Origin of the sequence: Rugosimonospora acidiphila, assembly GCF_039543385.1 — a bacterium.
Taxonomy (GTDB): domain Bacteria; phylum Actinomycetota; class Actinomycetes; order Mycobacteriales; family Micromonosporaceae; genus Rugosimonospora; species Rugosimonospora acidiphila.
In genome coordinates, this window is the sequence record NZ_BAABJQ010000026.1 from 1 (window position 1) to 115343 (window position 115343).

General features: G+C 72.4%; 96 protein-coding genes, 4 pseudogenes and 1 riboswitch (1 of these 101 running past the window's edge). Of the genes and pseudogenes, 51 read left to right on the forward strand and 49 right to left on the reverse strand.

The genetic code is table 11. The features are described from left to right. Both ABEA87_RS32235 and ABEA87_RS32240 read right to left on the reverse strand, forming a co-directional pair. On the reverse strand, positions 1 to 1161 hold a 1161-nt coding region (locus ABEA87_RS32235; RefSeq protein ID WP_345636261.1), incomplete at its 3' end, for a PHP domain-containing protein. Between the two features lie 95 nt (positions 1162 to 1256). After that, positions 1257 to 1928 (reverse strand): TetR family transcriptional regulator, encoded by a 672-nt coding sequence (locus ABEA87_RS32240; RefSeq protein WP_345636065.1) that lies wholly within the window; start codon positions 1926 to 1928, stop codon positions 1257 to 1259. 102 nt (positions 1929 to 2030) lie between these two features. Here ABEA87_RS32240 and ABEA87_RS32245 point away from each other — a divergent pair, with 102 nt between their 5' ends. The 3 genes from ABEA87_RS32245 to ABEA87_RS32255 all read left to right on the forward strand — a co-directional run bounded on the left by ABEA87_RS32245 (position 2031) and on the right by ABEA87_RS32255 (position 4288). Next, the gene (locus ABEA87_RS32245; RefSeq protein ID WP_345636067.1) at positions 2031 to 2894 is read left to right on the forward strand and encodes an SDR family NAD(P)-dependent oxidoreductase; all 864 of its coding nucleotides are present in this window, start codon (positions 2031 to 2033) and stop codon (positions 2892 to 2894) included. Between the two features lie 65 nt (positions 2895 to 2959). Further along, positions 2960 to 3334 (forward strand): DUF2255 family protein, encoded by a 375-nt coding sequence (locus tag ABEA87_RS32250; protein ID WP_345636068.1) that lies wholly within the window; start codon positions 2960 to 2962, stop codon positions 3332 to 3334. Positions 3335 to 3436: 102 nt separating this feature from the next. Continuing rightward, positions 3437 to 4288: a DUF1932 domain-containing protein gene (locus tag ABEA87_RS32255; RefSeq protein ID WP_345636070.1), complete on the forward strand. Its 852-nt coding sequence runs from the start codon at positions 3437 to 3439 to the stop codon at positions 4286 to 4288. A gap of 17 nt (positions 4289 to 4305) precedes the next feature. On the opposite strand, the gene ABEA87_RS32260 is transcribed toward ABEA87_RS32255, so the two are convergent. Next, positions 4306 to 4953, reverse strand: coding sequence for an NADAR family protein (locus tag ABEA87_RS32260; protein ID WP_345636072.1), 648 nt, complete (start codon positions 4951 to 4953; stop codon positions 4306 to 4308). Positions 4954 to 5086: 133 nt separating this feature from the next. Between ABEA87_RS32260 and ABEA87_RS32265 the strand changes: the two genes are divergently transcribed. Then, a complete protein-coding gene (locus ABEA87_RS32265; protein ID WP_345636074.1) occupies positions 5087 to 5389 on the forward strand; it encodes a hypothetical protein in 303 nt (100 codons plus the stop codon). A 49-nt stretch (positions 5390 to 5438) separates the two neighbouring features. Here ABEA87_RS32265 and ABEA87_RS32270 read toward each other — a convergent pair whose 3' ends face one another. Further along, positions 5439 to 6074 (reverse strand): DUF6518 family protein, encoded by a 636-nt coding sequence (locus tag ABEA87_RS32270; RefSeq protein ID WP_345636076.1) that lies wholly within the window; start codon positions 6072 to 6074, stop codon positions 5439 to 5441. 103 nt (positions 6075 to 6177) lie between these two features. Between ABEA87_RS32270 and ABEA87_RS32275 the strand changes: the two genes are divergently transcribed. The 3 genes from ABEA87_RS32275 to ABEA87_RS32285 all read left to right on the forward strand — a co-directional run bounded on the left by ABEA87_RS32275 (position 6178) and on the right by ABEA87_RS32285 (position 10271). Further along, positions 6178 to 7005, forward strand: coding sequence for a DUF1295 domain-containing protein (locus ABEA87_RS32275; protein WP_345636078.1), 828 nt, complete (start codon positions 6178 to 6180; stop codon positions 7003 to 7005). Positions 7006 to 7118: 113 nt separating this feature from the next. Further along, a riboswitch (S-adenosyl-L-homocysteine riboswitch) is annotated at positions 7119 to 7194 on the forward strand. A 213-nt stretch (positions 7195 to 7407) separates the two neighbouring features. Further along, on the forward strand, positions 7408 to 8865 hold the full coding sequence (gene ahcY / locus ABEA87_RS32280; protein WP_345636079.1) for an adenosylhomocysteinase: 1458 nt from the start codon (positions 7408 to 7410) through the stop codon (positions 8863 to 8865). 146 nt (positions 8866 to 9011) lie between these two features. Then, complete coding sequence (locus ABEA87_RS32285; protein WP_345636081.1) at positions 9012 to 10271, forward strand: FAD-binding protein; 1260 nt, start codon at positions 9012 to 9014, stop codon at positions 10269 to 10271. Between the two features lie 52 nt (positions 10272 to 10323). On the opposite strand, the gene ABEA87_RS32290 is transcribed toward ABEA87_RS32285, so the two are convergent. Beyond that, a complete protein-coding gene (locus ABEA87_RS32290) occupies positions 10324 to 10785 on the reverse strand; it encodes a hypothetical protein (protein ID WP_345636083.1) in 462 nt (153 codons plus the stop codon). A 269-nt stretch (positions 10786 to 11054) separates the two neighbouring features. Here ABEA87_RS32290 and ABEA87_RS32295 point away from each other — a divergent pair, with 269 nt between their 5' ends. Beyond that, positions 11055 to 11849 carry an AMIN-like domain-containing (lipo)protein gene (locus ABEA87_RS32295; RefSeq protein ID WP_345636085.1) on the forward strand — a complete coding sequence of 265 codons (795 nt, stop codon included), beginning with the start codon at positions 11055 to 11057 and terminating at the stop codon, positions 11847 to 11849. 45 nt (positions 11850 to 11894) lie between these two features. On the opposite strand, the gene ABEA87_RS32300 is transcribed toward ABEA87_RS32295, so the two are convergent. The 3 genes from ABEA87_RS32300 to ABEA87_RS32310 are packed head-to-tail and all read right to left on the reverse strand — an operon-like array spanning position 11895 to position 14793. Continuing rightward, positions 11895 to 13586 carry a GMC family oxidoreductase gene (locus ABEA87_RS32300; protein WP_345636087.1) on the reverse strand — a complete coding sequence of 564 codons (1692 nt, stop codon included), beginning with the start codon at positions 13584 to 13586 and terminating at the stop codon, positions 11895 to 11897. After that, the gene (locus tag ABEA87_RS32305; protein ID WP_345636089.1) at positions 13580 to 14335 is read right to left on the reverse strand and encodes a gluconate 2-dehydrogenase subunit 3 family protein; all 756 of its coding nucleotides are present in this window, start codon (positions 14333 to 14335) and stop codon (positions 13580 to 13582) included. The genes ABEA87_RS32300 and ABEA87_RS32305 overlap by 7 nt, the downstream gene beginning before the upstream one ends. Continuing rightward, positions 14335 to 14793 (reverse strand): hypothetical protein, encoded by a 459-nt coding sequence (locus ABEA87_RS32310; protein WP_345636091.1) that lies wholly within the window; start codon positions 14791 to 14793, stop codon positions 14335 to 14337. The genes ABEA87_RS32305 and ABEA87_RS32310 overlap by 1 nt, the downstream gene beginning before the upstream one ends. Before the next feature lie 128 nt (positions 14794 to 14921). Between ABEA87_RS32310 and ABEA87_RS32315 the strand changes: the two genes are divergently transcribed. Further along, positions 14922 to 15419 (forward strand): metallophosphoesterase family protein, encoded by a 498-nt coding sequence (locus tag ABEA87_RS32315; RefSeq protein ID WP_345636093.1) that lies wholly within the window; start codon positions 14922 to 14924, stop codon positions 15417 to 15419. A 99-nt stretch (positions 15420 to 15518) separates the two neighbouring features. Here the strand turns inward: ABEA87_RS32315 and ABEA87_RS32320 are convergent, their stop codons facing one another. The 4 genes from ABEA87_RS32320 to ABEA87_RS32335 form a co-directional block, all read right to left on the reverse strand. Beyond that, a complete protein-coding gene (locus tag ABEA87_RS32320) occupies positions 15519 to 16313 on the reverse strand; it encodes an SAM-dependent methyltransferase (protein ID WP_345636094.1) in 795 nt (264 codons plus the stop codon). Positions 16314 to 16447: 134 nt separating this feature from the next. Further along, positions 16448 to 17941 carry an MFS transporter gene (locus tag ABEA87_RS32325; protein WP_345636095.1) on the reverse strand — a complete coding sequence of 498 codons (1494 nt, stop codon included), beginning with the start codon at positions 17939 to 17941 and terminating at the stop codon, positions 16448 to 16450. A gap of 156 nt (positions 17942 to 18097) precedes the next feature. Then, positions 18098 to 18658, reverse strand: a complete 561-nt coding sequence (locus ABEA87_RS32330; protein WP_345636097.1) for a cysteine hydrolase family protein — start codon at positions 18656 to 18658, stop codon at positions 18098 to 18100. Beyond that, positions 18648 to 19391 (reverse strand): MarR family winged helix-turn-helix transcriptional regulator, encoded by a 744-nt coding sequence (locus tag ABEA87_RS32335; protein ID WP_345636099.1) that lies wholly within the window; start codon positions 19389 to 19391, stop codon positions 18648 to 18650. Before ABEA87_RS32335 ends, ABEA87_RS32330 begins: the two co-directional genes overlap by 11 nt. A gap of 193 nt (positions 19392 to 19584) precedes the next feature. Here ABEA87_RS32335 and ABEA87_RS32340 point away from each other — a divergent pair, with 193 nt between their 5' ends. The 3 genes from ABEA87_RS32340 to ABEA87_RS32350 all read left to right on the forward strand — a co-directional run bounded on the left by ABEA87_RS32340 (position 19585) and on the right by ABEA87_RS32350 (position 25437). Further along, a complete protein-coding gene (locus ABEA87_RS32340; protein WP_345636101.1) occupies positions 19585 to 22098 on the forward strand; it encodes an FUSC family protein in 2514 nt (837 codons plus the stop codon). A gap of 587 nt (positions 22099 to 22685) precedes the next feature. Further along, the gene (locus ABEA87_RS32345; RefSeq protein ID WP_345636103.1) at positions 22686 to 23984 is read left to right on the forward strand and encodes an MATE family efflux transporter; all 1299 of its coding nucleotides are present in this window, start codon (positions 22686 to 22688) and stop codon (positions 23982 to 23984) included. 274 nt (positions 23985 to 24258) lie between these two features. Continuing rightward, complete coding sequence (locus tag ABEA87_RS32350) at positions 24259 to 25437, forward strand: low temperature requirement protein A (RefSeq protein ID WP_345636104.1); 1179 nt, start codon at positions 24259 to 24261, stop codon at positions 25435 to 25437. An 81-nt stretch (positions 25438 to 25518) separates the two neighbouring features. Here ABEA87_RS32350 and ABEA87_RS32355 read toward each other — a convergent pair whose 3' ends face one another. After that, positions 25519 to 25662, reverse strand: coding sequence for a GPGG-motif small membrane protein (locus ABEA87_RS32355; protein WP_345636106.1), 144 nt, complete (start codon positions 25660 to 25662; stop codon positions 25519 to 25521). A 199-nt stretch (positions 25663 to 25861) separates the two neighbouring features. On the opposite strand from ABEA87_RS32355, the gene ABEA87_RS32360 reads away from it, so the two are divergent. Together ABEA87_RS32360 and egtD are read left to right on the forward strand one after the other, a co-directional pair. Continuing rightward, positions 25862 to 25984 carry a 50S ribosomal protein L36 gene (locus tag ABEA87_RS32360; protein ID WP_345636107.1) on the forward strand — a complete coding sequence of 41 codons (123 nt, stop codon included), beginning with the start codon at positions 25862 to 25864 and terminating at the stop codon, positions 25982 to 25984. Positions 25985 to 26713: 729 nt separating this feature from the next. Next, on the forward strand, positions 26714 to 27694 hold the full coding sequence (gene egtD / locus ABEA87_RS32365) for an L-histidine N(alpha)-methyltransferase (RefSeq protein ID WP_345636109.1): 981 nt from the start codon (positions 26714 to 26716) through the stop codon (positions 27692 to 27694). A 76-nt stretch (positions 27695 to 27770) separates the two neighbouring features. Here the strand turns inward: egtD and ABEA87_RS32370 are convergent, their stop codons facing one another. Next, the gene (locus ABEA87_RS32370) at positions 27771 to 28391 is read right to left on the reverse strand and encodes a GNAT family N-acetyltransferase (RefSeq protein WP_345636111.1); all 621 of its coding nucleotides are present in this window, start codon (positions 28389 to 28391) and stop codon (positions 27771 to 27773) included. Between the two features lie 93 nt (positions 28392 to 28484). Then, a complete protein-coding gene (locus ABEA87_RS32375; protein ID WP_345636113.1) occupies positions 28485 to 29063 on the reverse strand; it encodes a TetR/AcrR family transcriptional regulator in 579 nt (192 codons plus the stop codon). A 93-nt stretch (positions 29064 to 29156) separates the two neighbouring features. On the opposite strand from ABEA87_RS32375, the gene ABEA87_RS32380 reads away from it, so the two are divergent. Continuing rightward, positions 29157 to 30068 carry an NADP-dependent oxidoreductase gene (locus ABEA87_RS32380; RefSeq protein ID WP_345636115.1) on the forward strand — a complete coding sequence of 304 codons (912 nt, stop codon included), beginning with the start codon at positions 29157 to 29159 and terminating at the stop codon, positions 30066 to 30068. A gap of 203 nt (positions 30069 to 30271) precedes the next feature. Here the strand turns inward: ABEA87_RS32380 and ABEA87_RS32385 are convergent, their stop codons facing one another. Beyond that, positions 30272 to 30850, reverse strand: coding sequence for a hypothetical protein (locus tag ABEA87_RS32385; RefSeq protein WP_345636118.1), 579 nt, complete (start codon positions 30848 to 30850; stop codon positions 30272 to 30274). Between the two features lie 413 nt (positions 30851 to 31263). Further along, the gene (locus ABEA87_RS32390; protein WP_345636120.1) at positions 31264 to 31632 is read right to left on the reverse strand and encodes a hypothetical protein; all 369 of its coding nucleotides are present in this window, start codon (positions 31630 to 31632) and stop codon (positions 31264 to 31266) included. A 384-nt stretch (positions 31633 to 32016) separates the two neighbouring features. Between ABEA87_RS32390 and ABEA87_RS32395 the strand changes: the two genes are divergently transcribed. Both ABEA87_RS32395 and ABEA87_RS32400 read left to right on the forward strand, forming a co-directional pair. After that, entirely contained in the window at positions 32017 to 32811 is a 795-nt protein-coding gene (locus ABEA87_RS32395) for an alpha/beta fold hydrolase (RefSeq protein WP_345636122.1), read from the forward strand. 186 nt (positions 32812 to 32997) lie between these two features. Beyond that, complete coding sequence (locus tag ABEA87_RS32400) at positions 32998 to 33570, forward strand: alcohol dehydrogenase catalytic domain-containing protein (RefSeq protein WP_345636263.1); 573 nt, start codon at positions 32998 to 33000, stop codon at positions 33568 to 33570. Here the strand turns inward: ABEA87_RS32400 and ABEA87_RS32405 are convergent. From ABEA87_RS32405 to ABEA87_RS32415, 3 genes and pseudogenes are all read right to left on the reverse strand, one after another. Beyond that, a pseudogene (locus ABEA87_RS32405) lies at positions 33561 to 34916 on the reverse strand (zinc ribbon domain-containing protein); the annotation flags it as partial. The gene ABEA87_RS32400 and the pseudogene ABEA87_RS32405 sit on opposite strands and share 10 nt — an antisense overlap. A 688-nt stretch (positions 34917 to 35604) precedes the next feature. Further along, the gene (locus tag ABEA87_RS32410; protein ID WP_345636123.1) at positions 35605 to 36849 is read right to left on the reverse strand and encodes an alpha/beta hydrolase; all 1245 of its coding nucleotides are present in this window, start codon (positions 36847 to 36849) and stop codon (positions 35605 to 35607) included. Positions 36850 to 36864: 15 nt separating this feature from the next. After that, complete coding sequence (locus ABEA87_RS32415) at positions 36865 to 38262, reverse strand: aspartate aminotransferase family protein (RefSeq protein ID WP_345636124.1); 1398 nt, start codon at positions 38260 to 38262, stop codon at positions 36865 to 36867. A 196-nt stretch (positions 38263 to 38458) separates the two neighbouring features. Here ABEA87_RS32415 and bioB point away from each other — a divergent pair, with 196 nt between their 5' ends. The 4 genes and pseudogenes from bioB to ABEA87_RS32435 form a co-directional block, all read left to right on the forward strand. Then, complete coding sequence (bioB, locus tag ABEA87_RS32420) at positions 38459 to 39571, forward strand: biotin synthase BioB (protein WP_345636125.1); 1113 nt, start codon at positions 38459 to 38461, stop codon at positions 39569 to 39571. A 66-nt stretch (positions 39572 to 39637) separates the two neighbouring features. Further along, positions 39638 to 39976, forward strand: a complete 339-nt coding sequence (locus ABEA87_RS32425) for a YciI family protein (RefSeq protein WP_345636127.1) — start codon at positions 39638 to 39640, stop codon at positions 39974 to 39976. A gap of 32 nt (positions 39977 to 40008) precedes the next feature. Next, positions 40009 to 41259: pseudogene (locus ABEA87_RS32430) on the forward strand (RNA polymerase sigma factor); the annotation flags it as partial. A 165-nt stretch (positions 41260 to 41424) separates the two neighbouring features. Continuing rightward, positions 41425 to 42138: pseudogene (locus ABEA87_RS32435) on the forward strand (alpha/beta fold hydrolase); the annotation flags it as partial. Positions 42139 to 42280: 142 nt separating this feature from the next. Here the strand turns inward: ABEA87_RS32435 and ABEA87_RS32440 are convergent. Beyond that, positions 42281 to 43234: a LysR family transcriptional regulator gene (locus ABEA87_RS32440; RefSeq protein ID WP_345636130.1), complete on the reverse strand. Its 954-nt coding sequence runs from the start codon at positions 43232 to 43234 to the stop codon at positions 42281 to 42283. A gap of 106 nt (positions 43235 to 43340) precedes the next feature. Here ABEA87_RS32440 and ABEA87_RS32445 point away from each other — a divergent pair, with 106 nt between their 5' ends. Together ABEA87_RS32445 and ABEA87_RS32450 are read left to right on the forward strand one after the other, a co-directional pair. Further along, a complete protein-coding gene (locus tag ABEA87_RS32445; RefSeq protein WP_345636131.1) occupies positions 43341 to 43706 on the forward strand; it encodes a YybH family protein in 366 nt (121 codons plus the stop codon). An 80-nt stretch (positions 43707 to 43786) separates the two neighbouring features. Next, on the forward strand, positions 43787 to 45409 hold the full coding sequence (locus ABEA87_RS32450; RefSeq protein WP_345636133.1) for an MFS transporter: 1623 nt from the start codon (positions 43787 to 43789) through the stop codon (positions 45407 to 45409). 62 nt (positions 45410 to 45471) lie between these two features. Here the strand turns inward: ABEA87_RS32450 and ABEA87_RS32455 are convergent, their stop codons facing one another. Both ABEA87_RS32455 and ABEA87_RS32460 read right to left on the reverse strand, forming a co-directional pair. Then, positions 45472 to 46461, reverse strand: coding sequence for an acetylxylan esterase (locus ABEA87_RS32455; protein ID WP_345636135.1), 990 nt, complete (start codon positions 46459 to 46461; stop codon positions 45472 to 45474). A gap of 178 nt (positions 46462 to 46639) precedes the next feature. Further along, complete coding sequence (locus tag ABEA87_RS32460) at positions 46640 to 47254, reverse strand: TMEM175 family protein (RefSeq protein ID WP_345636137.1); 615 nt, start codon at positions 47252 to 47254, stop codon at positions 46640 to 46642. 199 nt (positions 47255 to 47453) lie between these two features. Between ABEA87_RS32460 and ABEA87_RS32465 the strand changes: the two genes are divergently transcribed. Continuing rightward, entirely contained in the window at positions 47454 to 47819 is a 366-nt protein-coding gene (locus ABEA87_RS32465; protein ID WP_345636139.1) for a sigma-70 family RNA polymerase sigma factor family protein, read from the forward strand. A gap of 88 nt (positions 47820 to 47907) precedes the next feature. Here ABEA87_RS32465 and ABEA87_RS32470 read toward each other — a convergent pair whose 3' ends face one another. Then, on the reverse strand, positions 47908 to 48642 hold the full coding sequence (locus ABEA87_RS32470; protein ID WP_345636141.1) for an SDR family oxidoreductase: 735 nt from the start codon (positions 48640 to 48642) through the stop codon (positions 47908 to 47910). A gap of 170 nt (positions 48643 to 48812) precedes the next feature. Between ABEA87_RS32470 and ABEA87_RS32475 the strand changes: the two genes are divergently transcribed. From ABEA87_RS32475 to ABEA87_RS32485, 3 genes are all read left to right on the forward strand, one after another. After that, positions 48813 to 49049: a hypothetical protein gene (locus ABEA87_RS32475; RefSeq protein ID WP_345636143.1), complete on the forward strand. Its 237-nt coding sequence runs from the start codon at positions 48813 to 48815 to the stop codon at positions 49047 to 49049. 281 nt (positions 49050 to 49330) lie between these two features. Further along, on the forward strand, positions 49331 to 49888 hold the full coding sequence (locus ABEA87_RS32480; RefSeq protein ID WP_345636145.1) for a hypothetical protein: 558 nt from the start codon (positions 49331 to 49333) through the stop codon (positions 49886 to 49888). Positions 49889 to 50105: 217 nt separating this feature from the next. Beyond that, positions 50106 to 50903: a COG1361 family protein gene (locus ABEA87_RS32485; RefSeq protein ID WP_345636147.1), complete on the forward strand. Its 798-nt coding sequence runs from the start codon at positions 50106 to 50108 to the stop codon at positions 50901 to 50903. 15 nt (positions 50904 to 50918) lie between these two features. Here ABEA87_RS32485 and ABEA87_RS32490 read toward each other — a convergent pair whose 3' ends face one another. From ABEA87_RS32490 to ABEA87_RS32505, 4 genes are all read right to left on the reverse strand, one after another. Beyond that, positions 50919 to 52727: a putative Ig domain-containing protein gene (locus ABEA87_RS32490; protein WP_345636149.1), complete on the reverse strand. Its 1809-nt coding sequence runs from the start codon at positions 52725 to 52727 to the stop codon at positions 50919 to 50921. 261 nt (positions 52728 to 52988) lie between these two features. Next, positions 52989 to 54188, reverse strand: a complete 1200-nt coding sequence (locus ABEA87_RS32495) for a low temperature requirement protein A (protein WP_345636151.1) — start codon at positions 54186 to 54188, stop codon at positions 52989 to 52991. A gap of 94 nt (positions 54189 to 54282) precedes the next feature. Continuing rightward, positions 54283 to 54729, reverse strand: coding sequence for a hypothetical protein (locus tag ABEA87_RS32500; protein ID WP_345636152.1), 447 nt, complete (start codon positions 54727 to 54729; stop codon positions 54283 to 54285). Beyond that, positions 54726 to 55490: an SDR family oxidoreductase gene (locus tag ABEA87_RS32505; protein ID WP_345636153.1), complete on the reverse strand. Its 765-nt coding sequence runs from the start codon at positions 55488 to 55490 to the stop codon at positions 54726 to 54728. The genes ABEA87_RS32500 and ABEA87_RS32505 overlap by 4 nt, the downstream gene beginning before the upstream one ends. Positions 55491 to 55604: 114 nt before the next feature. On the opposite strand from ABEA87_RS32505, the gene ABEA87_RS32510 reads away from it, so the two are divergent. The 3 genes from ABEA87_RS32510 (at position 55605) to ABEA87_RS32520 (ending at position 58667) form a co-directional block, all read left to right on the forward strand. Beyond that, positions 55605 to 56183, forward strand: a complete 579-nt coding sequence (locus ABEA87_RS32510) for a sigma factor-like helix-turn-helix DNA-binding protein (RefSeq protein ID WP_345636154.1) — start codon at positions 55605 to 55607, stop codon at positions 56181 to 56183. Positions 56184 to 56271: 88 nt separating this feature from the next. Beyond that, the gene (gene pdxR / locus ABEA87_RS32515; RefSeq protein WP_345636156.1) at positions 56272 to 57723 is read left to right on the forward strand and encodes a MocR-like pyridoxine biosynthesis transcription factor PdxR; all 1452 of its coding nucleotides are present in this window, start codon (positions 56272 to 56274) and stop codon (positions 57721 to 57723) included. Between the two features lie 128 nt (positions 57724 to 57851). Continuing rightward, positions 57852 to 58667 (forward strand): NAD-dependent epimerase/dehydratase family protein, encoded by an 816-nt coding sequence (locus ABEA87_RS32520; RefSeq protein ID WP_345636158.1) that lies wholly within the window; start codon positions 57852 to 57854, stop codon positions 58665 to 58667. A gap of 300 nt (positions 58668 to 58967) precedes the next feature. On the opposite strand, the gene ABEA87_RS32525 is transcribed toward ABEA87_RS32520, so the two are convergent. After that, on the reverse strand, positions 58968 to 59633 hold the full coding sequence (locus ABEA87_RS32525) for a hypothetical protein (RefSeq protein ID WP_345636159.1): 666 nt from the start codon (positions 59631 to 59633) through the stop codon (positions 58968 to 58970). Between the two features lie 184 nt (positions 59634 to 59817). Here ABEA87_RS32525 and ABEA87_RS32530 point away from each other — a divergent pair, with 184 nt between their 5' ends. From ABEA87_RS32530 to ABEA87_RS32545, 4 genes are all read left to right on the forward strand, one after another. Next, positions 59818 to 60102 carry a DUF6881 domain-containing protein gene (locus ABEA87_RS32530; RefSeq protein WP_345636160.1) on the forward strand — a complete coding sequence of 95 codons (285 nt, stop codon included), beginning with the start codon at positions 59818 to 59820 and terminating at the stop codon, positions 60100 to 60102. Between the two features lie 331 nt (positions 60103 to 60433). Beyond that, positions 60434 to 61054: a DUF3887 domain-containing protein gene (locus ABEA87_RS32535; protein ID WP_345636163.1), complete on the forward strand. Its 621-nt coding sequence runs from the start codon at positions 60434 to 60436 to the stop codon at positions 61052 to 61054. A gap of 24 nt (positions 61055 to 61078) precedes the next feature. Beyond that, a complete protein-coding gene (locus ABEA87_RS32540; RefSeq protein ID WP_345636165.1) occupies positions 61079 to 62122 on the forward strand; it encodes an alpha/beta hydrolase family protein in 1044 nt (347 codons plus the stop codon). 242 nt (positions 62123 to 62364) lie between these two features. After that, entirely contained in the window at positions 62365 to 63339 is a 975-nt protein-coding gene (locus tag ABEA87_RS32545) for a hypothetical protein (protein ID WP_345636166.1), read from the forward strand. A gap of 34 nt (positions 63340 to 63373) precedes the next feature. Here the strand turns inward: ABEA87_RS32545 and ABEA87_RS32550 are convergent, their stop codons facing one another. Then, positions 63374 to 64168, reverse strand: coding sequence for a DeoR/GlpR family DNA-binding transcription regulator (locus tag ABEA87_RS32550; RefSeq protein WP_345636168.1), 795 nt, complete (start codon positions 64166 to 64168; stop codon positions 63374 to 63376). Between the two features lie 235 nt (positions 64169 to 64403). On the opposite strand from ABEA87_RS32550, the gene ABEA87_RS32555 reads away from it, so the two are divergent. The 4 genes from ABEA87_RS32555 to ABEA87_RS32570 all read left to right on the forward strand — a co-directional run bounded on the left by ABEA87_RS32555 (position 64404) and on the right by ABEA87_RS32570 (position 72814). Beyond that, positions 64404 to 66581, forward strand: coding sequence for an NEW3 domain-containing protein (locus ABEA87_RS32555; RefSeq protein WP_345636170.1), 2178 nt, complete (start codon positions 64404 to 64406; stop codon positions 66579 to 66581). 10 nt (positions 66582 to 66591) lie between these two features. Further along, positions 66592 to 68598, forward strand: coding sequence for a beta-galactosidase (locus ABEA87_RS32560; protein ID WP_345636172.1), 2007 nt, complete (start codon positions 66592 to 66594; stop codon positions 68596 to 68598). A 51-nt stretch (positions 68599 to 68649) separates the two neighbouring features. Beyond that, a complete protein-coding gene (locus tag ABEA87_RS32565) occupies positions 68650 to 72063 on the forward strand; it encodes a beta-N-acetylglucosaminidase domain-containing protein (RefSeq protein ID WP_345636174.1) in 3414 nt (1137 codons plus the stop codon). A 163-nt stretch (positions 72064 to 72226) separates the two neighbouring features. Next, positions 72227 to 72814: a hypothetical protein gene (locus ABEA87_RS32570; protein ID WP_345636176.1), complete on the forward strand. Its 588-nt coding sequence runs from the start codon at positions 72227 to 72229 to the stop codon at positions 72812 to 72814. Positions 72815 to 72841: 27 nt separating this feature from the next. Here the strand turns inward: ABEA87_RS32570 and ABEA87_RS32575 are convergent, their stop codons facing one another. Next, on the reverse strand, positions 72842 to 73732 hold the full coding sequence (locus ABEA87_RS32575; RefSeq protein ID WP_345636178.1) for a prenyltransferase/squalene oxidase repeat-containing protein: 891 nt from the start codon (positions 73730 to 73732) through the stop codon (positions 72842 to 72844). A 304-nt stretch (positions 73733 to 74036) separates the two neighbouring features. On the opposite strand from ABEA87_RS32575, the gene ABEA87_RS32580 reads away from it, so the two are divergent. Further along, the gene (locus tag ABEA87_RS32580) at positions 74037 to 75275 is read left to right on the forward strand and encodes an SGNH/GDSL hydrolase family protein (protein WP_345636180.1); all 1239 of its coding nucleotides are present in this window, start codon (positions 74037 to 74039) and stop codon (positions 75273 to 75275) included. A 127-nt stretch (positions 75276 to 75402) separates the two neighbouring features. Here the strand turns inward: ABEA87_RS32580 and ABEA87_RS32585 are convergent, their stop codons facing one another. The 6 genes from ABEA87_RS32585 to ABEA87_RS32610 all read right to left on the reverse strand — a co-directional run bounded on the left by ABEA87_RS32585 (position 75403) and on the right by ABEA87_RS32610 (position 92763). Then, the gene (locus tag ABEA87_RS32585) at positions 75403 to 76125 is read right to left on the reverse strand and encodes an alpha/beta fold hydrolase (protein ID WP_345636182.1); all 723 of its coding nucleotides are present in this window, start codon (positions 76123 to 76125) and stop codon (positions 75403 to 75405) included. Positions 76126 to 76251: 126 nt separating this feature from the next. Continuing rightward, complete coding sequence (locus ABEA87_RS32590; protein ID WP_345636184.1) at positions 76252 to 78129, reverse strand: hypothetical protein; 1878 nt, start codon at positions 78127 to 78129, stop codon at positions 76252 to 76254. Further along, positions 78126 to 83837, reverse strand: coding sequence for a hypothetical protein (locus ABEA87_RS32595; RefSeq protein WP_345636186.1), 5712 nt, complete (start codon positions 83835 to 83837; stop codon positions 78126 to 78128). The genes ABEA87_RS32590 and ABEA87_RS32595 overlap by 4 nt, the downstream gene beginning before the upstream one ends. Positions 83838 to 83841: 4 nt before the next feature. Continuing rightward, positions 83842 to 87168 (reverse strand): hypothetical protein, encoded by a 3327-nt coding sequence (locus ABEA87_RS32600; RefSeq protein WP_345636188.1) that lies wholly within the window; start codon positions 87166 to 87168, stop codon positions 83842 to 83844. Then, the gene (locus tag ABEA87_RS32605; RefSeq protein WP_345636190.1) at positions 87165 to 90587 is read right to left on the reverse strand and encodes a DUF6603 domain-containing protein; all 3423 of its coding nucleotides are present in this window, start codon (positions 90585 to 90587) and stop codon (positions 87165 to 87167) included. Before ABEA87_RS32605 ends, ABEA87_RS32600 begins: the two co-directional genes overlap by 4 nt. Positions 90588 to 90606: 19 nt before the next feature. After that, complete coding sequence (locus ABEA87_RS32610; protein ID WP_345636192.1) at positions 90607 to 92763, reverse strand: S8 family serine peptidase; 2157 nt, start codon at positions 92761 to 92763, stop codon at positions 90607 to 90609. Between the two features lie 397 nt (positions 92764 to 93160). Between ABEA87_RS32610 and ABEA87_RS32615 the strand changes: the two genes are divergently transcribed. Continuing rightward, positions 93161 to 94543 (forward strand): carboxylesterase family protein, encoded by a 1383-nt coding sequence (locus ABEA87_RS32615; RefSeq protein ID WP_345636194.1) that lies wholly within the window; start codon positions 93161 to 93163, stop codon positions 94541 to 94543. Between the two features lie 260 nt (positions 94544 to 94803). Beyond that, on the forward strand, positions 94804 to 96201 hold the full coding sequence (locus ABEA87_RS32620; protein ID WP_345636196.1) for a cellulase family glycosylhydrolase: 1398 nt from the start codon (positions 94804 to 94806) through the stop codon (positions 96199 to 96201). Between the two features lie 83 nt (positions 96202 to 96284). Here ABEA87_RS32620 and ku read toward each other — a convergent pair whose 3' ends face one another. Further along, positions 96285 to 97361 (reverse strand): non-homologous end joining protein Ku, encoded by a 1077-nt coding sequence (gene ku, locus ABEA87_RS32625; protein WP_345636198.1) that lies wholly within the window; start codon positions 97359 to 97361, stop codon positions 96285 to 96287. Between the two features lie 189 nt (positions 97362 to 97550). On the opposite strand from ku, the gene ABEA87_RS32630 reads away from it, so the two are divergent. The 4 genes from ABEA87_RS32630 (at position 97551) to ABEA87_RS32645 (ending at position 101791) form a co-directional block, all read left to right on the forward strand. Then, entirely contained in the window at positions 97551 to 98126 is a 576-nt protein-coding gene (locus ABEA87_RS32630) for a hemerythrin domain-containing protein (protein WP_345636200.1), read from the forward strand. 91 nt (positions 98127 to 98217) lie between these two features. After that, on the forward strand, positions 98218 to 100515 hold the full coding sequence (locus tag ABEA87_RS32635) for a low temperature requirement protein A (RefSeq protein WP_345636201.1): 2298 nt from the start codon (positions 98218 to 98220) through the stop codon (positions 100513 to 100515). Positions 100516 to 100874: 359 nt separating this feature from the next. After that, positions 100875 to 101351: a cysteine dioxygenase gene (locus ABEA87_RS32640; protein ID WP_345636203.1), complete on the forward strand. Its 477-nt coding sequence runs from the start codon at positions 100875 to 100877 to the stop codon at positions 101349 to 101351. Beyond that, positions 101348 to 101791 carry a rhodanese-like domain-containing protein gene (locus tag ABEA87_RS32645; protein WP_345636205.1) on the forward strand — a complete coding sequence of 148 codons (444 nt, stop codon included), beginning with the start codon at positions 101348 to 101350 and terminating at the stop codon, positions 101789 to 101791. Before ABEA87_RS32640 ends, ABEA87_RS32645 begins: the two co-directional genes overlap by 4 nt. 22 nt (positions 101792 to 101813) lie before the next feature. On the opposite strand, the gene ABEA87_RS32650 is transcribed toward ABEA87_RS32645, so the two are convergent. Next, positions 101814 to 102827: a YihY/virulence factor BrkB family protein gene (locus ABEA87_RS32650; RefSeq protein WP_345636207.1), complete on the reverse strand. Its 1014-nt coding sequence runs from the start codon at positions 102825 to 102827 to the stop codon at positions 101814 to 101816. 169 nt (positions 102828 to 102996) lie between these two features. On the opposite strand from ABEA87_RS32650, the gene ABEA87_RS32655 reads away from it, so the two are divergent. Then, a complete protein-coding gene (locus tag ABEA87_RS32655; protein ID WP_345636209.1) occupies positions 102997 to 104643 on the forward strand; it encodes an alpha-amylase family protein in 1647 nt (548 codons plus the stop codon). Positions 104644 to 104734: 91 nt separating this feature from the next. After that, positions 104735 to 105253 carry a Dps family protein gene (locus ABEA87_RS32660; protein WP_345636211.1) on the forward strand — a complete coding sequence of 173 codons (519 nt, stop codon included), beginning with the start codon at positions 104735 to 104737 and terminating at the stop codon, positions 105251 to 105253. A 114-nt stretch (positions 105254 to 105367) separates the two neighbouring features. Here ABEA87_RS32660 and ABEA87_RS32665 read toward each other — a convergent pair whose 3' ends face one another. The 3 genes from ABEA87_RS32665 to ABEA87_RS32675 all read right to left on the reverse strand — a co-directional run bounded on the left by ABEA87_RS32665 (position 105368) and on the right by ABEA87_RS32675 (position 106736). After that, on the reverse strand, positions 105368 to 105562 hold the full coding sequence (locus ABEA87_RS32665; protein WP_345636213.1) for a hypothetical protein: 195 nt from the start codon (positions 105560 to 105562) through the stop codon (positions 105368 to 105370). A gap of 117 nt (positions 105563 to 105679) precedes the next feature. Then, entirely contained in the window at positions 105680 to 105982 is a 303-nt protein-coding gene (locus ABEA87_RS32670; protein WP_345636215.1) for a DUF1905 domain-containing protein, read from the reverse strand. A 49-nt stretch (positions 105983 to 106031) separates the two neighbouring features. Further along, positions 106032 to 106736: a hypothetical protein gene (locus tag ABEA87_RS32675; RefSeq protein ID WP_345636217.1), complete on the reverse strand. Its 705-nt coding sequence runs from the start codon at positions 106734 to 106736 to the stop codon at positions 106032 to 106034. A gap of 315 nt (positions 106737 to 107051) precedes the next feature. Between ABEA87_RS32675 and ABEA87_RS32680 the strand changes: the two genes are divergently transcribed. From ABEA87_RS32680 to ABEA87_RS32695, 4 genes are all read left to right on the forward strand, one after another. After that, a complete protein-coding gene (locus ABEA87_RS32680; RefSeq protein WP_345636219.1) occupies positions 107052 to 107618 on the forward strand; it encodes a hypothetical protein in 567 nt (188 codons plus the stop codon). Then, positions 107618 to 108445 (forward strand): SAM-dependent methyltransferase, encoded by an 828-nt coding sequence (locus tag ABEA87_RS32685; protein WP_345636221.1) that lies wholly within the window; start codon positions 107618 to 107620, stop codon positions 108443 to 108445. Before ABEA87_RS32680 ends, ABEA87_RS32685 begins: the two co-directional genes overlap by 1 nt. Before the next feature lie 139 nt (positions 108446 to 108584). Continuing rightward, positions 108585 to 108836, forward strand: coding sequence for a hypothetical protein (locus ABEA87_RS32690; protein ID WP_345636223.1), 252 nt, complete (start codon positions 108585 to 108587; stop codon positions 108834 to 108836). Between the two features lie 59 nt (positions 108837 to 108895). Continuing rightward, a complete protein-coding gene (locus ABEA87_RS32695; protein WP_345636225.1) occupies positions 108896 to 109282 on the forward strand; it encodes a nuclear transport factor 2 family protein in 387 nt (128 codons plus the stop codon). A gap of 27 nt (positions 109283 to 109309) precedes the next feature. Here the strand turns inward: ABEA87_RS32695 and ABEA87_RS32700 are convergent, their stop codons facing one another. The 7 genes and pseudogenes from ABEA87_RS32700 to ABEA87_RS32730 form a co-directional block, all read right to left on the reverse strand. Further along, on the reverse strand, positions 109310 to 110128 hold the full coding sequence (locus ABEA87_RS32700) for a helix-turn-helix domain-containing protein (protein ID WP_345636227.1): 819 nt from the start codon (positions 110126 to 110128) through the stop codon (positions 109310 to 109312). An 82-nt stretch (positions 110129 to 110210) separates the two neighbouring features. After that, positions 110211 to 111077: an alpha/beta fold hydrolase gene (locus ABEA87_RS32705; protein ID WP_345636229.1), complete on the reverse strand. Its 867-nt coding sequence runs from the start codon at positions 111075 to 111077 to the stop codon at positions 110211 to 110213. A 203-nt stretch (positions 111078 to 111280) separates the two neighbouring features. After that, positions 111281 to 112690 (reverse strand): glycoside hydrolase family 16 protein, encoded by a 1410-nt coding sequence (locus ABEA87_RS32710; protein WP_345636231.1) that lies wholly within the window; start codon positions 112688 to 112690, stop codon positions 111281 to 111283. 229 nt (positions 112691 to 112919) lie between these two features. Continuing rightward, positions 112920 to 113369: an SRPBCC domain-containing protein gene (locus ABEA87_RS32715; protein ID WP_345636233.1), complete on the reverse strand. Its 450-nt coding sequence runs from the start codon at positions 113367 to 113369 to the stop codon at positions 112920 to 112922. Positions 113370 to 113445: 76 nt separating this feature from the next. Further along, positions 113446 to 113688, reverse strand: a pseudogene (locus tag ABEA87_RS32720) (alkaline phosphatase PhoX); the annotation flags it as partial. Positions 113689 to 113972: 284 nt separating this feature from the next. Continuing rightward, a complete protein-coding gene (locus tag ABEA87_RS32725) occupies positions 113973 to 114611 on the reverse strand; it encodes a nitroreductase family protein (RefSeq protein ID WP_345636235.1) in 639 nt (212 codons plus the stop codon). 117 nt (positions 114612 to 114728) lie between these two features. Next, on the reverse strand, positions 114729 to 115343 hold the 3' portion of the coding sequence (locus ABEA87_RS32730; protein ID WP_345636237.1) for an L-dopachrome tautomerase-related protein. Its footprint extends 363 nt past the window's final position; the window shows 615 of its 978 coding nt (coding positions 364-978); its start codon lies beyond the right edge, outside the window — the gene reads right to left on this strand; the stop codon is at positions 114729 to 114731.

Consider the following 115343-nt stretch of genomic DNA (forward strand, 5'->3'; position numbering starts at 1 on the left):
ATCGATCATGTTCAGCTCGTGGTCGATCTGCCGGTACGAGGCCGGGCTACTCTGGCGACCGCCCCACCGCCGGTGGGCGCCCTGCTCGGTCAGCTGGCGTAGCCAGCTCATCTCGGTGTGCCCCTCGCCGACCTCGCACTCGGGCAGCGCGGGGGCGACGAGGTTCAGGTCGAACGCCAGCTCGGCGCCCAGCCTCGCGGCGTGGGCCACCGCGCCCGGGTAGGCCGCGAACCGGGCCGCCATCTCGTCCCCGCCGCGCAGGTGCGCGACCGCGGCCGGTGGCAGCCAGCCGTCCATCTCGTCGAGCGATCGACGGGCCCGTACCGCGGCCAGCGCGGCGGCCAGCCGGTGCCCGCTGGGCCGCGCGTAGTGCACGTTGCCGGTCGCCACCGCGGCCAGCCCGTACCGGCGGGCCAGCGCCGCCAGCGCGTCGTTGGCCTCACCGTCGCCGGGGTACCCGTGGTCGGTCAGCTCCACCACCACACCGTCCCGGCCGAACAGCGCCACCAGCCGCTCCAGCTCACCGGCGGCGGCCGGCACGCCACCGGCCGCGAGGGCGGCGCGGACGTGACCCTTGCGGCAGCCGGTCAGCACCACCGCGTGGTCGCGCAGGGACTGGGCCACCTCGTCGAGGTCGTACACCGGCCGCCCCTTCTCGCCGCCCGCCAGTTGGGCCAGGGCGATGCTTCGGGACAGCCGCGCGTACCCCCCGTGACCCCGGGCCAGTACCAGCAGGTGCCGGCCGGCCGGATCGGGCTCCCCGTTCTGCGCCCCCGGCAGCCCCAGCGACAGCTCGGCGCCGAAGACGGTGGGCAACTCCAGTTCCCGGGCCGCCTCGGCCATCCGGACCACCCCGTACAGGCCGTCGTGGTCGGTGATCGCCAGCCCGGAAAGGCCCAGCCGGTAAGCCTCCTCGACCAGCTCCTCCGGATGGCTGGCCCCGTCGAGGAAGCTGAAGTTGGTGTGGCAGTGCAACTCCACATAGTCCACTGTGGACTTCCCGCGGACCAGAGTGGGAGCCTGGTACGCGTCGCGCTTGTGGGACCAGGAGCCCCCGGAGTCGCCGGCCAGCGGGTCGGGCAGCAGCGCCCGGGCCTCGGGCCGCCCGGACAGCACCGCCTCCAGCCGCGACCACGGCACCTCTGGATTGCCGAACCCCACCACACACCCACCGACCCGCGCCGTATTCGTTCTCTCTCATCAGAACATACGTTCGAAAGGCCGGAATTTTGGGGGATTCTCGCGCCGGGTGGGCGCTATCGGCCCTTCTGCCGAGCGCAGAGGCCGACGCAGGTGGCGGTGAGCAGGCGGGTCAGCGTCGAGGTGAAGTCGAGGGCCCAGGTGGGTGCGATCGACGGGTCGTCGGAGTAGGCCCGGGCGAGGCTCTCGGGCGGGTGCCCGACCTGCCAGAGCGTGGCGGCGAGCGCGTTGGCGGCGGTCACCACGTCGAGGGCGCGGTCGCGGTCGAGGTCGGGGGCCGCCTCGGCGATCGCGTCGACCATGGCGCTGAGGGCGGCATGGCTGATCCGCTTGAAATCGGCCACGTGTCCCAGGGCGGCCTCGTGTTCGAGGTGCAGCGGCACATTGGCGAGCAGGTCGCAGAAGAGCGGGTCGGCGTCCAGCCCGGACACCAGGATCTCCGCGAGCGTCGGGGCGGTGACTGGAGCCTGGGCGCGTAACGCGGCGGAGGCGAACTCGGACCAGCGGGTCCAGCCCTCCGTCGCCAACCGCAGCAGGACGTCCTTGTGCGAGGGGAAGTAGCGGCGCATGGCGGAGTGGTGGACCCCGGCGCGGTCGGCGACGGCGGTCAGGGTGACCGAGGCCACGCCGGTCTCCAGTGCCAGGGATCGCGCGGCCTCGATCAGGTCGTCGGCGCGCTGGCGTTTGCGGTCCGCGGAGCGCGCGCGCTGGAACGAGGTGTCGGGCATGTCACCAGGGTAACGCACACGCTGTGCGTTGCGGGTGTGCCCTGCGGCGTCGTACCGTCGTTAGCGCACAGGATATGCGTTAGCGACTGAGGAGGTGTCGTCGTGAGCGGCGACCAGGGACGCAGAACACTGATCGTGACCGGTGCGACCTCGGGCATGGGCCGGGCCATCGCCCTGCGGGCAGCGCGGGCCGGCTGGGCGACCATCGCCACCGTCCGCGACCCGGAGCGGGCGCGGGCGCTGGAGTTCGACGCCAAGGAACAAAGGCTGGAACTGGACATCAGGTACCTCGACATCACCGACCACCCCGCCGTGACCGAGGTGGTCGAGGCGGTCGGCCGGGACTACGGGCACATCGACGCCGTGGTGAGCCAGGCCGGCGGCATCTTCGCCCTCGGCACGGCGGAGCAGATCCCCATGGCGGGGTTCCGCGCCACCATGGAGAACAATTTCTTCGGCAACCTGGCGGTGATCAGGGCCGTACTGCCGCACCTGCGCGCCAGCCGGGGCCGCCTGATCACCACCACCAGTGCCAACGGGGCGATCGCCGCTCCCTACAACGACGCCTATGCCGCCTCGAAGTTCGCCCTCGAGGGCGTCATGGAGGGCGTGGCACCGCTGCTCGCCCGGTTCGGCGTGAAGGCCACCATCCTCGAACCCGGTCCGATCGCCACCGACGTGATGGCCCCACGCCGGCGGGAGCGGCTGATCGCGCCGGTGCCGGTGCCCGACGACCCGTACGTCGACCCGTGGGTCTTTCTCGAGCGCGTCATCGCCCATACCGGCGCGGTGCAGCCCGCCGAGGACGTCGCCCGGCAGGTCCTGGAGTTGCTGGACGCCGAAGCGCCGCCGCTGCGGGCGCAGACCTCGCCGTGGACCACCGAGTTCGTCACGCCGAAGCTGGCCGACGCCGACGGGAGCCGGGCGTTCACCGCGCTGGAGGACTACCTGAGGCTGGGCGACTGAGACCCCCCGCCGGCCGGCCATCGGGCCGGTCGGCGGGTACCCGACCCAACGATCGAGGAGCCACCATGGCCGTCATCGACTACCTCACCCGCACGAAGACCGTGCACCTCGCCACCGAACTGGCCAACGGGGGCGAAGTCGTGACCCCCATCTGGGCGGTGGTGGTGGACGGCGTCGGGTACATCCGCAGCGGCTACGGCCCGCAGTCCAAGTGGTACCGGCGGGTGCGACGCACCGGCCGGGCGACGTTCATCGACGGACCCAGGCGGTACCCGGTGGCCATCGAGAACCTGAACGACGACCCGGTCAACCGCGCGGTCGACGAGGCGTACCGGGCCAAGTACCGCTGGCAGTTCGGCGCGCTGCGCCAGGTCGTCTCGCCACGCGTGCGGGCCTACACGATGCGGGTCGAGCCGCTGACGCCCGACGCGGACGGGTGAGCGGACCCACCGTGGCGCGGGGCGGCGGGGCGCCTCCAGTAACGTGCGGGGCGGGGCATCACCATCGCCCGGCGGTCGGCCGGGCCGTCCGGAAGGAGCGCGATGGCCGTCGTCGGCATCCACAGCGCCGGTCACATGGGCGCGGGCCTCGGCCACGCCCTGCGTTCCGGCGGAGCCACCGTGCTCACCACCACCCAGGGGCGGTCCGACCGCACGGCACGGCTGGCCGCCGAGGCCGGCCTCGACGTGGTGGCCTCGCTCGACGAGGTGGTCCGGCGGGCCGACGTCGTGCTGGTGGTCACGCCGCCCGGCGCGGCCGGCCACGCCGCCCGCGAGCTGCGCGCGGCGGCCACCCGTACCGGGGCCGATCCACTGGTCGCCGACCTCAACGCCATCTCGCCGTCCACTGTGGACGAAGTGGCCGGCATCCTGGCGCCGCTGGACTTCGTGGACGGCTCGATCTCCGGCCCACCGCCGACGGTGCGCCCCGGTGCCCGGCTCTACTTCTCCGGCCCGCGCGCCGGCGAGGTGGCCGGGCTGCCCTGGCGGGACGTCGAGCCCATCGTGCTGGGCGAGCGGCCGGGCACCGCCAGCGCGCTGAAGATGTGCACGGCAAGTGTCTACAAGGGACTCGTCGGGCTGTACGCCCAGGCGATGCGGGTGGCCGAAACCCACGGGGTACTCGACGAGGTGCTCGCCGACCTGACCGGCAGCGGGTACGACGGGCGCGAGTACAGCGTCGCGGTCGCCACGGCCGCCAGCAAGGCACACCGGTACGTGCCGGAGATGCGCGAGATCGCGGCCACCCAGCGCGCCGCCGGCCTGACCCCGGCTCTGTTCGAGGCGTTCGCCGAGGTGTACGCGCAGATCGCCGGCACCGAACTGGCCGGCGAGGACCCGGAGTCGGTGAGCCGCACGATCGGCGCGGACGAGGTCGTCCGCCGGCTGCGCTGAGCCGTTCCACGCCCGGTTCAGGCGAGCCGGGCGCGGACCTCCATCAGCGCGAAGCCGAGCAGGTTGTGGCCGCGCCAGGTGGCCGGGTTGCCGGCGCGCGGATCCGTGGCCGCCAGGCCGATGCCCCAGACCCGATCCACCGGACTGGCCTCGACCAGCACCCGCTCGCCGGTGCCGCGCAGGTACTCGCGGAGGTCCGGGTGCGCGCCGAACTTGGCCAGATTACCGGCGGTGACGATGTCGCGGCGGTGAGCTTCCCAGGTGGCCTGGTCGAATCCCCGCACCCCCCGGCCCAGCGCCTTGACCGCGCCGGGGTGCGGCGCAGCCAGCATCCGCTCGACGATCGCCTCGTCGCCGAACAGCCGGGCCTTGCCCACCATCATGTAATGCTCGGCCGTGGCGTACGTGATGCCGTCGGCGACGAACGGGGACTGCCACCACTGGCTCAGGCAGCCCGGTCCGACGCCGCCGTCGCGGCTGGGCTGGTGTCCCCAGAAGAGGAGGTACTTCAGCCGTTCGCCACGCCGCGACCGCGCGAGCAGCTCGGCGACGTCCCACGGGAACGAGGCGCTGTCCCGCGGGAACGAGGCGCTGTTGCGCGGGGATGAACCAGCGTCTCGCGGGGCGGTGGCGGCGTCGCGCGAAAGCGGGGCGGATCCGGGCATGGTCGGCATGGTGCCATCCGGGCGCGTTCGCGCGCCAGCCAATTGGCGTGACGCGATTCGGTACCGGCCACCATGGTCCGTTAGCGTATGGTCCCGCGACGGCGATGTGTGGGAGGGCGTTGGCATGCTGGGGATGGGTAAGCGGTATCGGGTGGTGCTGCGCGGTGATGGTGTGGTCCGGGCGTGGCCTGCGCAGACGCGCGCACAGGCATTGGCGAGATTCGCCGAGCGGGTGGAGGCGGGCGAGTTCTCCCCGTGGGACGGGCAGCGGTTGATGGTGGTGTCGGAGGAGGAGTGGGCCCGGTTGGGTGGCCCCGAGGTGGCGGTGGACGCGGGCGCCGATGAGCTGGTGGGTGCGTCGTCGGGGCGGGGGTCCGAGGGCTCGGGCGGGGCACGGCGGGGGTTGTTCGGATTCTTCTCGCGGTCGAAGTCCTGACCGTCGGGCGTGCGCGCCCGCCCGTCGCGGGCGCCGACGCGTCGCGGTCTCAACGGAAGGCGAGCTGAGCGACCAGGTACACCACCCCCGTGGCGACCGCGCCGAGCAGCGTCATGGGGACCAGCGCGGCCAGCCCGCGCAGCCGGTCGGCGCCGCCGCGGCCCAGCAGCGGTGGCAGCACCACGCCGAGGCCGACCATCAGCGCGGCCTCGCCCGCCTGGCGCACCACGACGGCCAGGTAGAGCCCCTCGGCGACGAACACGGCGCCGAGCGCGCCGAGGGCCGCCGCCCGGTACACCGGCCGCCCGGCGCGCGACAGCGCGCCCGCCACCCCGAAGATGGGTCCGGCCACCACGGCCACCGCTATCCACACGGCCGGACCGGTCAGGGCCGCGCGGCTCACGTCGTCGCGCAGGAAGGCGGTGGTCGACCCGTAGTACCCGACCACCGCGCCGACCAGCACCAGCGTGCCCGCCACGGCGGCGCGAAAGCCGCGTACCGGCAGGGCGGCGCCGGCCCCGAAGGCGGCCAGCGACCAGACCGCGCCCGAGTTGCCCAGATGGTTGAGAACGCCCGGCAACGTACCCTGCATCTCCAGGGTCAGCCCGCCGACGGCGAGACCGGCCAGGGCGCAGACGAGCAGGGACAGCGCCGGGTGGGGGCGCCTGGGCAGCGACTCGATCACCCGTCGATGATGCGCTGGTGGCCGGCCTCCCGACATCGGGGAGGCCCCCTAGCGCGCCCGGGGCGGGCTGGGCCGGCGGCCCCGTCATCAGTAGGGTGCGTTCATGCATGCGTTCGTCCACTGCCTCGAAGTCCTCGCCGGGGTCTGCGCCGCCGTCTGGGTGGTGTCGCTGCTGACGAACGAGCACTCCTGGGTCGACCGGATCTGGTCGATCATCCCGGTGGCGTATCTGGCCGTGTTCGCCGCCGCGGCCGGCTTCGCGGACGCGCGGCTGGACACGATGTTCGCGCTGGTCGCCCTCTGGGGGGCCCGGCTGACCTTCAACTTCGCCCGCAAGGGCGGCTACGCGCCCGGGGGCGAGGACTACCGCTGGGTCGTCCTGCGCGGCCGGATGCCGCGGTGGCGCTTCGAACTGTTCAACCTGTTCTTCATCACCATCTATCAGAACGTGATCCTGCTGCTGATCTGCCTGCCGGCGTGGACGGCGCTGCGCCACCGCGGCACGTTCGGGACGGGCGACGTGGTGGTGGCCGTCGCCTTCCTCGCCTGCCTGGTCGGCGAGACGGTCGCCGACCAGCAGCAGTGGAACTTCCAGCGGTGGAAGAAGGCCGAGACGGCCGGGGGGCGCGACCCTCGTCCGCGGTTCGTGTCGACCGGACTGTTCCGGTACTCCCGGCACCCGAACTTCTTCTTCGAGCAGGCGCAGTGGTGGCTGGTGTTCGCGTTCGGGGCGGTCGCGGCCGGCTCGCCGTGGCAGTGGACGGTCGTCGGGGCGGTGCTGCTGACCCTGCTGTTCGTCGGCTCGACCGTGTTCACCGAGAGCATCACCAGATCGCGCTACCCGGAGTACGCCGACTACCAGCGGGCGACCTCGCCGGTCATTCCGTGGTTCTCGCGGCACCGGCCGGAGCCGGAGCGGGCCACCCCGTGACGGGCCGGGCCGCACCCCGACCGGGCCGGGCCAGTTCATAGGGGTTCGGACCCGGTTGCGAGGGCCGGCAGCGCGGAGGTAGCGTCGAATCCATCGCGGTTCGTTCCGCGGTCACGCCCGAGAGGCGCTGCGACGGATTCCATCCGCCACGCTCGGGCGCTGACTAACCATCAAGGGCGCCTCCTGTCATCAGAGGAGGCGAGTCTTCTGCCATCAACCACGCGGCACCGGCCCATCGCGATCCGTCGCCGGGCGTAGCGCGAACCCTCGCGCGCCCGCCGACCCCCACTCGCCGTACCCGCCTGCGCGACCACCCCACCGTGGCCGCGCGCCGGGTCGATCGGTCGTGCCCGTGGCACGGCAGGCGGCACCTCGCCTTCGACCGGGAAGTGAGGAAGAAGCATGCGCGTCACACACCAGAACGTCAACGGCGTCGAGTTCGCGGTCGCCGACCTGGCGCTGGCCGACCGGGGCCGCACCCAGATCCGCCTCGCCGAGCACGAGATGCCGGGGTTGATGGCGGTCCGGCGCGAGTACGCGGCCGCGCGACCGCTGCGTGGGGCCAGGATCGGCGGCTCGCTGCACATGACGGTGCAGACCGCCGTCCTGATCGAGACGCTCGTCGCGCTCGGCGCCGAGGTGCGTTGGGCATCCTGCAACATCTTCTCCACCCAGGACGAGGCGGCCGCCGCGGTCGTGGTGGGCGCCGGCACCGTGGACGCGCCCGCGGGTACCCCGGTGTTCGCGTGGAAGGGCGAAACCCTGGAGGAGTACTGGTGGTGCGCCGACCAAATCTTCCGGTTCCCCGGCGGCCAGGGGCCCAACCTGCTGGTGGACGATGGCGGCGACGCGACGCTGCTGGTGCACCGGGGCGTCGCGTACGAGGCCAAGGGTGAGGTGCCTGCGCCGGGGCCGGACGACCCTCGGGAGTACGGGTACCTGCTCGCGACGCTCGCGCGCAGCCTCGAGGAGGACGGCCAGCGGTTCACCCGGATCGCCGCCGGAATGCGCGGGGTCACCGAGGAGACCACGGCCGGCGTGACCGGTCTGTACCGGCTGGCCCGCGCCGGGGAGCTACTGTTCCCGGCCATCAACGTCAACGACTCCGTCACCAAGTCCAAGTTCGACAACAAGTACGGCATCCGGCACTCCCTCGTTGACGGCATCAACCGCGCCACCGACGTGATGCTGGCCGGCAAGCTCGCCGTGGTGTGCGGCTACGGCGACGTCGGCAAGGGTGCCACGCAGTCCCTGCGCGGCCAGGGCGCCCGGGTGGTGGTCACCGAGATCGACCCGATCTGCGCGTTGCAGGCCGCGATGGACGGCCTGGACGTGGTGCGGCTGGAGGACGTGGTCGAGCGGGCCGACCTGGTCATCACGACGACCGGGAACACCGGCATCGTGCTGGTCGAGCACCTGGCGAGGATGAAGCACAACGCCATTCTCGGCAACGTCGGCCACTTCGACGACGAGATCGACATGGCGGGCCTGGCCCAGGTGCCCGGCATCGTGCGCACCGAGATCAAGCCGCAGGTGCACGAGTGGAGGTTCCCGGACGGGCACGCCGTCATCGTGCTGTCCGAGGGGCGGCTGCTCAATCTCGGCAACGCGACCGGCCACCCGAGCTTCGTGATGTCCAACTCGTTCGCCAACCAGACGCTGGCCCAGCTCGAACTGTTCACCAAGCCGGACGAGTACGACCGGGCGGTGTACCGGCTGCCCAAGCACCTGGACGAGAAGGTGGCGCGCCTACACCTGGACGCGCTGGGCGTACGCCTGACCGAACTGCGGCCGGAGCAGGCCGAGTACATCGGCGTCGAGGTGGCCGGACCGTACAAGCCCGAGCACTACCGGTACTGATCAGCGGGTTCGCACCGGTGGCCGGCGGCACCGTCGCCGTCGGCCACCGGTCGCGACCGGCGGCACCATCGCCGTCGGCCACCGGTCGCGACCGGCGGGTGCCGCGGGGTGCCGCGGCCCCAGACCGGCCGCTATGCTGAGCGGCGATGGAGTCGATCACGAACTGGGCCGGCAACGTGACGTTCACGCCGTCCCGCGTGCACCGGCCCTCCTCGCTGACCGAATTGCGGCGCCTGGTGGCGGACGCGGCGAAGGTCCGGGTTCTGGGCACCGGCCACTCGTTCAATCCGATCGCCGATACCGAGGGCGTCCTGGTCTCGGTCGCCGGCCTGCCGCCGGACGTCGAGGTGGACGAGGCCGGGCGCGCGGTCACGGTCGCGGCCGGCGTGCGCCTGGGCGAACTGGCCGTGCGCCTGCACGCGCGGGGGTACGCGCTGCCCAACCTCCCGTCGCTGCCGCACATCTCGGTCGCCGGCGCGGTCGCCACCGCCACCCACGGCTCGGGCGTGCGCAACGGCAACCTGGCCACCGCGGTGTCGGCGTTGCGGCTGGTCACCGCCGGCGGGGACGTGCGCACCCTGCGGCGGGGCGAGGACCCGGACTTTTCCGGCGCCGTGGTGTCGCTGGGCGCGCTGGGCGTGGTCACCGACCTCACCCTGGACGTCGTGCCCGCGTTCGACGTGCGCCAGTACGTGTACGACGACGTGCCCCTGGCGTCGCTGTCCGGGCGGCTGGCGGAGGCGCTGTCCGCCGGGTACAGCGTGAGCCTGTTCACCGACTGGACGGCCGAGAGCATCAACCAGGTCTGGGTCAAGCGGCGCGCGGACGACCCGGCCGCCCCGCCCGCCGGTGCCTGGCTGGGCGGCACCCTCGCGGACGGGCCCCGCCACCCGATCCGGGGGATGTCCACCACGTACGCCACGGCGCAGCAGGGTGAGCCCGGCCCCTGGCACGAGCGGCTGCCGCACTTCCGGATGGAGTTCACCCCGAGCAGCGGGCAGGAGTTGCAGTCGGAGTATTTCGTGGCGCGCGAGGAGGCGATGGCGGCGATCACCGCCATCGCCGGGATCCGCGAGCGCATCGCGCCGGTGTTGCAGATCTGCGAGCTGCGCACCATCGCCGCCGACGAGCTGTGGCTGAGCCCCCACTACCGGCGTGACAGCCTGGGGCTGCACTTCACCTGGGTGCCCGACGCCGCGGCGGTGACCCCGGTGCTGGCCGAGATCGAGCGCCTGCTGGAGCCGTTCGCCGCCCGACCGCACTGGGGCAAGGTGTTCACCATGGCGCCGGAGGTGGTGCGCTCCCGGTACGAGCGGCACGCGGACTTCGTGCGGCTGGCCAAGGAGTACGACCCCGCCGGCGCGTTGCGCAACGCGTTCCTGGACCGGTACCTGCCCGCGGCGTAGCCCCGGTGGCGGGTTGCCCCGGTGGCGGGTGGTGCGATCGCGGCACCCGCGCTCAGGCCGGTGGTGCGGGTGTCGCGGTGGCCGCGGGGGACAGCAGCGCCCGCACGTCGTGGTGGTTGAGGTAGACCACGATCCGGGTACCGTCGTCGTCCCGGCGCAGCAGGAAGGTGGCGGTCAGCCGCAGCGGTGCGCCGCCGGCCCGGTCGGCGGCCCAGGCGGTGCGCACGAGCACGTGCCGCTCGTCGAGGTCGAGTTGGCGGGCGCCGGCCAGGCGCAGCGGGCCGACGCCGGCCTTCTCGAACAGCTGCCGGCGGGCGGGCAGCGACGCGACGAGCGTGGCGCGGGCGAGGGCCAGGCAGTGGTTCGGGTCCAGGGTGAGGAACTGCTCGGCGAAGTGGGCGCCGGAATCCGACCCCGGGTCGGAGCCCCGCCGCTCGTACTCGGCGAGGAAGGCGTCGACGTCGGCAGTGAGCGGCCGCCAGCCCGGCGTGTCCAGCGGGATTGATGTATCCACCGGGTTTGATGCGTCCAGCGGGTCTGACGTGGCTGTCGCGTCTGAGGTTTGCGTCGTGTCGGTCACGGCACCGATGCTAGGACGAATCTGCCCACATCATATCATAGAACGTCAATTTTATCAAGGCGTCGCCGGTCGACGCCTCCTCGCCCGAACGGTCAGGGTTCGCCCGTGTCCGCGAGTCGACAGCGCGCGGGTGACAACCGGCGCCGGCCCCCGCGCGTCGTTGTCGCATCCACCCGTCCGGTCATCGCCCCAAGGAGGACGCGATGAGGATGCCATCCCGATCCGCGCGACTGTTCGGCCCGCCGGCCATGCTCGCCCTTGCCCTTGCCCTCGCCCTCGCCGCCGGCTGCGGGCAGCCGGGCCGCGCCGGGGAGGCGCGGCCGGCGCCGTCCGCCCCCGCACCGGTCGTCGTCGGCACCGAGGCCCCGACCGTGCCCGCACCGCCCCCCGCCGCGTCACCCCCCGCGGCATCGCCCCCCGCCGCCCGGCCGCCGGCCGCCACCACCGGGCCGGCCGGTGTCCTCACCTACCGGGTCACCTACGGCTGGGCCGTACCGTCGCACCCGGTACGGGTGCCGCACACCGTGCACCCGCCGATCGCGCCCCCGCCCGCGCCCCCGTTGCCGTACCTGACCGGGATCTCGGTCGGCGACCACGCGGGCGAGCACCCCGGCTACGCCCGCATCTCGTTCACGTTCGCCGGAGCGTTCCCGGAGTACACCCTGCAGTACGTGCCGGAGGTCCGCACCGAGGGCCGCGGCGACCCGCTTCCCTTGCCCGGCAACGGCTTCCTGCGCATCCAGTTCATCCAGGCGCAGGCGCACGACGAGGCCGGGCACTCGACCGTGACCGGCGCGCCGGCGACCCGGCTGGACATCGGCAACCTCGCCGGCTACGGCGCGGCCGGCGACTTCGAGGGGCGGGTCACCTACGGCCTGGGCATCCGGGTGGCCGCCGGCGGCGACCAGGCCCTGCCGATCCGGGTCAGCGAGCTGACCAGGTCGGCCGGCGCCGGGAAGACGGCCTACGTGGTGGCGTTCGACGTCCAGGCCGGCTGATACCGCATCGGTTGACCCCGCACCGGCCGCCCGCGTCGGCCGGTGCTACCGAGCGCCGCCGATGAGGATGTCGGCGGTGCGCGCGGCCAGCGCCATGATCGTCAGCGCCGGGTTGGCCGCCCCCTGAGTGGGCAGCACGCTGCCGTCGGTGATGTACAGGTTGGGCACCGCGAACGTGCGGCCGGTGGCGTCCACCACCCCGTCGGCCGCCCGGCCGGCCATCCGGGCGCCGCCGACAAGGTGGGCGTACCGGTTGATGGTGGCCACCTCGCCCGCCCCCGCCGCGTGGAGGATTTCCACCATCCGGTCCCGGGCGGCGCGCACCATGGCCCGGTCGTTGTCGCACTGGCTGTAGGTGAACCGGGCGACCGGCAGGCCGTTGCGGTCGGTCTGCTCATCGAGGGTGACCCGGTTGCCGGGCTGGGGCAGGAACTCGCACAGCGCGCCGAGGGTCGTCCAGTGGATGTAGTCGCGCATGTACTCACGGAACGGCAAGCCCCAGTGCCCCTCGGCGAAAATGTGTTCGGCGAACGTGATGGGCAGCGGGGAGACCGTCTGCAGGGAGAAGCCGCGTTGGTACGGTGCCGCCGGGTCGGTCTCGTAGAAGTGCTCGCTGGACACCGAGGGCGGAGGCGCCTTGTACGCCCGGACCTCGGCGGTGAACCTGCCAGCGACCTGCGGCGCGCCCTGCACCATCAGGTACCGGCCGACCTGGTCGTGGTCGTTGCACAGCCCGTCGGGGAAGCGCCGGTTGGCGGAGTTCAGCAGCAGGCGCGGTGTCTCGATGGAGTACCCGGCGACCGCCACCAGCCGGGCGGCCTGGAAGTGCTCGATGCCGCCGCGCAGGTAGTGCACCCCGGTGACCAGCCCCGTGCGCTCGTCGTAGCCGATCCGGTTGACCATGCAGTCCGGCCGGATCTCGGCGCCGTGCGCGAGCGCGTCGGGGACGTGGGTGATCAGCGGGGACGCCTTGGCGTTGACCTTGCAGCCCTGCAGGCAGAAGCCACGGTAGATGCAGTGCGGCCGGTTGCCGAAGCGGCCGTTGGTGATGGCCACCGGCCCGACCTTGGTGGGGATGCCCAGCGTGTGGCAGCCGGCCTGGAACAGCAGCGCGTCGCCGGAGACCGGGTGGGGGGAGTGGGGGTAGTGGTGCGGCTCGCCCCACGGCCAGTACTCGCCGGCGACCGGCAGTTCCTCCTCGATGTCCCGGTAGTACGGCCGCAGGTCCGCGTACGTGATCGGCCAGTCCACGCCGACCCCGTCCCGGGAGTACGTGGCGAAGTCCGATGGGTGCAGCCGCGGAGCGTACCCGGCGTAGTGCACCATGGAGCCGCCCACGCCGCGGCCGGAGTTGTTGGAACCCAACGGCACCGGGTCGGTGCCGTCGATGACCCGGGGCTCGTTCCAGTACAGGTGGTGGGATCCGGCCTCGTCGCTGACCCAGTCCAGCTCCGGATCCCAGAACGGGCCGGCGTCCAGGGCGACCACCCGCCAGCCGGCGTGGGCCAGCCGCTGGGTCAGCGTGCCGCCACCGGCGCCCACCCCGACCACCACCGCGTCGACCTCGTCGTCGTCCCGGTACCGGCGCATGTCCCGGCGCAGCCGGTGATTGGTGCGCTGCTGTCCGGCCGGCAGCAGCCACGCCGAGGCGTTGCGGGCCGCCACGCCGGCGCCCGAGCCGCCCGCCACGGCGCGGGCGATCCGGGATCCGATGCCCGGCCCGCTCCCGCTCACCACTCGGGCTCGTCGCCCGTCGTGTCGGGGGGCACCCCGATCACCGGCGGGTCCGGGTACTCCGCGTAGCGGCGGCGGGCCTCCTCCACCCGCCGGGCGAGCCTCTCCAGGTCCCGCCCGGGTTGCGCGTCGGCGACCTCCCAGGGCTCCCGCCGGTCCAGGCCCAGGTTCTTGTACCCGCGCGGGTAGGCCGGCCCGCCGAACCCGATCTCGTTCCACGCCCACGGGTGGGAGTAGAACGCGGCGGCGGCGTACCGGGTCCACAGGCCCCACACCCGGGCGGCGGGCATGCCGTGCCAGTCGCCGGTGCCCAGCCGGTGCATGCAGTCGATGAGCTGGCCCTGTCTCGCCCAGCTGAGCGCGGCGAAGCCGGTGCCGCACGCCGCCTGGGCGTCATCGTCGAGGGCGTGCACGCTGTCCCGCCACGCCTGACCGTCGGGGGGCAGGTCGTGGTAGTGCCACCCGTCGGTCTGCTGCTCGGCCAGCCGCGCGTCGATCGTGGCCAGCACCGGTACCCGCGGCTCGTTGCGCTGGTCCAGCAGCTGGTTGAGCAGCGCGCGGGCCACCGGCTCCTCCTGCCGGGTGAAGAACCGGATCGCGGGGGGCGGGCCGAGCCTGTTCAGCACCACCCCCACGGTCACCACGTCCCAGGTGGGCGCCTGGGCGAGCACGTCGAACCCGGGGAACTTCTCCTGCCGGTCACCCGGGATGTGGTTGAGACCCGACGGCACCCGCCCGCGACGGCCGGCCATCATTGCTCCCGGCGCAGGATCGCCGCCAGCAGCCCCATCCCGCCGACCATCGACATCAGCAGCGGCGCCAGCAGCGGAGGGCCCATCTCGATGTTGTACCGGGCCAGCGCCCAGCCGCCCGGGCGCTGGGCGATACCCCGCAGGTGCAGGTAGGTGCCCTGCAATCCGTTCGCCATGATGGCCAGCGATGCCAGCGGCAGCGCGGTCTTCGCCGCCCGGCGGCTCGCCACGCCGGCGATCCCGGCCAGCGCGCCGACCGGGCCGAGCGCCACCGGCAGCCACATCATCCGGTTGCCGAAGCTGGCCCGGTCGTGCTCCAGGAAGATCTCCCCGGCGGTGACCAGCGCGCCCACCGCGGTCAGCGCCGACATCGACCGCTCGAACCGACCGGTGTGCACGTCGGTCAGCAGCCGGTCCAGCAGGTGTACCGGCGGGGCGGAAGGGCGGTTCTCGACCACGTGCCGCTTCTTTCCCAGCTGGCTCGCCTCAAACCGGATACGGCGGCGGAATCGACGCGGCTGGCGCCGGCGGCGACCCGGACCGGTCGTCGACCAGCCTCGGCGCCACGGCCCGTACGGTGGTGGGCATGCGCCTGGTCATCATGGCCGACACCCACGTACCGAAGCGGGCCCGCGACCTGCCGGCCGAGCTGTGGTCGGCGGTGGACGCGGCCGACCTGGTCATCCACGCCGGCGACTGGGTCGACGAGTCGCTGCTCGACGCGCTCACGGCGCGGGCCGCCCGGCTGGTCGGGGTGTACGGCAACAACGACGGGCCTTCCCTGCGCAGGCGGCTACCGGAGGTGGCCCGGGTCAACCTGGACGGGCTGAGGGTCGCCGTGGTGCACGAGACCGGCCCCGCGGCCGGCCGCGAGCGCCGGTGCGCCGCCCGCTTTCCTGGCTGTGACCTGCTGGTCTTCGGGCACTCGCACATCCCGTGGGACAGTCAGGCCGCGGGCGGTCCGCGGCTGCTCAACCCGGGGTCGCCGACCGACCGCCGCCGCCAGCCGGTGGCCACCTTCCTCACCGCGGAGGTGGTCGGCGGCGAACTGCGCGACGTGCGACTGCGTCCCGTGCCGAGGTGACGCCCGCGGGGAGGGGGCGGCGACGGGCACTGCGCGAAAGTCGTTGCGCGACAGTCGTTAGGCGGAATCCGTTGAGTGAAAGCCGTCGCGCGACAGCCGTTATGCGGAGGGGCGCTTCACGGCCACGCCGCAGTACATCTGGACCTGGCTGTCGTCGAGCGGGTCGGCGTCGGGGTCCGGGCGCCAGCGGTGGACCAGGGCCACGCCCGGCTCGATCAGGTCCAGCCCGTCGAACAGGCTCTCCACCTCGACCTTGGTGCGGGCCCTCGAGGTGATGCCCTCCTGATTGGCGACGGTCATGCCCTGGAACGTCCGCGGCACCGTGTCGACGGTGGCGGTCGACAGCGTGAGCACGCTGCCGGGGGCCAGCGGCTCCATCAGGGTGCCGATGATGTGGCGCGCCAGGTCGTCGTCGGTGACGTAGTGCAGGATCGCCAGCAGGCTGACCGCGACCGGCTGGGAGATGTCCAGGGTGTCCGTCAGGTCCGGGGAGCCGAGGATGCGCCACGGGTCGTTGAGGTCGGCGTCGATGTAGGCGGTCCGCCCCTGTTCCGTGCTGGTCAGCAGCGCGCGGGCGTGTACCAGCACGATCGGGTCGTTGTCGGCGTACACGACGCGGGACTCCGGGGCGATCCCCTGCACGATCTCGTGCAGGTTCGGCGAGGTGGGCAGGCCGGTGCCGACGTCCAGGAACTGGCGCATGCCCAGGTCGGCCGACATGAACCGAGCCACCCGGTGCATGAACGAGCGGTTGGCGCGCATCGAGGCGGGCAGCGTGGGCCAGTCCTTGACGATCGTGTTCGCCGCGTCCCGGTCGGCCTGGAAGTTGTCCTTGCCGCCCAGCAGGTAGTCGTAGATCCGTGCCGGGTGGGGAATGTGGGTTTTCAGATCCACGGAATTCACGACAGCCGCCTCCATGATCGTCCGCGGATCAACCTATCTCACCCGACTCGTCACGCATACGGCGGTGGGGTCGGATTCGCCGGACGTTCGGCCCGTGGACGGGCGTCGGCAGAGCACCGTGCCGGCTACCCCTCGCAGCGGGCGGCGGTGGCGACGTCCTCCGGATAGGTGTGCCGGGTGACCAGCACCAGTACCCCGTTGACCAGCAAGGGAATGAGCATGATGAGGAACGCGTCGCGCAGCCCGGTGGCCCGGTTCGTGCCGCCGCCCAGGGCGTCGGCGATGAACCCGAACGCCGGCGGCGCGGCCGCCTCGGCCGACAGCCGCAGGACGGTCCGGACGCTCTCCGCCCGCCCCCACAGCCCGCCCGGAACGATGTCCAGCCGGGCCGCGTCCAGCGGAGGGTTGGCGGAGGCGAGCGCGGCCGCGGCCACGGTGAACAGCGGCAGCGCCACCCAGAGCGTGGCGCTGACCAGCCCGGGGGCGAACAGCACGCTCGCCGCGCCGAAACCGAACGCGGGCGCCACCACCCGGGCGGAGATGGCGCCCCGGCGTAGTGCCGCGTCGGCCAGCCGGCCGCCCAGGACCACGCCGGCGATCGCGCCCACCCCGACGATCGGCACCAGCCCGCTCAGTACGGTCTGCGAGATGTGGAACTGCCGCTCGACGAAGATGACGGCGAAGGTGCGCAGCCCGGCGAAGAAGAAGTAGCCCAGCGCGGACGCGAAGATCAGCACGCGGTTGGTCGGGATGCTCAGCAGGTACCCGACCGAGCGCCACAGCGACAGCTCCCGGGCCGGCTCGCGCAGCGTGCGGGACTCGACCGGGCTCACCCCGGCCCGGTCGATGAGCGCGGCCACCGAGCCGTCGGCGGGCACGCTTCCGGAGGCGCCCCCACCGGCCGGGTCCTGGTCGTTGTCGGCGAGCGGGATGAGCGGTGCGCCGTACGGGATCCAGCTCGCCCCGCCGCGCTGTGGCTCGGGAAGCCCCCGGGCCAGGGCCACGGCCAGGCCGAGGCTGCCGACGCCGAGCAGCAAGAAGGCGTACCGCCAGGACAGCGCCTCGGCGACGTTGCCGCCGACGAGCAGCCCGATGCCGGCGCCGATCAGCTCGCCGCTGAGGATGACGCCGTAGGCCCGGCCGCGCTGCGAGGGCGGAAACAGGTCCCCGACCAGGGACGCCACGACCGGGCCCGCGGCGGCCAGCGCGGCGCCGAGCGCGACCTGGGACAGCAGCAGCCACAGGTACGAGGTGGCCAGGCCGGCGCCCAGCATCGATCCGCTCCACACCACCACGGTCGCGACCAGCACCCGTACCCGGTTGGTCCGGTCGGCCAGCACCCCGACGGGCAGGCAGCTGATCGCGCCGACCGCGGCGGACACCCCGGAGAGCAGGCCGAGTTCGCCGTGGTTGATCCGGAGATCGTGCTCCAGTTGGTTGGCGACCGCACCGATGGTGCCCGCGTCCGCGGAGTTCAGCGCGAGGACGCCGGCCAGCAGCAGCACGGCCCGGGCCCGGGCCGGCCCGCCCAGCAGCGCGGTCAGCCGGTCGGCGAGCCGGCGGGTCACCGGCCGGCCGCCGCCGTCGCCCCGCCTTCCCATCCCGCGTACCCGTCCCATCGACCCACCGTTTCGAGCTCCCGGGTCGGGCGCCGCCACCGGCTGACGTCCCCAGCCACCGACCCGGCAAACGCGACGGATCGCGGCGGGGGCGAGCACCGGGGGAGCGTGGCCCGGAGCCGGGCCAAGGTGGGTGTCCGGTGCGCTACCGCGGGATCAGGCGGCGGCGTCGGCCCACTGCTCGACGGTCAGCACCTCGGCCTGGCGGGGAAAGACCTTCTCCAGCAGCACCCGGTGCACCTCGGGGTCGGCGTCCAGGCAGGCGTCGGACAGCACGGTGAGCCGGTAGTCCAGATCGGCTGCCTGGCGCAGCGTGGACAGCACGACGCCGCTGGTCGCGATGCCGGTGAGGATCATGGTGTCGATGTCGCGCGAGCGCAGCACCACGTCCAGATCGCTGCCGGCGAAGGCGCTGACCCGGCGCTTGGTGACGATCACGTCCTCGGATCGCGGCGCGACGTCGGGGTGGATCTCGGTGGCCGGGTCGCCGATGGTCATCCGGCCGGTACCGGCGACGGCGGCGAAGCCGCGATTGCGCTGGCTCACCTCGGGGTAGCCGGCGCGGAAGGCCACCGTCACGTAGATCACCGGCAGGTTCCTGCCCCGGGCGACCTCGACGCACCGCGCCAGCCGCGGCAGGTACCCGCCGTCCTGCTCCGCGAAGCGGGCGACGATGTCGCGCTGGACGTCCATGACGAGGAGTGCGCTATTGCCCATGGTGCGGGTTTTCCTTCCGGTTGAGCGGTGACGTGTCTTCCGTCCGGTTCGCGCTGCGGGGGCGGCGCGTCGGCGACGTTTTCTGGCCGGCCGGCCGGGTCGGAACCGGCGCGGAAGCCGGCTCGCCGGCGGGAGGATCGCCGTCGGTCGGCCCGCCAGCCGGTGGTTCGGTGGCCGGTGGTTCGGTGGCGGGCGGTTCGTCGGGGGCGCCGAGGTAGTGCTCGGCGATGGCCTGGTTGAACCGGGCGAAGCCCTCGCCCACGGAGCGCATCTCCTGCTCGCTCCAGCCGTCGAGCAGCCCGTCCAGCATGTCGCGGCGCAGCTGCCGGACGCGGTCGGCGCGCCCGCGCCCCTCCGCCGTCGGGGTGACGATGCTGCGCCGGCGGTCGGCGGGGTCGGGTTGCCGCTCGATCAGGCCGGCCTGCAGCATGGCGGCCACCTGCCGCCCGGCGGTCGAGGGGTCGAGCCCGACGGCGGCGGCCAGCGTGTTGATGTCGGCCGGCCCGATCGCCTCCAGCACGCGCAACAGGAGGTATCCCGCCCGGTCCAGCTCGCCGTACAGCTCACCGCGGCGGCGCAGCAGCTCGAAGTTGCGCACCAGCACGGCCGACTGCACCTCGATCAGGTCCATCGCGTCGCTGGCCTGGGTGAACCAGTGGGTCGCGGCCGTCGAGGCCGGATCACGTCCACCCGCATTCCGGATCGACGGCCCTCGTTCGGTAGCGATGATCACACCTCTCCGCTTTGGCCCCGGGGAGCAGATATCGGTACTATACATGTATTAGGCAGCCGACTCGGGCCCGCCGGATGATCCGGCCGTTGGCGTGCGCTGCCAGGGGGTGGGAACAACGGCCACGTTAGGTTCATGGTTCCAGCGCGTCCGCGACCGGGTAGCCGGATCGGACCCTGGGTGGAGCCGGCTGCGCATGGGCGTGTCCGGTGGCGTCGCCATCGGCAGCGCCCTCGGCCTGGAGTACGCCCTGGCGAAGGCCACCCACGCGAGCGCGCAGAACGAGATCATCGCCATGATGCTGGGCGCCATCGTGGCCATGATGGGGTCGATGGCGCTGACCTCCACCTCCGCGTGGGCCAAGATCCGCACCGTCGCCGGCTTCCCGGTCGCGCTCGCGGTCGGCATGGCCGCCGGGGTGGCCGTCGGCAGCCACACCGACCTGATGCTCGGCGTGTTCGTGGTGGTCATGTTCGCGGCCGTCTACGTGCGCAAGCTCGGCCCGTCCTATTTCTTCTACGGCTTCCAGCTGTGGATGGGCTACTTCTTCGCGTCCTTCACCCACGCCACCGTCTCCACGCTGCCGTCCATGCTGTTCACCGTGGTCACCGCCTCGGCGTGGATCGCGCTGCTGTCGGTCACGGTGCTGCGGACCAACCCGCGGCGCACCCTCGTGCGCACCCGGCGGGCCTTCGAGGCCCGCGCCCGGGACACCGCCCGCGCCACCGCGGCCCTGCTGGAGGCCGCGGTGACCGATCAGTCCCAGGTCGCCCGGTGGCGCCGCCGGGTGGCCGCCCGCCAGGCGCGGCTCAACGAGGCGGCGCTGATCATCGAGGCGTGGTCGGCCGAGCCCGGCGCGCTGCCGGCCGGCCAGTCGGCGACCGTGCTGCGCCAGCGCCTGCTCGACGCCCAGCTCGCCATCGACGGGTTCGCGGCCGCGGCCGGCGAACTGGCCGGCGGGCATGACACCGCGCGGATCGTGGAGTCGGCCAGGATCGCCGGCCTGCTGGCCGGGCACGAGTACGGCTTCGCCGACCGGGTGGCCCGCGAGCAGCTGGCCCGCGTGGACAACGAGGCGGCCCCGGCCGGCCCGGCGGGGTTGCCGGCCCGGCACCTGGCCGCGGCGGCGATCGAGTTCGTCGAGGTGACCCGCAGGATGGGTACGCCGCCGGCGGCCGACGAGACCGACGAGTTCGCGCCGGCGGTGAGCCTGGCCATGGGCAACCTGCCCGGCTCGGCGGCGTTCGCCAGCACGGTGGCCGCGCGCCACCAGCGGTGGAACCCGCTGGCCCGGCTGGACTTCATCACCCGCCAGGCGTTCCAGGCCGCGGTGGCCGGTGGGCTGGCCATCCTGATCGGCCGGGAGATCTCCAGCACCCGCTACTACTGGGCGGTGCTGGCCGCGTTCATCGCGTTCAGCGGTACCGCGACCCGTTCCGAGACTTCCATCAAGGCGATCAACCGGGTGGTGGGCACCCTGGTCGGCCTGTTCGCCGGGCTGGGCCTGGCCCACGCCACCGCCGGCCACAACTACTGGATCATCACGGTCGTGGTGCTCAGCATGGCCCTCGGGCTGTACCTGATGCGCGTCTCCTACCGGTACATGATCTTCTTCATCACGATCATGATCGCCCAGCTGTACAGCGTGCTGCACGAGTTGTCCGACGGGCTGCTCCTGCTGCGGCTGGGGGAGACCGCGGCGGGTGCCGCGATCGGCATAGTGGTCGCCCTGGTACTGGCGCCCTTGAGCACCCGTGACGTGGTCGCGACGGTGCGGGGCAACCTGTTCACGGCGCTTGGCGACCTGCTGCGGGACGCCGCCGACCGGCTCGACGGGCGGACCGACCGCCCGGCCGACCAGCCCGAGGGCTCCGAGGGCCCCGCCGGAGCGGCTCGCTCCCTCGACGTGCTGGCCCGGACCGCGGACACCCGGCTGTACCAGCTGATGCTGGCCGCCGCGCCGCTGACCCGCCCGCTGGTCCTGAGCAACAGCCCCAGCCGCACCCGGCACCGGCTGACGCTCTACTCCGCCATGACGCACTACGCGCGCGGCCTGGCCGTCGCGGTGCGCAACCCGGTCTCGCTGCCGGGGGCCGCCACCGCGACCCGGGCGCTGGCCGACGCGGTCGCCACCCTGGCCGACAGCGAGCTGCCGGGCAACGAGCGGCGGTCGAGGGCGCTGGCCCGGCTCGACGAGGCCGACGCGGCCCTGTTCGACCAGTTGGACGCCGTGGACCCGGCCGTGCTGGCCCGGCCCGCGCCGGACCGCCCGCGCGCCGAACAGGCGATCCTGCGGGCGCTGCTCCACCTGCTGCAGGTGCTGCGCGACCTGACCACCCTCGGGCAGCCGTCGGGCCGGGGGGAGAAGGCCGAACGAGTGCCCGCGCCCGCCGCGGCGGCGCTGGATTCCGAGCGCGTGGGTGCGTTGGCCGGCCCCCGGTCGCCGTCCGCTCCGGGCAGCCACCGCCGGTTGGCGGGGGCGGCGCCGGCCGGCTCCGGTGCCCGGAGTGCGGGCGCCGACGCGCCGGTCGGTGCGGGCGTCTGGCCCCCGGACCCGGATGTCACGGCGGGCGGGTCGGCCACCGGTGACGGGGCGAGCGGCCCGTCCCGTCACGCGGTACTTCTCGACGGCGCCGCGCACCCGCACCCGCACCCGCACCCGCACCGGCACCGGCGCGGGCGGCACGGGCTGTCCCGGGGCGCGCGGTGAGCATCCGCCGCTAGCCGGGACACCGTCCGGAGGGGGCATCGCGGTGGCCGTCGCTTGACAAATCGACGGCCACCGTTCGACTATCGCGGCCATCAACGGGGTGGGGCGGGTTCGCGTTCGGGGGGCCGTGACGGCTCTCGCCGTCCCGTCGCTCCTGTCGAGCTGCCCAGCGGCGCCGGGCACGGCTGGGACCTCCTGGCCACCGACGCGTCCGGCACGCTGCCTCAGTTCAGCGGGGTGCTGCTGTCCTTCCTCACCCGCGTGACGTCCTGAGCGGTCAGGCTGGATCGACCGGCGTCCGCAATCGGACGTAAGTCCAGCCTGCTCGACGCGGGCGATACCGGCCGGCGGGCGAAAGTACCATCGTGGATACCTCTTCATCGAAGAGTTCAGGCAGCTGGCGCCCGTCATCGCGGGCACGCGCGATGAGCTCCGAAACGGATCAAGCGGCATGATCCGGCAAAGAGGCTGATAGGAGTAATTTTGGCCCAAAACTCTGGTTCGGCGACCGCACGTGATCACGTCGAGGTTGCCCCGATAGGATTCGGCGGTCCTTGGGTCGCCAGTCCAGGAGTGCCGGAGAAGCTGTGAAGAGGTCTTTACCGACCAGACAGGGTGGCAGCAAGCGGACCGTCGCCGGCCTCGCCGACCAGGTTCTCGTCGCCGTCACCAGTGCCTGCACCGGCCTGCTGGCCACCGCCGTCCTGGCGCCCACGGCGGCCGGGCTGACGCTGTACGCGATGCTCGTCCTCTACTTCGTTCAGGGCGTGGGCCGGGCGTGCGTCGGGGACGTCATGCTCACCTACGTGGCTCGGTTCGAGGACCCGGCCGAACGGCGGCGGCAGTTCCAGAACGCGCACGCCAGCATCGCGGTCCTGTCGATCGGGGCCATGGTCGTGCTGCTGGGCATCTGGCTGTTCGGGCCGAAGCACTCGGTGGCCGACCTGGTCTGGGGCATCCCGTTCGTACCGTCGGTCCTGCTGCAGGACCTGTCCCGGTACACGTACCAGACGCAGGGCCAGCAGGCCAAGGCGTTGGTGATCGACATCTGTTGGGTCGTCGCCCAGGTGGTCAGCGTCGTGATCGCCCTGGTCATCGGGCTGCGCTCGGGCGGGGCGCTGCTCGCGGCGTGGGGCATCGGCGCCACGGCCGGCGCGGTGGTGTTCTACTCCCGTACGAGGATCAACCCGCTGCGCGGGCGCCCGTTGCGCTGGCTGCGCGACACCCGGCACCTGATGGGTTGGTTCACCGCGACCGGGGTGCTCGGCCAGATCCACACCCTGCTCGTCGGGAGCCTGGTGAAGGGCTTCCTGACCGTTGACGCCTTTGCCGGGTTCCGGCTGGTGCAGACGCTTGTCCTGCAGCCGAGCCAGAGCCTCGCCATGGCGTTGAACGGTCTGCTGGTGCCCCGCTCGTCCCGGCTGGCCGGTGCGCGCGACACGGCCGGCCTGCGCCGGCAGACCCGGCTGGTGCTGGGCGTCGCCCTCGGCATCGGGGTGGTCGTCGTGACGGCCGCGGCGACCCTGGGTCACCCGGTGCTGCACTGGTACAAGCACGGGCAGTACGCGTTCGTCACGCCGATCGCGGTACCCATCGCGATCCAGGCATGGATCTTCATCATGCAGGTGCCGTTCACCGTGGCGGTCCGGGGCATGCACCGCGGCTGGAGCCTGTTCGTCCAGTACGCGCTGTACTCCGGCACCGCGCTGGCCGGCCTGTGCATCGGGGCGCAGTCGCACGGCCTGATCGGCGCCGTGTGGGGCCTGATCTCCGGGGCCGGGGTCGGCCTCATCGTCCAGGCGGTGATGTTCGTGCTGGCGTACCGGTCGCTGATCAGGATGTCGATGGAGACCCCGCAGGAGCAGCCGGTCCTCGCGAGCAGCTGACGGCCCGCGCCGGCCGGTCCGGGCTCGCGCCACCAGCTCGCGTCACGAGGGCTCGGCGCCCACCAGCGTCGACAGCTGACGCGGCGTCGGCTGCGAGGTCAACACTCCGACCGGGCACGGCGCCGCCGTCACCGCACCGACAGGTCCGCGTAGAACCGCGGCACCGGGGCCGCCCGCCGATTGATCGCCACGCCCCTGCGCCGATAGCCCGGCGGTCGGGTGGGTCGTTGGACCGGCGTGCGCCGGTGGACCGGGGCGGTGAGAGCGGGGTCGGATGACGGAGTTCGACGAGGGCGGGGCGGGGGCCGGCCGGCCGGTGCTGCTGCGCGGCGCGGGCAGCGACCGGGTCACCCACATGGAGCTGTTCTTCGACGTCGTCTACGTGCTTGCGGTGACCGAGCTGTCCGGCGTGCTGGTCGACGAACCGACCCCGCTGGGCGCGCTGCGGACGCTGCTGCTCCTGATCGCGCTGTGGTGGACCTGGGTGGACACGGCGTGGGTCACCAACTGGTTCAACCCGGACCACCTGGCGGTGCGGCTGATGCTCATCGGGCTGATGCTGTGCAGCCTGGTGATCTCCGCGACGTTGACCCGCTCGTTCGGCGGGCTGGGCCTGTGGTTCGCCGGGGCGTACGTCGCGCTGAACCTCGGCCGGCACGCCTTCGCGCTGGTGGCCTCGCGCGGCTGGCCGGAGCGGCGGCGCAACTTCGAGCGGATCCTGGTGTGGCGGCTGTGCGCCGGGGCGTTCTGGTTGGCCGGGGGCGTCGTGGACGGGTGGCCCCGGCTGACGCTGTGGCTGGCCGGGCTGGCCATCGACACGGCCGCCGCGGCGTACGGCTTCTACCTGCCCAAGCTGGGCCGGAGCCAGCCGGGCGACTGGCCGCTCAACGGCGAGCACTTCGCCGAGCGGTCCTACCTGTTCGTCATCCTCGCCCTCGGCGAGTCCATCCTGTCCAGCGGGGCGCGGCTGGCCACGCACGAGATCGGCCCGGCGAGCCTCCTCGCCCTGCTGCTCGCGTTCGTCAACAGCGTCGCCCTGTGGTGGATCTACTTTGACCGGGGCGCGAGCGCGGCGTCCAGGGTCATCGCCCGATCCGGCGATCCGGGCCGGCTCGGCCGGTCCGCGTACACCTACCTGCAGTTGCCCGTCATCGCCGGCATCATCATCGCGAGCGTGGGCAACGAACTGGTCCTCGCCCAGGTCGCCGGTCCGATGACCATCGCGGTGCTGGTGGGCGGGCCGGCGCTGTTCCTGGCCGGGCACCTGCTGTTCACCCGGGTGGTGTTCGGCCGGCTGTCGGTCGCGCGGTTGGTCGCGATCGCCGCCCTGCTGGCGGTCGCGCCGGTGGGTCTGCTGGGCCGGCCGGTACTGGTCGCCGCCGCGGCCACGCCGGTACTGGTCGGGTTCGTCGCGTGGGAATCCATCGCGGTGCGCCACGGGCAACCGGCGTAACCGCGATCCCGCCAGGCACGGGTACGGGGTCTCATCGCGGCAGCCGCGCCACGCGTCCGGGGTTCGTACGATCCGGGCGGATCAGTGGAAGATGCTGACGCCGCCGGGGCCGACCAGCAGCCCGACGATGATGAGCAGAAGGCCCCAGAGGAACCGCCGGCGGAACACCGCGACGATGCCGGAGACCACGAGGATCACGGCGATGACCCAGAGAAGGAAATACATGGCCTCGAATACCCTCCGGCGTTCGCGTCGAAACCGACGGATGTCCGCATCGACGCATGGACGCGTTTCGCTGGGCATGCGCCGGCCCGCGCGCAGGCGCCGGCGGCGTCCCGTCCGGGAATGCGGTCCGGCCCCTCGGCGTTGACCAATCCGGAGCGGCCGGAAGGTCGCGACGCGCAAAACGTTGAAGGGAAAGTCGATGAAGGTTCGCAGCTCGCTCCGTTCGCTGGCGCGCAAGCCCGGCGCCGTAGTGGTTCGCCGCCGCGGGCGGGTGGTCGTGGTGAACCGCGCGAACCCGCGGTTCTCGGGGCGCCAGGGCTGACGCCTGAGGGGTTAACGGCCATTCCGGGGCCTCCGGGAACTGTGGGGTGTTCGCCCCGATGAGTTCCCGGAGGCCCTTCGGGTCTGGTGGGTGAAGAGCACCTTAAAAATGATCTTCATCTGATCGCCGCCGCCCGACTGGAGCTAAGATCATTAACGTCAGGACGGCGCTAGCCGGCGTGGATCGTGCCCGAGGAGTCGTGGGACCGCGACGTACCGCTGCCAGGTGAAGTAGACCCTCTCCCCGCCGTCCTGCGGCCGGCGCCCGTACGCGCACGACTCACCGCGGTCCCGCTGATGTCTCACCGGAACCGCCAGCCTGTCGCGCCCGTGCGCGGTCGGCCGTGCCCCGGCCGGGCCCCCTTTCCGGCCACCGGGCGACCATCCCCACCCCGCGACAAGCGCGGCCGACAGGTCATTGCCTGCCGGCCGGAGCGCGGCGCACCGGCCGCCGGCCGGGTACCGACAACAGGAGCACAGCGCACATGAGACCGCCGACCGTCGACTTCGATCCGTTCAGCCCCGAGGTCAAGGGGCCCTGATGAAGTCGCTCGCGGCGGCCGGCGTCACCGGCGTGCGCCAGGCGGGCGACCTCGAACTCGACCGCAACAGCATGATCCGCGGCTACACCTCGGTCCCCGTCGAGCTGCGGCACGGCTGACCGGCTCCCGGCCCACCGGGACTCGGTGGGCCGATTTCCGCCTCACCCATTGAGCACCATGAGGACGACATGAATACGTACGACCTGGAGATCCACCTCAAGGACGAGGATCTGACCCGGTCGCTGCGCGCCGATGTCGCGGCCGGACTGACCGCCACACCCAAGCGGCTGCCACCGAAATGGTTCTACGACGCGCGCGGCAGCGACCTCTTCGAGGAGATCACCCGCCTCCCCGAGTACTACCCGACCCGCACCGAACGCGCCATCCTCGCCGAACACGCCGATCAGATCGCCGAGTTGACCGGTGCGAAGACCCTGGTCGAACTCGGCTCGGGCTCGTCGGAGAAGACCCGGCTGCTGCTCGACGCCCTCACCGCGCACGGCACGCTGGGCACCTTCATACCCCTGGACGTGTCCGCGTCGGCGCTGCGGGACGCGGTCGCCCAACTGGCCACCGACTACCCCGGGCTGACCGTGCGCGGCATCGTCGCGGACTTCACCCGGCACCTCGCCGCCATCCCGCGCGGCGGCAGCCGGTTGGTGGCGTTCCTCGGCGGCACCGTCGGCAACCTGGTCCCGGCCGAACGCGCGCCGTTCCTGTCCGACCTGCGCGCCACCCTGGAGGAGGACGAGTTCCTTCTGCTCGGTACCGGCCTGGTCACCGAGCCCGCCATCGTGGTCCCCGCCTACGACGACGCGGCCGGCGTCACCGCCGACTTCAACCGCAACGTGCTGCGGGTCATCAACCGTGAGCTCGACGCCCGGTTCGACGTCGACGCGTTCGACCACGTCGCCTTGTGGGACGCCGACCAGGAGTGCATCGAGATGAGGCTGCGCGCCCGCGCCGACATGCGGGTGCCGATCCCGGGACTCGACCTCACCGTCGGGTTCAGTGCGGGGGAGGAGTTGCGCACCGAGACGTCGGCGAAGTTCCGCCGGGAGACCCTCGAACGGGAGTTGGTGGCCGCCGGCTTCGCGTTGGAGCGCTGGTGGACCGACCCGGCCGGGCTGTTCGCCGTCTCGCTCGCCCGCGCCGTACGCCGGCAGTAGGCACCGGCGTCGCCGGCCCGATGCGGGGCGGGCCGGCGACGTGCCACGGCTACCCGGACCGGGCCACGCGCCGGCCTCAGGTCGCCGGTTGCCCGGAGAGCCATCGCTTCCGGGTGATCGCGTACTCCACCTCGCCGAGTTCGCTGCCGGGCAGCGGCTCGTCCCAGTCCAGGTGGAAGGTCCGCTCGTAGCGCAGGCCGACTGCCGCCATCGTGGCGCGGGAGGCGGCGTTGACGGCCATGGTCTCGGCGAAGATGCGGGTCAGCCCGAGGTCGGCGAACCCGTGCCGGATCAGCTCGCGCGATCCCTCGCTGGCCAGTCCCCGACGCCAGTGGCGGCGCAGGAGCCGGTACCCGAGTTCGGCCTGCCCCTGAACCGGCCCCTGGTCGGCGCGCTCCGGCGGATCGAGGACCCACCAGCCGACAAACTCCCCGGCGGCGGGCTCGGTGGCGGGCCGCGTGCCGGTGGCGGGCCGCGTGCCGAGGAACCCGGCCCAGAAGCCGAGCCCGGGGACGCGGCCGGCCGCGGCGATCCGGCGGCGGTGGGAGTCCTCGACCTCCTCGCGGGTGCGGGGCCGCCCGTTGCCCAGGTACCGCATCACCTCCGGATCGGAGTCGAGTTCGATCTCGTACGGCAGGTGCGCGTCGGACAGCGGTACGAGCCGGATCCGGTCGGTTCGCAGCGTCGCCTGTGACATCGGCGCATTCTCGCCCACCCGGATCGGCCGGTCACCCGGATATCCGCGCGCCGGCGCGCGGCGCCGCGCCATCGGCGGACCAGGGTGCGCCGGTCAGGATCGTTTGCCGGCCGGGACCCCGTCGGCGGCCACCGCCAGCAGGTCCGAGGCGCTGGCCGACAGCAGGTCGGCGAAGGCGGTCTGCTCGTCGTCCATCCACCGCCGGGTGGCCAGCCCCAGCACGGCCGAGCCCACCTCCGTGGCCAGGCGTGCCGTCTGCTCGTCGAACCCGCGGCTCAACAGGGCGCCGACGATCGTCGCGGACATCGACGCCATCTTGATCAGCTCGCGCTCCCGCAGCGGCGGGTTGGCCGCGATGACCACCGCCCGCTCGCGCAGGAAGTCGCGCGGGCGCAGGACCTCCGGCACGGACGCGAATGCGGCCAGCAGGGTCGGCATCGCGCCGGTGCCCGCGGGCACCGCCTCGATCGCCGCCAGGAAGTGCGCCTCGAGGTCGTCGCCGGCGAACAGCACCTCCCGCTTGTCGGAGAACCAGCGGTAGAACGACCTTTCGGTCAGGTTCGCACGCTGTGCGATCTGCGCGACCGTCGTGCCGTCGTAGCCCTGCTCGCCGAACAGGGTCAGTGCGGCCCGCTCCAGCCGTCCCCGGGCGTTGCCCTCCCACCTGGCCATGGCTCGAGTATAGCGACAGCAGATGCTGTCATCACTCGTGCTAACGTCGGTGACGACAGGTTCTGTCGTCACTTCTCTGGGGAGGAGACCCCCGTGCGCACTCTTCGTTTCCACGAGTACGGCGACCCGGCCGAGGTTCTGCGGCTCGAGGACGCCGAGCCGCCGCGCCCCGGCCCGGGCCAGGTCCGCATCGCCGTCGAGACCTGCGGCCTGACCCCGGCGGACTGGGCGCTGTGCGGTGGCCTGTTCGCTGGAGAACTACCGCGCGGCATCGGGCTGGAGGTGTCCGGCACGGTCGACGCGGTCGGGGAGGGTGTCACCGGCGTCGAGATCGGTGACCCGGTCCTCGGCCCGGCGCCCTTCCTCGGTCCGACCGCCGGCGCATCCGGGCAGGCCGTGCTCGACATCTGGTTCCCGCGTCCGGCGGGCCTCGACCCCGCCCACGCCGCCGCACTGCCGATGGCCGTCGAGACCGCGTACCGGGGACTGGCCGACCTCGGTGTGACCGCCGGCACGACCCTGCTGGTCAGCGGCGCCGGCACCACCGTCGGCTTCGCCGCGGTGCAGATCGCGAAACGGCTCGGCGCGGAGGTGATCGCCACCGCCGGCGAGACCTACGCCGATGCCCTGCGCGCGACGGGCGCCGAGGTGACCGGGTACGGCGAGGGACTGGCGGACCGGGTGAAGGCACTGGCCGGCGGCCCGATCGACCTCGTGCTCGACCTGGCTCCGCGCGGCACCGCGCTGCCGGAGCTCGTGAAGACCGTCACCGCGCCCGACCGCGTACTGACGCAGAGCGACCTCGCCGGGGCCGGGAAACTGGGCGTACGCCTCAGCTCCGGCCCGATGCGCAACGACGTGCTCGGCGAGTACGCGCAGCTGGCGGCCGAGGGGCGGTTCTCGATCCCCATCGCCGCCGTCTACCCGGTGGACGACTGGCGCACCGCACTCGAGCGGAGCCGGTCCGGTCACGCCCACGGCAAGCTCGTCCTGCGGATCGGGTAGTCCCCGAGGCCGCGCCGGTCCTCGCCGAGTCGCCCGAGGCGGCCGGTGGCCGTGGCCCCCACGTCCGGCGTGGTGGCCACGGTCGAAGGGTCACTCGGTGGGCGGCGCGGTGGCCGTGCGGGTCGCTTGCCGTTGAGCGGGGCCACCCGGACGCCGGGCACGCCCGATGGCCGCGCGAACTGACCCGAGGCCACCCGCGCGCGTCAGCAGGTGGTGCGGAAGTCAGACTTCGCGACGCGCCGCAGGTCGAACGGCGGCGGGTCGGCCGGCTGGTCGTCGGAGTGCGCTCCCTCGTCGGGGTCGATGCGCCACAGCGAGGGCCGTACGCGCAGGACGTCGCCGTGCCACTCGCCGTCGAGCGTGTCGAGGTGAACGCCGGGCTCGTGCCGGCCGACCAGGGCCGACAGCGTGAACCGGGTGCCGTGGTAGTCCTTCGTGTCCCCGTCCAGCCGGTACGGCATGTCGTAGGCGGTGCCGCACAGGTGCGCATCGCCCTCGATCTTCGAGCAGTCTTCGCAGTCGCCGCCGCGGTAGTGCAGGTGCAGGCTGACGTGCCGGACGTCGCCCGGCGCGAACGCGGCGTCCCCCGCCCAGTAGCCGATCAGCGCCCGATGCCCGAGCAACGTCACCGACCAGGGGTCGAAGACCGCCCGTGCGGTATTGGTGAAAATCACGATGAGCGCGATCACGCCGATCATCGAGGCGAGGCTCCACCAGAATCCCCGCCGCCTGCGTGATGGGCGGGTGACGACCGGAGCGGTTCCGGTAATTCGATCATCCACGGCCGCAAGGTAACCCAGCCGGTCAACGCGCCGGCCACGCGCCGGTTCGGCTCAGTGGCCAGGGGAGAGGGCGCCGCGTTCACACGGGATCGGGCGGTTGGCCGGATGCCGTTCGCCGTGATGTGGCCGAAACTTCGGCCACGTCCCGCGCTCGGTCCATCGGCGCCCGCGCTTCGCGCACCGCGGCAAGCTCCACATTGGACACAAGACGGGCAACGGTCCACGGGAGCGATACCACCACGCGGGCGAGAATCTGATCGGCAGAAAACTCGCCCGCGCGGCCCGTACAATGCCCGCCACTCATTTCTCGGCCGTTGCCCGATTCCGTGACGGAGTCACGACAGTTTTCTGGGGAAATACCGTCACTCGCCACAGCGAACGGGCATCGGGGCCGCGAAATGAGAAATCCGACACTACCCTATGCAGATTGCGATCGGTGTGATGCTCTGCGCCGTGGTCCCCTTATTGGTCCCACGAATCGTCCAGCCGTTGCCCGACGCGTAAGAGTCCGTGAAGAAGATGTCGAACCCGGAGGTCTGGCCGCCTCCGCCGGTGATGATCTTTCCGGCGGGGCAGGCGACGGTCGCGAGCCCGTTTCCGCCCGGCGCCACCGAGACCGCCGCTCCGGCGGTCGAGGTCTGTGGAGCGGCCATCGGCCGGACTTTCGTGCTGGTGCTGGGCGCCTTGTCGGCGGCGCTGGCCCCGGTCAGGGGCGCGGCCAGCAGGAGGCCGCTGATCAGAACCGCGGCGGCGCCGGTGACGTACAGCTTCTTGTTGTTCATGCCTGATTCTCCAATCGCCCAATGGGCTGTGGGATCGATCGACCAAATGGCCGCCATCAGGCTGACCGGGCACTCGCGATCCTGTCCACCCGTTGTTGCGCTAATTCCACATGGGGCAATTTAGCGGTGGCGATGACGATAGCGTGACAGGGCACTCTCATCGAATTCCGGGCCCTCGGCCGATGCTTTTTTGAAGTGATTCGTATTCATGACCCGCCGGTCCGGGTGTTTGAATGCCGACATCAAATTGCCCTGCTAATGACACTACCGCGCCGGCGCGTCCGTGGCGCGCAGAGCGGCCGGGCCGGATTCGGGCCGCGGCGCGGCGCCGCGCGGGCCTATCGTCTCCGGTGACGGAGCCCTGGTACGGGAAGGCGAGGCGCCGTGGCACTCGACGGGCGGGCACCGGTCAGGCACGGCACCGACCTGTGGCACGAGAGCGGCGGAGCGGGCGGCCCGACGCTGCTGTTACTGCACGGACTCGGTGGCACGGGCGGCGTGTGGTCGCCGGTGCTGGGGCACGTCCGCGCCGGCTGGCCCGGTCGCTGGGTGGTCTGCGACCTGCCCGGCCACGGCGACTCCGGTTGGCCCCCGGTCGCCTCGTTCGGCCGGTACGCCGCCGACGTGGCCGATCTCGTCCGCGACAGCGGTGACGTGGTGGCAGTCGGGCACTCCCTCGGCGGCGTCGTGGCGCTGCTGCTGGGCACGGGGTGGTTCGGCGTACCGGTGTCCCGGGTGGTGGGCATCGGCATCAAGGTGAGCTGGACCGAGCAGGATCTCGCGCTGACCCGGCGGCGCGCGCTCAAGCCGGTCGAGTACTTCGCGACCGAGGAGCAGGCCCTGGACCGGCTGTGCAAGGTGGCCGGCCTCCCGCTCGGTACGCCGGCCGGAAGCGACCTCGTGGCGCGCGGCATCGTCCGCGAGGCGGAGGGGTTCCGGCTCGGCATGGACCCGGCGGCCAACCCGATTCCGCGTGCGGCCCAGCCGCGGTGGCTCATCTCCGACGTGGTCGCCGCGAACCGCGCCGCGATCCGGCTGGCGCGCGGCGCCGAGGACCCGATCGTCACGCTCGAGGAACTGCGCGCCCTGGACGCGGGTGCCCTCGACATCCCCTGCGCCGGCCACAGCCCGCACGTCGAGCGCCCCGAGGCGGTCTACCGCCTCATCGCCGAGGGCTGACCCGCGACAGCCGGCGCGGGCCGTCGCCCGCGAATGGCGGCGTAGGCGAAGGGGCGATACTTGACCGTGCGCGCATTCGTGATTCGCGGCCCGCGGGACGCGGCCGTGGCGGAGGTCGAGCCTCCGGTGCCCGGCCCCGGGCAGGTCGTGGTCGACGTGTCGCGGGTCGGCCTGTGCGGTACCGACGTGGAGTTGTTCGCGGGCACCATGCCGTACCTGCGCACCGGGGCGCAGTCGGTGCCGATGGTTCCCGGGCACGAATGGGTGGGTACGGTCTCGGCGTTGGGCTCCGGCGTGGCTCCGGCCTGGCGCGGCCGGCGGGTCACCGGGGACACGATGCTGGGCTGTGGCCACTGCGAACGCTGCCTGACCGGCCGGCACCACGTCTGCGACCGGCGGCACGAGATCGGCATCCGCGGCAACTGGCCGGGGGCGCTGGCCGAGCGGCTGCTGGTGCCCGCGACGGCGCTGCGGGCGCTGCCCGCTGCCGGGGCGGGAGTCTGCCGTCGCGAGGGCAGCAGAGGTGAGCATCGGAAAGTCGCAGATCGGACTTGTTTGCGGGTGGGGCCGTTCTCACGCCGATCGCGGGGCGGCGGGCTGGTCGACGCGGTGCCCGGGGTCTTCTTCCGCCGCGGGGGGCGGGGGTGGATCGAGGCGTCGATGGTGGTGCGGATGATCCCGCCGCCGGTGGTGGGGTCGCGGCGGGTTCTGGTCTGGTTGGCCAGGCCGCGGGCGGCGATGCGCTGCGCCGCGGCGTGATCCCGATCAGCCGACAGCCCACAGCCGCAGGTCGTCCACCGGTAGCCGGCCACCAGCCGGTCCGGGGCCTTGACATGCCGCACAGTGGCGCCGCAGCGGGGACAACCCGAAGAAGTGCCGCGGGCCGGGACCCGCACCACCGCGACACCCGCCTTGGCGGCGAGATGGTGCACGGCGGTGAACACCTTTCCGCGGACCGCGCCGGACACGCGGCGGTTGAGGCTGCGTGACCCGCCCCGGGCTTCGAGGGTGGTGAGGTCTTCCAGGTAGATCACCGTGGCCCCCGTAGCGGTGGCGTGATCGACCAGCCATCGGGCCGCGGACCAGGCGAGGGCCTGGTTGAGGTGCCGGATCCGGGCACACACCGCCTCATGCTCGACCCGCAACCGGCCCAGCTTGGCCGACACCGGGTCCGGTGCGGCGGCAGGCGCGCGCCTGTCGACCAGCCGGGTCAAACGATCCACCTTGGTGTTCAACTGTTCGCGGTGGCGGCGTAGCCGCACGAGTTTGCTCGACACGCCGGTCGCGTCGAACCGCAACGGCCCACCCACCGCGGCGAGCGCACAGCTGTCCGGGTCGTTGAGGTCGGCGAGGGTGCCGTTGAGCAGCGTGTTCAACCCCCAGTCCACCCCGACTGCCCGGGTGTGACCGGCCAACTTCGCCGGGACGTGCGGGACCTGCCAGGGCAGATCAACCCGAACCCCATCAACAGTCGGACGCAGAGTGGGGGTGCACACCGCGGCCGTGGCCGGCACCGTCGGGGGCAACCGCACGACCAGCGCGTGCCACACCCAGTCCCGATACGAGCCCGGCAACGGGCACACCGGCAACTGCACCCACACCCGCACCGTACGATCGTCGAGGCGTTGCACCCGGACCCGCTGCCGATCCGCCGCGGCCAGGCTCACCTGCCGCGCCACCCGCGGCGTCGTCTCCAACTCACACAGATCGGCCGGCAACCGACCATGACTGGTCAGCCACCCAACGATCTGTCGGGTCCGGTTACGGATCGTCGCGTTGTCCACCCCGTCGGGCAGCAGCCCCCGCAACACCGACCACTCCCGATCGGTACGCCGTGACGGGTCCTGCGGCCAGCTCGACAGCAACGCCGCGACCACCTGCCGGCGACTGGTCGCCAGCCGCAACGCCCGGGCGGCCTCCTCCTCCGCGACCCGCCGCACCCGATCCGACACCACCACACCCACCGGCGCGACCGCGTACCACCCCAAACGCCGCAACGCCATCCAACCCTTACCCGGCAACACCCGCCCATCCGGACCCACCCCACCAGCAAGCCGCACCAGGTCAGCATCGGCCCAGTGCCCCACGACCACCCGATCAGCCATCACCGAAACCAGATCCGCCAGCCACCCGACCCGCTGCGCAACAACCCGACCCGTCACCGGCACCGGCACACCCGGCCGATCAGGGGTGCCACCACACACCGCCCGAAACGCCGAACACGTCGCCGTCGACACCAACACCCCACCCGCCACTACCGCACACCCTCACCCGCCGCAGCCGACGCTAAACGACCGTCGCCGCGCAACGACCCCGACATCACCAACAGACAACCACCCAGTCAACAAAACTAAGACCAAGAAACAGAACCATCGAACCGTATCAAACAGCCCCGCTTAGCCAATCGGTCCGCAGCCGCATACCCTCGGCGCGGCCCACACCTGGCACGTCGATGAGCTTCCGGCGCGCCGGTACGACGCGATCATCGACGCGTCCAACGGCCCGTCGGTGCCGCAACTGGCCCTGCGTCACGTCGAGCCGACCGGCCGGCTGGTGCTGATCGGCGTCGCGGACAGCCCGAGTCTGGCGGACCTGCGGGACGCCGTGCTGGCCGATGTGACGGTGGTCGGCATCCTCGCGGCCTCCGCCGGGCTCGACGCCGCGATCGCGGAGTTCGCCGCTGGCAGCATCCGGACCGCGCCGCTGATCGGCGCAACGATCGGGCTGCACCAGGTGGCCGAGGTGCTCGGCGGCGCGCGCCCGCCGGGGCCGGCTCCGGGCCCAAGGTGCTGGTCAACCCGCGGTGATGAGCGTAGGCGAGCCGTCCGGGCCGGGGCGCCGGCGATACCCGGGCAGGTCGGACGGTGCGTCCCCGCCGGCGCCCAGGATGGCGGTGCGGGACGCGCCGCAGGACCGGGCCAGGGCCGACACCGCGCGGGCGGCCAGCGGCCAGGCGGCCCCGCGCGCCCGGACCGCCTCGGCATCCCCGGCCGGCGGCGGCGCGTCCGCGTCCGCCGGCACCACGATCAGCCAAGGCGCGCCGCGGCCCGAGGTCGCGGGGGCCGGGTCGAGGCGCGCGCGCAGGGCCAGCACCTCGCGGGTACCGGCCCGCACCGCCAGCAGATGGGCGGCGCCGTCCGGAATGACGTCGACGGTCAGGCCCGCCCCGTCCAGGCCCGCCCCGTCTGGGTCCGTCCCGTCTGGGTCCGCCCCGTTCAGGTGCGTGGCGGCCGGAGTTCCGGGGGCGCACACCCGCCCGATGAACTCCTCGAAGGCCGCCGCCACCACGTGCCTGCGCAGGTCGACCGTCATCACGTGGTCGCAGCCGGTCAGCAGCCGGATGCGCCGGTCGGCCGCGCCGAGGCCGGTGTAGAGGGCGAACGCGTTGGCGATCGGCGCCACCGTGTCGTCCAGGCTGTGCAGCAGCAGCACCGGGCAGCGCGCCTGGGGCACGACCCGGGTGGTGTGCGCGATGAGCCGGTTGACCTCATAGATCGACGCGAGATAGGTGCGGAACAGGCCGAGGTCCCGCGTCTGCCCCCGCTTCGCGCGCGCGATCGCCCGGTCCACGGCCGCCCGCAGCCGCTCGTCGCGCAGCCCGTACGGCGAGCGCTCCCGCCAGTACAGGTGCCGGCGCAGGAACGGAAACCTCAGCGCGAGCGGAAGTAGGAACTGCAACGGGTCCAGCCCCTCGCGCAGGTGGCCGTAGGTGGGCGAGCAGCAGACGATGCCGGCCGGCGCCGGCCGCTCGACGGCCAGCGCCACGCACAGCAGCGCGGACATCGACAGCCCGCCGACGAACACCCGGGCGTGCTCGCGTTGCAGGTCGCGCAGGGCCTGCCGGGCCCCGGCGAGCCAGTCCTCCCAGGTGGTGGCGATCAGTTCGCGGTGCCCGGCGCCGTGGCCGGGCAGCAGCGGCACCTCGACGCGGTATCCCCGGCGGCGTAGCGATTTCGCCACCGGGCGCATCTCCGGCGGCGCGCCGGTGAGCCCGTGCAACAGCAGCACCGCCACCTGGCCCGGGTCATCACCCTCCACAGTGGACCCTTTCGGCTAACGGTCGGACTGCTTGCACTCGATCAGCACGAGATCCAGCAGGTCGCGGGCGAGTTCCAGATCCTCGTCCGCGATGTCCAGCGAAGGGGCCAGGGTGATGACGTTTTTGTAGTACCCGCCGATGTCCAGCACCAGGCCCAGCTCCCGGCCGCCGATCCTCAGGTCGCCGGCCAGCCCGCGCTGGAACATCGCGTCGGCCAGCTCCTGGTTGGGCGTGTACCCGTCGGCCTGGCAGATCTCCAGCCGCAGCGCGAGCCCCAGCCCGTCGACGTCGCCGATCTCGGGATGCGCGCGGGCCAAGTCGCGCAGCAGCTCCAGCAGGTAGCTCCCCTTGCGCTCTACCGCCAGCGCGTAGTCCCGCTCCTCGAAGATCTTCATGACCTCAAGGCCGGCCGCGGTGCCCAACGGGTTGGCGGCGAAGGTGGAGTGGGTGGTACCGGGCGGGAACGCGTCCGGACCGATCAGCTCCTCGCGCGCCCAGATCCCCGACAGCGGGTTGAGCCCGTTGGTCAGCGCCTTGCCGAACGCCACGACGTCCGGCTGGGCGTCGAAGTGCTCCAGCGCCCACAGCCGCCCGGTGCGGTAGAAGCCCATCTGCACCTCGTCGTCCACCAGCAGCATGCCGTGCTCCCGGCACAGCCGCGCCAGGCGCTCGAAGTATCCGGGTGGCGGAACGACGTACCCGCCGGTGCCCTGCACCGGCTCCACCACGAACGCGGCGAACTCGCTGCGGCCGGTGCGCGAGGACCACGCGCCGGTGTACGGGTGCTCGAACTTGCGCTCGATCTGGGCCACGCAGTACAGCTCGCAGGTCTCCCGGCGCTTCCCGTAGGGGCAGCGGAAGCAGTACGGGAACGGGACGAACTCGGCCCGGTCGCCGAACTCGCCGAACGGCTCACGGTACCGGTACGCCGACGTGATCGCCGACGCGCCCAAGGTGCGGCCGTGGTAACCGCCCTCGAACGCGTATACCCGCTGGCGGCCGGTGCGCAGCCGGACCAGCTTGAGCGCGTCCTCCACGGCCTGCGACCCGCCGACGTCGAAGTGCACCCGGCCCGCCGCGCCGAACGCCCGCCGGGTCCCGTCGACCAGCCGCGCGGCCAGCTCGACCCGCTCGTAGTGCAGGTACTGCGGGGCGAGCTGGGGCAGCGTGCCGAGCTGGCGCGCCACGGCGGCGTTCACCCGCTCGTTGCCATACCCGAGGTTGACCGCCGAATACCACATCTGCAGGTCGAGGTAGGGGGTGTCCCGGTTGTCGTAGAGGTAGCTGCCGTGGCTGCGTGCGAAGAACCGTGGTTGCCGCGCGTAGTGCACGGTGTCACCGTGCGAGCAGACCTCCGCCTCCAGCGCCAACCAGTCCGCGTCGGAGCCCGGCGCCGAGTGCGGCGGCAACATGGCTTCCTTCCCCGTGCGCCAGGCCCGGGCGGTGTCGCCCGGCGCGCCGCGCTCCACCGTAGCCGAACTCCGCCGTCCCGAAAGACGTTGTCGGATGGCACCAAATGAGTTTGTGGGACCCTCCCAAAGTCTCGGCCGCGATATTGGCGCCCGCGGCGGTCGTGCGCGGCCCGCGCGCCGCGGCAGCATGTCCCACATGGATCTTTTCGACACGCTGGTCGAGCGACTGCTGGCCGGGGGACGGGCCACCAGGGACGAGGCTCGGGCGGTGCTCGCCTGCGCGGACGGCGACCTGCTCGACGTGGTGGCGGCGGCCGGTCGGGTGCGCCGGCACTTCTTCGGCGACCGGGTCAAGCTCAACTACCTGGTCAACCTGAAAAGCGGACGCTGCCCAGAGGACTGCGGATACTGCTCGCAGCGGCTGGGCGCCACCTCCGGCGCCCTGTCCTACACCTGGCTCGGTCCGCGACAGGCGGCCGACGCGGCCAGCGCTGGCGTGGCCGCCGGTGCCAAGCGGGTCTGCCTGGTGGCCAGCGGCCGTGGCCCCACCGATCGCGACATCGACCGGGTGGCCCGCACGGTTGACGCGATCCGGGAGCGGCATGAGTCGGTCGAGGTGTGCGCCTGCCTCGGCCTGCTGGGCGACGGGCAGGCCGAACGGCTGCGCGAGGCCGGCGTGAACTCGTACAACCACAACCTCAACACCGCCGGTGAGCGTTACGCCGACATCTGCACCACCCACACGTACGCCGACCGGGCCTCCACCGTGCGGCGGGCCCGGGCCGGCGGCCTGTCGGCCTGCTCCGGCCTGATCGCCGGGATGGGGGAGAGCGACGACGACCTGGTCGACGTCGCGTTCGCACTGGCCGACCTGGCGCCGGACTCGGTACCGGTGAACTTCCTCATCCCGTTCGACGGCACGCCGATGGCCGGCCGCTGGGAGCTCACCCCGCAGCGGTGCCTGCGCATCCTGGCCATGGTGCGTTTCGTCTTTCCGGACGTGGAGGTGCGGGTGGCCGGCGGACGGGAAATCCACCTGCGCTCGCTGCAGCCGCTGGCGCTGCACGTCGCCAACGCCATCTTCCTCGGCGACTACCTGACCAGCGAGGGCCAGGCCGGCCGCGCCGACCTCGACATGATCGCCGATGCCGGTTTCGTCGTGGAGGCGGCCGGGGAGCCGACCCTGCCCGCCGCGCGCCGGGCCGCCGGTGTACCGGTGGGCGCCGGGGGGTCGCCCGCACCGGCCCGCGCCGACCTGGTGCGGCTGCGCCGCCGGGGTGCCGGTACGGAACTGCCGCCGAACGCCTGACGCGGGCGCCGCGACGCTCCCCCTGAAAGCGCCCGCGAGGGGCGATGATGGGCTCCGGGAGGTTCGATGAGATTCGTGCTGATGCTGTGCAGCGACTCGACCGTGGCGGCCGATCTGGTCGAGGAGGGGATGGCGGCCGGGTGCGGCGGCTGGATCGAGGAACTGGCGCGCGGCGGCGTGCTCAAGGGCGTGGAGGGGCTGCGCCCGCCGGACGAGGCCACCACCATCCGGGTACGCGGTGACGAGGTGCTGCGCTGCGACGGGCCGTTCGCCGAGACGAAGGACCAGATCGGCGGGTTCAGCGTGATCGAGTGCGCGGATCGCGAGGAGGCCCTCGCGCTGGCCGCCAGGCATCCCTGGGCGAAGGTCGGGCAGATCGAGGTGAGGCCGGCCTGGGAGGCGTGAGCCCCGCCGCGCCCGCAAGCGCGACCGACCCGGTGTCCGGGGCGGTGGCCCACGCGTTCCGTCGCGACTGGGGACAGCTCGTGGCGACCCTCATCGGGCTGACCGGCGACTGGGACCTCGCCGAGGAGTGCGCGCAGGACGCCTTCGCCTCGGCCCTGGAGCGCTGGCCGCGCGACGGCGTACCGGACCGGCCCGGTGCCTGGCTGACCACGACGGCCCGGCGGCGTGCCATCGACCGGCTGCGCCGGGAGACCGTCGGCGCCGCCAAGCTGCGGGAGCTGGCGCGGCTGCGGGCCGCCGACGGGGACGGTGCGGCCGGCGACCCGGGTGAACCCGGCGGGACCTCCGCCGGTGCGGTGCCGGACGACCGGTTGCGGCTCATGTTCACCTGCTGCCATCCGGCGCTGGCGCTGGAGTCCAGGGTCGCGCTCACCCTGCGCACCCTGGCGGGCCTGAGCACCGCCGAGATCGCGCGGGCGTTCCTGGTGCCCGAGCAGACCATGTCGAAGCGGTTGGTACGCGCCAAGCGGAAGATCCGCGACGCCGGCATCCCGTACCGGGTGCCCCCCGCCCACCTGCTCGCCGAGCGCACCGGCGCCCTGCTGGCGGTGCTGTACCTGCTGTTCAACGAGGGCTACGCGGCCACCCGGGGCGACGACCTCATCCGGCAGGGCCTGTGCGACGAGGCCATCCGCCTGGGGCGCCTGCTGGCCCGGCTCATGCCCGCCGAACCCGAGGTGGAGGGGCTGGTCGCGCTGATGCTGCTGCACGACGCCCGCCGTGCCGCCCGCCTCGACGGCGCGGGCGAACTGGTCCTGCTGGAGGAGCAGGACCGCACCCGGTGGGACGGTGACGAGATCGCCGAGGGGATCCACCTGCTGGAGACGGCCCTACGGCGCGGCCACGCCGGCCCCTATCAGGTACAGGCCGCCATCGCCGCCTGTCACACCGGCGCGGCGCGGGCGGCCGACACCGACTGGCCGCAGATAGCGGTGCTCTACGGGCAGCTGGTCCGGCTGGCGCCCTCGCCGGTGGTGGAGCTGAACCGCGCCGTGGCGGTCGCCATGGCCCGGGGGCCGGCGGCCGGGCTCGCGCTGGTCGAGGAGCTCGACGCCAGGGGCGAGCTGTCCGGGTACCACCTGCTGCCCGCCACCCGCGCGGACCTGCTGCGCCGGATGGGCCGCCGGGCCGAGGCGGCCGACGCGTACCGGTCCGCGCTCGACCTGGCCACCGGCGGCGTCGAGCGACGCTACCTCGCCCGCCGCCTGGCCGAGACCGCCAGCGACATTTTCCGGGCACCGGGTGTCCGTGCCGGGCCACCCCGTTCGTCGGTGGGGCGGACCCAGCTGTTCACGACAACGAGAGGCGCAGCTTCCATGAACACCGTTACCTCGGCCGACGGCACCACCATCGCCTACGACCGCGCGGGCGAGGGGCCCGCGATCATCTTCGTCGTCGGCGCCTTCAACGAGCGCTCCACCTGCGCCGCGCTGGCCGACGCGCTGCGCTCGCGCTTCACCGTGATCACGTACGACCGCCGGGGCCGGGGCGACAGCGGGGACACCTCGCCGTACGCGGTCGACCGGGAGGTCGACGACGTGGAGGCCCTGATCGCCGCGGCCGGCGGGGCGGCGTCGGTGTTCGGGTACTCCTCGGGCGCGATCCTGTCCATGATGGCGGCGGCCCGGGGCCTGGCGATCACCAATCTCGCGCTGTACGAGCCGCCGTTCATCGTCACCGACGGCGCGCCGCGGCCCTCGGCGGACACCGCGGACCGGATCGCGCGGCTGGTCGAATCGGGCCGGCGCGGCGACGCGGTGGAGCTCTTCCAGACCGAGCTGGTGGGCCTGCCGGCGGCCGTCGTGGCGCAATTCAGGCGCTCGCCGATGTGGCCCGCGCTGGAGCGCATCGCGCACACCCTGGTCTACGACGCCACCATCTGCGGCGACGGCTCGCTGCCGACCGGGCTGGCCGCCTCGGTCAAGGTACCCACGCTGGTGATCAGCGGCGACCGCACCGCGCCCGTGCTGCTGGAGGGTGCCCGGGCGGCCGCGGACGCCATGCCGCACGCCCGCCACCACCTTCTGGCGGGGCAGGGCCACGACATCGACGCGGCCGCGACCGCGCCGGTGCTGGCCGGCTTCCTGTCCGGGGTGCGGTAGCCGGCGCCGCTGCCGAAGTCGGAACGCCGGGGGCGTGCGGTCAGGCTGGCCCGGCCGTCACGACGATCCGGCCGTCACGACGATCCGGCCGTCACGACGATCCGGCCGTCACGACGATCCGGCCGTCATGATGGTGCGGGGACTACGCCGAGCCGGCGGTCGCGCGGCTCGCGCGTCGCCTGCGTGCGCCGGCGCCGTCCGCGAGCGCCGAGGGCGCCGGCAGGCCGAACGCCTCCCGGCTGTGGCGCACCAGCTCCCGCAGCGCGGGTCCCGGCGCCGCCGACCAGATCAGCGCCAGCCCGGCGGGCAGCGCGGCGTCCTCGATGAGCAGGGCCCGCAGGTGCTCCCGCCGGGCGGCGGCGATGGACTCGCTGAGAATGGCGACGCCGAGCCCCCGGGCCGCGAGGTCAGCGATCGCGCCGGGCGCGCTGGCCTCCAGCGCGATGTCCGGCCGGGCACCGCTGGCCGCGCACGCGCGGTCGAACACGGTACGGATCCCCGTCCCCGCGGGCAGGCAGACGACCGGGTACGGCGCGAGGTCGGCCAGGGACACCCGGCGCCGGCCGGCGAGCGGGTGGTCGCGCGGCACGGCGGCGACGATCCGCTCGCTGACCACCGGAAGCGCCTCCATCCCGGCCGGGGGCGGGCCGGCCATCCCGACGAGGGCCAGGTCCGTGGAGCCGGTGCGGACGCCGTCGACCAGCCGGTCCGAGTTGTCCTCGAACAGCGTGATCTCGATGCCGGGGCGGGCCGCGTGGAGCGCGGCGAGGGCGTCGAACAGCGACGTGACCGTGCAGCCGGTGACCATGCCCACCGTCAGCCGGCCACGGATCAGCCCGTGCACGTCGTCCACGGCCCGGCGCATCGCGGCCACGGACGCGAGCGCGGCGCGGGCGTGGACGACCGCGGCGGCGCCGGCGGTGGTGAGGGTGGCCGCGCGGCCGGACCGGTCGATCAGGGCCCCGCCGAGCTCCCGTTCGAGCTGCCGGATCTGGGCGCTGACCCCGGACTGGCTGATGCGCACGCGCTCGGCCGCGCGGGTGAAGTTCGCCTCCTCGGCCACCGCGATGAGGTACTCCAGCTGCCTCAATTCCATATCCACAGATTCTAGCCATGAGCAGAACTAGTTGTTGGACTTCTAGGTCCGGGGCGGCCAGGCTGGTGAGTGACGACATCGCGCCACGAAGAAGGGAAGTCCAACCATGTCCGAATCCGAGAAGGCGCACCGGCCCGAGGACCTGACCCGTCTTTTCGTCGAGCGGGCCAACGCCGGCGACGCGGCCGGGATCGCCGCGCTGTACGAGCCGGACGCCGTGATGGCCTACCCGGCGGGCAGTCAGACCGTCGGCCGCGACGCCATCCGCGCGCTGTGGGAGAAGGTGCTCGCCAGCGGCCCGCACTTCGAGCCGGAGAACCCGCTGCCCACGCTCATCAGCGGCGACATCGCGCTCACCGCCACCGCGCCCAGGGACGGGGCGGGGGCCCGGGCCCAGGTGATCCGCCGGCAGCCGGACGGCAGCTGGCTGCGCCTGCTCGATCAGCCCGAGTTCGCGCCGCCGGCCCCATGACCGGCGCCGACCGGCCCGGCTCGGTAGCGGCGAGGGTGCCCATGACGAGGGTGCCCAGGGCGAGGGTGCCCAGGACGAGGATGCGCAAGTGGCTCCCGCTGGTGGCGGTCTGCCTGGGCACCTTCATGCTGCTGATCGACGTCACGATCGTGAACGTCGCCCTACCCGACATGGTCGTCGACCTGCACGCCTCCTTCGGATCGCTGCAGTGGGTCGTCGACGCGTACGCGCTGGCGCTGGCCGCGCTGGTGCTCGGTACCGGATCGATCGCCGATCTCGCCGGCCACCGCCGCGCGTACCTCGCCGGGTTGGTGGTCTTCGCCGCGTCATCTGTCGCGTGCGGGCTCGCCCCCGACCCGGCCGCCCTGATCGCGGCCCGTGCCGTGCAGGGCGCCGGCGCGGCAGCCATGTTCGCCACCACGTTCGCCCTGCTCAACAGCTCCTACACGGGACGCGACCGAGGCACCGCGTACGGCCTGTGGGGGGCCGTCTCCGGTGCCTCGTCGGCGGTCGGTCCGGTGCTCGGCGGCCTGCTGACCGAGGGCGCGTCGTGGCGCTGGATCTTCTTCGTCAACCTGCCGGTGAGCGTGGCCGCCATCGCGCTGGTCCGGCTGGTGTTCTCCGACGCCCGCGGGCCGGCCGGCCGTGGGGTGGACAGCCGTGAGGTGGACAGCCGTGAGGTTGACGGTCGTGAGGTGGGCGGTCGTGGGGTGGACGTGCCCGGTATGGCGTCGTTCACCGCCGCGGCCGGCTGCGCGACGTACGCGCTGATCCGCGCCAACGAGCACGGCTGGTCGAACTCGCTGGTCTGGTGGCTGCTCGGGTCGGCGGCGGTGCTGCTGGCGGTGTTCGTCGCCGCGCAGGCGCACGCCAGGCACCCGATGCTGGACCTGGCGCTGCTGCACGACCGGTCGTTCGTCGGCGTGCTCGTCGCCGGGCTCCTGATGACGTTCGCGGCGTTCGCCGCGTTCACCTACACCTCGATCTGGCTGCAGTCGGTGCTCGGCCTGAGCCCGATCAAGGCCGGGCTGACCAGCCTCCCGATGTCGGTGATGGCGTTCTCGGTGTCCGCGATGCTCGGCCGGCCGCTGCACCGGCTGCGGCCCGGCCTGGTGATCGGCGCGGGCCTGCTGGTCATCGGGGCCGGGGACGCGCTCGTGGCCGGGCTGGTGCGCGGCGCCGCGGGCTGGCCGGCGTTGATGCCCGGCCTCGCCGTGATCGGGGTCGGGGTAGGGGTGGTGATGCCGGTGCTCGGCTCGGCCACGATGGCGTTCGTGCCGCCGCGGCGGGGCGGCATGGCCGCTGGCGCGGGCAACACCACCCGCCAACTCGGCTTCGCGTTCGGTATCGCGGCGCTGGGCAGCGTGTTCACCGCCGGGGCACGCGGCGAGCTGTCCGGTCGGGGCGTGGCGGGCGTGTCCGGGGTGGCCCGCGCGGTGGCCGGTGGCCGGGCGCCGTCGCTGCTGGACGCGGCACCGGCGGGTACCGGGCGGGTGCTCGGCGCCGCCGTACGCGCCGCGGCGGTGGCCGGGGTGCGGGGCACGTACGCGGTGGCGGCGGCGGTCGGCCTCGTGGCGGGCGTACTGGTGCTGGTGCTGATGCGCCCCGGCCGGGCCGCGACCGGTTCCGCCGCGACCCATGCGCGCGGCGCCGCTGCCCGGCCGGGCAGCGGCGAACAGCGCGAGGGCGTGCCGGTCCGGTGAACTGAGACCGGTTCACGGCCTCGTTGCCGGGCCCCGGCCGGAGTGCCCGACGAGGGCGGCGGTCAGGCGGTCGGAGCGGTAGTGTTCAGGAGCGTACGCAGAAATTGGAGCTGCTCCCGGCGCTGGAAGCCCGCGCCCCCCTCGTGCCCGTTGTACGGCCACACCGCGATGTCCTTCTCGGCCCCGGCGTAGTGGTTGTAGGCGGCGAAGACCGTGGACGGCGGGCAGACGCTGTCCATCAGCGCGACCGAGAAGCGCGTCGGAGCGTTGGCGCGGGCGGCGAAGTTGACTCCGTCGAAGTAGCGCAGCGTCGCGAACACCCGGTCGAGGTCGTCCCGGTGCGTCTTGAGGTAGGACACGATCTCGCCGTACGGGAACGCGTCGGTGATCTCGGTGGCCCGCCGGTAGTGGCACAGGAAGGGAACGTCGGGCATCGCGGCGGCGAGCCCGTCGACCAGCCCGGCGACCGCGAGGGTGATGCCACCGCCCTGGCTGCCGCCCGCGACGACCACCCGGTCCGGATCGACGCGGGGATGCGCGCGGGCGGCGTCGACCGCCCGGACCGCGTCGGTGAAGACGCGGCGGTAGTAGTAGTGCCGCGGGTCGCCGATCCCGCGGGTCATGAAGCCGGGGGTCTGCGGCGGGCCGACCGGGTCCGGGTCGGGCGTGTCACCCGCGAGCCAGCCGTTGCTGCCCTGGCCCCGGGTGTCCATGACGAGGTGGGCGTAGCCGGCCGCGCTCCAGACGAGCCAATCGTGCGGCAGGCCGCGCCCGCCGCCGTACCCGATGTACTCGACCACGCAGGGCAGCCGACCGGTCGTGTGTCGGGGCAGCAGGAACCAGCCGCGCACCGGCTGGCCCGCGAATCCGGGAAAGGTCACGTCATAGACGTCCACCGTGGACAGTCCGGCGTCGTACGGGGTGAACTCGGCCGGCCACTGCGCCTCGCGCGCCTCGTTCAGCGTGGCGGACCAGAACTCGTCGAAGTCCGCGGGCTCATCGCGGGCGGGCAGGTAATCGCGCAGGCGGTCCAGCGACCAGTCGACGAACAACGGTCCTCATCTCGTACCGGGCGGCGGGCGGGGTACGCCCCGGACGTGGGACGTCCTGGGCGGGCCATACCGTACGCCACGACGTCGCGGCGGGGCAAGGGTGCGCGCCCGGGCGGCCGGCTCGACCGTGCGGAGCGCGTGCCCGGGGAGACCAGGTCCCGACGAGCGGGCGGCGTGGTCAGTCGAGACTCCCGTAGCGGCGGGCGACCCGGTCGATGCGGCGGTCCGGGACTATCCACACGACCGCCGCGCCGACGAAGAACGCCAGCGCGATCCAGATTCCGACCCGGCCGCTCCGGTCGATCAGCAGGGCGCTGAGGATCCCGGCGAGATAGATCGCCGGCGAGGTCTTGCCCTTGTAGTCGGAGCCGACGGCCTTCCGCAGCGGCGATTCGGGCCCCTCCCGCCGGATGATCACGTTCTGCAGCGTGAAGTACGCGGCGGCGGCGACGAGCAGGTTGAGACCGTAGACGACGACCGGCGTCCGCGCGAACTTCGTGTCGTCCATCCAGCCCGTGGTGAACGGCAGCAGCGACAGGCTGAACAGCAGCGACAGGTTAGCCCACAGCACCCCACCGCTGACCTGCCGTACGAGATGGAACATGTGGTGGTGGTTGTTCCAGTAGATGCCCACGTAGACGAAGCTGAGTAGGTAGGTCAGCAGCCCGATCCCGGTCGTGTGAACGAGATCGGACATGCCGTGGCCGTCCGGGACCTTCAGCTCCAGCACCATGATCGTGATGATGATGGCCAGCACTCCGTCACTGAAGGCCTCCAGTCGACTGGTGCTCACCGCGCCACCGCCGTTCTCTTTCGAGTCTCTTCGGGATCTCGCTGTCCGACGCCGTCATTCTTCCGGGTTCGCGCCCCCGGTACCGGCCTGGGGTGCCCGTCCGCCCGGGGCGTGACCGGGCCGGCCCGGGCCGCTGACGTCACAGCCCCGCGCGCTACCCGGTCGTAGCTGGCGACTGTGGGAGGTCTGGGTGGCGGCGATGCCCGCTCGCGTTGACGATGTCGTGCGCAGGTTCGCCGAGGCCTGCCGGCGAGCGGACACCGCCGCGCTGCGGGCCGTCCTCGACGGTGACGCGATCGCCGTGTGTGACGGCGGCGGGGTCGTGCCCGCCGCGGTGCGCCCCGTTCGCGGCGCGGACGACGTTGCCCGACTGGTCGCGGATCTTCTCGGTGGGCGACCGGGTACCGAACTGGCCATCGAGTCCGTCAACGGCGGCGCCGGGCTGGCGCTGCGCGACGCCGGCCGGGCGGTGGCGGTGGTCGCCGTCCAGGTGGCCGGCACCAGGGTCGCCGTCCTGTGGATCACGCTCAACCCGGCCAAGCTGCGCCGCTGGCACCGCCGCTGACGCGTCGCGGCTCGCCGGTACCCGACAGCCGGCACCCGTGTGGGCCCGCACGACGCACGCCGTGCGGGACCACGCGGACTCAGCGGACTCAGCGCGCCAGCCAGTCCCGGTAACGGGTCTCGGCGATGACGGCACCGTCCTTGGCGATCAGCGCGTCGCCGGAGGCGGCGGCGAACATGCCGGCGGTGTTGTCGGTGACAACGGTGCGCTTGTCGCCGCGCGCGGCCAGCGTGATCCTGCCCAGTTCGTCGAGCTTGAAGACCTCGGGGCCGGCGACGTTGCGGGTGCCCCCCAGCGGGGCGCCCGCGGTCACGTCGGCCACGGCCCGCGCGACGTCGGCCGCGGCCATCGGCTGGACGAGGGTGTCGGGCAGGCGCACGGTCCTGTCATCGGCGGTCCAGGACAGCGCCGAGTCGATGAACTCGAAGAACTGGGTGGCGCGGACGACGGAGTAGGGCACCGGTCCGGCCTTGAGAATGTCCTCCTGCAGCACCTTGGCGCGGTAGTAGACCAGGTCCGGCACCTCGTCGGCGCCCACGATCGAGAGAATCACCGCGTGGCCGACGCCGGCGTCCCTGGCGGCTGCGACCAGGTTGTCCATGGTGGTCTGGAAGAACGCGGGTGAGGCGTCGTCGAAGGTCGGCGAGTTCGACAGGTTGACCACGACGTCGGCTCCCGTCAGCGCCTCGGGCAGGCCCTTCCCGGAGAGCAGGTCCAGACCGGTGGTCGGGGAGTGCGGCACCGCCTCGTGCCCGCTTCCGTTGAGGATCTTGACGACCTGCGACCCGATGAGCCCGGTTCCACCGATGACAGCAATCTTCATGCTTCTTACCTCTCTGCGTGCTTCGGACTGGAGATCCGCTCACCCGTATGACCGGCCAGCCACCGGCGCTGTGACACCTCACGGCCGGAAAGAAATCCCGGCGCCGGCTGTCACAGGACGCGGTGCTGGCCGGTCTTCGCTGTGTCTGGACTGTCACCCATGGAGGAATGATGAGCGGCGCGAGCGGCGATGACCCCGTTCTGCACGAACTGGAGCGCAATATCAGGGCGGAGCTGACCCTGGTCGAGATCACCGTGCCGGCGGGGGACGGCGTCGCCCTGTACTCCGAGGAGCGGCTGGTCGCGGAGGTGGAGGCCGAGCGCTACGAGATAGGTCTGCGTGGCCTGCTCGGCGCGGTCGAGGCGCTGGAGGACGACGGCGACAACGCCACCGGGGCCACCGCCTGACCCTCTGATGGGGCCAGCGGTCGCGCGGGCACCCGGGCGCCGGTGCTCGACCGGCTCGACGTCGGCCGCGACGACGCCCGCGCGCCGCTGGTGCAACGCCGTCCGCCCCGGGGCCGTACCGGAGGCGGTCCACGGCGAGTCGTGCGTGTCGCGTTGCCGCTAAACCGGACCACTGGCATTATTAGCGTTGAAATCGCCCTAGACTCCCCATTGACCGCGAGTGCCTTCCTCTCGCGCGATGACTTGAGCAAGTGGCGTTTCACGAACGTGAGGTAAGCACAGTGCGCATCGCAAAGACCTTCATCTTCGGCGCGGCGGCCGCGGCCGTGGCGGTGGGCTTCACCGCCGCTCCCGCGGCCGCGGCTCCAACCGCCTCAACGGTGGTCACCTTCGACATCGGTGCCGGCACCCTGGACATCGTCGCTCCCGCGTCGGCGGACCTGGGCACCGGCTCGCCGGGCGGCACCATCGACGCCGCGCTCGGTCCGGTCACGGTCACCGACGGGCGGGCCTCGGCCGACGCCTCCTGGATCGCCAGCGTGACCTCGACGAACTTCGTCACGGGTACCGGCACGCCCAGCGAGGTGATCCTGGCGTCCGAAGTGGACTACTGGTCGGGCCCGGCGACGGCGACCACCGGAAACGGTACCTTCACCCCCGGTCAGCCCACGGCCGCGGACGCGGCACCGCTGGACAACGCCGTCGCGCTGACCGCCTTCACCCACGTCGGCGGCACCGGTAACAACAGCGCCACCTGGGACCCGACGCTGGTGGTCAACGTGCCGTTGGACAGCGAGGCGGGCACCTACACCGGGACGGTGACGCATTCGGTCGCCTGATTACCGGGGCGGGCGGGCCCTCGCGGCCGCGCTTACCCTGCTGTCCCTCGCTGGCCTGGGCGTTCCCGCCCGGGCCAGCGCCGCGCCGTCGAACTCCGATGGTGGCAGCATCGGCATCCAACTGCTGGACGCGCCGCTCAGCCGCCGCGATGACCCCCGCGCGCTGCGCTACATCGTCGACCACCTGCCGCCCGGTGCCGTCATCCAGCGCCACGTCATGGTCGTGAACAACACGGCCGAGCGGCGCCACCTCGACCTCTACCCGGCCTCGGCGACCATCGCGCAGGGCCAGTTCGTGTTCGGCGCCGGCCGCGCCGCCAATGAACTGACCTCCTGGATCACGCTCGACCGCGGCGCGGTGGACCTGGACCCGAACGGTGAGGTCGAGGTCACCGTCGACCTGCGGGTGCCGGCCAACGCGCCGACGGGGGAGCAGTACGCGGTCGTCTGGGCCTCGACGACCTCGGACACCAACCCGGCCAACGCCGTCACCCAGATCAACCGGGTCGGCGTGCGCGTGTACCTCGACGTCGGTCCCGGCGGCGAGCCGCGCTCCGACTTCTCCATCGGCAAGATCACCCCTGCCCGCGGACCACAGGGCCAGCCGTCGCTGTTCGTCAACGTCGCCAACACCGGCGGCCGGGCGCTGGACATGAGTGGATCGGTCACCCTCTCCGACGGGCCGGCCGGGGTGCGCGCCGGGCCGTTCGAGGTGGTCAAGGGCACCACTCTCGCCCCCAAACAGTCCGGCAACGTCACGGTGCGGTTCCCCACCGACCTGCCCGACGGGCCGTGGAAGGCCGTGATCAGCCTGGAGAGCGGTCTGGTCAAGCACTCCGCGACCGAGCGGATCACCTTCCCGTCGCCCGGCCACCACGGCTCCGCCCACGCGCTGCTGTCCGGGCTGACCGGTCCCTGGGGACTGTTGGGAATCGCTCTGGTCGGCGGGCTGCTCATCGTGGGCGTCCTCGCGGTCCTGGTGCGCCGGCGCGGTCGGATCGGCCCGAGCCAGTAGCGCCCAGCCGGGGCCCTACGCGACCGAGGTCGTCAGGATGGCCGTGTACTCGCCCGCGATCACCATCGACGGGAGGGTCACCTCGAGCGTCGGGTTCCAGGACGCGGAGTTCGTGCTGCCCTGGCCGGACCACCCGGCCGCGAACTGCTCATCGCTCAGCACGGCGGCGGGCTGCGGGATGAAGGTGCCGACCCCGGTGGTCTGCAGCGCCGGGCCGGACGAGTAGACCACGTCGATGCCCGGGATGGTCTCCGCCGGGGAGCCGCCGCCGGTGGTGAAGTCGGTGATGGACACGGTAGCGGTCCAGAACCCGGACGCCGGACCGCGGTCGTCGGACACCATCATCACGCCGAGCTGCCCGGTCGTCGATCCGCTCGCCGAGTCGACCGGGTCGAACACGGCCGCCCCCGGCACGACGATGCTGAGTCCCGCCAGCGGGTTGATGAGCAGGCTGATCATCTGGCTCGCGCCGCGGTTGAACGCATCGGTGACGGTGACCGTGACCGGGAAGGTGCCCGCGTCGGTGGGTGTCCCGGACAGCAGCCCGGTGACCGGGTTGAGGCTCAGCCCGGCCGGCAGCGTCCCGGAAGTGACCGACCAGGCGAACGGCGCCGTCCCCCCGGTGACTGTGAGCTGATCGGAGAAGAAATCGTAGGCCTTGCCCACCGGCGGCGGCGGGATCGACAGGCTGGGGCCTGCGACGATGACCAGCACGACCGGTTCGAGGGCGCTGACCGTGCTGGCGTCGACGACCCTGACCGTGAACGAGAACGTCCCCGCCACGCTCGGCGTGCCCGACAGCAGACCGGTGGTCGGGTTGAGGCTCAGCCCGGCCGGCAGCGCCCCGGCGCTGATCGACCAGGCGAACGGCGCCGTGCCCCCGGTGACGGCCAGCTGGTCGCTGTACGCGGCGCCGACCTCTCCCGGGCTCGGTGCCGGAAACGACAGGCTGGGCAGGGGGTTCGGGGTCACCGGGCCCGAGGAGGCGGAGGCCGGGCCGGTGCCGGCGGCGTTGATCGCGGCTACCTGGAACGTGTACGCGGTGCCGGCGGTCAGCCCGGTGACCGTCTGAGTGGTCGGGCTGCTGAGAAACAGCCTCGCCGTCTGAGCGACCCCGCCGATGAAGGGCCTGATCTGGTAGCTGGTGATCGCCGAGCCGCCATCGGACGGCGCTGTCCAACTGATCACCGCGGCGCCGCTTCCGGGGCCGACCGAGGTGATGGTCGGCGCGCCCGGCAGCGTGTACGGGATGACCGTGTTGGACGGCGGGCTGTTCGGCCCCGTACCGAGCAGGTTGGTGGCGGCCACGAGGAAGGTGTACGGCGTCATCGGGGTCAGTCCGGTCAGGGTGCGGGTGGTGGTCGAGGTGTCGAAGGTCTGCGCCGTCTGGGCCACGCCGTTGCGCACCGGAGTGATGACGTACGACAGCAGGGGCAGGCCGTTGGTGCCCGGCGCGACCCAGGTGACGGTGGCACCGTTCGCCCGCGCGACCGCGGTCGGCGCGGCAGGGGTGAGCGGCGGCCCCAGCAGCGGCACGACGACCCGGCCGCGCCCCGGGGTTGGTTGGGCGGTTGGCCGGGTGGTCGGCTGGGCGGTTGGCTGGGTGGTCGGCCCGGGGGTTGGCCGGGCGGTGGGCCCGGGGGTTGGCCGGGCGGTTGGCGGCGGGGTCGCGACGGTGGTGTTCGACGGTGGCGCCGGGGCGATGGTGGCGGTGACCGCGGCGCCGGCGACCGCCCGATCGGTCATGCCCAGCAGCGTCACGGCGGTCAACCCGAGCACTACCACGATGGCGCGCGGCGCACGCGGACGGCGCGAGGCTGACATCCCGCTCCCTTCCGTACCCCCGGCGCCGCCCGGGTGAGGGGTCCTCACCACCCGGGCCGCGAGTCCCGCCGCGAGAATATCCCCCCAATCAGGGGATTTGGGGCCGATCACTGGAAATCGCTGCCCGGCGCGGGGGATCTCGTGATAGGTGCGCCCGGCGCGGGCCGACGGCCCCGAGGCCAGAGCGGTGGGCCGTCCGTCATGATCGCGACAGCCCGACGGTCGTCGGTTCCGGCGCCGTCGGAGTGCCCTGCCCTCCGGCTACGGCCGGTCTCCCCGGGGCGCGGTCGGATCGGTCGGGTGCCGGTACGCGTGCCTCGCGTCGAAGCCGACGACGGCGGCGAGGACCACGGCGACGGCGACGGCCGCGAACAGCGACGGCACGAACAGCAGCGGTGCCGCCAGCCCGAGCAGCGCGAGTAGGGCGATCGGTCGGTCCAGCGAGATCCGGTCGAAGACCGTCTGTTCGAGGCGGGCCCGTCCCAGGACGAACAGTGCGGGCCCGCCGAGGAGCACGGCGACCCACGCCGGATGGCTGTGGCCGAACGGTTGGCTGATGATGAGCTCGTCGCCGACCGCGGTGACGAGGATGCCGGCCACCATCGCCACGTGGGCGAGTGTCATGGGACGGGTCAGCCGCACGGGATCGGAGGCGGCGGCGATCGCTTCGTGCAGTCGTTCCCCGGCTCGGTAGACGTAGATCCTCCAGAACAGGGTGGTGGTGAGGATCGAGACCGCGAAGGCGCCGGTCCGTGCCGCGGTGGGGTCGGCACGGGTGAAGCTGAGCCCCGTGATGAGGATCAGCTCGCCGAGGGCGATGATGAGAATCTGGCGGTGGCGCTCCGCCAGATGCTCGGCGGCGACCGGCCAGTCGGGTGCGGTCACCCGCCCGAGCCGCGGGATGGGGTACCGGAGCGCGAACGCGGCGTAGTCGACGGCCGCGGCGAGGGACCACAGCGCCTCGCGTGGGGCGCCGCCGGTGACCCCGCCGGTGAGCCAGAGGGCGGCGGTGCCGGAGGACCAGGCGAGCAGCCGCCAGCCGGTGCCCCTCTCCGGTTGCGGCAGGGCGGCGGTGACGAAGAGCGTCACCCCGAGGTGAAGCGCGGCCAGGACGCTCGCGAACACCATCCCGCGCTCGCCGAAGGCGGCGCTCAGCACGGCCGCCAGCGCGAGACTGGCGACCATGATGCCCAGCACGACCACCTGAACCACGGGACGGCGAGGATCCAACCGGTTCGTCAGCCAGACCGTGACGGTCCAGACCCACCACACCGCCAGGAACAGCACCAGGGTCTGGTAGGCCCCAGCCCAGGTCAGGTTCGAGATCAGCTCCCGGGACAGCTGGGTGAGCGCGAAGACGAACGCCAGGTCGAAGAACAGCTCCAGCAGCGACACCGGCGCTCGTTCCACGGGTACCCGCAGCAGCCCACCCGGGTCCTCGTCCCCCATCACCTGTCCCACTGGGCCGAGCGTGCCGGCGGGTCGTGTCGTGTCTCGACCCGGGCGGCGCGGCGGATTCGGCGCCGTGCCGCCCGGGTCGGCGGCTACCAGTCGATTATCCGCCGGCGGCGCCGGTTGAGGGCCGTTCCGGTCCGCGCCGCTGGCGCCGCCTGGCGTCCCGAATCAGGGTCAGCGCGATGACGAGCAGCCCGAGCAGCGCGACGACGGCATTGCCGCCGGTCAGCAGCACGGCCTCACCCGGGCCGGCGTGGTCGAGGTGGGTCAGGTGGAACAGGAAGTGCGGGATGGCGAAGGCGGAGAACGCCGCGGCCGCCGGAATGGTGAGCCCGGCCCGGGGCACGGCGAGGGCGATGCCGAGGACGACGGCGATGCCGAGGGTGGCTCCGCCGAAGTCCCGCGCGTAGTGCTCGCTGAACGGCGGGGTGAGGGAGACGGTCGGGAAGTTGGTGTAGAAGTTCTCGGGGAAGACCTGGTTCCAGAACCCGACGACGAGTTCGTCGAGGAAGACGATGGCCAGTGCGATCCGGATCAGCGCGGTCATCGAGCCCACCTGGTGGTGCGCCGGGCCGCCGGGCTGGCCAGCCACTGGTCGAAGGTCTGCGTACCCCTGGGGCCGTGGCCGGTGGGTAGCAGGCCACCCGCGGCCACGGTCCGACCCAGGGCTCCCGGCACGCGGACGGGCAGCACGACGCGGTGGCGGCGACGGGCGCGTAGCAGGCGGCGGGCCAGGTCCGGCATCCTCAGCTGGTGCGGCCCGGCGATGTCCGGCACCAACCCGGCCGGATCCGCCATGGCGAGGTCGACCAGGCACCGGGCGACCTCATGCGCCGCGATCGGCTGGGTGAGCAGTGCGGGCACCACCGCGATCGGCCCGGGGTAGGCGACCAGCTGCGCGGCGAACTCGTAGAACTGGGTCGAGCGGAGCACCGTCGCGGGCACCGCGCCGTCCAGCACCAGCGCCTCCTGGCGCCGCTTTCCCGCGTAGTAGCCGAGATTCACCCGATCGATGCCGACCACCGACAGGGCGACGTGGTGCCGCACCCCGGCGCGCCGGCCGGCCGCGAGCAGGTTGCCCGTCGCCGTGCCGAAGAACGTCTCCGATCTCTTCCGGCTGCTCGTCGACGTGTTGCTCACGTCGATGATGACCGCCGCACCGGTCAGCGCCTCGTCCAACCCGAGGCCGCGAATCAGGTCCACGCCGGTGGAACGGGCGAGGATGACGGGTTCGTGGCCGGCGGTCCGTACGGCATCGACGACGAACCTTCCGATCCAGCCGGTCCCGCCGGCTACCGCGATACGCACCGAACCACCTCCCGATCCGCGTTCGTGGTCACGCCACCGTGACGCGTCGTCCGGTCCGGCCGGGTGGAGGGGGGAATCAACCGCTGTGCTGTCACCGATGGTCCTATCTATCCATTGTTCGGCGGCGACGCCGGGACGCCACCCCGCGCCGTGCTGCTCCTGCTGGAACGGCTCACCCCGACCGAGCGCGCGGTGTACGTGCTGCGCGAGGCGTTCGACTACCCGTTCCGGCGCATCGGCGAGGTGCTCGGCACCAGCGAAGTCAACGCGCGGCAGCTCGGCCGGCGCGCCCGCACGCACCTGGCCCAGGAGCGGCACGATCCGGTCGCCCGCGCCGACCACGTCCGGCTGCTGCGCGCCTTCCTCGCCGCCGCCCGATCCGGCGACCTGCCCCAGTTGGAGAGGCTGCTCGCCGAGACGGCCGTGTCCTACGCCGACGGCGGCGGAGCCGTCCGGGCCGCTCCGGCACCCGTCGTCGGGCGCGACAACGTCGCGCACTACCTGCTGGGGCTGATCCGCAAGTTCGGCCGCGATCTCGCGCTGGAGATCGTCGAGTCCAACGGCGAGGCGGCGAGCCTCGTCTCGCGGGCCGGTACGACGCTCGGGCTGGTCACCATCGACGCCACACCCGCGGGGATCGAACGAGTGCTGATCATCCTCAACCCGGGAAAGCTGACCCGGTTTCAGCGATGAGCGTCGCCGACCGGCCGCCCGGGTCATCGCCGAGCCCGCCGCCGTTGCTGCCCGGGTGAGATTGCCGCCCGGGTGAGATCGTTGGCGGGTGGTGGAGTCACTCGACCTGCATCTGGAGTTCGACCGGAGTGCGGGTCTGCCGGGGCGTTCGCTCGAGAGCGCGCTACGGGAGAGCATCCGGACCGGCCGGCTGCCGGCCGGCTCGCGCCTGCCCGGCAGCCGCAGCCTGGCGGCCGACCTGGGCCTGGCCCGGGGCACGGTGGTGGGGGCGTACGCGCAGCTGGTGGCGGAGGGCTGGCTGGTCTCGGAGCCCGGGTCGGGCACCCGGGTCGCGGACGACCGGTCCGGGTCGTTGCGTGGTGCCGGCCGCGCCGAGCCAGACCGGTCGCGGGTGCCCCAGGATCCGCCCGGCTCGCGCCGGAGAACGCGGTCGCCCGCGGCGTCCGGTCCGGTGATCGAGTTGCGGCCGGGCATTCCCGATCTCGGTTCGTTCCCGCGAACGGTCTGGGCCGGCAGTGTCCGCCGGGCGCTGGCGACCGCGTCGCACGGCACGCTGGACTACCCCGAGCCGGCGGGGCTGCCCGCCCTGCGGGCGGCGGTGGCGGGCTACCTCGCGCGTACCCGAGGGGTGCTCTGCGATCCGGACGGAGTGGTGATCACGGCCGGCTTCACCCAGGGACTCTGGCTGCTGGCACGGGCGCTGCACCGCCGCGGCGCACGCCGGATCGCCACCGAGAACCCGGGCCTGGCCCGCCACCGGGTGGTGCTGTCCGCCGCGGGCCTGACGGTCAGCCCGCTGGCGGTCGGCGCGGACGGGGCCGACCCGGACCAGGCGGCGGGGCAGGCCGTGCTGCTCACCCCGGCGCACCAGCATCCGACCGGGGTGGTGCTCGCTCCGCAACACCGGTACCGGTTCATCGCCTGGGCGCGCCAGCGGGACGCGTTTTTGATCGAGGACGACTACGACGGCGAGTTCCGCTACGACCAGCGGCCGGTCGGCGCGATGCAGGCGCTGGCACCGGAGCGGGTCGTGTACGCCGGTAGCACGAGCAAGTCGCTGGCGCCGGGCGTACGCCTGGGCTGGTTCGTCGTGCCCGAGCCGTTGCGCCGCGACCTGGCGGAGGTGATCGTGGAGGCCGGCGCCGCGGTCTCCGCGATCGACCAGCTCGCGATGGCCGACCTGCTCACCCACGGGGACTACGACCGGCACGTCCGGCGCATGCGGCTGATCTACCGGCGCCGCCGGGCCGAGTTGGCCGACCGCCTGGCCGAGGCGACCAGCACCCCGCTGGAGGGCATCGCGGCCGGCATGCACGCGCTGCTGCCGCTGGCCTCGGTGGCACAGGAGCGCCGGCTGATCCAGGCGGGGCGCCGCCGGGGCCTGCACCTCAATGGGCTGCACGGCAACGGTTACTGGCACGATCCGGCGGATGAGGGGCAGCCGGCGGCCCTGATCATCGGGTACGCGGCGCCGCCGTCGCACGCCTGGGGAGCGGCGCTGACCGGGCTGGGTGAACTGGTCCATCGGATCGGCCATTAAGTGGTCCATTAGGTTGGTCCGGACCGGGATACCTTCGAATCATGAAGATCGGGAACGTCGGTCCCGAGGAACTCGAACAGCGCAAGGACCGCCGGGCCCCCCGGCCGAGTTGACGAGGGAACACAGTCATGCGCATCCTGCTCGCCGGTTCGACCGGCGTCATCGGCCGCCGGCTCGAACCGCTCCTGACCGCGCGGGGCCACGAGGTCACCGGCGTGGCCCGCAACGGCCCGGTCGCCGTCGACATGCTCGACCGGGACGCGGTGGCCGCCGCCGTGCGCGACGCCCGGCCGGACCTCGTCATGCACCAGCTGACCAGCCTGGGCACGGGCGACTTCGCCGCCAATTCGCGGCTGCGCCGGGTCGGCACCCGCAACCTGGTCGACGCGGCGCTTTCCGTCGGGGTACGCCGGATCGTGGCGCAGAGCATCGCCTGGGCGTACGAGCCGGGCGACGACCCCGCTCGCGAGAACACCCCGTTCGACCCCAGTGACGCCGATCCGCGGCGCAGCAGCGTGGCCGGTGTCGCCGCGCTCGAAGCCGCCGTCGCCGAGGCTCCCGAGTGGGTGGTGCTGCGCTACGGCACCCTCTACGGCCCGGGCACCTGGTACGCCCGCGATGGCCTGATGGCCCAGCAGGCCGCCGCTGGCAAGCTTCCCGCCACCGCGGACGTGAGCAGCCTGCTGCACATCGACGACGCCGCCGCGGCCGCGGTGTCGGCGCTGGAGTGGCCGACCGGTGCGGTGAACGTCTGCGACGACGAGCCCGCCCCGGCCGCCCAGTGGGTGCCCGCGTTCTGCGCGGCGGTCGGAGCCACGACACCCGCGGTGACCGAGGGCAGGCAGCAGGTCTGGGCGCGCGGGGCGGACAACCACTACGCCCGTAAGCACCTCCGCTGGGTCCCGCGGTACCCCTCCTGGCGATCGGGCTTCGCCACGCTGTGAGCCGATCGCCCGCCCACCCGGCGGAGCCGATCGCCCGCCCGGTGGAGCCGGAGCTCAGATCCCGGCGTGGCCGTGCCCTGAGCCGGCGAGCAGCGCGGCGAACTCGGCCGGGTGGGCCAGGTGCGGGAAGTGGCCGCCGCGCGGCAGCACGGTGATCGTGATGGCGGGCACGCGGCCAGCTCGCGGCCGCGTCCGATCAGGGCCACCCGCCCAGCGTACGGTCGGTGCCCGGCCGGGCGTCGGGTTCGGCGAAGGTGTCGGGGCGGCGGACTTGTTAAGTTCGGGCCGGGGCGCGTGGCGTCACGACGGACGGCGGAGGCCGCGCGGTGGCAGCGGCAGTTCCCGTACCACCGGCCGGCGTGTCCAGGTGGCCGGCGCACCGTCCGGTACGGTGACGGTCCACGCCACCACGTCGAGCAGCAGCGTGAGCTCCACCGGGTGCTGGCGATGGGACAGGAACTCCAGCACGGTCGTGTCACCGTCGCGGCGCACCACGGGCGCGCTGATCAGCCCCGGGTCGACCTCCGGGTACCGCGACGCGAACGTCTCCGGATCGTCGAGGAGGTATCCGGGACGGCCAGTGTGATGGACGGCGCGCCGGCCGTCGTCGTCGGTGTAGAGCGCCGCCAGCAGCTCCGCGTAGGCCAGCGGGTCGAGGCCGGTGGCCAGCCTGGCGCCGAGGCCCGCGAGCACGGCCCGGTCGTTGAGAAAATGCTCCCCGCCGTCGCGCTCCAGCAACAATCCGTAGTACAACTCCATGTGCGTGATGCCGAGCGAGGTGAACACCAGCACCGCGTCGTCCACCCACGCCTCATCCTGGATCCGCCACCGCGCCGGAAAGGCTTCGTAGACTACGTTGCCGGCGAAGACGAAGGCGCGCTCGGGCACGCCGTGGGCCTCGGTCACCCGTGCCTCGGGGTGCAGCACGTAGCGTTGTATCGCCTCGGCGATCCGGTCCGCCTGCATGAAAGCGCTCGACCTCCCCGTACTCTGCCTGGCTCCCCGCGAGGATAGACGGCAGCCGTGAGTGGGGCCGGACGTCCAGGCTCTGCCGGTTCCCAGGTTCGATCATCGAGTCGCGGAAAACTCCGTAAAATATGCTCATCACGTCCCCGGCGTCGGCCCGCGCGGAGCCGGGAAGGAGACGGCAGTGAGATACATCAAGGTTCTCTGGCACCACGACTGCCCTGAGGACCCGATCGAGCTCTACAGCGAGATCGGGGACGACGGGTGGGAGGCCCGCAAGATCGAGCTGTACCGCGACGGACGGTACGGCCGGGCCAGCAGCGAGGGTTCGACCGGCTCGACCGGACTGAGCGACGAGCAGATCCCCGACCTCGCGGAGATCGCGGCGCTGGAGGAGTTCACCCCGAACGAGATCAGCGCCGCCGAGTTCGAGACCGTCTGGCAGAACGCGCTGCGCCAGTCCCGCTGAGCATCGGTCGGGTTGCCGTGCGGCCGTGTCCGGTGGTGGCGCGCGCGAAAGCCCGGCGGTCAACCCCGTCCCTGGCGCATTCCGTGCCGAGCCCGGTAGCATTTCGTGCCAAGTAGATGGCACGAAATGAGGTGCGATGGCCGACCTCGGGGCTCCGGGTAGCTGCGCGTACTGCGGGCGCGAACTCTCCGCACGAACCGGCGCCGGTAGGAAACGTGTGTACTGTGGACCGACGTGCCGCAGCGCCGCCCGGCGGGCGCGGGAGCGGTCCGGCGGCGATAACGTAAATGCGTCATTGACAGCCGTCAAGCGTCAGGATTACCTTGACGTTGTGAACGGCGCGGTCATCGATCCGGCCACCCCGGCGAGCCAGGGTGAGGCGGCCGGCCGTGAGTTCGTCCGGGACCTGCTCGCCTCGCCCGGGGCGCGCCGCCCGCTAGACACCATCGCGATGATGCAGGGCGCGGCGCAGAGCCTGTCCGAGGGGCTGCGCGACGCCGTGGAGCGGGCGAGGTCGTCCGGCAGCAGCTGGGCCGACGTGGGGCGCGTGCTGGGCACCACCCGGCAGGCGGCGTTCCAGCGGTTCGGCCGGCCGACCGATCCGCGCACCGGCCGGCCGATGGCGGAGAACGTCCTGCCCGGCGCCGCGGATCGGGCGGTTGGCCTGTTCTGCGATCTGGTCGCCGCGCGGTGGCACAGCGCCCACCGCGACTTCGACGAACGGGTCGCCGGCCGGCTGGACGCGCCGCGGTTGGCCGCCGCGTGGGCGGCGCTGATCGGCCGCGTCGGGCCGTACGAGCGGATGGGCACGCCGATGGTGTATCCGGCCGGCGACCTCACGTCCGTCGACGTGCCGCTGTTCTTCGAGGCCGGCGAGCGGATCGGCCGGGTCAGCTACGACCGGCACGGCAAGGTGGCCGGCCTGTTCTTCCTGCCGCCCGGACTCGCCTGACCGAGAAACGAAAGGGGATCGCTCATGTACGTGCTGGCCAACGTGCTCGCCTCGGCTCTGCTGGTCGTCGGGGGGCATACGCTGCCGTCGGCGCCGGTCGCGGCGGCCGACCGTGAGGTCACGTTCGTCGTGGACGGCACCACCACGTACGGCACCGTGCACGTGCCCGCGCACCAGGCGGGGCAGCACCTGCCGGCGGCGTTGCTGCTGCCCGGTAGCGGGCCGACCGACCGCAACGGTGACCAGCCGGCCGCCGGGTTCACGCCGCACACCATCGAGTACCTCGCCGACCAGTTGGGCGCCCAGGGCGTGATGAGCCTGCGCTTCGACAAGTACGGCAGCGGTCAGACCGGCCTCGGCGCCTACGCCGGCCACCTCTCGGACTACGACTATCCCGCGCAGGTGCGGCAGGCGGTGGCCGCCTACCAACTGCTGGCCGGCCAATCGGAGGCCGATCCACAGCGGCTGTCGGTGCTGGGACACAGCGAGGGCGGCCTGACCGCGCTGCTGGTCGCCGAGGCCGGGCAACCCCGGCCGGCCGGGGTGGGCCTGCTCGAGCCGCTGGATGAGCGCATGCTGGACCTGGTCCGCCTCCAACTCGGCGAGTGGCTGGACGGGCAGCTGGCCGCCGGGTCGATCGGCGCCGCGCAGTCGGCGAGCAACAGGACCGGAATCGACCAGGCGATCGCCGCGTTCCGGTCCGGCGAGCCGGTCGACCTCACCGGGCTGCTGGCGCCGGTCGCCGCCAGCCTGGACATCTTCTTCGGCCAGGCCAACGGCCGGTACACGCGCTCGATCGACGATATCGATCCGGCGACGGTGGCGTCGCGGCTGCCCAGCGGTACCCGCGTGCTGGTCACCTGCGGCACCGTCGACACGCAGGTACCGTGCTCGACCACCCCGCCCCTGGTGGACGCGCTGCACCGCGCCGGTACCAGCGGTCCGGGCCTGTTCGTGCTGCCCAGGGTCGGTCACGATCTGGTCGTCGGCACGCCCGAACAGAGCCTCGCCCCGGCGGTCGCCGCGGCCCTGCGCGCGTTCACCGCGCCATGGGGCAACCCGCGTTAGAACCTTCGCCCGGCACGAGGTCGCCCATCGCGGCGCGCGGTCCCGCGAGTCCGGTCGGACTGTCGGCTTCCCTACCCGCGGCCGAAATCCGCTCACCGCCATCGAACCGCGCCCGGCGATCAAGCGTGCTAACCGGTGATGTCACGACCACCGTCCGCAGGCCGCGGTGTTGTGGCACACGTGCGGCCCAGGCTTCGCGCCCACGGCCGGTTCGTTCCTTTGAACGCGGGGGAGTGATCTGCATGCTGCAGTTGCGTCTGACGATGGCGGACCTTGCCAAGGTGCGTTTCGCGGTATCCGCCACGCACCAGATCGGCGGGGTCGTCACCTCGACGGCTCACCAGGCCGAACCGGCCTGGCACAAGCGCGAGCAGCAACGGGCCCTGTCCCGGCTCGGTGCCGCCGCCGCACCACTGATGCGCCTGCGCCAGCACCCCGGATCGTCGTTGCCGGACTTCGTGACCCCGCCGCCCCGCGGCTTCACCTCGTCGCTGGATGACGAGATCGACGACCTGTTGGCCACGCCCGACTGGCGGGTCGAGCACGATTTGCGGGAGTGGTCGAGCGCCGACCCGCGGCTGACCGAGGATTTGCTGGCCGACGCGCGGCAATCCCGCCGCGACCTGGGATCCGCGCTGCGCGCCATCCACTTCGCCGCCTTCGGCGACGACTGGCCCGAGACCCGCCGCCTGCTGCGCCAGGACGCCGCGCGACGCATTCACGACCTGGGCTGTCGCGGTATCGACTATGTTCTGGAGAACCTGCATCCGCGGGTACGTTGGGACCCGCCGGTGCTGACCGTGGGGCCGTCCAGGGACTACCGGCCGGTGGATATGCCCCTCAACGGCCAGGGTCTCGTGCTGGTGCCGAGCCTGTCGTGGTCGATGACCTTCCGAACCAAGATCAATGGTTTCGATCCGGTGGTGCTTGTCTACCCGGCCGCGAAACAGGGATCCGGGGAGCGGGTGAGCGCGGACCATTTCGAGCGGTTGGCGGACCTGTTGGGGCGGACCCGGGCGCGGGTGTTGTTGACCATCTACCGGTACCCGGGTCTGTCCACGAACACGCTGGCCGTGCGGTGCGCGATCTCCGCCGCGTCCGCCAGCGAGCACGCCGGGGTGCTCCGCCACGGCAGGCTCAGCGTCTGCGACCGTCGCGGCCAGCAGGTCAGTCACCGGCTCACCGAGTTGGGCATCCGCCTGGTCGAGCGCTCATAGCGCCGGGTCCACTAGCGTTTCGGGCGGGGTGCGCTCAGACCGTGTGCACCTCGACCCCGAGGTCGCGGAACCGCGCCACGATGTCCGGGTCGGCCGCGTCGTCGGTGATCAGGGCGTCGATGTCGGTGGCGGGGCAGATCGTGCAGAATGCCCGCCGGCCGAGCTTGGAGCTGTCGGCGACCACCACGACGCGGGTCGAGCGCTCGACCATGGTCTGGTTGATTTCGGCCTCGCCTTCGTGGACCGTTGCCGCCCCGTGCTCGGGGGAGAACGCGTCGACGCCGAGGAACGTGATGTCGATGGTCACGCCGTTCAGTACCTGGTTCGCGAAGTGGCCGATCAGCTCGAACGACTGTGGTCGCAGCACCCCGCCGACGACGATGATTTTGAACTGTGGGCGGACCGCCAGCTCGTTGGCGATGTTCAGGGCGTTGGTGACCACCGCGATGGAGGTCAGCCGTGAGCGGTGATCCTCCTGCGTGATGTCGGCGCGGGTCGCCAGGCCGCGAGCGACCTCGGTGTTGGTGGTGCCGCCGTTGATGCCGACCACGTAACCGGTCTCGACGAACTCGGCCGCCGCCCGGGCGATGCGCCGCTTCTGATCGGAGTGGCGGCTGGACTTGTATCGCAGCGGCAGGTCGTACGCGACGGTGTGCGCGACGGCGCCGCCCCGGGTACGGGCGATCAGTTGCTGGGCGGCGAGGTCGTCCAGGTCGCGGCGTGCGGTCGCGGGTGAGACGTCGAACGAGCTGATCACGTCCTCGACGGTCAGTGAGCCGCGACGGGCGATGAGCGCGAGCAGTGCGTTGAGGCGTTCGTGCCGGAGCATGCGATCCCGATTCCACCCGGTTGGTCATTGAGGCGAGCGCCGATGAACGATCGGTGGCGGCAATGTTAGCCACTTCGTCCCGAAAGGGTGAGCGTCGCCTCCGGCGGGGCTTGAGCCGCGCCCGGCGGCCGAAGAGTGATTACAAGAGATTGAAATGGCCATTGATCGCTCACTTGTATTCATCTATTGATCACCTTACGATCGGTCCAACCACATCAGCCGTGACGGAGGCGACATGCGTCCATTCAGATCCGTCCGCACAGCGTTCCTCGTTGTCGGGGTCGCGATCCTCACCGCCGGTGCCGGCCTCGCGGGGATCGCACCCGCGGCCCAGGCCGCACCGGCGGCAACGCCAGTGAACACCGCGCCGTCCTACAACGGGCTCGCGCTCACCCCGCCGATGGGCTTCAACGACTGGGCGGGATTCGAGTGCAACAGCGACATGAACGAGACGCTGTTCACCAAGACCGCCGACGCGATAGTCAACCTCGGCCTGGACAAGCTCGGCTACGACTACGTCAACATCGACGACTGCTGGATGCAGCACGACCGCGACGCCAACGGCAACCTGCAGGTGGACGCCTCGCGCTTCCCGCATGGCATGAAGTGGCTCGGCGACTACATCCACAGCAAGGGCCTGAAGTTCGGCGTCTACGAGGACGCCGGCTACGAGACCTGCCAGGGCGCCGCCGGCAGCTACGGCCACTTCCAGCAGGACGCCGACCTCTACGCGTCCTGGGGCGTCGACTACCTCAAGCTGGACTACTGCAACCAGCCGCTGGACCAGTACCCGGGCATGACCCAGGCTCAGGTCGCGCAGATCGTCTACACCCAGGCCAGCCAGGCGTTGCTCAACACCGGGCGACCCATGATCTTCTCCGAGTCGGCCCCGGCGTACGTCTGCTGTAGCGGGTCGAACTTCACCAACGAGCTGACCTGGCTGTACCAGCACGGCAACCTGTGGCGCTACGGCTCCGACATCGCCGACAACTGGGACAGCGTCATCCGCAACTACAGCGAGGACAACACGCCGGGCCTGGCCCAGTGGGCCGGCCCCGGCCACTGGAACGACGCGGACATGCTGGAGACCGGCAACGGCGGCCTGACCATCACCGAGGAGCAGAGCCAGTTCACCCTCTGGTCCGAGATGGCCTCGCCGCTGCTGCTGTCCACCGACCTGACCCAGCTCAGCCCCGCCGAACTGGCCATCGTCGGCAACCAGGACATCATCGCGGTGGACCAGGACAAGCTCGGTGCGCAGGGCACGATCGTGCACAGCGGCGCGGACTACGACGTGCTGGCCAAGCCGCTGTCGGGCGGCGATGTCTCGGTGGTGCTGTTCAACAAGGCCGACCACGCGCAGACCATCAGCACGACCGGCGCGACGGTGGGCCTGAGCCAGGGCGGACCCTTCCAGCTGACCGACCTGGTGAGCAAGCAGGAGACCTCCTCGACCGGGACCATCGCGGCGAGCGTCCCGTCGCACGGCACCGTCATCTACCGGGTACACCCGGGGGCGCCGAAGAAGCTGGCGCCGGCGGGCCACGCGACGATCGACGCCGGTGACCTCGTCGCCGGCCGGCCGAGGCCGGTGACCGTGACGGTGGCCGACGACGGCCCCACCGCCATCCAGAACCACGCGGCCGTGCGGCTGTCGGTGCCGGCGGGCTGGTCGGTCGTGCCCCAGACGCAGACGCTCAAGAAGATCGATGCCGGAAGTTCGGCGCAGGCGACCTTCCTGGTCACCGCGGCCGCTCCGCCACCCGGCAAGGTGAGCAGGGCGGTGACCGCGACGGTCGACTACCGCTCAAGCGGCGGCGCGGCGACGATGTCGGGTGAGTACGACCTGGTCACCAACGTCCCGTACCCGAACCTGGCCGCGGCGTTCAACAACACCGCGATCAGCAGCGAGTCCGACCCGACCAAGGGCGACTTCGACGGCGGCGGCGACAGCTACTCGGCCGAGGCGCTCGCCGGGCAGGGCGCGACCCCGGGCGCGACGATCACCGCTGGCGGAGCGACGTTCACCTGGCCGGCCGGCGCGATCGGCACCCCGGACAACGTCGCCGGCGGTTCGGTGATGGTGTCGGTGTCCGGGCAGGGTACGAAGCTGGCGTTCCTGGGCGCCGAGGCCGGCTTCACCAGCTCCCCGGTGACCGTGACCTACACCGACGGCAGCACCACGACCGCCTCGCTCGGCTTCCCGAACTGGTGCTGCGCCGCGACGAACAGCTACGGCGCCTCGCCGGCGATCGTGATGGACCACCGCAACACGCAGAGCGGGCCGGCCAACTTCGGCAACGCCTACGACGTCTTCTACAACTCGATCCCGATCGACGCGACGAAGTCGGTGGCGACGGTGACCCTGCCGAGCTCGGTCGCGATCCACGTCTTCGCGATGACTGTGCAGTAGGCGAGCGGCGATGGACAGGCGACGTTTCATCGCACTGAGCACCCTGACCCCGGCGGCCGCGTTCGCGGCCGCCGCGGGCCAGGTGCCCGCGAACGCGGCGACCGCGGACACGGCGCCCGCCAACGCGGCGGCCGCGGGCCCGGCGCACGCGAACGCGGCCAGCGGGTTCGGAATGAAGCCGGGGCGGCACACCTTCGGCTTCGCGGCGGGCGGCAGCGCGTTCCTGCTCGACGGTGAGCCGTTCCAGATCCGCAGCGGGGAGATGCACCCGGCCCGCATTCCCGTGGAGTACTGGCGCCACCGGATCCGGATGGCCAAGGCGATGGGCATGAACACGGTGTCCGCGTACGTCATGTGGAACTACCTCGAACAGCGGCCCGGCGTCTTCGACTTCCACAGCGAGCGGCGCGACATCGAGAAGTTCGTCCGGCTGTGTCAGGCCGAGGGCATGTGGGTGCTGCTGCGCCCCGGGCCGTACGTGTGCGGGGAGTGGGACCTCGGCGGCATCCCGCCCTACCTGCTGGCCGATCCCGACGCCCAGCTGCGGGTGGATTCGGCGACCTATCCGAAGTACATGGCGGCGGTCGCCCGGTATCACCGGCAGCTGGTTCCCCGGATCAAGCCGCTGCTGGTGGCCGGCGGCGGCCCGATCCTGATGATCCAGATCGAGAACGAGTACGGCTCCTTCGGCAACGACGCCGCCTACGTGGCGGAGCTGCGCCAGCTGTGGATCGACGGCGGCGTGGACGGCCCGTTCTACACCGAGGACGGGCTCGGGCAGGTCGAACAGAACCACACCAACGTGCCTGGCGGCGCGATCGCGCTGTCCGGCGGGGACGCCGGGTCGATCGCGGCCGCGCGCAAGGCGTTCCCGCAGGTGCCGGCGATGGCCGGCGAGGTGTACCCGGGCTGGTTGACGCACTGGGGCGACCCGACGTTCCAGGGGGCGGGCTACGACGTGTCGGCCGCCCTCCAGGGCTGCATGGACGCCGGGCTGTCGTTCAACCTCTACATGCTCCACGGCGGGACCAGCTTCGGATTCTTCGCCGGTGCCAACGCCAACGACCTGTCCGGTGGTTACCAGGCCGACATCACCAGCTACGACTACAACGCGCCGATCAGCGAACAGGGCGTGGCCACCCCGCGCTATCTGAAGTATCGCGACCTGATCGCGGGCTACCTCGACCGGCCGCTGCCGGACATTCCGGTGCCCGTGCCGACGATCGTGCGCCAGGGCGCGCTCGCGCTCACCCCGCGGCCGTACGCCTCGATCTGGGACAACCTCCCTCATCCGTTCCCGGCCGCCGACACCGTGACGCCGCAACCGATGGAGACGTACGGCCAGCACTCGGGCTTCATCCTGTACCGCAGGACGCTGCCCGGCTACACGGCCGGCACCCTGGACATCGCCTGGGTGCACGACTACGCGACCGTGTTCCTCAACGGGCGCTACCAGGGCGGCCTGTCGCGGCAGCTGGTACCGGACGCGATCGCGTCCGCGCTCAACCTCACCAACAACAACGCCCCGCTGGCGCTGGGGCCGGCCGCGACGGTGGGCGACAACCCGCGGCTGGACATCCTCGTCGAGGGGATGGGCCGGACGAATTACGGCCACGCCATCGTCGACCGCAAGGGCATCCTGCAGACAGTGTCGCTGCTCGACGCCGACGCCCTGACCGGCACGCTCACCGGCTGGCAGGTGTTCGGACTGCCGATGGACGACGACTTCGTCAAGCACCTCAAGCCCCGGGTGAGCGATCCGGCCCGGCCCGGCATGTTCTTCCGGTCGACCCCGGTGCTGCACGAGGTCGGCGACACCTACCTCGACCTGTCCAACTGGACCAAGGGAGTCGTCTGGGTCAACGGCCACAACCTCGGCAGGTACTGGGAACTGGGTCCGCAGCGGCGGCTGTACTGCCCGGCCTCCTGGCTGAAGCGGGGACGCAACGAGATCCTCGTCTTCGATCTGCACCAGACCGAGCCCCGGGCGATCACCTTCGAGCGCACGCTGAGCTGACGACAACTCCAGACATCCACCACACGCGCTCAACGACCTGATGGAGTATCCATGGGACGTCGTGCACTGATCTCATCCATCGCTACCGCCGCGCTCGGCCTCGGACTGGCCACCACGTCCGGTGTCCTACCCGCCGTCGCGGTGCCCGCCACAGCGGCGCCCGCGTCGCTGCCCGCCGTGTACCCGGTGCCGCGCTCCATCCAGGCGCACGGGAAATCCGTACCGCTGGGCAAGGCAGTCGCCCTGGTCACCGGGCCGGCCAGCGACCCCGCCGCGGTCACGGCCGCGCAGTCGGTGCTGACCGCGGCGGGTGTGCGCACCGTTGAGAAGGTCGGCAACCCGGCCGCGGTGCGGCGCGACGAGACGGCCGTCTACGTCGGCGGCCCCGACGAGAACCCGTCGAGTGCCGCCGCGCTGAGCGCGCTGCGGGCGCCCGACGCCGCGGACCTGGCCGCCGAGGGCTACGTGCTGGCCAGCGGCCAGGCGAAGGGCCGCCCGACGATCGTGCTCGACGGGCACGACGCCACCGGCACCTTCTACGCCGCGCAGACCCTGCGCCAGCTCATTCAGGGGCAGGGGCAGCACGCGAGCGTCGCCGGGGTGGTGGTGCGCGACTGGCCGGCGCAGGCGCAGCGCGGGGTCATCGAGGGCTTCTACGGCACGCCGTGGTCCAACGAGCAGCGCCTGGCGCAGCTGGACTTCTACGGCGCGCACAAGATGAACATCTACGTGTACTCGCCGAAGGACGACCCGTACCTGCGGGCGCAGTGGCGCGACCCGTACCCGCCGGACCAGCTCGCCCAGCTCAAGGCGCTGGTCGACCGCGCGAACGCCAACCACGTCGAATTCACCTACGCGCTCTCGCCCGGCCTGTCGGTCTGCTACAGCTCCACTGCCGACGAGCAGGCCCTGGTCGCGAAGTTCCAGTCGCTGTGGGACATCGGTGTGCGCACGTTCTCGGTTCCGCTGGACGACATCAGCTACACCAACTGGAACTGCGCGGACGACCAGACCAGGTTCGGCACCGGCGGCGGCGCGGCCGGCGCGGCCCAGTCCTATCTGCTCAACGCGGTGCAGCGGGACTTCATCGCGACGCACCCGGGCGCGTCCCGGCTGCAGATGGTGCCGACCGAGTACTCCGACGTCTCGTCGACGCCGTACAAGACGGCCATCAAGAGCGACCTCGACCCGGCCGTGGTGGTCGGCTGGACCGGTGTCGGGGTCATCGCCACCGCCATCACCGACGCGCAGTCCGCGGCGGCCAAGAGCGTCTTCGGCCACGACATCCTGCTCTGGGACAACTACCCGGTCAACGACTACGTCACCGATCGGCTCCTGCTGGGCCCGTACGTCGGCCGCGATCCGGGGCTGTCGCTGAACGGGATCACGGCCAACCCGATGATCCAACCGGAGGCGTCCAAGATCGCGTTGTTCAACGTCGCCGACTACAGCTGGAACGACACCGGGTACGACGCCCAGAAGTCCTGGCAGGCCAGCCTCGACGAGTTGGCCGGCAACGACCCTAAGGCGCGTCAGGCCCTCGACGCCTTCGCCGACCTCGAGTACTACTCGAACATCGACACGGTACAGGCGCCGGCGCTCGCGGCCAGGATCGCCGCGTTCTGGCCGAAGTGGAGCAGTGGCCAGACCTCGGCCGCGGACGGCCTCGGCGCCTACCTGAAGCTCATCGCGAACCTCCCCGCCACACTCGCGGCGCACCTGCCCGACCCCGAGTTCGTCACCGAGACCACGCCCTGGCTCGACTCGGCCGGTGCCTGGGGACAGGCGGCCGGTGCCGCGCTGCGGATGCTCGTCGACGAGCGGGCCGGCCGGGGCGCCGACGCGCTCGCCGACCGGTCCCAGGCGCAGTCGTACACGGCGCGGGCGAGGTCCTACACCTACGTCGGGCTCAACGGCACGGTGAACGTGACGGTCGGCGACGGCGTCATCGACACCTTCGTCACCGACGCGCTCGCCGAGTTCGACCGCTGGCTGGGTCTGGCCGGCCGGCACGTGACGGCGACGACCTCCATGCCGACGTACCAGACCAACACGCCGGCCAACATGGTCGACGGGGACGACAACACGTTCTTCTGGAGCAGCCGGCCGCCGGTGGCCGGCGACTACGTCGGCGTCGACCTCGGCAGCGTGCGGCCGATCTCCGCGGTCTCCATCCACATGAGCAAGCCGAGCAGCCCCACCGACTACGTCGTCGGCGGCGTGCTGGAGTATTCCGCCGACGGCTCGACCTGGACCGCCGCCGGCACCTACGTGAACTCACCGGACGTCGAGGCCACCCTGCCCGCCGGCGCGCAGGCCCGGTACGTGCGGCTGCGCGACACCGGCAACCAGAGCACCTGGGTGGTGGTGCGGGAGTTCACGGTGACCGAGCCGGCCGGCGACGCGTTCACGGTCAGCGGTACCCCGGCCGGTACCGGCCTGGCCGCGGCGGCCGACGGGAACGTCGACACCGCGTACACCGCCGGCTCCTCGCCCCAGCCCGGCGACGCGCTCGTCGTCACCCTGCCGCAGCCGCGCCCCCTGGACCTCGTCGAGGTTGTCGGCACCGGCGCGGGGCAGGTGCAGGCCCGGGTCGGCGGCGCGTGGCGGTCGCTGGGCACCCTGGCAGCCGGGGGGTACACCGAACTCGCCGGTCGCGGCGCCACCGCCGACGCGATCCGGCTGGCCTGGAAGCCCGGGTCCGCGGCGCCGTCGATCGCGGAGGTCGTGCCCCGGTACGCGGACGGGCCGGCCGTGTCGGTCGAGCCGTCCTCGGCCGACGCGTCGGTGGGTGACCACACGAAGGTCACGGTGACGCTCACCTCGTCGGGCCCGGAGCGGATCTCCGGCACCCTGCGCGTGGACGCGCCGTCCGGGGTGACCGCGTCGCCCGCGTCGCGCGCCGTGACGGTGCTGCGCGGGTCCCAGCAGTCGGCCTCGGTCACCCTGACCGGGTCGCGGCCGGGCACCTACACCGTGCCGGTGCGGTTCACCCCGGCGCACGGCGCGGCGGTCACCGAGCGGGTCACCCTCGTGGTGCACCCGCTGGTCAGCTCGACCAACGTGGCGCTGGCCGCCCAGGGGGCGGTGGCCACGGCGTCGAGCGTCGAGCAGGGGCTGGCCCAGTTCACCCCCGACCACGCGATCGACGGCGACGCCGGCACCCGGTGGTCGTCGGGCTACACCGACGGTGAGTGGCTGCAGGTCCAGTTCGCCGCCCCCGAGCACCTGGGCAAGGTGGTGCTGTCCTGGGAGACGGCCCACGCCGCCGCCTACGACCTGCAGACCTCGACGGACGGTACGACCTGGACCACTGCGGCGACGGTGACGGGTAGCTCGGGCGGCACCGAGACGCTCTGGCTCGACCAGTCCGGCGTGAAGTACCTGCGGATGCAGGGCGTGAGCCGGGCCACCGGGTACGGCTACTCGATCTACGAACTCCAGGCGTACCCGGTCGCCGCATAGCACCACCCGGCCCTGCCGGTCGGGGCCACCGCCGCCGGGCGGTGGCCCCGACCGGTTGTCGCGGCATGCGATCATGCGATGATCAACGGCCATTCGGGGCGCCTTTCGGGCGCGCCGGACGCCGCACGCCCGGCCGGCGCGACGAAGAACGAGAAGGACCAGCATGATCGACTCCCTGACCGCGTTCACCGTCGTTCCGGAGTACGGCCGCTCGCGCACCGTGTACCAGGTGCTCGTGGGTGATCAGTCCGCGCCGGTCGCCCAGCTGCGCAAGGACAGCGCCTACGACAGCCTTCGACCGCTCGCCGCGTTCACCGGACCCGGGCTGGACCAGCACGTGGGCTGGGTCAGTGCGTTTCGGGCCAGGGGTGTCGACCGAGTCGAGGTGGGTCGGGTCGAACATCGCGGAGGCTCCACGTGGAGCGGGGAGAGGTGGAGCTTCGCTCAGGCCGGCCTGCCCGAGCTGCGGGGAGAGCAGGTGGGGTTGGGTGGCAAGCTCCGGGGACGCCTGCCGCTCCAGGGATTCGTCGATGGCGTGCTCTCGGTACACCTGCGCTTCGGGGCCCCGGGTCTGAACGGCTTCGACCTCACCCGGTTCTCCGGGGTCAGGGCCCGGTACGGCGTCGAGATTCACGACCCCCGGATCAGCCGGCTGCTCGTGCTGGCCTGCGTGGTCCACTACAACGTGTTCCAAGACGCGGACCCGCGCCAGGTCGCGATCGACTACACGAGCAATCCGTTCAGGGACTGAGCCGGCCCCACGACCGGCAGGGACGGTTCAGCACGGTCCATTGGCCCGCAGCAGCGCGACCGCCCCCACGGTCATGTGCCCACGCCATTCGAGGGCGGCGGCCGGCGACGCTGAGGCGAAGTCCACCGGCCAGCCGCCGTCGGGCTGCTGCAGGCCGGCCAGCCGGTTGAGGTCGGCCTCGATGACGTCCGGGGCGATCAGGTCGCGGATTGGGCGGTGCGGCTCGGGGGAGAAGTCCAGGGGGTGCAGCGCCTCCTCGGCGGTGCCGCCCTCGACGCGCATCGTCGCGCTGGCCGGCAGGTGGCGCGCCAACCGCTGGAGTGCCGGCAGGGCGTCGGGGCGGGTGTCGACGATCGCGTCCACCGCCTTGAGCCCGAAGCACAGCTCGTACGCGGATGGCGTGCCGGTCATCGACGCCGCCGCGTCGAGACAGTACGCGGTCGCGCGCCGGAGCCAGGCGTGCCCGGCGACCGCCGGATCATTCTTGGCGACCTTGTGGGCGTTGGCGAGGACCGCGGCCGTGATCTGGAACGACGAGACGGACGGGTCGGCAGCGACCCACCAGGGCGAACAACCGGCCGGATCGGCGATGGGCAGCGCGAACGGCAGCCCGCCGTCGGGCAGGGTTATCGACGCCAGCCAGTCGCACAGCTCGAGGCTGTGCGGGCTGGGCACGGCCGGCACCTCGGCCCAGGCCTCGAACGCGTGCAGCGCGGCGCCGGGCTGGCTGCCCGCAGACCGGAGATCGGGCTCGAGGCCCCAGCCATAGCCCCCATCCGGATTGCGGTAGGCGTCGAGGGCGGACAGGATCTCGGCGCTGTCGCCCCGGTCCGCCGCCAGTGCCGCGAACCGGTGCCGGTCGAGGATCCGCGCGTGACCCGCCATGAACGACGCCGCCGATTCAAGGTTCAGTTCCATGGCTCTGGTTCTACCCCCGCCAACCCGCCGGTGGCTTGAACGAATCGGACACGCCCCGAGGCGGTCGACGGGGGCGAGGCCCGGGCCGCGAGCCCGCCGTGACGGCTGGACATGGGATGTCATGCCGATGAGGCGACCGTTCGGCGCAGAAAATCGACCGCTCACCGCGCCATTTATGGTTTTTGTGGTTCAGATGCCCATAGCCTTCGCGGCAGACATCCCACGTTGACCATCGGCCTGCGGCCACGGTCAACCGTCCACCGAGGAGCGTGTCACCTTGATCAGAGCTACCCGCAGACGCCGTATGCGCTGGACCGCCGCGACCGTCGCCGCCGCGACGCTAGTCACCGGACTGCTCGGCGCGGGCATCGCCCAGGCCGACGCGGTGGCCAAGAAGGCGCCGGCCACCAGTACCGGCTGGGTGGCGACGTGGGGGACAGCGGCGGAGGTGCCGTTCAGCGGTCAGCAACTGGCCGGGTTCACCGACACGACCCTGCGCCAGCGGATCCACGTGTCCATCGGCGGTGACGTGGTCCGGCTGCGGCTGACCAACGTGTACGGCAAGACGCCGCTCGTCGTGCGGTCGGCCACCCTGGCCCGGCCCGGCGCCACGGCCGGCGACATCGACCCGGCGAGCCTGGTACCGGTCACCTTCGAGGGCGCCACGAGCGTCACCATCCCGCCCGGCGCCGAGTACGCCTCGGACCCCGTGAAAATCTCGGTGCCCGGCGACGGCAACCTGATGGCCAGCCTCTACCTGCCCGGGCCGACCGGACCCGCCACGTACCACCGTGACGCCTGGACCACCGGATACCTGGCGACCGGTGACCAGACCGGCCAGCCGACGGTCGCGTCCTACCCGTCGCGGATCACGAACTTCTACTTCCTCGACGGGCTCGACGTCGAGTCCAAGGTGGACGGTTCGGTGGCGTTCCTCGGCGACTCCATCACCGACGGCACGCACTCGACCGTCGATGCCGACCACCGGTGGCCCGACTACCTCGCCGACCGGATGCTCCAGCAGCCGCGCTCGCGCCAGTTCGGCGTGGTCAACTCCGGCATCGCGGGCAACCGGCTGCTGCTCGACTACACCGGCGCGGGGCAGGGCGTGAACGCGCTCGCCCGGCTGGAGCGCGACGTGCTCACCCAGACCGCCGTGCGCACGGTCTTCGTCTTCGAGGGCATCAACGACCTGCAGAACGACCCGACGCAGTACGACCCGAACCAGTTCATCCAGGCGTACCACCAGATCATCCAGCGGGCACACGACCAGCGCATCCGGGTCGTCGCCTCCACCATCACGCCGTGGGCCGGCTGGACGGAGTGGACCCCGCAGCGCGAGGCGGTGCGCCTGGAGGTCAACCAGTGGATCCGCACCTCGGGTGAGTTCGACGGCGTGGTCGACTTCGACAAGGTGATCCGGGACCCGGCCAACCCGCAGCAGATCCTGCCGGCGTACGACTCGGGGGATCACCTGCACCCCAATGACGTGGGCTACAAGGCCATGGCCGACGCGGTGAACCTCAAGCTGCTGCGCCCGTAGCGGCGGCCGCACGACCGGTCGTGGCCGATCCCGTACCGACGACGAGGACCGGCCACGACCGTCTGCCGCAATGCTCGGCGAACGCGCCGTACCCGCCGGTCCCAGCCGCGGGTCTCAGCCGCGGGTCTCAGCTGCGGGTCTGTCGACTCGCCGGCGCCGCGACCCGGGATTCGGCCGCCGTCCTGATCAGCCTCGCCGTCTCGTCGGGGTGGGAGACGATCGCGAGGTGGCCGGCGGGGACCTCGGCGACGGTCGCGCCCATCCGGGTGGCGAACCTGCGCTGCGCGTCCGGTGGCAGGGCCTCGTCCTGGGTGGCGACCAGGTACCAGGAGGGTAGCGATCTCCAGGCCGGGGCGCCCATCGCCTCGGAGAAGATGGCGCTGGCGAACGGCTGCTGGGCGGCGTGCAGCACCTTGCCCCGGGCCGAGTCGATGCCCGAGGCGAAGTGCCGCACGAACTCGTCCTGCGGCTGCCAGACGAAGCCCCGCTGGTCGGTGAACAGGTTGGCCAGCCCCGGCGGCTTCGGGCCCTGCGACAGCAGGCCGTCGAGCGTTTCCCCCTGGTCCAGCGCGTAGGCCGCGACGTACACCAGGCCGGCCACGTTGGGCGCGTCGGTGCCGAGGCCGGTCATGATGTGCCCGCCGTAGGAGTGTCCGGCCACGATCGTCGGGCTGTCCTGCAGGTTCAGCACCTGGCGCAGCCGAGCGACGTCGTCGGCCGCCGAGGTTTCCGGGAACTGCGGCGCCGTCACCCGGTATCCGTCGTTCTGCAGGCGCTCGATGACGCCGCTCCAGCAGGACCCGTCGGCCCACGCGCCATGGACCAGGACGATGTTCGGTCGGCCATTCATATGAGGTCCGATACCGCAGCGGTCCAAACTCAAACCTGCCGCCCGGGTGCGGGTCAGGCCCATCCGGCGCGGACTCGCCGGTACCGGACGGTGGGGGTGCAACCCGGCGCTACGTGGCGGACGGCGCTACGTGGCGGACGCGCGGTCGAAGGCGAGGCCGGCGGACGCCTCGCCACGCCCCGGGCGACGGTCGATCCCGAGCCACGTGCAGATCCGCCCGTCGCTCCAGCGCACCCGCTGCCACCCGCAGGTGATCAGTTCGCCCGCGCGGCTGATCTCCTCCTCGTGGACCACATAGGGCGGCGGGACGGCGGCGTCGGGCCCCGGGCGGACGATGGCGGTCCGCGGCCGGACGCGTTCGGGGATGCCCGTCGCGCCGGACAGCAGCCGTGGCATGGAGGCGCGACGCAACTGGATCTCCCGTACGTCGCCGGGCACGTGCACCGGGACGAAGGGGATCCAGTTCTCACCCACCGCCGTCATCAACCGGTAGTGCACGGCCGCGTCATTCGGCGGCGACGCGGGATCGCCGGTCGAGGCGCCGTCCAGGGCGTCCTGGTAGCGGCGGTGCAGCTCGGTGGCGGCCTCCCGCCCGCGACGGGACGACCCGTCGGGCAGCCGCACCGCGGTCTCGACCGCCCAGACCAGGTTCGCCACCTCGTCCCGGACGAACTGCGCGCTCTCCGCCGGAGCGCCGGCCATGACGGTCGGCGTGGTGGCGATCAGCACCAGGCCGGGCGCGGTGCCGCCGCGGCGGTCGGTGGTCGTGAACATCGACCAGCCACTCCATGGCTCGTCCCCGTCTGCGGCGGGCTGGATCCAGGTCCGCTGGCCGAAGACGTCGGTGACCGCGAGGCCGTCGACGCGAATCACCGTGCCGACCGGGGCCTGCACCGGCGCCAGGAACCAGTCGGTGCCGGACACCAGGCCGAACTCGATGAGCAGGAGCTTGGCCAGGTCGGTGGTCTCCGGCTGGACGTCGCCGAAGTTGGTGCGGGCCTCCTCGAAGGTCCACCACCGCGGGTCGGGCATGCCGTCGAACCGGGCGCCGGTGGGCAGGAAGCTGCGCACCGTGCGGGGCCCCGAGACCACGGGCGGATCGGCGGGCGGATCGCCGTCGGCGGGCGGGTCGGCGTCGGCGGGCGGCTCGCTCTCGGCGGCCGCGGCGTCGACGCTGTACCAGTCGAGGTGGCCGCCGTGGTACTCGTCGGCGAGCAGGGTGGCGGCCCCTCCGGGGGCGTCGACGGTCAGGGCGGCCGCGTACTCAAGGTGATCCGGCACCCAGCAGTCCTCGGCCGGGGTGGCGGGGGGCAGGTAGAGCCGGGCGAACCAGGTGACGAAGTCCGGCCCGAGCGCGTCGACGCCGTCCTGTTCCGGGCCGGTCAGCCCCAGACCGTCCGAGGCCCGGTGGGTCGGATCCGCCGCCAGGTACAGGTACAGCTTCAGCCCGTCGACGGCGCGCCCGGCCACCGCGGCGAACGTCTGCCACGCCGTGGCATGAGCCGTGACCACATAGTCGGCCGGGTCGTCCGGGTCCGGCGGGTCGATGCCGTACGCGGTCCGGAACGCGTCCGCGAGCGTCGGCAACCCCGCGGCCCGCAGCCGCTTGACCCACTGGCGCCCGGCCAGCAGCCGGATGTCCAGCGACACGAGGTGCTCGCCGATGGTCACCGGCACTGGACGCCGCTCGACCAGCGCCTCCAGCGGCACGCTGCCGTCCAGCGCGACCTCGGCGCCGCCGGCCCCGCGCACCGAGACGATCGGGTCGCTGACGTAACTGAGCTTCGCCGTGACCGGTGATCCGGTGTCGTCTCCCCGGAACTCGCCGACCTGCCACTGCCGCGCGAGCATCCAGAGCGCGTCGCGGATCTCGGCCCGCAGCGCGAGGGCGAAGTCGGCGGCCCGAGGCCGTGGTTCCAGCCGGTTGCACCGCACGATGGTCGGCACGACCACCCGCCGGTCGAGCACGGCCGAGATGTCGTCCACCACGTCGTAGCGGTTCACGAGTCCTCCCTCGCCAGCACGTCCTGGACCCGGTTGTTGTAGGCGAAGTTCAGCGCCGCGGTGATGGGCAGGACCGTGACGCTGGACAGCACGGCCGGCAGGAACCGGGCCAGCTCGGTGCCGTCGAGTTGACCCGGCTCGACGGTCCGCAGGGCGGCCGCGTCCAGCGTCTCGGTGAGCGTGTCGACGAGGTCCGCCCACGACCACGCGCCGGTGAACCGGGGCGGGGTGGCCAGCAGCAGCGCCTGCGGGGCCTGGGCGTCGGGGCGGTCGTAGTGGAAGGCGAGCCCGGTGGTCTCGGTCGTACCGGGAACCACCTCCACCCATTCGTCGATGAGCACGCCGCAGTAGGCGCGGGCGGGGTCGGCCGGGTCGAACTGGGCGCCCGGCCCCACGTGCGCCGTGTACAACAGGTGATCACCGTCCACTGTGAACGGTGTGCCGTCGGGCGCCGTGGCCGGGAACCGGGCGCCCAGCCACGCGTCCTGCGGCCGGTACGGGAACTGCAGCGGCGTCAACTCCAGGTCCGCCGGGACGCTGTGCGCCTCGCCCAGCAGCATCGCGCGTTCGGCGTGCCGGAGCTTGTCGCGTACCCGCGCCAGCCCGTGCAGCCAGTCGTCCACCGGAAACGGCGAGGCGTCCGGCCCGGTCGTCAGGTGCGCCAGGATCGCCTCGCGGTCGGTCCACGCGTTGTGCCACTCGGCGAGCCGGTCGCTGGTCAGGGTGAACTCCGGCAGCACGACGAACGCGTCACCGAGCAGGGCCCGGACGGCGTCGAGCACCAGCTGCGGCGCGCGCGCCGGTGCGCTGCCCGGTACCGCGTCGAGCAGCTGCCCGGCGCCTGCCAGCCGGGTGTCGATGTCGGCCACCGCCGCCGACGACGCGCGGAGCAGGTCGCGCGCCACGGCGAGGATGGCCGGCGGGTACCCGGTGAGGTCCCACGGCGCCGCGTCGAACGCCGGCACCCGCGGTCCGAACGCGGCCACCCCGTCGAACAGCGCGCCCAGGCGCGGCCTGGTCGCGACCAGGTCGCCGAGGTCCGTCACCGCCTGCCGCAACTGGTCGTCGAGGTCACCGACGGCGGCCACCAGGTCGGCGAGCGGCGGCAGCGGCGCGATGACGCGAGTCGCCACGGCCCGCCCGGCCCGCACGAGCAGCGCGTACCGGTCGCCGTCGCTGGCGGTGGTGGGAAGGTGGGCGTAGTCGTCCATCAGCGCGGCGAAGGCGGCCCGCTTGCCCGCCCACCGTTCGGTCAGCCCGTTCACCGCCGCCAGCAGGGCCGCCATCTGCGGCCGTACCCGGTCGGCCGCGAGCCCGAGATCCACCCCGGGCAGGCCGAAGTGCCGCAGGGCGTCCACCGCGTCGCCGTACGCGCTGACCCACCCGTCGATGGCGGCCAGCGCGGCGGCCGTGGCGTCCGGCTCGGCGACGGCCTCGCCCACCGCCGCGTCCAGCTCGGCGGCCAGCGCCCGCAGCGGGGCGACCGCCCCGGTGAGCGCGGCGACGACGGCCTCGGCCTTGTCGGCGCGGGCGAGGACGGCGGAGTCATGAGTCCGGGCCGCGTCGGCGGCCAGTTCGAGATCGGTCGGGCGCAGGGGCCGGGAGCCGAGCACCAGACCCCGCAGGCTCGCCACGAGCGGGATCGCCGCGAACAGCGGCGTGCCGGTCGAGCTGGTCGGCGGGTAGGACGGTCGGGGCGCGACATCGTCGCGCAGCGCCGACTCGCGCCGCGCGTGGTGCAGCAGCAGCTCGTCCAGGCCGGGCATGGTGCCGTCGGTGCCGGAGCCGGCGAGCTGGAGCAGGTCGATCGGGAGCAGCCCGAGGTCGGCCATGGAGAACTCGCGGGTCACGTCGAGCCCGCTGACCGGATCCCGGTACCCGACGGTGGCCATGAGCGCGGACATGGGCGGGAGCAGGCCCGCGGCCCAGGCGTTGAGCGCGGGCTCGCCCTTGGTGCGTGGCGTCGTGTTCGCCGGGTCGAGCGGATCCATCCCACCGGGCAGGTGCAGACCCACCCGGTGGGTCAGCGCGGCCCCCGATCGCGGCGTGGTCGCGATGTCCGGGATCGGCGGGAACGTGCCCTTGGCGAACGCGTCGAGCGTCCCCGCGGCCCGGTCGTGGTTGCCGCGCACGACCTGGAACACGCTCTCGGCCATGGCGAGGTCGGCGACGGCGTCGTTGACGTCGCGCAGCCCGGTGACCGTCGCGTCCACGATCGCGCCGACCTGCCCGGGGTCCAACGGGCTGGTCGCGGCGAGGTCGACGAGGTCCGGGAGGCCGTCGAGCCCGTACGGGTAGGCCGGGTCGTCGCCGAGGGTGTCGAGGTGTTCGACCAGCGCGAGCCCGTCGACCACGTTGCGTGCCTCGATGGCCGTCACCGGTACGGTCGGGTCGTCGGTCGCCGTGCTCGCCTGCCGGTTCCCGGCGAGCGGGAACAGCCTGCGCAGGCCGGCGATGAGCCGGTCCAGGAACAGGTCGTCGCGGTCGTGCAGGGCGCGTTCGAGCCGGTACCCGAGCAGTGCGCCGAGGCTCTGTCCGCTGCGGATGCCGTCGATGACGGCCAGCGCGGTGCGCACCCGCGCCGAACTGAGGTTGATGTCCAGCGCGCCGGGATCGCCGGCCGAGGCGTTGGCGAGGTACCCGCTGCGCAGGACCGCGGCGGCCACGGCCTGATCCAGTGACGGCGCGTGCAGGTGGCCGCCGCCCGCCGGATCGCGGGTCAGCGGCGCGTCCTGCGGCCGCTGGAAGACCACCGCCAGCTCGTCGTCCAGCGTCACCGGCGTGGTGGTGGCCGGCTTGGGGCGCACATCCTCCAGCCAGCCGTACGCGCCGATCAGGATGCCGGGGGAGCCGCTCGCGCGGAGGCCGTCGTCCCCGCGCAGGTGGGCCAGCTGCGCGCCGACCAGGCCGCCGCGCCAGGCGTCCAGCCGGTAGGAGCAGCAGTCGAGGTGCCCGGCCAGCGCCCGTTCCAGGGCGGCCTGCGGTGCGGTCGCGAGGCGGTCGATCGCGGCCAACTGCTCGTCGAGGTACGGGTGCGCCTCGGCGAGCACCCGCGGGATGTACTCGCCGAGGGTGAGGCCCGGATCGCCGGTCACCACCTGCGCCGGCTGGTAGAGGTACCGCCAGCGGCTGGCGTCCTCGACGTCCGAGCCGGCCTCGGCGACGTGGATGAAGCGGGGCTCGGCCCGCGCGGCGGCCAGTTGGGCGGGGTTGAGCACCTGGTGCGAGGCGAGCAGGTCGAGTCCGGTGTCGACGAAGCTCAGGTCGAGCGCGTGCCGGGCGAGCAGGTAGAGCAGGGCCGAGGGCGGGGTGTCGGCGTCGAAGCCGGCCTGGCGGCGCAGCGTGTCGTGCGAGGTGCGCGCCGCCGACGCGAGCCACTGCAGGTAGTTGAGGCCGTCGGAGCGGTGCACCGACAGCGGCAGCGTCGGCGACGGCGGTGCCACGTCGACGATGTCGCCGGAAAGCCGGCTCGGCGCCCGCAGGAACAGCTTGGTCAGGAGGTCGGGCTGGGTGCCGTCCGGTGCGGCCGCGACGCCGAGGGTGGACAGCACGCGCAGCCCGTCCCGCAGGTACCCGGCGGCGATCCGGGCGGCGTCGGCGCGCACCGAGCCCGGTGCGAAGCTCATCAGGTTGACCAGCTCGTCGACGGTCTCGGCGTAGCGCTGGTAGTACTCCACCGATGCCGGGTGCAGCCCGACCACGTCGAGCAGGGCCTGCTGCGGGTCCTGGCCGGCCCGCCCGACGCGCGCGACGCCGCCCGCGAGCCGCCGCCAGGTCGGCGCGACCGCCTCGGCCAGCGCGAACACCGTGCCCAGATACCCGGGCGGAAGCCCGCCCGGCCCGGTGCCCCGCTGCTCCGGCAGGTCGAGGAACCATCGCGCGCGGGACCACGCGGTGGTGGGTAGCACTCCGTACGGCTGGCGGCCGATCCGGATGGCGGGTGCGGTCCCGCTGCCCAGCACGAAGCGGGTGAAGAACGACCGGGTGTCCACAATGGCCGGTGCCGACGCCAGTGGGGACATCATCGGGTCCAGGAAGTACCCGACGGTGGCCGGCCAGAGCGCGAGGTTCATCGCCCGGTCCGTGGCCAGGTCGGTGCCGAAGTATCCGGGTGAGCGCTTGAGCAGGTCGGGGTCGACGCCGAGCAGGCCGGCCAGCCAACGCCCGTCGGTGCGGGTGCGCCAGTCGACCGGGTCGGCACCGGTGGCGCGCACGAAGAAGTCGTCGTAGGCCGCGTCCGGGTCCTCCCACCACGTGTACCCGGAGGTGTCCTGGTCGGTGTTGTTGGTGGGCATGCCCTGGGGCACCAGGGCCAGGCCCTTGCGGCTGTTCTGGTGGTGGGCGATCAGCGTCTGGAGGTCGACGGCACCGTCGCGGGCGTCGTCGCGCAGCCGGACCCCCAGCACGATCAGGCGATCGAAGCCCGCGAGGGCCTGCTCGTCGGTCAGGTCCACCCGGAAACCCATGCCGGCGTTCACGGCCTGCTCGAAGTCCACGGTCCAGGTCATCGCGGCCGGTACCGTCAGGTCGCCCTGCTCGTCCAGGGACAGGCCGTCCGCCGGATCCTGCAGCGGATCGGGCCCGACCGCAAGTCGCGCCGGTATCGGCGCTCCGACGACGGTCCGGGTGGCGGTTGCGCCGGTGAACCCGACCAGCACGAACCGCTCGGGCAGCAGCCAGGCGGTGGCCGGCGTGGACCAGGGCTGCCCGGTCGTGGGCAGGTCCGGGGGCAGGTCGAGGAGGGCGACGTGGACGACCATGCCGGCATCGCGGACGACGACGGGGTCGGTGAAGTTGACCGGTTCGAGGCCGGTGACGACCTCGGCGGCCCGGGCCGGGCCGAGCGCCGCGTCCAGGGCCGCCCGGGCGGTCGCCAACCCCTCGGCGCTGGCCTGCCAGGCGGCGGCGAAATAGTCGGCGATCGGCGCCTTTTCCGCCTCGGGCACCGGCGCCGGCGGCACGATGACCAACACCTGGTCGCCGTCGGCCGCGGTCGGCTCGTCCTGCGGATTGAGCGGCGCGTACTGGTCGAGCAGCCAGCGGGCCCGGCCCGCGCCGTGGCTCTTGGCCAGCGAGCGCCAGGCCGCCCGGCGCCCCGCGTCGGAGCCGCGCGCGCGCCACACGGCGATCCAGTAGAGCCGGGTGTTCGCCCGCTCCACCTCGGCGACCTGCGGGTCGAAGGTGTCCACCAGGACGTCGTCGGGGAAGACCCGCACCCACAGCTGTGCGCGGCCGTCGGGCCCCTTGCCGAAGCGCGTCTCCAGCCGCGTCGGGAACAGCAGGAACGGGTGGGTGTCGGGCAGGTTGGCCACGGCCTTGGTCGGGTCGGAGAGCGGCTCGAACGCCGAGCGCAGCTCGTTCTCCCGGTCGCGGGCCGCGGCCAGCGCGGCCGCCTGCTCGCGGGCCTTCGTGTCGGCGGCGGTCAGCCGCTCACGCAACTGCTCGACGCGCGCCGTACCGCTCGCGCCGCCGGCTGGGTTCGCGCCGCCGGCTGGGTTCGCGCCGCCGGCTGGGTTCGCGCTGCCGGCTGGGTTCGCGCCGCCGGCCTGGCTCGTGCTGCCGGCTGGGCTCGCGCTGCGGGCCAGCCTGTCGATCTCGCGTCGCAGGCGCTTGCCCGCCTGAGTCGCCGCGCGGGCCTCGGCCTCGGCCGCCACCCGGGCGTTTTCCGCACGGCGCAGCGCCGCGCGGCTGTCCTCGAAGCTGGTCATCGGCTCATCCCTGGTGCGGTAGCAGCTCGGCGGCGTGCACGGCCATGAGCACCGGCGCCTGTAGCGCGACGTAGGCGAGTTCCGCGGCGCTGGCGGCGCTGCCCAGCGGGACGTGCCGGTCGCTCTCCCACTGATCGTGCTTCTCCTCGACCTCCGGCGCCGTCGGCTCCACGAGCGCGACGGTCGGGAGGCTGGCCACCCGGACCGGGTCGCCGTCGGCCCCACCCGGTACCACGTCGCTCCACGCGAGGTCGTTGTAGACGTTCAGGTCGCCCTCGCGCGAGGTGTCGAACCCGAAGCGGGCGTCGCCCGGCACCTCCTCGATCCGGAAGAACCAGCCGGGCTTGTCGTCGACCGTGTCGTCGCCCCGGGCCTGCTCCGCCGTCAGGTCGAAGCCGAACAGGAAGATGTCCGGGCGCACCCGTGCCTCGTACAGCGGCGTCAGGATCGGCTGCGCGTCGTCGGGCCGCCGCTCCTGGGACTTGTCCGGCGTCGGGTCGGTCGCGCTCACCGGCTGCCACCGGGCGGGCTGTGCGGAGATGATGGCGTTGGGGTATTTCTTGAGCAACTCGCCGCGGATGACGAGGACGAGTTCCTCCTCGTTGCGCCGGGTCGCCTCGCGGTTGTCGTGGTCGCCGAGGTGCGACAGTCGCGGCCAGTGATCCAGCGGCGTGATGTCCTTGAGCGCCTCGCGGCCCGCCGCGGTGCCGGCGTCGGCGCGCAGCTGGGTGCGCACGTCCCAGAACTGGCGGAAGTAGCTGCCGCGCTGGTCGGTCGGGTACTCCCGCCACAGCAGCTCGCGGGCGAACTCGTGGTTGAGGCCGACGAGGTACGCCTCGATGAAGGACTGGTTGGTCTCCAGCAGCGTGACGCTGTTGGGCTCGACGTAGTGCAGCCCCGGCACGAACGCCTCGTCGGACAGGTCCACCAGGGGCTCGTACATGGGGCTGTCGAACTCCGGGTACGCCATCGCCTCGACGAACCGCTCGCCGATCTCGGCGACCACGCGCGCCGGCAGCGTGACGCCGTCGAACACCGCGGCCGGCACCGTCACGGCCGGATCGGTGGCCGCGAGGATGCTGCCCGCGACCGTGGTCATCGACAGCGGCACCGGCACGGCGACCAAGCCGGCCTCGGCGCTGGCCGCGACGAGCCGGTAGTTGTCCCGCAGCGCGTCCTTGAACCGGACCGCGACCGCGTTGTCCGTGCCGCGGGGCGCCAAGCCCGGCCCCGGCGCGGGCAGCGGCACCGGGCTCACCAGCGTGAAGCCGGCGCTGCCCGGCAGCCGGTCGACCGCGGCCGGGGTCTGGTTGGCCGGCCGGACGAGGTCGGCGGCGCTGGCCCGGTCGCGCACCGCGAGCCACCAGGGGACCGCGGCGAGCGCGAGGACGGTGGCGACCGCGGCGACGATCAGCGCGATCACCACGCCGCCCGTCGACGCGAGCGCGACCAGCCCGGCGACCACCGCGACGAAAAGCACCAGCAGCGGCCACGGGACGCGGGCCAGCCAGCGCAGGAGGGTCGCGAGCGGGCCCGCCGGCGCGATCGCGTCGGCCAGGTCGTCGGGCGAGGGGGTGTCGGGCAGCGGCTTCGGCGGCGCGGTGTGAACCTCGCCGTCGTTGACCCGGTCGACGAGGGTACCCATGGGGCGCACCGGGGGCAGGCCGAGGCCGGTCGCCAGCCGGCCGCCCGGCCGGGCCAGGCGCCGCATGGTGGTGGACACCGTCGCCTCGGTCAGCGGGCTCTGCTTCACGCGGTACCGGACGCTGAGGCCGGCGCTCACGACGCGGCGGTGCAGCGGCGCGGCCAGCGCCACCACCTGGCTCGCCGCCAGCTCGCTGGCCGGGGCCGCCCCGCCCAGCTGCCGGTACCACGTCAGCGAGGTGCGCGCCGCGAGCTGCCCCTGGCGGATGCGGGTGTTGGCGGCCAGCACGTCACCGATCTGCGCCCACGCCGCCGCCATCAGCGACTCCTGGCGCGCCTGCACGACGTCGGTGCCGAACCCGGCCGCCACCCGCCAGCGCGGGTCGAGGTTCGTCTCGTGCAGCCAGTTTTCCCGGTCCGGCCGCGGCGTGCCGTCGGGCTCGGTGAGCAGGCGTTCGGTGAGCGCGTGCCAGCGGCCGTAGCTCGGTGGGACCACGACGGGGTCGTCGTCGGAGGCGGCCGGCGGTACGTCGGGCCCTGAGTTGGCCGTGACCCCGTCGCGGCCGTACGCGTCGGGGAGGTTCAGGAACGCGGCGAGCTGCCGCTGGAACGGGTGAGGGTACGGCTGGTCCCAGGCGTCGTAGCGCTCGGCCTCGGCCCGTTGGTCCGGTGGCAACGTCGCGCGGGGCGCCCGCAGCGCACCGCCGAGCCGCAGGACGCCGTCGCCGTCCGGGCCGGCGATGCCGGCGATCCCGGGCGCGGGGTCGCTGACGTCGAGGTCCCGGGTGCCCACCCGGCTGTCGACCACCCTCGGCTGCAGCACCCGGACGAGGTCCTCGAAGTCGCCGCGCTCGCCGGTGCGGAAGTACCACCGGTGGTAGACCGGCAGCTGGTCGGCCGCGGGGCGTACGGGGTAGGACACGCCCCAGGCCGGCGCTGTCGCGGTCAGGCCGTTGGCCGGGTCCGTCATCAGCGGGGCGGGATCGATGCCGAGCCCGGCCAGCCGCCCGCTCTCGAAGGCCGGCACGAGGAACGCGTGGTAGGCGGTGGACGGCGCCAGCTTGCGCGGGCACAACAGGCGCGACGAGGCGAGGTCGGGGTTCGCGGCCAGCGTCGCCGCCAGGGCGCCGGTGATGGTGGTGGTGTCGGTCGACACGATGTCGGTGGCGAGTTCGGCGTTGACGTGCACGTGCGCCCAGGCCGACAGCTCGCCCGGCGGCGCGATGCCGGTCAGGTCGACGAGGGTCTTGATGGCGGCGAGCGGCTGACCCGCGCCGCGACCCAGGTCCTGGAACTCCTCCTCGGACAGGACGATCAGGGCCAGCCACGGCAGCAACCGGCGCCCGTCGGCCGCCGCCGGCGTGTACCGCCAGGGCAGGTCCTCCTCGTAGAACTCGAGGCAGACCAGGTGGTTGGGTTCGAAGTTGGTCGTCCAGTCCGGTGGCTCGCGGCGGGAAATCGCCGACGGGTCCACCCCGATGATGTCGCCCGGCCCGTACAGCTCGACATGCTGGGGCGCGGTCGACGCGGGGGCCGAACCGTCGAGCCCGACCCCGGAGATCGTCACCTCGACGTCGAAGCCGGCCCGCAGCCGGACGGCCGGGTCGCCGGCCGGTGCCTGTACGCGGTTGCCGAAGCCGCTGCGCAGCCACGGCAGGAAGGTGTAGGTGCCGGTGTCGGCGGTCATGGCCGCTCCCGCAGTTCGGTGGAGCGCAGAACGTGGATGGTGTCGCGCAGCGCCGGGTCGCGCAGGACCTGGGTGCGCACGAAGTCGTCGGCCTTCGCCTTGCTGGTGAAGACGGCGTCGGGGCCCACCGGCGAGTTGTCCCGGGCGTTCGCGACCACGTAGGTCGCCGCCCCGACCGTGATCGGGGCGGCGAACGGGTCGAGCGTGCGCGCCCGCTCCCGCGACAGCGACGCGCGGGCGGTCGCGTTGCCGCGCAGCAGGTGGACGAAGAACTCGAGGCCGACGCGGAAGAAGCTGGACAGGTGCCGCTTGAAGTTCGAGTCGATGACGATGAGCTCGTGCAGTACCGCGCGCTTGACGGCGTGCGAGGTGGTCAGGTCGCTGCCGTCGACGGTCAGCAGCACTCCGGCGTGCTGGTCCTCGAACGCCGGCGAGGCGAGCTTCTGCGTGTCGGTGAGCTTCTGGAACTGCGAGGTGGCGAACGGCTCGTCGGTGTCGCCGAGGCGCCGCAGGCCCGGGTCGGTGACGGTGACCGCCAGCCGTTCGACGTCGCCGACCGGCTGGTTGCCGACGGTGTCCAGGTGCAGGTCCAGCGGTACCGCGCGCTGTGCCACGCGCAGCGATCCGGCCGGGTGCAGCACGATCCCGGCGGCCGGGTCGATCTGGCGCAGCGACACCGGTACCCGGCCGCCGGACGGTGCGACCGCCGTCCAGTTGTCCGGCTTGAGCAGCTCGTCGTGCACTATTCCGAGCGCCGCCACCGCCGGTACGAGCGTGTCGGCGTCCTCGCCCCAGGTCTCGCTGAACGGTACGTCGAGATCCCAGAACAGCAGGGAGATCGAGCCCTCGCCCTCCACGTGCCACGGCGTCGTGCCCTCCAGTTCGCCGTGGAAGCGGACGCTGAACAGCCCGACCCCGAAGACGGTGACCGACAGCGACGCCGAGAACATGATGTCGAAGTAGAACGGGGAGAACCGGAACAGCGCGTCGAAACCGAGGTGGCCCTCGACGTTGAACCCGTCCACGCCGAAGAAGACCTCGGCGTTGGCGCCGAACTGCACGGTGTTGGAGGTGACCGCGAAGTAGCCCTCAACCCGGATGCGCGCCACCGACGTGTCGAGGATGCTGACGCTCAACCGGCGGGGCGACGGGAACGGCAGCGGGGGCGGGGTGAAGGACGGGTGGAACCCGCCGACGCTCACCACGAAGTCGGCGTCCGCGCCCCAGGCGATGAGCAGCCCCAGCTCGCCGTCCAGCGTGATGAACAGGATGCGCGACTCGTACAGGCTGGCGAAGAACCAGATGCGCTGCCGGTCCGCCTCGTACGCGCCGATGAAGTTGACCCGCAGGACCAGCAGCGCGGCGTCCTCGTCGGGCAGCACCACCGACAGCACGCCGAGCACCGCGATGTTGCCCGGCGGTATCTCGACGATGACGCCGAGCGAGGCGGTGACCAGCGTCGGGGTGCCCCAGCCGAGCTTGGCCATCAGGCCGATGAGGAAGGTGCCCTCCTCGGTGGGGAAGAACCGGCGCAGGTCGCTGATGATGCGCGGCGCGTTCGCCACGACGTCGGTGGGGAACATGACGCTGGTGATGGAGCCGTCCCGGACCCCGGCGGCCAACTCCTGCAACCGCGCCGTCCGGTTGATGCCGACCAGGCCGCCGACCGCGTTGAGGGTGAAGCCGAAGCCGAGCTGCAGCGGCGTGCCGAACTCCGCGGTCACGATGACCAGCAGGGAGAACCCGTTGCTGCCGTCGGGCATCCGGGTCGAGATCAGACCTATCGCGGACAGCGCGAGGAAGTCCTCCAGCACCAGCTCCACCGCGCCGGCGTACTCGCCGCGGTCGACGTCGATGTACAGGTACCCGCCGCCGCGCAGGACTTCCAGGTCGAGCGCGAGCCCGACGCCGTTGGGGGGTTTGAAGCGCAGCGCGGCGTCCAGCCCGCCGAAGCGGGCGGTGGCGTCGGTGTCGTCGCCGGCGAAGGACAGCGTGAGCTGCGCGCCCATCCGGTCGATCGCCGCCGAGAACGGGCCGAGCGCGCCGGTGATCGCCGTGGACAGCTCCAGCGTGAGCGTCCCGTCGTCGCCGATGCGCAGGATCACGTAGAGGTTGTCGAACTCGACGGGGCCGAGGCTCTGGTGCATGGGGATGGCCGACTCCAGGCCGCCGGCGGCCTGGACCACGAGCCCCTCGTTGCCGCGCCACTCCAGGCCGAGGTCGAAGCGGCCGGTGAGGTGCAGGCCGGCCAGCAGCGAGGCGAGGAAGCTGTCGGCGCCCTCCTGGCCGAGCGTCAGGGTCAGGCCGGTGAGATCTACGAAGATCCGTGGCTGCACCTGTACGGGGGCCGTGGTGCTGGCCCCGATCTCCAACTCCGCGCCGACCGAGATGTTCTCGGCCTCCAGGTGGATGAGGTCGTTGCCGCCGACGATCGTGAACGGTCGGGCGTTGGAGTTCCGGTCGACTGCCAGGCTCACCTTGCCGGTGATGTCGGCGGCCTTCGGGGCTACCTCGATCTGGAACGGTGGGGTGAGGGTGGCGGCGAGCCCGCCCTCGGCGGTGACCGATCCGGCCAGCGTCGCCCCCCACGAGTCATTGAGGCCCACCCGGCCTTGCACGCCCTCGGTCAGCGTGGCGTCGACGTCCATGCGCAGCCCGGGCGGGTTGGTCGAGGAGTCCCGCCGCCAGGTGAACGGGCCCTTGCGGATGAACGCGTCGGGGCCGATCTGGCCGCCGTCGACCGCCACGTCGCGGCCGTAGAAGCCGGCGGCGATCCGGAAGAGTTCGAGCGGGTCGAAGGTTGGCGAGCCCCAGCCGACCACCGCGGCGAAGTGGCCGGCGGGGTCCTGGATCAGGCCCCGCAGCCGGTCGAGCCGGATCGCCTTGCGCACGTAGCGGCGGGTCGAGGGGTCGGCGGGGTCCTCGTCGACCACCGTCCAGTCGATCAGTCCCAGCAGCTTGAGCAGGAACGTCAGGCGTGGCCGCTGGATCTCGATGGTCGAGATGATCAGGTAGTCGGCGATCTGACGGGCCAGGGCGGTGAGCAGCCCCTCGACCGTCGCGCGCTGCCCCGCGTCGGCGATGGCGGCGGTGCGCGCGGCCAGCGCCTCGACGAACCGGCGGGCGGCGTCGAACAGGGCCACGAGGCCGTCGATGAGGCTCACCACCGCGGCGAGCAGTGCCGGGTTGTCGCCGGAGGCCACGGCGGCCTCGAGGGCGTCCGCGGCGGTGCTCAGCGTGCCGCCGGCGGTACCGAGCGCGGTACCGGCCGCGGTCACCGCGGGGTCGGTCACGAACTCGTCGGGCAGGCGCACCCCCAGCACGTCGGTGTCGAGATCGGCGGTGAACGAGCCGCCGGCACCGAGCGCGCGGGCCAGCCATACCGCGGCGCGGGCGATCATGATCTCTTCGGCGGCCATGCCGGTCCGCTCCCGTCTGCTAGTGCGCGTTCGTGTGGCTCTCGAGCGCGGCGGGTCGTCCGGCGCCGAACGCGTCGGCGTACCCGGGGTCGGCGGGCCCGGGGTTGGCGCCGTCCCGACCCGCCGCGGACGCGAGCAGGGCCGCGCGCACCTGGTCGGTGTTCAGGTGCGGATCCTTCTCCAGCATCATCGCGACGATGCCCGAGACCATCGGTGCCGACATGCTCGTGCCGTCGAACTCGATGAACCGGTTGCCGGCCAGCGAGCCGGGCGTGGCGATGCGCACGATGCCGTCGTCGGAGTCCTGGCTGAGCGCGGCCATGATCTTGACGCCGGGCCCGCCGATGTCGGGCTTGGCCGCCAGCGGGCCGAGCGGCGGACTGGTGTAGTCCCGCAGCGGCCCGCGCGAGGAGAAGACGGCCAGATCCGTGGTGAGATCGTCGTACGCGGCGATGGTCAGCACGTTGCGGCCCCCGCCGTCCACGATGGTCTGGTGATTCGTGACGTTGATGAGTTCGACCGGGGTCGCGCCGCCGGCGACGATCTCCGGGGCCGGCAGCGGGTCACCGTTGGAGTAGCTCGTGGCGATCCGCAGCCCGAACCGGCCGAACTCGGTGCCGTCGATGGTGCCCATCGCGAACAGCACCGTGCCGGGCGGGCCGGTGAAGCGCAGTTCGTAGATGCCCTCGCGGTGCAGCGGCGGCAGCGGCGCGGGCATCGGCTTGGGTTCGACGATCAGCATCATCCGGTTGCGCACCACGGCGACGGTCGTCGGCGGCGGGGGTACCGGGCGGCGCACCGTGAGACTGTCGTGGAACAGGGTCCGGGTCTTGCCGCCGTCGAAGGTCTTCGTCAGGAAACCCGCGTACACGTCGGCCGAGAACCCGGTGTCGCCCGGCACTTTCGCGGCGAAGGCGACGTCCGCCGGCGCCGCGACCTCCCGGTACCAGATGGTCGCCCGCACGTCCGGGACGTACGGCCCGGACACGCAGTTCACCCGCCTCGCCTTGTTCGGCCCGCGGTCGTCGAACAGCTCGAACGGCACGACGATGTGCCCCGCGTCCGGAATCGTCACGATGGCGAAGCCGCGGTCGCTCGGATCGCCGTCGTTTCCCGCCGACTTCACGAAGATCGCCCCGCTCGGCACGTGCGTGGCGTCCGGCGCGTGCGCCGGATCCAACAGGTCGTCGAGCCAGCGTTCGTCGTCGTCCATCCCGTCGCCCGGCTCGGACGACGCGCCCAGGCTGGCGTTGATCACCACCGGCTTGCCGGACGGCGGCTGCGCCGCGGCCTCCCGGAGGATGTAGGTGACCGCGTCCCGGAACCGGACGTCCCAGCCGACCTCCGCGCCGGAGGAGTCCCTGATGACGTCCGGCACGTCGAGCAGCTTGACCATGATGATGTCCGCCTCGGGCGCGACGCCGACGAACGAGGCGTCCGATCCGCCGGCGACCTGGTTTCCGCCGGCCGCGATCGAGGTCACGTGTGTGCCGTGCCCCTCGCAGTCCTTGTGCCGGAAGTTCACCGGCACGGCCGGGTATCCCGAGGTGTTCAGCGCGCTCTCGATGGCCGTGGTGTCGAACTCCACACCGTAGGTGTGGCTCGACAGCAGGCGGGCCACGGGCGGGCCCGCCTCACCGTTGGCCACGACGGGAGTCAGCCCCTGATCCCAGATCCTCAGGATGCGCGACCGGTACGGACTCTGCTGGGAGCACAGTGCGGGGTGCGAGATGTCGATGCCGGTGTCGATGACACCGACGATCACACCCCTGCCGCTGGCACCCGATCCGCCGACGGTCAGCACGCCCGAGGATGCGGTCGGTGGTGCCTTCTCGACGTGCCAGAGCCCGTCGACACCGATGTTCGGCACCGTGCTCGCCCGGGCGCGGATCTCCGCCGTGGCGGTGTCGAGGTGCCGGCGGCGCGGCATCCCGGCGGCGACCCGGATCACCCCCGGCGACTCGGTGAGAGCGTCGAGGTCGGCCCAGCGAAGGGTTCCGACGGCCTCACCGTCGCCGGACCAGGCGACCTCGAAGCCGAGGGCGGCGACGTCGTCCAGGTCGCCCTCGTAGGTCAGCACCACCGAGATTGCCCGCGGCTGCGCGGGCTCGTCCTGGTGTGCCAGGAAGTTCTGGTACGCGAGGGTTGCCCCGGGATCCAGCTTCTCGAGAATCACCTGCGCGGACTCCTTCCCGGATGGCTGCTGTGTGGCCCCAGCTGGCTGCTGTGGGCGGGCTCCGCCAAGGTGTGGAGCCGGGTGATCGATGGCGAGTCATGCGGGGAAGGCGATGCGTCGGACTCGACGAGCTAGGTTCCGCGATTGTGACATGGATAACACCGACCGGTTGTCCGGTAGCTGACGCCGTCCGGGCAGCTCCGGGCCGGTAGGCGCGGTACCCGACAGACCCGGCTCGGGTGATCGGCCCCACCCCGATGGCCGGTCGGCCAAGGTGCGCATCCGGCGGTTAGTCTTGCCCGCGGACCTGGCGAGGGACGGGTCCGGGGTCGCGGCGCGGCGCCAGGCACGCCCAGCCGGACCGGTCGTAGCAGGGCACGAGGGGACGGTCTTCGTCATGGCGCAAGCGACCGCCCGAGGTGGCGTCGACGACCCGACGCCGGTGGTCGGCGAGGTGCTCGTCGCGGTTCGGGGCGGGGTGCTGCGCGGCCGGCGCGAGGATGGCCTCACCGTGCTGCGCGGCGTCCGGTACGCGGCGGCCGCGCGCTTCGCGCCACCGGTGGCGGAGGAGCCGTGGGAGGGCGTGCGCGACGCGTTCGAGCACGGCCCGGTCAGCCCGCAGCCGCCGAGCCGGCCCGGCTCGATGCTCGGCCCGTCCGACGACCGGGAACAGTCCGACGACTGCCTCAGCGTGACCGTGGTGACCCCCGCCGCGGACGGCGCCCGGCGGCCGGTGCTCGTCTGGCTGCACGGCGGCTCGTACCGGACCGGGGCCGGCTCGTGGGACCGGTACGGGGGCCAGCGGCTGGCGCGCGAGGGCGACGTGGTCGTGGTAAACGTCAACTCCCGCCTCGGCGCGCTCGGCTACCTGCACCTGCCCGGCGTCTCCGACGGCAACCTGGGCCTGCTCGACCAGCTCGAGGCGCTGCGCTGGGTACGCGACAACGCGGCCCACCTCGGCGGCGACCCGGACAACGTGACAGTGGTCGGGCAGTCCTCCGGCGCCCACTCCATCGCCTGCCTGCTGGGCATCCCGGCGGCGCGGGCGCTGATGCGCCGCGCGGTGCTGCAGAGCCCGCCGATGGGGCTGGGGCTGTCCACTCCCGAGGCCGCCCGGCCGGTGGGGGAGCGGTTCCTGGCCAATCTCGGACAGGACCCCCGGCAGGCACCGGTGGACGCGATCCTCGCCGCGCAGCAGCGCACCGAGCAGGACCTGACCGGCCGGACCGGGATGAGCTTCACGCCGCGGTATGTGCCGGTGGCCGGGGTCGACCCCCTGCCCGTGGGCGACGACTGGCGGGCGGCCTGCCGCCGGTTGGCGCCGGGGCTGGAGGTGATCGTCGGCACCACCGGCCGGGAAATCGCCTACTTCCTCGCCGGCGGTCCGATCTCCCGGCGGGTGCCGCTGGTCGGTGGGGCGGTGGAGGAGGCGGCGATCCGGCTCGCCACCCGTTCGGTGTTCACCCGCCCGACGCTGGAGTTCGCCGCGCTGCTGGCCGACGCCGGCGCGGCGGTGCACGCGTACCGGATCGAGGAGACCTCGGTGACCGGCCCGATGCGCTCCTGCCACTGCGGCGATCTGCCGCGGCTGTTCGGCGGCCAGGACGCCTGGGCCGGTGCGCCGATGCTGGCCGGTCAGGACTGGGCAGACATCGACGCTGGCGGCCGGCCGATGCGCGAGGCCTGGCTGTCGTTCGCGACCACCGGCTCGGGTGGACTGGCCGGGTCCTGGCCGGCCTACACACGCCGCCGGGGCGCGGTGCGTCGATTCAATCCCTGACCCGCTCAATCCCTGACCAGCGGGCCGGGCGGCGGCGACCCCGAGGGTGCCCCGGCGGCGCCCGTCGAACACATCGATAGATTGCGTTGGATTGTGCCGCGCGGTAGGTTGTCCGCACCGCAGTAGGTCTCTGAGCCGGGCCTCGGGCAGTCATGGCAACGTCCCCCTCGCGCCGCGCCCTTTCTCGCGCCGCGCACCGCACCTCGGGACGTGGATCCGGGCGCACATGCCATCGTGAGCCGCCATCCCCGAGGTAGGTCATGAAGAGAAGACTCACCCTTGCCGCGGCCGCCGTTCTCGCGGTCGCCGCGCCCGTGCTCATGTTCATGCGGCCGGCCTCCGCGGCCGTGGGGCTGCACGTCAGCGGGCGCAACATCGTCGAAGCCAACGGGCAGACCTTCGTCATGCGCGGGGTCAGCCACGAACACACCTGGTTCACCAACCAGACCAGCGCCTTCGCGAATATCAAGTCGCTGGGCGCCAACGCGGTGCGGGTGGTGCTCAGCGGCGGCCGGTGGACCGCCGACACCGCCAGCGACGTGGCCAACGTGGTGTCGCTGTGCAAGCAGAACCGGCTCATCTGCGTGCTGGAGGACCACGACACCACCGGGTACGGCGAGGACGGCGCGGCGTACACCCTGGATCAGGCGGTCAACTACTGGATCAGTCTCAAGAGCGTGCTGACCGGCCAGGAGAACTACATCGTCATCAACATCGGCAACGAGCCGATCGGCAACAACAACCCGAGCCAGTGGACCAGCGCCACCACCGCCGCCATCCAGAAGATGCGCGCCAACGGCTTCGAGCACCTGCTGATGGTCGACGCGCCGAACTGGGGCCAGGACTGGCAGTTCGTGATGCGGGACAACGCGCAGACCGTGCTGAATGCCGACTCCCAGCACAACACGGTGCTGTCCATCCACATGTACGACGTCTTCAACACCGCGTCGTCGATCACTTCGTACCTCGACACCTTCCAGAACAACGGATGGCCGTTGGTCATCGGCGAGTTCGGCTGGCAGGCGACCGCCAGCAACGTGGACGACCAGACCGTGATGGCGCAGGCGGTCTCCCGGGGCATCGGCTACCTGGGCTGGTCCTGGGCCGGCAACAACGATCCGGTGCTGGACATGGTGACGAACTGGGACCCCGAGCAGCTCACCACCTGGGGTCAGCGGATTTTCAACGGCGCCAACGGGATCAAGGCCAACGCCAAGGAGGCCAGCATCTACCGTGGTACCTCGCCACCGCCGAGCAGCCCGTCGCCGACCCCGACCCGCACCCCGACCAACCCGCCACCGAGCAGTCCGCCGCCGAGCAGCCCGCCACCGACCACCAACCCGCCGACGGGCGGCACCGGTGCGTGCACGGCGACGTACTCGATCATCGGGCAGTGGCCGGGCGGCTTCCAGGGTGAGGTGAAGGTGACCGCGGGCAACGCGGCCATCAGAGGCTGGACGGCAGCCTGGACGTTCGCCAACGGCCAGGCGGTGACCCAGTCCTGGAACGCCACGGTGACCGCCAGCGGGTCGCAGGTGACCGCGCGCAACGTGAGCTACAACGGCAACCTCGGCGCGGGGGCCAGCACCACCTTCGGCTTCCTCGCGTCGTCGAACGGCACCAACACCGTACCGACCGTCTCCTGCGCCGCCAGCTAGCCGGCGCCGGCTCGAAGAGAGGGCACGGCGGCGGGGCACCGCCGCCGTGCCCTCGCGGCGACCGGCCGGGTGCGTCGGGACGGCTACGCGGCGCGGCGGGACCGTTTGCCCGCGCCGATGACGGCCCTCTCCAACTGTTCGCGGTTCATGCCGGAGCGGCCGGGCACGTCCAGTTCGCGGGCCAGCGCCACCAGCTCGGACTTGCTCATCGCCCGGGGGTCCGGACGGGCGGGTGCCTTGGCGCGGCCGGTGGGGGAGGCCGTCGACCCACGCCGGCCGGCCGAGGTCCGCGACCGGTCCGTCCGCCCGGCCACGCGCAGGCGGTCCTGCCGGCCCGGCGCCTTCCTGCCGGCCCGCCCGCTGGTCGGCGCGGCCCGGCCCCGCTTGGCGGCCTCCACGCTGCGGCGCAGCACCTCCATCAGGTCGGTGACGTTGGTCGCCGTGGGCGCCTTCTCCGCCACGGCGACCTCGCCGCCGCCGACCTTCGCGTCGAGCAGGTCGTTGACCCGGTCGGTGTAGGTGTCCTGGTAGTCCTTCGGATTCCAGGTAGTGCTCATCGAGTCGATGAGCTGTTCGGCCATCCTCAGCTCCTGGGGGCGCGGCTTCGCCCGGCCGGGCAGCCGGTTGATCTCCTTGCGCGGATCCCTCACCTCGTCGGCGAAGAACATCGTCTCCAGCACCAGCAACTCCCGGTCGGGCCGGATCGCCGCCAGGTACTCCTTGCCGCGCATCACGAGGGTGCCGATCGCCGTCCGGTTCGCGTGCGCCATCGCGTCGCGCAGCAGCGCGTAGGTCTTGCTGGTCTCGTCGCTGCCCGGGCCGAGGTAGTAGGTCTTCTGGTAGTAGATCGGATCGATCTCCGTGAGGTCGACGAAGGCGTGCACGTCGAGGCTGCGGGAGCGGCCGGGCGCGACCGAGGCGAGCTCCTCGCGGGACAGCATCACGTACTGGCCACCGCCGACGTCCGCACCGCGCACGATGTCCTCGTAGTCGACCTCGTCGCCGGTGCGCTCGTTGACCCGCTGGTACCGGATCCGGTCCGCGGTGCCCTCCTGGAACTGGTGGAAGGACACGTCGTGCTCCCGGGTCGCGGAATACAACGCCACCGGTACCGACACCAGCCCGAAGCTGATGACACCGGTCCAGATCGACCGCGCCACCTTGATCACCCCACTCCAGTCACCGGTGGGTACCCCGCCGGTGTGGCGGGCAATCCCGCCGACCGAGACCCAGCACCCGCCCCGCTCGCGGGGCCGGCAACCGGAGGGGAGTTTGGGGCCGCGACCGGCGGGTAGGCGACGAGCACGAGCGGCAATCGTAATTCGAGATCATCGATCCGTGGAGGAGTCATGACCGCCACCGCGCAACAGGACGTCGTCGATCTCCTGCTCGAGCAGCACAACCGGATCAAGGAGCTTCTCGCGGCGGTGCGGAACGGACAGGGCGCGGCCAAACGGGACGCTTTCGCGGATCTGGTGAGGCTCCTCGCGGTGCACGAGAGCGCCGAGGAGCAGGTGGTGCATCCTCGGGTCCGCAAGGCCGCCGCCGACGGCGCGGACCGGATCGTTCAGGCCCGGCTCGACGAGGAGCACGAGGCCAAGCAGGTGCTCTCCCGGCTGTACGACCTGGGCGTGGACCACCCCGACTTCGACGGGCAGTTCCACCCGTTCGCCGAGGCGGTGCTGGCGCACGCCACCCACGAGGAGACGGACGAGTTCCCGCGGCTGCGTGAGACGCTACCGCCGGAGCGGCTGCGCCGGATGGCCGGCGCGGTCAAGGCCGCCGAGTCGCTGGCGCCCACCCGTCCCCACCCGATGGCCGGCGAATCCCGGGCGGGCAACCTGCTCGCCGGGCCGCCCATGGCCATCTTCGACCGGGCCAGGGACCGGATGCGCGAATGGCGGCAAGCCAACCCGGACCACTGAGTCGAGCGGCGGCGGATAGCGTCCCGAGCACGACGATCGAGGGCCGCCCGAACGCGGCGGATCGGCGCCATTATCGCGAGACGGACGGGCTGTGGCGCGGACCAGGGCAGGCGAACTCCTACGGGATCCCCAGCGGCCTCGCGAGACCTCATTTCTCGAACTCTTCTTCGACCTGGCCATCATTCTCGCGCTGACCCAGCTCTCGCAGCGCCTGCTCCCGGACTTCGGCTGGGAGAATTCGCTGCAGACCGTGGTGCTGTTGGCGGCGGTCTGGTGGGTCTGGGTGGGTTCGGCGCGGACCACCGACTGGCTCGACCCCGACCTGCCCTACCCGCAACGGATCATCATAGGGATGACGTTCGCGGGGCTGGTGCTCGCCGCCTCGATACCCGAGGCGTTCGGCACACACGGCATCGCCTTCGCGGGGGCGTACGTCGCGGCGCACCTCGTGCGGCACCTGTCGATCGCCCGGCCGCTGCGCGGCGACCCGGTCGGCACTCGTTCGGTACACGCCGCGATCTGGTTCGGCGCGACCGCGATCCCGTGGCTCATCGGGGCGTTCCTGCCGGCGACCCCGAGGCTGGTGTTGTGGTCGGTGGCCTTGGTCGTGGACTACCTGGGCGTCGGGGTCGGCTGGCGGGTGCCCGGGTTGCCGCCGGTAGCGCGGCAGCACCTGCGCACGACGGGCCGTCACATCGCCGAGCGGCACCGGCAGATCTTCGTCATCGTGGTCGGGGAAATCGTCCTGACCAGCGGCATCGCCTACAGCCGCAGTGGCCTGGACATCGTGCGGATGAGCGCCCTCGCCATCGCGTTCGCGATCGCCGGAATGCTCGCCTGGATCTATTTTCTGCCGCGCGGGCTCTCTCTCGGGGACACTCTCGACCGGCGACCGCCCTCGGTAGCGGTCCGCGCCTCGTACCTCCACCTGATCATGATTCTCGGGGTTGTCGTCACGGCGATGAGCGCCCAGATCCTGATCACCCGACCGCTCGGCGAGGTTCGGGCCCCGTGGTCCGCCGCCATCATGGCCGGGCCCTTCGTCTACCTCGGTGGGCGCGGCCTGCTCGCCTGGTCCGTATTCGGGCAGCGGGCATGGCGGGCCCCCGCCGCCATGCTGGTCATCGCCGCGATGTCCCCGGCCCTGCTGCGGCTACCGCCGCTGGCCGTGGCCGGCGCCGTCGGACTGGTGTTGCTGGGCACCCTGCTCAGCTACCGGCGGCTCGGCCCCGAGGCCAAACTGGGAACCTCGCTGGAACGACTGCTCAAGAAGCGGAAAAACCCCCGCGAGATCTCCTCCTACGAGCTGTTCTTCGATCTCGCCATGGTGTTCGCGCTGACCCGGGTATCGCAGCGGATCCTGGCCGACTTCGACCTGGTCAACATCGCGGAATCGCTGATCCTGCTGGCCGCTGTCTACTGGATCTGGGTCGCGACGGCGTGGTCGACCGACTGGTTCAACCCGGACGAGCCCCGACTGCAACGGCTCATCATCGGCATCATGTTCGCCGGGCTCCTGGCGGCCGCTGCGGTGCCGACCGCCTTCGGCACGCACGGCCTGCTGTTCGCCGGCGCGTACGTCGCCGTACACCTCGTCCGGGGGCTTGTGATCGTCCCCGCGCTGCGCGGCTCCCCGCTGCAGGTGCGCTCGGCGCGGGTCCTCGTCTGGTTCGGCGTCTCGGCCGTGCCGTGGCTGGCCGGAGCCTTTTTGCCCGCCCCGGAGCGGATAGCGCTGTGGGCGGCGGCGCTGGTCATCGACGGCGCGAGTGCCTGGTTCGGCTGGCCGGTGCCGGGGCTGCGCCGCACGCCGCAGGCGCAGCTGCGAGTCGTCGGCGAGCACATCGCCGAACGGTACCGGCAGGTCTTCATCGTCGCCCTGGGCGCGCTGGTCCTGCTCAGCGGCCTGGCCTACAGCGAGGCCGGCTTCGACTTTCTGCGCACCCTCGCCTTCGCCGTCGCGTTCATCACCGCGGGGGCGATGCTGTGGGGCTACGCCCTGCCCCGCGAGCGGCGACTCGGGAAAGTGGTCAACGCGACCGCACCGAGGACTGCGGTGGCCGCCGCGTACTGCCACGGGATCATGATCGCCGGAGTGGTCGTCGTGGCGGTCGGCGCCCAGCAGTACATCCACCGGCCACTGGGACCGTCAAGCGCGGCGTTGTCGCTGGTCATCGCCGGTGGGGTGGCCGTGTACATCGCCGGGGGAAGCCTGCTGAACCGGGTTCAGTACCGGGACCGCCTGCCGTGGCGGGGCGGCGTGGCGTTGCTCGTGATCGCCGGCATGACGTACGGGCTGCGCGGGGCACCGCCCCTCGTGGCCGCGGCGGCCGTGATCTTCGTCGGGGTGTGGCTCGTCCTCGCCCTGCGCAGAAACGCCGTCCACCGGTAGGCGCGCGGGGACCGAGCCGGAGCACGCGTCCGCCGCATATCCTATTTGACACATGGGATTTACCGGGTAATCTACCGGCATGGGTTTCGAGGTGTCCCCGGTGCGCGGCGGGCGCGGGCCGTGCGGTGCCGGCGCGCTGCCCTGCTGTTGTTGACCCCCGCCTCGAGCTGACCCAGGCGCACCGTTCCCACCGGGGCCGCCGCCGACCGCTGTCCAGGCCGGCGCACCCACCCGTCCGGCGTCGACACCTCCGTGCTCGTCACGGCCGGCGGTCCACCACACCCATTCAGGAAACGTCCACCCGTGCGTCGACCGGCGAGCCGTCGCGCTCGGGCACCCGTGCAGACGAGGAGACCAACATGTTGCCGCTCAACGCGGAGCGCGCGCCGGGGCGGCTGGCCGCGCTGGCCGCCGGTTATGCCGCGAACCCCGCCCGCTGGCCGGTGAGGCCGCAGTTCGACGCCGCCGAACGCTGGTACCGGCGCGTCGCGGTGGCGCCCGACCACGAGGCGTGGCTGCTGACCTGGCTGCCCGGGCAGGGTACCGACCTGCACGACCACGGCGGGGCGTCGGGAGCCTTCCACGTGATCACCGGTGTACTCACCGAGCAGACGCCGCGGTACGCCGCGCCGGCCGGGCTGGCCACCCGGCGGTACCGGTCCGGAGCCACCCGCCGGTTCGGCGTCCGGCACATCCACCGCGTCGTCAACGACGCCCCGGTACCCGCGGTCAGCCTGCACGTGTACGCCCCGGCGCTGCTGGCCATGACGCGCTACCGGCTGGACGGCGGGCGGCTGCGCCCCCTGCGGGTCGAGCGGGCCGGAGCGGACTGGTGAGCGCGGCCGGGGTCGACGGTGCGGCGCGCCCGCGCGGCGCGCGCGGCATCGATCAGATCCTCGCCGAGGCCCGCGCGGGCCTGGACCGGTACGACCCTTACCGGGCCGCCGCGGCGCGGGCCGGCGGTGCGCTGCTCGTCGACATCCGCCCGGCCGCCCAGCGGGCCGCCTCCGGGATGATCCCCGGCGCGCTGGCCATCGAGCGCAACGTGCTGGAGTGGCGCCTCGACCCGACCAGCGACGCGCGGCTGCCGGTCGCGAACCGCTACGACCTGCCGGTCATCGTGTACTGCCAGGAGGGGTACACGTCCTCGCTGGCCGCCGCGGCGCTGCAGGATCTCGGCTTGTACCTGGCCACGGACCTCGACGGCGGGATCGTCGCCTGGCGGCGGGCGGGCCTGCCGGTCGTCGCGGACGCGACGATCCCGATGTCCGGATGACCCGGACGCCCTCCGGAACGGGCTATCCGCCGCCGCCCGGGGCCGGCGGGTCCGGCGTCACCGGGGAGCGCAGCCGCAGGTACGGCTCGTCTTGGGGCCGGTGTCCGGCCTGGATCGCCCGGCCGCGCTGCAGTTCGGCGTCGAACTCCGCACCCAGGAGCACGGCGAGATTGGAGATCCACAGCCAGACGAGGAAGACGATGACCGCCGCGATGCTGCCGTAGGTCCGGTTGTACGAGGCGAAGTGCGTGACGTACACCGCGAACCCGCCCGACGCCGCCAGCCAGATGATGACGGCGAGCACGCCGCCCGGGCTGACCCAACGGAATCCCTGGCGCGCGTTCGGCGAGGCCCAGTAGAGCAGATCGAACAGGACGGCGACGATCGCCACCAGCACCGGCCACTTCGCGATCCCCCAGATGGTGACGGCGGTGTGCCCAATGCCCAGCGCGTCGCCCACCGACCTGGCGAGCCGGCCGGTGAACACGACGATGACGGCCGAGGCGGTGAGCAGGACCCCGGTCGCGACGGTGAGCCCGATCCTGATCGGCAGCCGCTTCCAGATCGGGCGCCCCTCGGGTACGTCGTAGATGGCGTTGCTGGCGCGCATGAACGCGCCGACGTAGCCGGAGGCCGACCACAGCGCGCCGGCCAGGCTCACGATCGCGATGACGCCGCTGGCGCCCTGCCGGCTGTGCTGCAGGCTGTCGGCGGCACCGCCGAGGATGTCGTGGACGGCGCCGGGTGCCATGGCGGCGATGTTGTCCACCACCGCGGTCGCCGTGCCGGTGCCGGCCAGCCGCAGCACCGTCACCACCAGCAGCAGGCCGGGAAACACCGCCAGAATCCCGTAGTAGGTCAGGGCGGCCGCCCAGTCGCTCAGATCGTCGCCGCCGAAGCTGGTGGCCGCGCGGCCGGCGGCGGCCAACCAGGCGCGCCCCGGCAGGCGGTGCAGCCGGGCGGGGCCCCGGTCGGCGGTCGGCTGCACCGGCACGAGACCGGCCTGGCACGGGTCCGGGTCGTGGCTGTCGGTCATGGGCATCTCCGCCTCCGGGGGCCGGACACCTCGCACGGGTGCATAGCTGCGTGTCCCCGATCCGGCACCCCGCTACACCTGCGGACCTCGGGATCTCCGGCCGGGTGGCCGCGCGGGTCGGGCGGGCCGGTGGTTTGAACGGGTACGGCCGGCGGGAACCACCCGGGTCGTGAGCGAGCGATGGTACGACGAGGCCGTGGTGTACTGCCTGGAGGTGGAGTCCTTCGCCGACTCGGACGGCGACGGGATCGGCGACTTCCGGGGGCTGATCGGCCGGCTGGACTACCTGTCCCGGCTGGGGGTCACCTGCCTGTGGCTCAACCCCGTCCATCCGTCGCCCCGGCGCGACGGCGGCTACGACATCACCGACTACTACACCGTGGATCCGCGGCTGGGCAGCCTCGGGGACTTCGCCGAGCTGCTGCACCAGGCCGGCAACCGGGGCATCAAGGTGATCATCGATCTGGTGGTCAACCACACGTCCGATGAGCATCCGTGGTTCCGCTCCGCCTGCTCGTCGGCCGACTCGCCGTACCGCGACTGGTACGTGTGGTGCCACGGCGAGCCGGCCGACCGGTACCAGGGCATGGTGTTCCCCGGCGAGCAGCGCGAGACGTGGACCTACCACCGCGGCGCGCACGCCTGGTACTACCACCGGTTCTACGACTTCCAGCCGGACCTCAACGTCGCCAACCCGGCGGTCCGGGCCGAGATCAAAAGGATCATGGGTTTCTGGCTCCAGCTCGGCGTCGCCGGATTCCGCATCGACGCGGCGCCGTTCATCATCGAGCTGACCGAACCGAACGCGACCGAGCCGAGGATGGACTTCGAACTGCTCACCGAGCTGCGGGCGCACGCGTCCTGGCGCAGCGGCGAGGCGCTGTTGCTGGCCGAGGCGAACGTGGCGCCTGACCAACTGCGCCACTACGTGTCCGACGCGGGCGGCTCGGCCAACCGCATCCACATGCTGTTCGACTTCCTGCTCGACGACCGGCTCCTGCTCGCGTTGGCGCGCCGCGACGCCGAACCGATCGTCGAGGCGCTGCGCGCCACGCCGGAGCTGCCGGCCGGTGCCCAGTGGGCGACGTTCCTGCGCAACCACGACGAGATCGACCTGTCCCGGTTGACGGCCGACCAGCGGGCCGAGGTGTTCGCCGCGTTCGGTCCGGACGAGGACATGCGGCTGTACGGACGCGGGATCCGCCGCCGGCTCGCGCCGATGCTCGGTGGCGACCGGCGCCGGTTGGAGCTGGCCTACTCGTTGCAGTTCAGCCTGCGCGGCACGCCGGTCCTGCGCTACGGCGAGGAAATCGGCATGGGCGACGACCTGACCCTGCCCGGCCGCGAGGCGATCCGGACCCCGATGCAGTGGTCCGAGCAGAGGCACGGTGGCTTCACCACGGCCACCGAGCCGGTCCGGCCGGTGATCGCGAAGGGCCGGTACGGGTACCGGGAGTGCAACGTGACCGCGCAGCGGCACGATCCAGGCTCGCTGCTGGGCTGGTTCGAACGGATGATCCGCACGCTGCGGGAGAGCCCCGAGGTGGGCGCGGGGGAGTGCACGCCGGTGGACCAGCAGCTTCCCCCGGCGATCCTGGCGCACCGCGCGGACGGCCCGGCGGGCACCATGCTGTTCCTGCACAACCTGGGCACCGAACGGGTGCTGCTGGACCTGAGCGGGCTCGCCGACCAGGCCGACCACCCGAACCAGGTCTTCGGCAACCAGGCGTACGCCGACGTCGACGGGCTGGACAAGCTGGAGCTGGACGGCTACGGGTACCGGTGGATCCGGCTGCGCCGCAACTCAGGAGGCTGAGCCGCGCCGACGGCGGGGCGATCCGCGTCACGGCATAGCGACCGCGAGGGTGGGTACGCAACCTGGGACGGGGCGAGCGAAGGGGGAGACCATGGCACGGAGTTCAACGCCGGCGTCCGAGCGGAACGTCATTCGGCCCACCAAGGCCAACGGGCTGGTGAACGTCGACGTGTCGGCGGTCGGCAACGACCTGCAGGACACCCTGGTCGAGCTGACGGACCTGCACCTGCGGGCCAAGCAGGCGCACTGGAACGTGGTGGGACGGCATTTCCGGCAGGTGCACCTTCACCTGGACGAGCTGACCGACGAGATGCGGGGCGCGGCCGACCTGGTGGCGGAGCGGGCGGTCAGCATCGGGTACCCGGTGGACGGCCGGCCGTCGACGGTGGCCAAGTCGACGCCGCTGCCGGAGTTCCCGGCCGGCCAGGTGGTCGACGACGAGGTGGTAGCGCTGATCACCGAGGCGCTGGCCGACGTGTGCGGCTCGGTGCGCAAGCGGGTCGAGCACACCGACGAGCTGGACCCGGCGACCCAGGACCTGCTGATCGAGGTGCTCCAGACGCTGGAGAAGCAGCACTGGATGTTCGCCGCGCAGAAGGCCGGGACCTGATCGGCGGACCCGCGGATCCGGCAACGACCCGGAGCGCCGGCGTGGGGGCGGTCGAGCACACCGCTCGATTGGCCCCACGCGTGCGCGTCACGGCCGGTGACGGCCTCGCCGCCGCTACATGTTGCGCTTGGCCTCCTGCTTGGCCATCATCGGATCGTTGCCCTTGCCGATCCGCTTGAGGGCCTCGCGGAGCTCGCTCTCGTCCATCTTCGAGCTGCCCTCGATCCCCATGTCGTGCGCCTGCTGCCGCATTTCGTGAATATCCATCATTCCGCCCTGGCCGTGTCCGGCCGCGTCCTGCTTGCCCACTTCATGCCCCCTCGTGGTGGCTGGAGGACCGTATCGTCCTACCGCTCTCACCGGGTTTTCCCCGATCCCGTGGGGGCAAACGGGGCCGCGCGTCCACCGGCCGGCGGCGCACCGGGCCTAAAAGTCGACCAGTTCGAGGGTCACGGCCGCGGTGTCACCGACGTCCAGGCCCTCCTTGTCGCGCACGGCCCGCTTGACGGGCAGCACGTACGTGTTGTCCGCGCTGCTCGGAAAGATGGACGTCCGCCACGTGCTGCCGCCGATGGTGACCCGGACCCGCACCGAGCCGAAGCCCCGGCGCGGACCGCTGTCGAGATCCCGGATATCCTCCGCGACCTCGGCCGGCAGGTTGACGAAGACCCAGGTCTCGGTGCGCCTGGCGTCCCAGATCCACAGCTCGGCATCGAATGACACGATCACCGGCCCAGCATCACACGCCGGGGCGCGCCGGCAACGCAGGGGGCGGCGGTCAGTCGTTGTCGTTGTAGAGCGTGGCGGGTCGCTGGACGCAGCCGATCGGCAGGAAGCCCCAGCCGAGGACCGGGTCGCGGACCACGACCGCGGCGCCGTCGTTGGTGGTGAACCGGTACCTGACGGTGGACCCCACGGTCCCCGCCGGGGTGGCCCAGTGGCCGCCGTTGGAGCCGAAGTCGGTGCCGTAGAAGTAGTTGTAGTACAGCTCGCACGCCGGGTTGGCGGGCACGGCGGTGCCGTCCCCGGCCTGATGCGCCGCGGCGTTGTAGTCGCGGCCGAAGGTGCGACGGTGGGACAGCGTGGACTCGGTGGTCGACGAGCAGCTGTCCGCGGTGTCGCCCAGCGCGGCACCCATCGAGCCCGGCATCACCCAACCGCACATGTTCACCGCCCCCTGGGCCCGGCCGTAGTGCCAGTTGGCCGAGCTGGTCACCTCGTCGTCGAACCTGTCGCCCGGCATGAGCCTGCCGAGGTAGTACCCGCTGGGCTTGTTGACGATCCAGCTGCCACCGCCCGCGATCGGCGCGCCGTCGCTGGGCGAGTTCGCGGTCTGGATGGCGTGCACGTGACCGGCCTGTGCCGGCGTGACCGCGCCGAGCACCGCCGCGGCACAGCCGGCGAGCACCACCGCGGCTCGGCGAAGGACGCGACCGCGCTCGCGGGCGGGATGCGGACGGTTACGGACCTGCCGGAGTCTCATCGCGCCTGACCTCCAAGATTGTGGTTACCGACCGCCACAGCGGGGCCGTGGCACCACCGATTCCACGGCCGGATCGTGAATCACTGCCGACGAGTTGATCTCGGATGACCGATTCCCCGATGAATTCTCGCATCCATTCCCGTCGCTGCGGGCGCGGCGCCACGCGGGGCCCCCTCAGCACCGGGCGATCAATCCGCGCGACGGCGGCGTGGGCGGCCGTCCGCGCCAGAGATCGACATTTGGAAATGGTGATCAGCGTCTCTTGGTTGCTAGGCTGCGGTTGGCCGAGTCCACACCGGACAGAGGGGGCCGGGAATGTCCGCTCATGTCATGCGCGAACTGCTGCTTCGGGTTCAGGTCGACGCCAATTTCGCCGAGCGGGTGCGGGTCGACCCCGACGCGGCCACCGCGGAGTATGACCTCACCGACCGGGAGCGGGAGACGCTGCGCGGGTCGGATTGGTCGCTGCACGCCTTCCTCGTGCCCAGGCACCGGCTACCGGCCGACCGGGTGGAGCTGGAGGCGGAGCCCAACATGGTCTTCCTGCAGGGGCAGCCGCCACCGGACAACCAACTGCCGCCGTTGACGGTGCCCGACGTGACCCTGCCCGAGCCGATGTCCAACCTTCACCACCCGTTGGTGGCGCCACCGGACGAGGTGTCGCCGCCGCCGACCCAGACGCCGCCCACGGAGAATCCCCCGACGGATCCGCCGGTCGGGCCGTTCCCTCCCCCCGACGAGTGGGAGTCGGGCGGCAACCAATGGGGCCGGCGGCAGGTCGACGTGGCCGCGCAACAGGCGCTGATTGAGGAGATTCAATCGACGACCGGCGAGCTGCGCCGCGCGAAGCTCACGGCGTTGCTGGAGGGGCTGAATCTGTGATGACCAACGGCGGGATCAATCGCGGCACCGACATCTACATCGTCGGCCTGGGTATCAAGACCATCCAGCACATCACCCGGGAGGCCGAGCAGGCCATGCGGTGCTGCACGAAGGTCTTCTTCGTAGATGACGGGTTCGGTGTCGAGGAGTTCATCAGTTCCCTTGGCGCCGAGGCGCGGCCGATGATGCACCTGTACCAGGAGGGCGGCGAGCGGCGGCGGACCTATGTCGCGATGGCCGCCAGCGTCCTGGACGCCGCCCTGGACGAGGGCCCGGTCTGCTTCGCCAGCTACGGCCACCCGCAGGTCTACGTGCACCCCACCCGCCTGATCCAGGAGGGCGCGGCGCTGCTCGGGTTGACGGTGCGCGTGCTGCCCGGCATCTCCGCCCTGGATACGATCATCACCGATGTCGGCCTGGACCCCGGGCCGCAGGGGCTGCAGATGTACGAGGCGACCGACGTGCTGGCCCGGGCCAGGCCGCTACAGCCAGACGTGCCGTGCCTGCTGTGGCAGGTCTCGGCGGTGGAGACCGGCCTGTACTCGCGGCAGCGGGGCAACGCCGCCCGCTTCGCCCGCCTGCAGCGGCACCTGCTGACGATCTACCCGCCCGAGCACCAGGTGACCATGGTGTTGAGCGCCAACTACCAGTTGCTCGACGCGTGGCAGGAGTCGTTCCCGCTCGGTGAGCTGGCCGAGCGGCTGGCCGAGGGGCTGCAGGCCGGCACGCTGTACATCCCGGCGGTGCGTCCCCGGCCGATCACCGACATCGGGCTGCTGCGCGAGGCCAACGATCCCGAACACCTGCGCCGGATCACCGCCGGCTGACCCCACCGCGGTCGCGTGGCGGCGCCCCGCCGTCGCCACGCGGCGCCCCGCCGGGTGTGGGTCAGCCGAGGCGCCGGACGAACGCGCCGTTGCCCGAGAGATCGTTGTCTGCCGATGGATTATCGGTTAACTCTCTTTCATGAAAACACGTCTCGTGGCCGCCGTGGGGCTGGCCGCCGCCGGTGTCGTCACCGCTCTCAGCTTCTCCCCGTCCGCGCAGGCCACCCCGCCCACCTATCTGGAGTACGGCTCCTACAACTGGAATGACCAGTGCCTGAGCGTCGGCCACGCCGGACAGGTCAACCACACCTGGAGCGCCTACTACTGCGTGACCGTCACGCCATCCGGCCCGACCGGTCCGGGCCTGTACGACCTCTACGTCCAGCGCTGACGGCCCACGGGCGGGGAATCGCCGGTACCGACCGGGTGCGCTCTGGCATCGTGGAGCCCGTGGCAGCCGACAGTGTCGATCCGCGGCAACGCCCGCCGGCCGAGGTGTTCGAGGATCACCTCCGGTTGGCCCAGGAGGGCAGGCTCGACGAGGACCTCGCGCGCAACGTGTCGCCGGATTGCGTGCTCCTGGAGCGGCGCGGGGTGTTCCACGGCCGCGAGGGAGCCCGCGAACTGGCCCGGTACCTGACCGAGGAGGTGCCCCACGCGCGGTACGGCTACACCCGCCGGCTCGTCGAGGGGCGCTTCTGCATGCTGGAGTGGACGGCGGACAGCGACGGGGCACGGGTACGCGACGGGGTCGACTCGTACGTCATCGAGGACGGCTGGATCGTGGCGCAGACGATCCGGTACACGGTGGAGCCGAAGACCGGCGGCGAGTCCTGACCCCGCCCACCGGGCCTGGTGGGCGAGTCACCCGGTTCGTGCGCGCCCGGTCAGGATGTCTCGCGTCGCGTCGTCGGCGGGGTAGAGATATTCGATGATCATCCCGGCGAGCGTGATGTCGGAGGGCGCGCCGAAGGACGCGGTGACGCTCAGGAACCGCAGGGTGCCATGCTCCGACTCGTATTCGAGGGGAAGCGCGATCCGGCGGCCGGGGTCGTCGACCACGACCGGACGGTCTTCCACCCCGGGGTAGCCCGCGAGTTCCTCGCGAAGGGCGGCCAGTTCGGCGCTGTTGGCGCCGATCGCCTGTCGCCGCAGCCGGTGCAGCAGGTGCTGGCTCCACTCGCCGAGGTTCCTGATCCGCGGGGCCATGCCCTCGGGGTGCAGAGTGAGCCGCATGATGTTGACCGGCTCGGTGAGCAGGGCGGGCGCGACCCCGGCCAGGAGTATCCGGCTGCCCTCGTTGGCGATCAGCCGGTTCCAACCGCTGTCCACCACCGCGGCCGGATAGGGGTCGTGCGCCGCGAGCAGCCCGCGCAACGTTTCGTTCACCACCCGCAGCTGCGGGTCGTCGTCGGGACGGGCGAGGTATGCCGGGGCGAATCCGGCGGCGAGGAGCAGTTCGTTACGGTCCCGCAGGGGCAGGTCGAGCTGCTCGGCCAAGCCGAGCACCATTTCGCGGCTTGGCCGCGACCGTCCGGTTTCGAGAAAACTCATATGCCGAGGGGAGACGTTGCCCGCCAGCGCCAGCGCCTCCTGGCTGAGCCGCCGCGCCAGTCGCCACTGGCGCAACAACGGCCCGAAGCCGTATCCGTTCTGCCGGGCGGCGCCCACGGCGCTCAGCATACCCGTCACGATCTTGCCTCTGTTCCGCCCGTTGTGCCGCCGCCCGCCCCAGCGGTCGGCGCCGCCAGGAGGAGGCGCCGCATCATCCGGTGAACTGATGATCGGTCGTGACCCGGGAGCCCTCGGCCGCCGCGGCGGCGAAGCCACGGATGTCGTCGAGCAGCCTCGGCAGGTGGGTGATGAACAGCCCGTGCGGCGCACCGTCGTAGACCGCCAACGCGGCCGCCGGCAGGATCTGCGCGCTCCGGCGACCGCACAGGTCGATGGGGTTCGACGCGTCGGCCGTCCCATGGATGACCAGTGCGGGCACCCGCACCTCGGCCAGTTCGGCCCGGAAGTCGGTCTCCACCACGATCCTGCTGCATCGCGACAGGGCGTACAGCGACGTCCGTTCCATGTCGCGCGTGCCCCAGGCGACGATCTCCGGCGACACGTGGCAGGCCGGCAGCCCCGCCCCGACGAAGGGCGGTGTGTTCGCCGCGATCCACCCCGGCCAGTCCCGGCCCCATTCGGCCCACACACCCTCGAAGACCGAGCGGTCGATGCCGCCCGGGTTCTCGTCGGTACGCAGCAGGAACGGCAGCGTCGCGCTGACCAGTGCGATGCGTGATACCCGTTGCGATCCGTGCCGCGTCAGGTACCGGACGATCTCGGCTCCACCCATGGAGTGCCCGACCAGGGTGGCCTCGCGAACGTCCACATGCGACATCAGGGCGGCCAGGTCGTCGGCGAGGGTGTCGAAGTCGTAGCCGTCGCGGGGTTCATCGGAGCGACCGTGGCCGCGCCGGTCGTAGGCCAGGCACCGGAAACCCGCGTCCACCAGGCCGCTCATCAGGTGCTGCCACATGCCGCTGCTCAATCCCTGGCTGGCGAGCAGGACAACCGGCCTGCCCTGGCCCCAGTCCCGGTAGTACAGGGACGTCTCATCGCCTGCCTTGAAGTACGGCATCGTGCCCACCTCCGTGTGTCAACCGCCAACACGGATCAGGATCGTGCCCGGCACCATCCGGCACCATTACCCGGCGGGTAAGGGGCCCTCGCCGCGCGCCATCCGGCCGGGCCGGATCGGCCGCCACCACCGATCCCGGGCCGTCCCGCCGGCCCGCCCCGGATCGGTGATGCGGGCCGGCGGGGAGGCGTCGGGCGCGCCGGTTAGTGGCCGAAGCTCAGCCAGTTGAGGTTGACGAAGTCGGTCGGCTGCCCGCTGGTGAAGGTGACGTACACCGTGTGGGTGCCGGTGACCGCGGAGACGTTCGCCGGTACGGTTCGCCAGCTCTGCCAGCCGCCCGTATTGGCGACGGCGAAGCTGCCGATCGGGGCGTTGGACCGGGAGTCGAGGCGCACCTCGACCAGCCCGCTGATTCCGCCGGCCGCGCCCGAGGCGACCCGGCCGTTGAACTGCCGCGCCGCGGTGGAGCCGAAGTTCACGTTGTTGAACTGGAGCCAGTCTCCGTTGGCGATGAAGCCCACGTCCTGACCGCCGCCGGTGTCCGTCGTCGCCTCGGTCTGGGTGCCCGACTGGGCGCTTGCGGACTCGGCCTGGATGGTGCCGTAGGCGTTGACGCCGCCGGTACCGCCGCCGCCGGTCGGGGTCGGGCTGGTCGTGGGCGGGGGAGTGCCGCCGCCCGAAGAGGAGGAGCTGTACACCGCGACGTAGTCCACGTTCATCGGCACGCCGGAGGCGGTGGAGCCGGTGGGGCCGCCGCCGAACGCGCCGGGGAAGCCGCCGCCCATGGCCACGTTGAGGATGATGAAGAAGCCGTGGTGGGTGGCGTTGTTCCAGGTGGTCGCGTCGACCTGGTTGGCGTTGACGGTGAAGAAGTTGTTGCCGTCCAGGTACCAGCGCAGCTGCTCGGGTGAGACGCTCCGGTCGTACTCCAGCGCGTAGGTGTGGTAGCCGGTCTGGCATCCGCCGCAGGCGCGCTGCCCGCTGCCGATGCCGGTGGTCTCGTTGCACGGGCCGCCCGGACTCACTCCACAGTGGAGGGTACCGAACTCGGAGCTGAGCCCGTTGATGTCCTCCATGACGTCCCACTCGCCGATGCCCGGCCAGTTGGTCGCGCCGACCGGCCGGGCCGCGGCGCCGAGCGCCCAGAACGCCGGCCAGTAGCCGAGGGCGGCGGCCCCGCTGACGTTGGGCTGCTGGATGGATGCCTCGATGCGCAGCTTGCCGCCGGCCGGCGCGGCGAAGTCGGTGCGCTGTGTCTCGATCCGGCCGGACGTCCAGTTGCCGGAGCCGTCCCGTACCGGCTTGATGACCAGGTGGCCGTTGCCGTCCTGGTACACGTTCTGGGTGCTGTTGGTCATCGACTCGACCTCACCGGTGCCCCAGTTGCCCGCTCCGCCGGCGTAGCCGTGGCCGAGGTCGTAGAGCCAGTTGCCGGTGTTGACGCCGGTGCCGGCGGCACCGTTGAAGTCGTCGCTGAACACGGTCGTCCAGCCGGAGGGGGGCGGCGGCACCGCGGCGCCGGCGTTCAGGGTGGTCGCCAGCGTCGCGGCGACCGTGGCGAGGGCGGCGAGCCCGGCCAGCACGAGGCGGGTTCTGCGCGGGTTGGGTTCCATCGGGTTCCTTAGGACGGAGGGAACGCCGGCGACCGCGCTGGGCGCGCGGCCGGCGATGGTGACCGGCCGCGGACGGCCGGTAGAGCGCTCCCAAGGGGGCCGTGCGCGCAGTGAAAATGCTGTGAGAGCGCTCTCTCAGATGTGTACAGCCGTCCGGTGGACTTGTCAATAGACATCTATGGATGTGCTGATCTCGGTCTGGCGGTCTCCCGCGCGCACCGCCGAGCGGTCAGGCGGTGAGGGTGTGGCAGCGGGCGGCGAGGGCGGCGGCCGCGCGTTGGTATTCGGTGGTGATCGCGGCGCCATGCTCGGCGACGACGGTCGCTGCCAGGGTGCCGGTCCACTCCTCGGTGTCGGTGAACCGGGTCCCGCGGCCGGGCAGCGCGTCGAGCGCGAACGTGTGCCGGCCGAGCAACACCTCGGGCAGCCCGCCGGACCAGACGAGCCGGTGTGGTGGGCGCACCTCGAGGATTTCGGCGGTGAACGCCTGGTCGCCGGCCACGCCTCCGGTGAGAGTGAGTCGCAGCTGGGCGCCGGCGACGGCCTCGGGTACTGGCGCGCCGACAGTCAGCGTCGGATGCCAGGCGGGGTAGCCGGCGAAGTCGGTCAGTACTCGCCAGATCAGCTCCGGCGGTGCCGCGATGTCACGGTGGACACGGACGAACGGCGTGGTGGGCATGGGCAGCGAGGCTAGCCGCACCCGGCGGCGGGATCCACCGGTTATCGGTCGATGGTCGAGGCGTGGTCGCGTCGGGCTACCGGTCACGCCGCTGCCAGGGACCGGTGATCACGCAGGTCAGCCCCGGGTACTGGACGTTGACGAACAGGTGCTTCCCGTCCGCGGTGAAGCACGCCCCGGCCAGCTCGCTGGCGCCGGTGGGGCCGGGCCGGGGAAAGTCGTCGGGGTCCCAGTGGCGCAGGTCGAGTGGGGCGATGACCTTGGCGAGGTTGGCGATCGTCCCGCTCGGTGTCAAGATCCGCAGCCAGTTGTCGCCGCCGTCGGCGTCCTCGCCGTCGCCGTCGCCATCGTGACCCCGATCCCTCGGCTCTCACCGCGACCCAAACAGCCCGGCCCGAGCCCCCGACCGGATTCTGCCGCCGCGAGTCTCGGTGCGAGATCAGACTCGCCCGTGCGCCCCACGGATCGGCGCCGGTCCCGTGAACGGCCATCGAATGCCGGACGTCGATGAGGTGATGGCACGCCCGGCCGTCACCGGCTCCGAACGCGGGTGGGTGTGGATGCCGCCGGGATCGGGATCGCGGCGGCCGAGGCTCGCGTTGCCTACCAGGTGTCCCAGCGGATCACCGCGTCCGGCGCCGGGCGTGCGGCCGGCCGGAAATCGGTGCCCTTGGTATATGCCAGCGGGGTCAGGACGGCCTGGGCGACGGTGTCGTACGGGATGCCGAGGATGTCGGCGACCTCCCGCTCACGGGCCAGGTGCATGCCTGTCCACGCGGTACCGAGCCCGCGCGCCCGGGCCGCCAGCATGAAGCTCCACATCCCCGGAAGGATGTTGCCGAGGCCCGCGGTGGCCGAGGCCCGGTCGGCGCCCTCGTTGCAGCCCAGCACCAGCACGGGAGCCTCGCCCATGTGCTCGCCCAGGTAGTCGGCCGAACTGGCCACCCGGCCCTGGACGCGGTCGCGCTCGGGGTCGCCGGTCGGCCGGCCCGGGTAGCCGGGCGAGGCCTTGTACAGGGCGTAGACCTGGCCGTAGACCTCGCCGATCGCGCGCCGCTTCTCCGCGTCCCGGACGACGACGAACCGCATGGTCACCATGTTCGACCCGGACGGGGCCTGCAGGGCCATCGCCACGCACTCACGGACCAAGTCGTCGGGAACCTCGCGCGTGAAGTCCAGGCGCTTGCGCACGGCGCGGGTGGTGGACAGCAACTGATCCGGGCTGAGGTCGTGCGGTGTCATGCGGACGATTATAAGATCCGGTTCGGGCGCCGTCCGGTGACGGGGGCGACGGCTGGCGCGCCGCCGCGGTGCCCGCCGGGTTGGCGTGACGGCTGTCACTCCGGGGAGTCCGGCTGGTCAGGAGTGGTCGTTGGCCGGTGGGGCGGCGTCGACGCGCAGCTTGTAGATGATGATCGGATACTGGATGGCCTGCCGGCCGCCGGCCATTCCCGCGGACCGGTTGAGTTGGGCCGCGGGGATCCACAGGAAGCCGTCGTCGCCGATCCAGAGGGCATCCGTCGAGACCAGGCGCGGGTCGGCGACGAGCGTGTCGACCCGCCGATCCGGCCACAGCCGCAGGATCCTGCGGCGCTCGACGTCGCCGAGGTAGATCACACCATCGGCGTCGATGGCGGTACCGCCGGTGGTGGGGGTGTCCAGCCACCGCTCCACCCGGCCGGCGAGCGAGCCGGCCGGCAGGTCGGGGTCGTCGAGCCACCGCGTCCCGATCCGCGACATCGGCCCGGAGGCCGGCTGGAAGTACAGGTACTCGCCGTCCGGGGACACCTCCAGTTGGTCGGCGTGTACCCGCACCTCGTCGCCGTGCGGGTCGCGCTCGATCCGGCCGTCGGCGCGCATGGGGCGCCGAGCCACGGTGGCGGGGTGGTGGTCGAGCGCGCGGCGTAGCTGGCCGGTGCCCCGGTCCAGTACGAGCAGCCCCGGTTCGCCCGCGTCGGTCAGATACACCAGATC

Bases quoted from the DNA above. Each gene is read 5' to 3' on its own strand.
- ABEA87_RS32240 (WP_345636065.1), bottom strand. From the start codon at position 1,928: ATGCCCGACACCTCGTTCCAGCGCGCGCGCTCCGCGGACCGCAAACGC.
- ABEA87_RS32250 (WP_345636068.1), top strand. From the start codon at position 2,960: ATGGCCGTCATCGACTACCTCACCCGCACGAAGACCGTGCACCTCGCC.
- ABEA87_RS32255 (WP_345636070.1), top strand. From the start codon at position 3,437: ATGGCCGTCGTCGGCATCCACAGCGCCGGTCACATGGGCGCGGGCCTC.
- ABEA87_RS32260 (WP_345636072.1), bottom strand. From the start codon at position 4,953: ATGCCCGGATCCGCCCCGCTTTCGCGCGACGCCGCCACCGCCCCGCGA.
- ABEA87_RS32265 (WP_345636074.1), top strand. From the start codon at position 5,087: ATGGGTAAGCGGTATCGGGTGGTGCTGCGCGGTGATGGTGTGGTCCGG.
- ABEA87_RS32275 (WP_345636078.1), top strand. From the start codon at position 6,178: ATGCATGCGTTCGTCCACTGCCTCGAAGTCCTCGCCGGGGTCTGCGCC.
- ahcY (WP_345636079.1), top strand. From the start codon at position 7,408: ATGCGCGTCACACACCAGAACGTCAACGGCGTCGAGTTCGCGGTCGCC.
- ABEA87_RS32285 (WP_345636081.1), top strand. From the start codon at position 9,012: ATGGAGTCGATCACGAACTGGGCCGGCAACGTGACGTTCACGCCGTCC.
- ABEA87_RS32295 (WP_345636085.1), top strand. From the start codon at position 11,055: ATGAGGATGCCATCCCGATCCGCGCGACTGTTCGGCCCGCCGGCCATG.
- ABEA87_RS32305 (WP_345636089.1), bottom strand. From the start codon at position 14,335: ATGGCCGGCCGTCGCGGGCGGGTGCCGTCGGGTCTCAACCACATCCCG.
- ABEA87_RS32315 (WP_345636093.1), top strand. From the start codon at position 14,922: ATGCGCCTGGTCATCATGGCCGACACCCACGTACCGAAGCGGGCCCGC.
- ABEA87_RS32325 (WP_345636095.1), bottom strand. From the start codon at position 17,941: ATGGGACGGGTACGCGGGATGGGAAGGCGGGGCGACGGCGGCGGCCGG.
- ABEA87_RS32330 (WP_345636097.1), bottom strand. From the start codon at position 18,658: ATGGGCAATAGCGCACTCCTCGTCATGGACGTCCAGCGCGACATCGTC.
- ABEA87_RS32340 (WP_345636101.1), top strand. From the start codon at position 19,585: ATGGGCGTGTCCGGTGGCGTCGCCATCGGCAGCGCCCTCGGCCTGGAG.
- ABEA87_RS32350 (WP_345636104.1), top strand. From the start codon at position 24,259: ATGACGGAGTTCGACGAGGGCGGGGCGGGGGCCGGCCGGCCGGTGCTG.
- ABEA87_RS32355 (WP_345636106.1), bottom strand. From the start codon at position 25,662: ATGTATTTCCTTCTCTGGGTCATCGCCGTGATCCTCGTGGTCTCCGGC.
- ABEA87_RS32360 (WP_345636107.1), top strand. From the start codon at position 25,862: ATGAAGGTTCGCAGCTCGCTCCGTTCGCTGGCGCGCAAGCCCGGCGCC.
- egtD (WP_345636109.1), top strand. From the start codon at position 26,714: ATGAATACGTACGACCTGGAGATCCACCTCAAGGACGAGGATCTGACC.
- ABEA87_RS32370 (WP_345636111.1), bottom strand. From the start codon at position 28,391: ATGTCACAGGCGACGCTGCGAACCGACCGGATCCGGCTCGTACCGCTG.
- ABEA87_RS32375 (WP_345636113.1), bottom strand. From the start codon at position 29,063: ATGGCCAGGTGGGAGGGCAACGCCCGGGGACGGCTGGAGCGGGCCGCA.
- ABEA87_RS32390 (WP_345636120.1), bottom strand. From the start codon at position 31,632: ATGAACAACAAGAAGCTGTACGTCACCGGCGCCGCCGCGGTTCTGATC.
- ABEA87_RS32415 (WP_345636124.1), bottom strand. From the start codon at position 38,262: ATGTTGCCGCCGCACTCGGCGCCGGGCTCCGACGCGGACTGGTTGGCG.
- bioB (WP_345636125.1), top strand. From the start codon at position 38,459: ATGGATCTTTTCGACACGCTGGTCGAGCGACTGCTGGCCGGGGGACGG.
- ABEA87_RS32425 (WP_345636127.1), top strand. From the start codon at position 39,638: ATGAGATTCGTGCTGATGCTGTGCAGCGACTCGACCGTGGCGGCCGAT.
- ABEA87_RS32440 (WP_345636130.1), bottom strand. From the start codon at position 43,234: ATGGAATTGAGGCAGCTGGAGTACCTCATCGCGGTGGCCGAGGAGGCG.
- ABEA87_RS32445 (WP_345636131.1), top strand. From the start codon at position 43,341: ATGTCCGAATCCGAGAAGGCGCACCGGCCCGAGGACCTGACCCGTCTT.
- ABEA87_RS32450 (WP_345636133.1), top strand. From the start codon at position 43,787: ATGCGCAAGTGGCTCCCGCTGGTGGCGGTCTGCCTGGGCACCTTCATG.
- ABEA87_RS32465 (WP_345636139.1), top strand. From the start codon at position 47,454: ATGCCCGCTCGCGTTGACGATGTCGTGCGCAGGTTCGCCGAGGCCTGC.
- ABEA87_RS32470 (WP_345636141.1), bottom strand. From the start codon at position 48,642: ATGAAGATTGCTGTCATCGGTGGAACCGGGCTCATCGGGTCGCAGGTC.
- ABEA87_RS32475 (WP_345636143.1), top strand. From the start codon at position 48,813: ATGAGCGGCGCGAGCGGCGATGACCCCGTTCTGCACGAACTGGAGCGC.
- ABEA87_RS32485 (WP_345636147.1), top strand. From the start codon at position 50,106: ATGGTCGTGAACAACACGGCCGAGCGGCGCCACCTCGACCTCTACCCG.
- ABEA87_RS32490 (WP_345636149.1), bottom strand. From the start codon at position 52,727: ATGTCAGCCTCGCGCCGTCCGCGTGCGCCGCGCGCCATCGTGGTAGTG.
- ABEA87_RS32500 (WP_345636152.1), bottom strand. From the start codon at position 54,729: ATGACCGCGCTGATCCGGATCGCACTGGCCATCGTCTTCCTCGACGAA.
- ABEA87_RS32520 (WP_345636158.1), top strand. From the start codon at position 57,852: ATGCGCATCCTGCTCGCCGGTTCGACCGGCGTCATCGGCCGCCGGCTC.
- ABEA87_RS32525 (WP_345636159.1), bottom strand. From the start codon at position 59,633: ATGCAGGCGGACCGGATCGCCGAGGCGATACAACGCTACGTGCTGCAC.
- ABEA87_RS32540 (WP_345636165.1), top strand. From the start codon at position 61,079: ATGTACGTGCTGGCCAACGTGCTCGCCTCGGCTCTGCTGGTCGTCGGG.
- ABEA87_RS32545 (WP_345636166.1), top strand. From the start codon at position 62,365: ATGCTGCAGTTGCGTCTGACGATGGCGGACCTTGCCAAGGTGCGTTTC.
- ABEA87_RS32550 (WP_345636168.1), bottom strand. From the start codon at position 64,168: ATGCTCCGGCACGAACGCCTCAACGCACTGCTCGCGCTCATCGCCCGT.
- ABEA87_RS32555 (WP_345636170.1), top strand. From the start codon at position 64,404: ATGCGTCCATTCAGATCCGTCCGCACAGCGTTCCTCGTTGTCGGGGTC.
- ABEA87_RS32560 (WP_345636172.1), top strand. From the start codon at position 66,592: ATGGACAGGCGACGTTTCATCGCACTGAGCACCCTGACCCCGGCGGCC.
- ABEA87_RS32565 (WP_345636174.1), top strand. From the start codon at position 68,650: ATGGGACGTCGTGCACTGATCTCATCCATCGCTACCGCCGCGCTCGGC.
- ABEA87_RS32570 (WP_345636176.1), top strand. From the start codon at position 72,227: ATGATCGACTCCCTGACCGCGTTCACCGTCGTTCCGGAGTACGGCCGC.
- ABEA87_RS32575 (WP_345636178.1), bottom strand. From the start codon at position 73,732: ATGGAACTGAACCTTGAATCGGCGGCGTCGTTCATGGCGGGTCACGCG.
- ABEA87_RS32580 (WP_345636180.1), top strand. From the start codon at position 74,037: ATGCGCTGGACCGCCGCGACCGTCGCCGCCGCGACGCTAGTCACCGGA.
- ABEA87_RS32585 (WP_345636182.1), bottom strand. From the start codon at position 76,125: ATGAATGGCCGACCGAACATCGTCCTGGTCCATGGCGCGTGGGCCGAC.
- ABEA87_RS32595 (WP_345636186.1), bottom strand. From the start codon at position 83,837: ATGACCAGCTTCGAGGACAGCCGCGCGGCGCTGCGCCGTGCGGAAAAC.
- ABEA87_RS32600 (WP_345636188.1), bottom strand. From the start codon at position 87,168: ATGACCGCCGACACCGGCACCTACACCTTCCTGCCGTGGCTGCGCAGC.
- ABEA87_RS32605 (WP_345636190.1), bottom strand. From the start codon at position 90,587: ATGGCCGCCGAAGAGATCATGATCGCCCGCGCCGCGGTATGGCTGGCC.
- ABEA87_RS32615 (WP_345636194.1), top strand. From the start codon at position 93,161: ATGGCGCAAGCGACCGCCCGAGGTGGCGTCGACGACCCGACGCCGGTG.
- ABEA87_RS32620 (WP_345636196.1), top strand. From the start codon at position 94,804: ATGAAGAGAAGACTCACCCTTGCCGCGGCCGCCGTTCTCGCGGTCGCC.
- ABEA87_RS32630 (WP_345636200.1), top strand. From the start codon at position 97,551: ATGACCGCCACCGCGCAACAGGACGTCGTCGATCTCCTGCTCGAGCAG.
- ABEA87_RS32640 (WP_345636203.1), top strand. From the start codon at position 100,875: ATGTTGCCGCTCAACGCGGAGCGCGCGCCGGGGCGGCTGGCCGCGCTG.
- ABEA87_RS32650 (WP_345636207.1), bottom strand. From the start codon at position 102,827: ATGACCGACAGCCACGACCCGGACCCGTGCCAGGCCGGTCTCGTGCCG.
- ABEA87_RS32660 (WP_345636211.1), top strand. From the start codon at position 104,735: ATGGCACGGAGTTCAACGCCGGCGTCCGAGCGGAACGTCATTCGGCCC.
- ABEA87_RS32675 (WP_345636217.1), bottom strand. From the start codon at position 106,736: ATGAGACTCCGGCAGGTCCGTAACCGTCCGCATCCCGCCCGCGAGCGC.
- ABEA87_RS32680 (WP_345636219.1), top strand. From the start codon at position 107,052: ATGTCCGCTCATGTCATGCGCGAACTGCTGCTTCGGGTTCAGGTCGAC.
- ABEA87_RS32685 (WP_345636221.1), top strand. From the start codon at position 107,618: ATGACCAACGGCGGGATCAATCGCGGCACCGACATCTACATCGTCGGC.
- ABEA87_RS32690 (WP_345636223.1), top strand. From the start codon at position 108,585: ATGAAAACACGTCTCGTGGCCGCCGTGGGGCTGGCCGCCGCCGGTGTC.
- ABEA87_RS32700 (WP_345636227.1), bottom strand. From the start codon at position 110,128: ATGCTGAGCGCCGTGGGCGCCGCCCGGCAGAACGGATACGGCTTCGGG.
- ABEA87_RS32705 (WP_345636229.1), bottom strand. From the start codon at position 111,077: ATGCCGTACTTCAAGGCAGGCGATGAGACGTCCCTGTACTACCGGGAC.
- ABEA87_RS32710 (WP_345636231.1), bottom strand. From the start codon at position 112,690: ATGGAACCCAACCCGCGCAGAACCCGCCTCGTGCTGGCCGGGCTCGCC.
- ABEA87_RS32715 (WP_345636233.1), bottom strand. From the start codon at position 113,369: ATGCCCACCACGCCGTTCGTCCGTGTCCACCGTGACATCGCGGCACCG.
- ABEA87_RS32725 (WP_345636235.1), bottom strand. From the start codon at position 114,611: ATGACACCGCACGACCTCAGCCCGGATCAGTTGCTGTCCACCACCCGC.